General features: G+C 69.4%; 113 protein-coding genes and 3 tRNA genes (2 of these 116 running past the window's edge). 41 read left to right on the forward strand and 75 right to left on the reverse strand.

What is annotated here, in order from left to right; all coding sequences use genetic code 11:
* The 4 genes from HQQ88_RS07035 to HQQ88_RS07050 form a co-directional block, all read right to left on the reverse strand.
* Positions 1-447, reverse strand: partial view of a GAF and ANTAR domain-containing protein gene (locus HQQ88_RS07035; protein WP_123339354.1) — the 5' portion only. Its footprint begins 270 nt before the window's first position; the window shows 447 of its 717 coding nt (coding positions 1-447); it begins with the start codon at positions 445-447; its stop codon lies off the left edge, out of view.
* Positions 448-459: 12 nt separating this feature from the next.
* The gene (locus HQQ88_RS07040) at positions 460-1,158 is read right to left on the reverse strand and encodes a GAF and ANTAR domain-containing protein (protein ID WP_173169020.1); all 699 of its coding nucleotides are present in this window, start codon (positions 1,156-1,158) and stop codon (positions 460-462) included.
* A gap of 118 nt (positions 1,159-1,276) precedes the next feature.
* The gene (locus HQQ88_RS07045) at positions 1,277-1,735 is read right to left on the reverse strand and encodes a hypothetical protein (protein ID WP_123339352.1); all 459 of its coding nucleotides are present in this window, start codon (positions 1,733-1,735) and stop codon (positions 1,277-1,279) included.
* 150 nt (positions 1,736-1,885) lie between these two features.
* Positions 1,886-2,587 carry an SDR family oxidoreductase gene (locus HQQ88_RS07050; RefSeq protein ID WP_123292971.1) on the reverse strand — a complete coding sequence of 234 codons (702 nt, stop codon included), beginning with the start codon at positions 2,585-2,587 and terminating at the stop codon, positions 1,886-1,888.
* A gap of 96 nt (positions 2,588-2,683) precedes the next feature.
* On the opposite strand from HQQ88_RS07050, the gene HQQ88_RS07055 reads away from it, so the two are divergent.
* Entirely contained in the window at positions 2,684-3,079 is a 396-nt protein-coding gene (locus HQQ88_RS07055; RefSeq protein WP_173169021.1) for a MerR family transcriptional regulator, read from the forward strand.
* A 151-nt stretch (positions 3,080-3,230) separates the two neighbouring features.
* On the opposite strand, the gene HQQ88_RS07060 is transcribed toward HQQ88_RS07055, so the two are convergent.
* The 9 genes from HQQ88_RS07060 to HQQ88_RS07100 all read right to left on the reverse strand — a co-directional run bounded on the left by HQQ88_RS07060 (position 3,231) and on the right by HQQ88_RS07100 (position 13,612).
* On the reverse strand, positions 3,231-4,913 hold the full coding sequence (locus tag HQQ88_RS07060) for a CBM35 domain-containing protein (protein ID WP_173169022.1): 1,683 nt from the start codon (positions 4,911-4,913) through the stop codon (positions 3,231-3,233).
* An 86-nt stretch (positions 4,914-4,999) separates the two neighbouring features.
* Positions 5,000-6,277, reverse strand: coding sequence for a family 1 glycosylhydrolase (locus tag HQQ88_RS07065; protein WP_173169023.1), 1,278 nt, complete (start codon positions 6,275-6,277; stop codon positions 5,000-5,002).
* A 53-nt stretch (positions 6,278-6,330) separates the two neighbouring features.
* A complete protein-coding gene (locus HQQ88_RS07070) occupies positions 6,331-7,203 on the reverse strand; it encodes a carbohydrate ABC transporter permease (RefSeq protein WP_123937084.1) in 873 nt (290 codons plus the stop codon).
* Positions 7,200-8,153: a carbohydrate ABC transporter permease gene (locus HQQ88_RS07075; protein ID WP_173169024.1), complete on the reverse strand. Its 954-nt coding sequence runs from the start codon at positions 8,151-8,153 to the stop codon at positions 7,200-7,202. Before HQQ88_RS07075 ends, HQQ88_RS07070 begins: the two co-directional genes overlap by 4 nt.
* A gap of 9 nt (positions 8,154-8,162) precedes the next feature.
* Positions 8,163-9,425: an ABC transporter substrate-binding protein gene (locus HQQ88_RS07080; RefSeq protein WP_123937085.1), complete on the reverse strand. Its 1,263-nt coding sequence runs from the start codon at positions 9,423-9,425 to the stop codon at positions 8,163-8,165.
* Between the two features lie 110 nt (positions 9,426-9,535).
* Positions 9,536-10,555, reverse strand: a complete 1,020-nt coding sequence (locus tag HQQ88_RS07085; protein WP_173169025.1) for a LacI family DNA-binding transcriptional regulator — start codon at positions 10,553-10,555, stop codon at positions 9,536-9,538.
* Between the two features lie 141 nt (positions 10,556-10,696).
* On the reverse strand, positions 10,697-11,524 hold the full coding sequence (locus tag HQQ88_RS20105) for a type II CAAX endopeptidase family protein (protein WP_173169026.1): 828 nt from the start codon (positions 11,522-11,524) through the stop codon (positions 10,697-10,699).
* Positions 11,521-12,309 (reverse strand): type II CAAX endopeptidase family protein, encoded by a 789-nt coding sequence (locus tag HQQ88_RS07095; RefSeq protein ID WP_173169027.1) that lies wholly within the window; start codon positions 12,307-12,309, stop codon positions 11,521-11,523. Before HQQ88_RS07095 ends, HQQ88_RS20105 begins: the two co-directional genes overlap by 4 nt.
* 76 nt (positions 12,310-12,385) lie before the next feature.
* Positions 12,386-13,612 (reverse strand): FAD-dependent monooxygenase, encoded by a 1,227-nt coding sequence (locus HQQ88_RS07100; protein ID WP_173169028.1) that lies wholly within the window; start codon positions 13,610-13,612, stop codon positions 12,386-12,388.
* A 59-nt stretch (positions 13,613-13,671) separates the two neighbouring features.
* Between HQQ88_RS07100 and HQQ88_RS20110 the strand changes: the two genes are divergently transcribed.
* Positions 13,672-14,211 carry a MarR family winged helix-turn-helix transcriptional regulator gene (locus HQQ88_RS20110; RefSeq protein WP_367916991.1) on the forward strand — a complete coding sequence of 180 codons (540 nt, stop codon included), beginning with the start codon at positions 13,672-13,674 and terminating at the stop codon, positions 14,209-14,211.
* Here HQQ88_RS20110 and HQQ88_RS07110 read toward each other — a convergent pair whose 3' ends face one another.
* The 3 genes from HQQ88_RS07110 to HQQ88_RS07120 all read right to left on the reverse strand — a co-directional run bounded on the left by HQQ88_RS07110 (position 14,212) and on the right by HQQ88_RS07120 (position 16,281).
* Complete coding sequence (locus tag HQQ88_RS07110; RefSeq protein WP_123292961.1) at positions 14,212-14,487, reverse strand: hypothetical protein; 276 nt, start codon at positions 14,485-14,487, stop codon at positions 14,212-14,214.
* A 161-nt stretch (positions 14,488-14,648) separates the two neighbouring features.
* On the reverse strand, positions 14,649-15,368 hold the full coding sequence (locus HQQ88_RS07115; protein WP_173169029.1) for an SDR family oxidoreductase: 720 nt from the start codon (positions 15,366-15,368) through the stop codon (positions 14,649-14,651).
* Between the two features lie 46 nt (positions 15,369-15,414).
* Positions 15,415-16,281, reverse strand: coding sequence for an SDR family NAD(P)-dependent oxidoreductase (locus HQQ88_RS07120; RefSeq protein ID WP_123937092.1), 867 nt, complete (start codon positions 16,279-16,281; stop codon positions 15,415-15,417).
* A 50-nt stretch (positions 16,282-16,331) separates the two neighbouring features.
* On the opposite strand from HQQ88_RS07120, the gene HQQ88_RS07125 reads away from it, so the two are divergent.
* Complete coding sequence (locus tag HQQ88_RS07125) at positions 16,332-16,907, forward strand: TetR/AcrR family transcriptional regulator (RefSeq protein ID WP_173169030.1); 576 nt, start codon at positions 16,332-16,334, stop codon at positions 16,905-16,907.
* Between the two features lie 4 nt (positions 16,908-16,911).
* Here the strand turns inward: HQQ88_RS07125 and lpdA are convergent, their stop codons facing one another.
* Together lpdA and HQQ88_RS07135 are read right to left on the reverse strand one after the other, a co-directional pair.
* Entirely contained in the window at positions 16,912-18,324 is a 1,413-nt protein-coding gene (gene lpdA, locus HQQ88_RS07130; protein ID WP_173169031.1) for a dihydrolipoyl dehydrogenase, read from the reverse strand.
* Positions 18,321-18,983, reverse strand: a complete 663-nt coding sequence (locus tag HQQ88_RS07135; RefSeq protein WP_173169032.1) for a TetR/AcrR family transcriptional regulator — start codon at positions 18,981-18,983, stop codon at positions 18,321-18,323. The genes lpdA and HQQ88_RS07135 overlap by 4 nt, the downstream gene beginning before the upstream one ends.
* A gap of 108 nt (positions 18,984-19,091) precedes the next feature.
* Between HQQ88_RS07135 and HQQ88_RS07140 the strand changes: the two genes are divergently transcribed.
* Genes HQQ88_RS07140 through HQQ88_RS07150 form a run of 3 tightly spaced genes read left to right on the forward strand, consistent with a single transcriptional unit; the run spans position 19,092 to position 21,884 of the window.
* A complete protein-coding gene (locus HQQ88_RS07140; protein ID WP_173169033.1) occupies positions 19,092-19,952 on the forward strand; it encodes an alpha/beta fold hydrolase in 861 nt (286 codons plus the stop codon).
* A gap of 49 nt (positions 19,953-20,001) precedes the next feature.
* Positions 20,002-20,997, forward strand: coding sequence for an NADP-dependent oxidoreductase (locus tag HQQ88_RS07145; protein WP_173169034.1), 996 nt, complete (start codon positions 20,002-20,004; stop codon positions 20,995-20,997).
* A 32-nt stretch (positions 20,998-21,029) separates the two neighbouring features.
* Positions 21,030-21,884 carry an alpha/beta fold hydrolase gene (locus tag HQQ88_RS07150; RefSeq protein WP_173169035.1) on the forward strand — a complete coding sequence of 285 codons (855 nt, stop codon included), beginning with the start codon at positions 21,030-21,032 and terminating at the stop codon, positions 21,882-21,884.
* A 16-nt stretch (positions 21,885-21,900) separates the two neighbouring features.
* On the opposite strand, the gene HQQ88_RS07155 is transcribed toward HQQ88_RS07150, so the two are convergent.
* The 3 genes from HQQ88_RS07155 to HQQ88_RS07165 form a co-directional block, all read right to left on the reverse strand.
* Positions 21,901-22,500, reverse strand: a complete 600-nt coding sequence (locus HQQ88_RS07155; protein WP_367916994.1) for a TetR/AcrR family transcriptional regulator — start codon at positions 22,498-22,500, stop codon at positions 21,901-21,903.
* A 151-nt stretch (positions 22,501-22,651) separates the two neighbouring features.
* A complete protein-coding gene (locus tag HQQ88_RS07160) occupies positions 22,652-23,317 on the reverse strand; it encodes a dihydrofolate reductase family protein (RefSeq protein ID WP_173169037.1) in 666 nt (221 codons plus the stop codon).
* Between the two features lie 17 nt (positions 23,318-23,334).
* A complete protein-coding gene (locus HQQ88_RS07165; RefSeq protein ID WP_173169038.1) occupies positions 23,335-24,057 on the reverse strand; it encodes an SDR family NAD(P)-dependent oxidoreductase in 723 nt (240 codons plus the stop codon).
* Positions 24,058-24,195: 138 nt separating this feature from the next.
* Here HQQ88_RS07165 and HQQ88_RS07170 point away from each other — a divergent pair, with 138 nt between their 5' ends.
* A complete protein-coding gene (locus HQQ88_RS07170) occupies positions 24,196-25,611 on the forward strand; it encodes a hypothetical protein (protein ID WP_173169039.1) in 1,416 nt (471 codons plus the stop codon).
* Positions 25,612-25,634: 23 nt separating this feature from the next.
* Here HQQ88_RS07170 and HQQ88_RS07175 read toward each other — a convergent pair whose 3' ends face one another.
* From HQQ88_RS07175 to HQQ88_RS07185, 3 genes are all read right to left on the reverse strand, one after another.
* The gene (locus tag HQQ88_RS07175) at positions 25,635-26,204 is read right to left on the reverse strand and encodes a manganese efflux pump MntP family protein (protein ID WP_123937103.1); all 570 of its coding nucleotides are present in this window, start codon (positions 26,202-26,204) and stop codon (positions 25,635-25,637) included.
* 175 nt (positions 26,205-26,379) lie between these two features.
* Positions 26,380-27,027: an NAD(P)-binding domain-containing protein gene (locus HQQ88_RS07180; protein ID WP_173169040.1), complete on the reverse strand. Its 648-nt coding sequence runs from the start codon at positions 27,025-27,027 to the stop codon at positions 26,380-26,382.
* 65 nt (positions 27,028-27,092) lie between these two features.
* Positions 27,093-27,878, reverse strand: a complete 786-nt coding sequence (locus HQQ88_RS07185) for an inositol monophosphatase family protein (RefSeq protein ID WP_173169041.1) — start codon at positions 27,876-27,878, stop codon at positions 27,093-27,095.
* Positions 27,879-27,983: 105 nt separating this feature from the next.
* Here HQQ88_RS07185 and HQQ88_RS07190 point away from each other — a divergent pair, with 105 nt between their 5' ends.
* Positions 27,984-28,895, forward strand: coding sequence for a LysR family transcriptional regulator (locus tag HQQ88_RS07190; RefSeq protein ID WP_173169042.1), 912 nt, complete (start codon positions 27,984-27,986; stop codon positions 28,893-28,895).
* Positions 28,896-28,994: 99 nt separating this feature from the next.
* On the opposite strand, the gene HQQ88_RS07195 is transcribed toward HQQ88_RS07190, so the two are convergent.
* From HQQ88_RS07195 to HQQ88_RS07205, 3 genes are all read right to left on the reverse strand, one after another.
* Positions 28,995-29,849, reverse strand: a complete 855-nt coding sequence (locus tag HQQ88_RS07195) for a LamG domain-containing protein (protein ID WP_131920838.1) — start codon at positions 29,847-29,849, stop codon at positions 28,995-28,997.
* Positions 29,846-30,730 (reverse strand): S26 family signal peptidase, encoded by an 885-nt coding sequence (locus HQQ88_RS07200; protein ID WP_123292956.1) that lies wholly within the window; start codon positions 30,728-30,730, stop codon positions 29,846-29,848. Before HQQ88_RS07200 ends, HQQ88_RS07195 begins: the two co-directional genes overlap by 4 nt.
* A gap of 149 nt (positions 30,731-30,879) precedes the next feature.
* The gene (locus HQQ88_RS07205; protein ID WP_123293393.1) at positions 30,880-31,533 is read right to left on the reverse strand and encodes a hypothetical protein; all 654 of its coding nucleotides are present in this window, start codon (positions 31,531-31,533) and stop codon (positions 30,880-30,882) included.
* 174 nt (positions 31,534-31,707) lie between these two features.
* Between HQQ88_RS07205 and HQQ88_RS07210 the strand changes: the two genes are divergently transcribed.
* A complete protein-coding gene (locus HQQ88_RS07210) occupies positions 31,708-32,157 on the forward strand; it encodes a MarR family winged helix-turn-helix transcriptional regulator (protein ID WP_185040719.1) in 450 nt (149 codons plus the stop codon).
* A 7-nt stretch (positions 32,158-32,164) separates the two neighbouring features.
* Here the strand turns inward: HQQ88_RS07210 and HQQ88_RS07215 are convergent, their stop codons facing one another.
* The 21 genes from HQQ88_RS07215 to HQQ88_RS07315 all read right to left on the reverse strand — a co-directional run bounded on the left by HQQ88_RS07215 (position 32,165) and on the right by HQQ88_RS07315 (position 51,644).
* Positions 32,165-32,725: an MOSC domain-containing protein gene (locus HQQ88_RS07215; RefSeq protein WP_131920834.1), complete on the reverse strand. Its 561-nt coding sequence runs from the start codon at positions 32,723-32,725 to the stop codon at positions 32,165-32,167.
* Between the two features lie 70 nt (positions 32,726-32,795).
* The gene (locus HQQ88_RS07220) at positions 32,796-33,293 is read right to left on the reverse strand and encodes a flavin reductase family protein (RefSeq protein ID WP_132099222.1); all 498 of its coding nucleotides are present in this window, start codon (positions 33,291-33,293) and stop codon (positions 32,796-32,798) included.
* A gap of 32 nt (positions 33,294-33,325) precedes the next feature.
* On the reverse strand, positions 33,326-34,159 hold the full coding sequence (locus HQQ88_RS07225) for an alpha/beta fold hydrolase (protein WP_173169043.1): 834 nt from the start codon (positions 34,157-34,159) through the stop codon (positions 33,326-33,328).
* Between the two features lie 30 nt (positions 34,160-34,189).
* A complete protein-coding gene (locus HQQ88_RS07230) occupies positions 34,190-35,503 on the reverse strand; it encodes an NtaA/DmoA family FMN-dependent monooxygenase (RefSeq protein ID WP_132099224.1) in 1,314 nt (437 codons plus the stop codon).
* Between the two features lie 20 nt (positions 35,504-35,523).
* Complete coding sequence (locus HQQ88_RS07235) at positions 35,524-36,840, reverse strand: NtaA/DmoA family FMN-dependent monooxygenase (protein ID WP_131920826.1); 1,317 nt, start codon at positions 36,838-36,840, stop codon at positions 35,524-35,526.
* Between the two features lie 132 nt (positions 36,841-36,972).
* Positions 36,973-37,656, reverse strand: a complete 684-nt coding sequence (locus HQQ88_RS07240; RefSeq protein ID WP_173169044.1) for a flavin reductase family protein — start codon at positions 37,654-37,656, stop codon at positions 36,973-36,975.
* 106 nt (positions 37,657-37,762) lie between these two features.
* Entirely contained in the window at positions 37,763-39,439 is a 1,677-nt protein-coding gene (locus tag HQQ88_RS07245; RefSeq protein ID WP_173169045.1) for an ABC transporter ATP-binding protein, read from the reverse strand.
* Positions 39,440-39,524: 85 nt separating this feature from the next.
* Positions 39,525-40,199, reverse strand: a complete 675-nt coding sequence (locus HQQ88_RS07250; protein WP_131877899.1) for a cysteine hydrolase family protein — start codon at positions 40,197-40,199, stop codon at positions 39,525-39,527.
* A 10-nt stretch (positions 40,200-40,209) separates the two neighbouring features.
* Positions 40,210-41,727, reverse strand: coding sequence for an ABC transporter substrate-binding protein (locus HQQ88_RS07255; RefSeq protein ID WP_173169046.1), 1,518 nt, complete (start codon positions 41,725-41,727; stop codon positions 40,210-40,212).
* 48 nt (positions 41,728-41,775) lie between these two features.
* The gene (locus HQQ88_RS07260) at positions 41,776-42,645 is read right to left on the reverse strand and encodes an ABC transporter permease (RefSeq protein ID WP_131920820.1); all 870 of its coding nucleotides are present in this window, start codon (positions 42,643-42,645) and stop codon (positions 41,776-41,778) included.
* On the reverse strand, positions 42,642-43,559 hold the full coding sequence (locus HQQ88_RS07265) for an ABC transporter permease (protein WP_131920818.1): 918 nt from the start codon (positions 43,557-43,559) through the stop codon (positions 42,642-42,644). The genes HQQ88_RS07260 and HQQ88_RS07265 overlap by 4 nt, the downstream gene beginning before the upstream one ends.
* Positions 43,560-43,741: 182 nt before the next feature.
* Positions 43,742-44,560, reverse strand: coding sequence for a GntR family transcriptional regulator (locus HQQ88_RS07270; RefSeq protein WP_173169047.1), 819 nt, complete (start codon positions 44,558-44,560; stop codon positions 43,742-43,744).
* Positions 44,561-44,693: 133 nt separating this feature from the next.
* Positions 44,694-45,008: a multidrug efflux SMR transporter gene (locus tag HQQ88_RS07275; RefSeq protein ID WP_131845112.1), complete on the reverse strand. Its 315-nt coding sequence runs from the start codon at positions 45,006-45,008 to the stop codon at positions 44,694-44,696.
* The gene (locus tag HQQ88_RS07280; RefSeq protein WP_173169048.1) at positions 45,008-45,370 is read right to left on the reverse strand and encodes an SMR family transporter; all 363 of its coding nucleotides are present in this window, start codon (positions 45,368-45,370) and stop codon (positions 45,008-45,010) included. Before HQQ88_RS07280 ends, HQQ88_RS07275 begins: the two co-directional genes overlap by 1 nt.
* On the reverse strand, positions 45,367-45,981 hold the full coding sequence (locus HQQ88_RS07285) for a TetR/AcrR family transcriptional regulator (RefSeq protein WP_173169049.1): 615 nt from the start codon (positions 45,979-45,981) through the stop codon (positions 45,367-45,369). The genes HQQ88_RS07280 and HQQ88_RS07285 overlap by 4 nt, the downstream gene beginning before the upstream one ends.
* Before the next feature lie 289 nt (positions 45,982-46,270).
* Positions 46,271-47,635, reverse strand: a complete 1,365-nt coding sequence (gene dnaB, locus HQQ88_RS07290; RefSeq protein ID WP_111083664.1) for a replicative DNA helicase — start codon at positions 47,633-47,635, stop codon at positions 46,271-46,273.
* Positions 47,636-48,298: 663 nt separating this feature from the next.
* Positions 48,299-48,751: a 50S ribosomal protein L9 gene (rplI, locus tag HQQ88_RS07295; RefSeq protein ID WP_111083665.1), complete on the reverse strand. Its 453-nt coding sequence runs from the start codon at positions 48,749-48,751 to the stop codon at positions 48,299-48,301.
* 14 nt (positions 48,752-48,765) lie between these two features.
* Entirely contained in the window at positions 48,766-49,023 is a 258-nt protein-coding gene (gene rpsR, locus HQQ88_RS07300) for a 30S ribosomal protein S18 (RefSeq protein WP_017887834.1), read from the reverse strand.
* 50 nt (positions 49,024-49,073) lie between these two features.
* Entirely contained in the window at positions 49,074-49,661 is a 588-nt protein-coding gene (locus HQQ88_RS07305; RefSeq protein WP_123292950.1) for a single-stranded DNA-binding protein, read from the reverse strand.
* A 3-nt stretch (positions 49,662-49,664) separates the two neighbouring features.
* Positions 49,665-50,048 carry a 30S ribosomal protein S6 gene (gene rpsF / locus HQQ88_RS07310; RefSeq protein WP_111083667.1) on the reverse strand — a complete coding sequence of 128 codons (384 nt, stop codon included), beginning with the start codon at positions 50,046-50,048 and terminating at the stop codon, positions 49,665-49,667.
* Positions 50,049-50,207: 159 nt separating this feature from the next.
* Positions 50,208-51,644, reverse strand: a complete 1,437-nt coding sequence (locus tag HQQ88_RS07315; RefSeq protein WP_173169050.1) for a CCA tRNA nucleotidyltransferase — start codon at positions 51,642-51,644, stop codon at positions 50,208-50,210.
* A gap of 110 nt (positions 51,645-51,754) precedes the next feature.
* On the opposite strand from HQQ88_RS07315, the gene HQQ88_RS19455 reads away from it, so the two are divergent.
* The 7 genes from HQQ88_RS19455 to HQQ88_RS07350 all read left to right on the forward strand — a co-directional run bounded on the left by HQQ88_RS19455 (position 51,755) and on the right by HQQ88_RS07350 (position 61,215).
* Positions 51,755-55,879 carry a DUF6049 family protein gene (locus HQQ88_RS19455; protein WP_248704860.1) on the forward strand — a complete coding sequence of 1,375 codons (4,125 nt, stop codon included), beginning with the start codon at positions 51,755-51,757 and terminating at the stop codon, positions 55,877-55,879.
* An 83-nt stretch (positions 55,880-55,962) separates the two neighbouring features.
* Positions 55,963-56,949, forward strand: coding sequence for a thioredoxin-disulfide reductase (gene trxB / locus HQQ88_RS07325; RefSeq protein WP_111083668.1), 987 nt, complete (start codon positions 55,963-55,965; stop codon positions 56,947-56,949).
* Between the two features lie 76 nt (positions 56,950-57,025).
* Complete coding sequence (gene trxA, locus HQQ88_RS07330) at positions 57,026-57,352, forward strand: thioredoxin (protein WP_017887828.1); 327 nt, start codon at positions 57,026-57,028, stop codon at positions 57,350-57,352.
* A gap of 161 nt (positions 57,353-57,513) precedes the next feature.
* Positions 57,514-58,818, forward strand: coding sequence for a PLP-dependent aminotransferase family protein (locus HQQ88_RS07335; RefSeq protein WP_173169051.1), 1,305 nt, complete (start codon positions 57,514-57,516; stop codon positions 58,816-58,818).
* A gap of 60 nt (positions 58,819-58,878) precedes the next feature.
* Positions 58,879-59,841, forward strand: a complete 963-nt coding sequence (locus HQQ88_RS07340) for an ATP-grasp domain-containing protein (RefSeq protein ID WP_173169052.1) — start codon at positions 58,879-58,881, stop codon at positions 59,839-59,841.
* Positions 59,842-59,992: 151 nt separating this feature from the next.
* On the forward strand, positions 59,993-60,631 hold the full coding sequence (locus HQQ88_RS07345; RefSeq protein ID WP_173169053.1) for an ATP-dependent Clp protease proteolytic subunit: 639 nt from the start codon (positions 59,993-59,995) through the stop codon (positions 60,629-60,631).
* On the forward strand, positions 60,628-61,215 hold the full coding sequence (locus HQQ88_RS07350; protein WP_173169054.1) for an ATP-dependent Clp protease proteolytic subunit: 588 nt from the start codon (positions 60,628-60,630) through the stop codon (positions 61,213-61,215). The genes HQQ88_RS07345 and HQQ88_RS07350 overlap by 4 nt, the downstream gene beginning before the upstream one ends.
* 21 nt (positions 61,216-61,236) lie before the next feature.
* Here the strand turns inward: HQQ88_RS07350 and HQQ88_RS07355 are convergent, their stop codons facing one another.
* The 9 genes from HQQ88_RS07355 to rpmH form a co-directional block, all read right to left on the reverse strand.
* Positions 61,237-61,545 carry a helix-turn-helix domain-containing protein gene (locus HQQ88_RS07355; protein ID WP_131877923.1) on the reverse strand — a complete coding sequence of 103 codons (309 nt, stop codon included), beginning with the start codon at positions 61,543-61,545 and terminating at the stop codon, positions 61,237-61,239.
* A gap of 179 nt (positions 61,546-61,724) precedes the next feature.
* Positions 61,725-62,690, reverse strand: a complete 966-nt coding sequence (locus tag HQQ88_RS07360) for a ParB/RepB/Spo0J family partition protein (protein WP_123292944.1) — start codon at positions 62,688-62,690, stop codon at positions 61,725-61,727.
* Positions 62,690-63,583 (reverse strand): ParA family protein, encoded by an 894-nt coding sequence (locus HQQ88_RS07365; protein WP_301952676.1) that lies wholly within the window; start codon positions 63,581-63,583, stop codon positions 62,690-62,692. Before HQQ88_RS07365 ends, HQQ88_RS07360 begins: the two co-directional genes overlap by 1 nt.
* A gap of 81 nt (positions 63,584-63,664) precedes the next feature.
* Entirely contained in the window at positions 63,665-64,345 is a 681-nt protein-coding gene (gene rsmG, locus HQQ88_RS07370) for a 16S rRNA (guanine(527)-N(7))-methyltransferase RsmG (RefSeq protein WP_131920798.1), read from the reverse strand.
* On the reverse strand, positions 64,342-64,842 hold the full coding sequence (locus tag HQQ88_RS07375; RefSeq protein WP_111083678.1) for a R3H domain-containing nucleic acid-binding protein: 501 nt from the start codon (positions 64,840-64,842) through the stop codon (positions 64,342-64,344). Before HQQ88_RS07375 ends, rsmG begins: the two co-directional genes overlap by 4 nt.
* Positions 64,843-65,811: a membrane protein insertase YidC gene (yidC, locus tag HQQ88_RS07380; RefSeq protein ID WP_123292941.1), complete on the reverse strand. Its 969-nt coding sequence runs from the start codon at positions 65,809-65,811 to the stop codon at positions 64,843-64,845.
* Positions 65,812-65,819: 8 nt separating this feature from the next.
* Positions 65,820-66,200, reverse strand: a complete 381-nt coding sequence (yidD, locus tag HQQ88_RS07385; protein ID WP_173169055.1) for a membrane protein insertion efficiency factor YidD — start codon at positions 66,198-66,200, stop codon at positions 65,820-65,822.
* Positions 66,197-66,547, reverse strand: a complete 351-nt coding sequence (rnpA, locus tag HQQ88_RS07390; protein ID WP_173169056.1) for a ribonuclease P protein component — start codon at positions 66,545-66,547, stop codon at positions 66,197-66,199. Before rnpA ends, yidD begins: the two co-directional genes overlap by 4 nt.
* 47 nt (positions 66,548-66,594) lie before the next feature.
* Positions 66,595-66,732, reverse strand: coding sequence for a 50S ribosomal protein L34 (rpmH, locus tag HQQ88_RS07395; RefSeq protein ID WP_022889115.1), 138 nt, complete (start codon positions 66,730-66,732; stop codon positions 66,595-66,597).
* Positions 66,733-67,250: 518 nt separating this feature from the next.
* On the opposite strand from rpmH, the gene dnaA reads away from it, so the two are divergent.
* The 10 genes from dnaA to HQQ88_RS07445 all read left to right on the forward strand — a co-directional run bounded on the left by dnaA (position 67,251) and on the right by HQQ88_RS07445 (position 78,547).
* The gene (gene dnaA, locus HQQ88_RS07400; RefSeq protein ID WP_111083682.1) at positions 67,251-68,705 is read left to right on the forward strand and encodes a chromosomal replication initiator protein DnaA; all 1,455 of its coding nucleotides are present in this window, start codon (positions 67,251-67,253) and stop codon (positions 68,703-68,705) included.
* A gap of 407 nt (positions 68,706-69,112) precedes the next feature.
* Positions 69,113-70,258, forward strand: a complete 1,146-nt coding sequence (gene dnaN, locus HQQ88_RS07405) for a DNA polymerase III subunit beta (protein WP_111083683.1) — start codon at positions 69,113-69,115, stop codon at positions 70,256-70,258.
* 70 nt (positions 70,259-70,328) lie between these two features.
* On the forward strand, positions 70,329-71,216 hold the full coding sequence (gnd, locus tag HQQ88_RS07410) for a phosphogluconate dehydrogenase (NAD(+)-dependent, decarboxylating) (RefSeq protein ID WP_123292939.1): 888 nt from the start codon (positions 70,329-70,331) through the stop codon (positions 71,214-71,216).
* A gap of 31 nt (positions 71,217-71,247) precedes the next feature.
* Complete coding sequence (gene recF / locus HQQ88_RS07415) at positions 71,248-72,438, forward strand: DNA replication/repair protein RecF (RefSeq protein ID WP_131877933.1); 1,191 nt, start codon at positions 71,248-71,250, stop codon at positions 72,436-72,438.
* The gene (locus HQQ88_RS07420; RefSeq protein WP_111083686.1) at positions 72,438-72,938 is read left to right on the forward strand and encodes a DUF721 domain-containing protein; all 501 of its coding nucleotides are present in this window, start codon (positions 72,438-72,440) and stop codon (positions 72,936-72,938) included. The genes recF and HQQ88_RS07420 overlap by 1 nt, the downstream gene beginning before the upstream one ends.
* A 133-nt stretch (positions 72,939-73,071) precedes the next feature.
* Entirely contained in the window at positions 73,072-75,075 is a 2,004-nt protein-coding gene (gene gyrB, locus HQQ88_RS07425) for a DNA topoisomerase (ATP-hydrolyzing) subunit B (RefSeq protein WP_123292937.1), read from the forward strand.
* A 134-nt stretch (positions 75,076-75,209) separates the two neighbouring features.
* On the forward strand, positions 75,210-77,867 hold the full coding sequence (gene gyrA / locus HQQ88_RS07430) for a DNA gyrase subunit A (protein WP_216834274.1): 2,658 nt from the start codon (positions 75,210-75,212) through the stop codon (positions 77,865-77,867).
* Positions 77,860-78,267 (forward strand): DUF3566 domain-containing protein, encoded by a 408-nt coding sequence (locus HQQ88_RS07435; RefSeq protein ID WP_027466922.1) that lies wholly within the window; start codon positions 77,860-77,862, stop codon positions 78,265-78,267. The genes gyrA and HQQ88_RS07435 overlap by 8 nt, the downstream gene beginning before the upstream one ends.
* Positions 78,268-78,342: 75 nt before the next feature.
* Positions 78,343-78,419 (forward strand) — tRNA-Ile (locus HQQ88_RS07440).
* A gap of 55 nt (positions 78,420-78,474) precedes the next feature.
* A tRNA-Ala gene (locus HQQ88_RS07445) sits at positions 78,475-78,547 on the forward strand.
* Between the two features lie 386 nt (positions 78,548-78,933).
* Here HQQ88_RS07445 and HQQ88_RS07450 read toward each other — a convergent pair.
* The gene (locus HQQ88_RS07450; RefSeq protein ID WP_111083687.1) at positions 78,934-79,509 is read right to left on the reverse strand and encodes a hypothetical protein; all 576 of its coding nucleotides are present in this window, start codon (positions 79,507-79,509) and stop codon (positions 78,934-78,936) included.
* A gap of 116 nt (positions 79,510-79,625) precedes the next feature.
* Here HQQ88_RS07450 and HQQ88_RS07455 point away from each other — a divergent pair, with 116 nt between their 5' ends.
* Positions 79,626-80,165 (forward strand): peptidylprolyl isomerase, encoded by a 540-nt coding sequence (locus tag HQQ88_RS07455; protein WP_111083688.1) that lies wholly within the window; start codon positions 79,626-79,628, stop codon positions 80,163-80,165.
* A gap of 7 nt (positions 80,166-80,172) precedes the next feature.
* On the forward strand, positions 80,173-81,027 hold the full coding sequence (locus HQQ88_RS07460; protein WP_173169057.1) for a rhomboid family intramembrane serine protease: 855 nt from the start codon (positions 80,173-80,175) through the stop codon (positions 81,025-81,027).
* A gap of 509 nt (positions 81,028-81,536) precedes the next feature.
* Here HQQ88_RS07460 and HQQ88_RS07465 read toward each other — a convergent pair.
* Entirely contained in the window at positions 81,537-81,791 is a 255-nt protein-coding gene (locus HQQ88_RS07465) for a cell division protein CrgA (RefSeq protein ID WP_123292935.1), read from the reverse strand.
* Between the two features lie 81 nt (positions 81,792-81,872).
* Here HQQ88_RS07465 and HQQ88_RS07470 point away from each other — a divergent pair, with 81 nt between their 5' ends.
* Positions 81,873-82,517 (forward strand): gamma-glutamyl-gamma-aminobutyrate hydrolase family protein, encoded by a 645-nt coding sequence (locus HQQ88_RS07470; protein ID WP_173169058.1) that lies wholly within the window; start codon positions 81,873-81,875, stop codon positions 82,515-82,517.
* Between the two features lie 212 nt (positions 82,518-82,729).
* Here the strand turns inward: HQQ88_RS07470 and pknB are convergent, their stop codons facing one another.
* From pknB to HQQ88_RS07505, 7 genes are all read right to left on the reverse strand, one after another.
* The gene (gene pknB / locus HQQ88_RS07475) at positions 82,730-84,550 is read right to left on the reverse strand and encodes a Stk1 family PASTA domain-containing Ser/Thr kinase (RefSeq protein WP_173169132.1); all 1,821 of its coding nucleotides are present in this window, start codon (positions 84,548-84,550) and stop codon (positions 82,730-82,732) included.
* Between the two features lie 133 nt (positions 84,551-84,683).
* Complete coding sequence (locus tag HQQ88_RS07480) at positions 84,684-86,465, reverse strand: serine/threonine-protein kinase (RefSeq protein ID WP_173169059.1); 1,782 nt, start codon at positions 86,463-86,465, stop codon at positions 84,684-84,686.
* Positions 86,462-87,916, reverse strand: a complete 1,455-nt coding sequence (locus HQQ88_RS07485; protein WP_111083694.1) for a penicillin-binding protein 2 — start codon at positions 87,914-87,916, stop codon at positions 86,462-86,464. The genes HQQ88_RS07480 and HQQ88_RS07485 overlap by 4 nt, the downstream gene beginning before the upstream one ends.
* Positions 87,913-89,355, reverse strand: a complete 1,443-nt coding sequence (locus tag HQQ88_RS07490; protein ID WP_173169060.1) for an FtsW/RodA/SpoVE family cell cycle protein — start codon at positions 89,353-89,355, stop codon at positions 87,913-87,915. Before HQQ88_RS07490 ends, HQQ88_RS07485 begins: the two co-directional genes overlap by 4 nt.
* Entirely contained in the window at positions 89,352-90,710 is a 1,359-nt protein-coding gene (locus HQQ88_RS07495) for a Stp1/IreP family PP2C-type Ser/Thr phosphatase (protein ID WP_111083696.1), read from the reverse strand. The genes HQQ88_RS07490 and HQQ88_RS07495 overlap by 4 nt, the downstream gene beginning before the upstream one ends.
* 6 nt (positions 90,711-90,716) lie before the next feature.
* A complete protein-coding gene (locus tag HQQ88_RS07500; protein WP_111083697.1) occupies positions 90,717-91,268 on the reverse strand; it encodes an FHA domain-containing protein in 552 nt (183 codons plus the stop codon).
* Complete coding sequence (locus HQQ88_RS07505) at positions 91,265-91,945, reverse strand: DUF3662 and FHA domain-containing protein (protein ID WP_123292929.1); 681 nt, start codon at positions 91,943-91,945, stop codon at positions 91,265-91,267. The genes HQQ88_RS07500 and HQQ88_RS07505 overlap by 4 nt, the downstream gene beginning before the upstream one ends.
* An 86-nt stretch (positions 91,946-92,031) precedes the next feature.
* Between HQQ88_RS07505 and HQQ88_RS07510 the strand changes: the two genes are divergently transcribed.
* Positions 92,032-92,118: transfer RNA gene (locus HQQ88_RS07510), tRNA-Leu, on the forward strand.
* A gap of 86 nt (positions 92,119-92,204) precedes the next feature.
* Here HQQ88_RS07510 and HQQ88_RS07515 read toward each other — a convergent pair.
* A complete protein-coding gene (locus HQQ88_RS07515; protein ID WP_173169061.1) occupies positions 92,205-92,684 on the reverse strand; it encodes a hypothetical protein in 480 nt (159 codons plus the stop codon).
* A 58-nt stretch (positions 92,685-92,742) separates the two neighbouring features.
* Here HQQ88_RS07515 and HQQ88_RS07520 point away from each other — a divergent pair, with 58 nt between their 5' ends.
* Positions 92,743-93,444, forward strand: coding sequence for an NUDIX domain-containing protein (locus tag HQQ88_RS07520; protein WP_173169062.1), 702 nt, complete (start codon positions 92,743-92,745; stop codon positions 93,442-93,444).
* On the opposite strand, the gene HQQ88_RS07525 is transcribed toward HQQ88_RS07520, so the two are convergent.
* Together HQQ88_RS07525 and HQQ88_RS07530 are read right to left on the reverse strand one after the other, a co-directional pair.
* Positions 93,427-94,044 carry a TetR family transcriptional regulator gene (locus tag HQQ88_RS07525; RefSeq protein ID WP_132099244.1) on the reverse strand — a complete coding sequence of 206 codons (618 nt, stop codon included), beginning with the start codon at positions 94,042-94,044 and terminating at the stop codon, positions 93,427-93,429. The genes HQQ88_RS07520 and HQQ88_RS07525 overlap by 18 nt on opposite strands.
* Before the next feature lie 20 nt (positions 94,045-94,064).
* Entirely contained in the window at positions 94,065-95,600 is a 1,536-nt protein-coding gene (locus HQQ88_RS07530; RefSeq protein ID WP_173169063.1) for a PucR family transcriptional regulator, read from the reverse strand.
* Positions 95,601-95,692: 92 nt separating this feature from the next.
* Between HQQ88_RS07530 and gabT the strand changes: the two genes are divergently transcribed.
* The 5 genes from gabT to HQQ88_RS07555 all read left to right on the forward strand — a co-directional run bounded on the left by gabT (position 95,693) and on the right by HQQ88_RS07555 (position 101,568).
* Positions 95,693-97,054 (forward strand): 4-aminobutyrate--2-oxoglutarate transaminase, encoded by a 1,362-nt coding sequence (gene gabT, locus HQQ88_RS07535; protein WP_173169064.1) that lies wholly within the window; start codon positions 95,693-95,695, stop codon positions 97,052-97,054.
* Positions 97,051-98,583, forward strand: a complete 1,533-nt coding sequence (locus HQQ88_RS07540; protein WP_173169065.1) for an NAD-dependent succinate-semialdehyde dehydrogenase — start codon at positions 97,051-97,053, stop codon at positions 98,581-98,583. The genes gabT and HQQ88_RS07540 overlap by 4 nt, the downstream gene beginning before the upstream one ends.
* Entirely contained in the window at positions 98,580-99,947 is a 1,368-nt protein-coding gene (locus tag HQQ88_RS07545; RefSeq protein ID WP_173169066.1) for an NAD(P)/FAD-dependent oxidoreductase, read from the forward strand. The genes HQQ88_RS07540 and HQQ88_RS07545 overlap by 4 nt, the downstream gene beginning before the upstream one ends.
* A gap of 152 nt (positions 99,948-100,099) precedes the next feature.
* Positions 100,100-101,389 (forward strand): PQQ-binding-like beta-propeller repeat protein, encoded by a 1,290-nt coding sequence (locus tag HQQ88_RS07550; protein ID WP_173169067.1) that lies wholly within the window; start codon positions 100,100-100,102, stop codon positions 101,387-101,389.
* A 17-nt stretch (positions 101,390-101,406) separates the two neighbouring features.
* Positions 101,407-101,568 carry a hypothetical protein gene (locus tag HQQ88_RS07555; protein ID WP_159572952.1) on the forward strand — a complete coding sequence of 54 codons (162 nt, stop codon included), beginning with the start codon at positions 101,407-101,409 and terminating at the stop codon, positions 101,566-101,568.
* A gap of 66 nt (positions 101,569-101,634) precedes the next feature.
* Here HQQ88_RS07555 and HQQ88_RS07560 read toward each other — a convergent pair whose 3' ends face one another.
* The gene (locus HQQ88_RS07560; protein ID WP_123292920.1) at positions 101,635-102,216 is read right to left on the reverse strand and encodes a TetR/AcrR family transcriptional regulator; all 582 of its coding nucleotides are present in this window, start codon (positions 102,214-102,216) and stop codon (positions 101,635-101,637) included.
* Between the two features lie 77 nt (positions 102,217-102,293).
* Between HQQ88_RS07560 and HQQ88_RS07565 the strand changes: the two genes are divergently transcribed.
* Complete coding sequence (locus tag HQQ88_RS07565; RefSeq protein WP_173169068.1) at positions 102,294-103,028, forward strand: SDR family oxidoreductase; 735 nt, start codon at positions 102,294-102,296, stop codon at positions 103,026-103,028.
* Between the two features lie 85 nt (positions 103,029-103,113).
* Here the strand turns inward: HQQ88_RS07565 and HQQ88_RS07570 are convergent, their stop codons facing one another.
* From HQQ88_RS07570 to HQQ88_RS07585, 4 genes are all read right to left on the reverse strand, one after another.
* Positions 103,114-104,478, reverse strand: a complete 1,365-nt coding sequence (locus HQQ88_RS07570) for an NAD-dependent succinate-semialdehyde dehydrogenase (protein ID WP_173169069.1) — start codon at positions 104,476-104,478, stop codon at positions 103,114-103,116.
* A gap of 19 nt (positions 104,479-104,497) precedes the next feature.
* Positions 104,498-105,919, reverse strand: coding sequence for an APC family permease (locus HQQ88_RS07575; protein ID WP_123937135.1), 1,422 nt, complete (start codon positions 105,917-105,919; stop codon positions 104,498-104,500).
* Between the two features lie 161 nt (positions 105,920-106,080).
* The gene (locus HQQ88_RS07580; protein ID WP_173169070.1) at positions 106,081-107,166 is read right to left on the reverse strand and encodes an agmatine deiminase family protein; all 1,086 of its coding nucleotides are present in this window, start codon (positions 107,164-107,166) and stop codon (positions 106,081-106,083) included.
* A complete protein-coding gene (locus HQQ88_RS07585; protein WP_173169071.1) occupies positions 107,163-108,197 on the reverse strand; it encodes a nitrilase-related carbon-nitrogen hydrolase in 1,035 nt (344 codons plus the stop codon). The genes HQQ88_RS07580 and HQQ88_RS07585 overlap by 4 nt, the downstream gene beginning before the upstream one ends.
* Before the next feature lie 60 nt (positions 108,198-108,257).
* Here HQQ88_RS07585 and HQQ88_RS07590 point away from each other — a divergent pair, with 60 nt between their 5' ends.
* The gene (locus HQQ88_RS07590) at positions 108,258-108,698 is read left to right on the forward strand and encodes a VOC family protein (RefSeq protein WP_173169072.1); all 441 of its coding nucleotides are present in this window, start codon (positions 108,258-108,260) and stop codon (positions 108,696-108,698) included.
* Between the two features lie 106 nt (positions 108,699-108,804).
* On the forward strand, positions 108,805-109,623 hold the full coding sequence (locus tag HQQ88_RS07595) for an SDR family oxidoreductase (RefSeq protein WP_173169073.1): 819 nt from the start codon (positions 108,805-108,807) through the stop codon (positions 109,621-109,623).
* A gap of 6 nt (positions 109,624-109,629) precedes the next feature.
* Here HQQ88_RS07595 and HQQ88_RS07600 read toward each other — a convergent pair whose 3' ends face one another.
* Positions 109,630-110,283, reverse strand: coding sequence for a DUF1345 domain-containing protein (locus HQQ88_RS07600; RefSeq protein WP_173169074.1), 654 nt, complete (start codon positions 110,281-110,283; stop codon positions 109,630-109,632).
* Between the two features lie 159 nt (positions 110,284-110,442).
* Between HQQ88_RS07600 and HQQ88_RS07605 the strand changes: the two genes are divergently transcribed.
* Positions 110,443-110,895 carry a hypothetical protein gene (locus tag HQQ88_RS07605; protein ID WP_173169075.1) on the forward strand — a complete coding sequence of 151 codons (453 nt, stop codon included), beginning with the start codon at positions 110,443-110,445 and terminating at the stop codon, positions 110,893-110,895.
* Between the two features lie 135 nt (positions 110,896-111,030).
* Positions 111,031-111,945, forward strand: partial view of an Abi family protein gene (locus tag HQQ88_RS07610; RefSeq protein WP_173169076.1) — the 5' portion only. It continues 552 nt past the right edge of the window; only the first 915 of its 1,467 coding nucleotides appear in the window; its start codon is at positions 111,031-111,033; its stop codon lies beyond the right edge, outside the window.

The raw sequence follows: 111,945 nt of genomic DNA on the forward strand, positions 1-111,945 counted from the left end.
GGCGTCGTCGCGGTTCAGCGCACCCTCGGTCTCGCGGAAGAGGTTCAGCGACCCGAGCGTGGTGTCCCGCAACCGCATCGGGATCGCGTGCACCGACGCGTACCCCGACTCGGCGGACGCGGCGGCGAACGTCGGCCACCGGCGTTGCATCTCCGCCTGGTCACTGACGGACACCGGACGCCCGGTCGCGAAGCACTCCACGCACGGCCCCTCGCCGGCGTCGAGCTGCAGGAGTCCGACGAAGCTGGAACGCTCACTGGTCGACGCCACGACCTCGAGTTCCTGGTGCTGGTTGGCCAGCAGGATGCCGGCCGCCGAGGCGTCGAAGATGTCGACGACGCTGTCGACCAGGTTCTGCAGCAGGTCGACGACGTCGTACTCGTCGACGAGGGTGTCGGTCAGCGTAACGAAGGTGTCGATGAGCCGGCGCTCGCGGGTCGGTGCCATGGTGCGTGCTCCTCAGTTCTCGGAACCGTACGGCCGGGCGAGGTCGATGCGGCGAGCGATGACGTCGGTGGCGACGTCGCGGACGGTGCGTTCGGTGGCGAAGGCGTGCGCCTGCAGCACGAGGAGGGCGTCGGTGACGTCCACCCCGAGCTGTGCTGCGACCATGCCGGTCGCCTGGTGCACCTCTCGTCGGGAGTAGCGGCTGGTGCCCATGTCGGCACGGCCGTCGGCGGCCGCGGCGAGCAGGGCACCACGGAGCACCCGACGGGCTGCGACCTCGGTGAGCTCCACGGCGCCGCGGATCTGCCCCACGGTCAGGGTGCGCTCGCTGTCCACGGACAGGTCGACGGCGCCGACGGGGATCGTCCCGATGCGCATCGGGAACGAGAACACCGCCCCGACCCAGGCGCGCAGGAGTTCCTCGAGCGCGAGGGGCCAGTCGGTGTTCGTCGTGCCGGACAGGTCGGACTCCAGGACCGGGCGGCGGGTCGTCAACGCCTGCCAGCACGGGCCCTCGCCGAGGTCGAACTGGATCTCGTCGATCCGCGCGGCGCGCGCGTCGCTCGCGCACACCGTCGCCGACCCGAGTGGGTTGCCGAGGGTGGAGATGCCGACCCCGGTCACGGGCAGCGTCGTCAGGAACGGCGGGCACATGTCGGTGCCGTCGGGTGCGGCCTGCAGTGCGGAGACTGCCGTCGTGAAGTCGTTCATCGCGAGGAAACCATCCGGGTCCGTGAACACGGGGCTGATCCGGTCCCCGCGTGCTGCAACGCTAGCGCAGTGCCCCGCTGGCGTCGCCCGCCGGGCACGTCGACCCGCGCGGACACGGTCAGCCCGCGCTGACGCGCGACGGCTCCGGCACGAAGTGGATCCGCTCCGCCGCTCGCGTGACCTCGCGGGCCCGGGCCGTGCGGTCGTCGAACTCGATGCGCGCTGCGTCACGGACCTGCTCCTTGTCGAACAACGACGCCCGGCTCACGACGTCGACGATCGTCGCCACCACCGTGGCGAGACCGCGTTCGAGCTGTCCGAGGTTCGTGTTGCCGATGACGAGACGACGGTCCTGCACGTCGAGCGTGACGTCGGGGTAGCCGGCCGTCACGAGCTGCGCGTGTCCGTCGGCACCGCGGAGGCCGGCCATCTCGGCTGCGTCGGGTCGGCGGTTGAACACCGCCGGGACGTCGTAGTACTTCGCCGCCGTGGGCTTGCCGAGCTCGGTGGGCAGGCCGGAGGCCACCACACTCGTGAGCGCGAGCGGCGTCGAGGCCGCCTCGGACTGGTCCGTCATGATGACTCCCTTGGCGGATCCCCGCGGGAGCTCGAGAGGATCTCGGACTCGGTACGGCGACACCGTGGCGTCAGTGTGGGACCCGCGGATGTGAGCACTCCCAGCCGCGGCCCGACGCCGGGGCTCCACCACGCCCCGGCGTCACCCTGCTCAGGCGAACTGCGCGTAGAACGCCGACGGGTCCTGCGACAGCGACGCCTTCACCGCGCTGCTCCACTCGTCGACGACGACCTCGGCCGCACCCCGCTCGACACCGTCCAGCGCGGCCCGCGCCACGTCGGCCGGGTCGACCTTCGGCCCCTCGTAGCCGTCCATCATGTCCGTGTCCGCCGCCCCGAGGTGCAGCCCCTGCACGCTGATCCCCTTGCCGGCGAGCTCCAACCGGACGGCGTTCGTCAGGTTCCACTCGGCGGCCTTCGCCGCCGCGTACGCGCCGGATCCCGGGTAGACGAACCAGGACAGTGCGGACAGGACGTTCACGATGCCGCCGCCGCCGTTCCGCTCGATCACCGGTGCGAACGCCCGGATCATCGCGAGGTTCCCCCAGTAGTGCGTGTCCATCTCGCGGCGCGCATCGGTCAGGTCGTCAGTGAGCAGCGAGCCCGTCGTCGAGATGCCCGCGTTGTTCACGAGCAGGGTGACGTCGCCGGCGGCTGCGGCCGCCGCCTCGACCGACGCCGGGTCGGTGATGTCGAGCGGCAGCGCCACGACGCCCTCGATGTCCACGAGCTCGGGTCGGCGTGCGGTCGCGTAGACCTTGGTGGCGCCGCGCTCCAGCAGCTGCAGGGCGAAGCGGCGTCCGATGCCCCGGTTCGAGCCGGTGACGAGTGCGACCGATCCAGCGATGTCCATGGTGTCTCCTCCTGCCGCGCGGGTCTCTCCCGCAGCGGCTCGGTTACGCTAAGACCTCACATCGATGTCAGGGGCAAGCCCCGGATCGGAGTCCGCATGCGGATCGGCGACCTCGCCGCAGAGACGGGTGCCAGCGTGCGCTCGCTGCGGTACTACGAGGAGCAGGGACTGCTCGCCGCGTCGCGGACCACCAGCGGGCAGCGCGTCTACGACACCCCCGCGGTCGAGCGCGTCCAGCTCGTGCAGCAGCTGTTCGCCGCCGGCCTGCCGAGCCGCACCATCGTGCAGCTGTTGCCGTGCGTGGACAGCGGCCACGCGACACCGGAGTCGTTCGCGCTGCTCGTCGCCGAGCGCGACCGGATCACGGCGCAGATGGCGGAGCTCGAGGCCGCGCGTGGCCGGCTCGACGAGGTCATCGCCATCAGCGAGCACCCGACTGCCGAGCACTGCCCGGCCCTGCGTGAGCCGGCAGACGGAGCGGTCGCGGCCTGAGACGTGGTGCGGGACGGACGGGAGGCCCGTGGCGAGTCCGCCACATCCTCCCTCGCAGGCTCGGTCGGCGCACCCGCGCGACGCTTCGCGTCGCCGCCGAGCGGGTGCGCCCGTCCGCCACATGGTCACGACCAGGGCAGCAGGTGCGGCGTCAGGGCTGGAACACCTGGATCTGGTCCAGCTCCGCGAAGCCCGTGCCCTTCGTGAAGGTCAGCGTGTTCGCGCCGGCCTTCAGGGTGACGGTCTTCTGCGCCCACCCGAAGCGCCCCCAGTTGACGGTCGGCGCGTAGCTGACCGTCCCGACCGACGTTCCGTTGACGGCGAGCGCGTGCGTGCTCGTCGCCCCGGTGCCGTTGTCGTACCGGACGTTGACGGTGTACGTCCCCGCGGTCGCCGCCTGCACCGTGAACTGCACGGAGCTGGTCGCGTTGTTGATGTTGCCGACCTTCGCACCGCCGACGGCGTCGGCCTGGGTGACCGTGCTCGTGTCGCTCCGCACCGCCGACTCGGCCTCGTACCGCAGCGCGTTGATCGGGATCGACCCGACCCGCACGTCGTTGTAGGTCGTCGTCAGGTTCTCGACGTTCGTCGCCTGGTAGAGCGTCTTGCCGTCCGCGCTCGAGTCGAAGCCCTGGGCGAAGCCGCTGAACGTGCCACCTTCGGCGTCGCGGGCGTCGTACGTGACCGCGTAGGGCAGCTGCTCCCACGAGCCGGAACCCTGATTGCGGTTGACGACGAAGTTCTGCCCACCGTCGATGTTGCCAGCGCTGTCGAGCGACCACTTCGACGACACCACGATCATGCCGTTCGCGTTGCCCGTCGTCGGGACCCAGCGGACTTCGGGCGAGGAACCGACCCCGCGGCCGTCGGGCAGTGCGATCTTCGTCCCGATGCTCGTCTCCGGGCTCCAGGTCAACCCGTCGGGCGAGGTCTTGAAGTACACCGGCGCCGTGTTGTTCGTCTGGCTCGGTCGGTTGACGACCTCGAAGGTCGCCACGTAGTTGCCGTTCGGGATCCGGGTGACCGTGATCATGCCGGGCCGGTCACTCTTGTTCGTCGGCGCCGAGACGTTCACCAGGCCACCCCAGGTGAGACCGCCGTCCGTCGACCGTCGGTAGCTGACGGCCTGCAGGACGTTGTTCGCCTTCTGCCGCTCGTCGGAGAAGTACGTCACGAGGCCGCCGTTCGCGTCGACCGCGACGGACGGCTCCCAGACCGTCGAGGTGGTGGACGTCGGACTCGGGTCGTAGGTGGCGGGCCCGCCGGTGTCGACGGTGCTCGCGAACGACCAGGTGAGACCGTGGTCGAGGCTCTTGTACATGACCAGACGGCTGCTCGACCGGTCGGTCGGCATGATCATGCCGCTCAGCAGCAGGGTGCCGGCGGGCATGGTGCCGAGCTGGATCGGGGTCTCGTACAGCGAGGGCTGGGCAGTGCGGGTGAGCGTCGGGAACTGCGTGCTCGGCTTCACGGTGGCGACGCGGCTCCACGAGGTGCCGTTGTCGGTGCTGCGGTAGATCGGGTAGACCTGCACGCCGTTCTCGAGCACGAGCTGGTCGAAGGTGACGAACTGCTGGCCGTTCGCCGAGCCGCTGTTCTTCAGGACGATGTTCTTGGCGTAGGTCGTGCCGGCAGCACGTCCGCCCTCGGGGTTGAAGGCGGTGCCCGCTGCCGGCGAGTACACGAGGGCTCCGTTGCCGGTCGTGACCGCCTGGGCGGGAGCGGGGCCGGTGACACCGGCGACGAGGGCCGCCGCAGCAGCGGCAGCGGTGACGACGAGCGCGAGCGTTCGGCGTCGACGAGGCGCCGGAGCGGCGCCGAGGCGGAGGGACATGGTGCTCCGTTCGGTTGTTGGTGCAGTGGTGGTGCGCGGAGACGGACGGGAGGCGCGGGACCGACCCGACCCGCGCCTCCAGACCGTCACTGGGTCGCCGACAGGGCCGCTGCCACGGCTCGTTCCTGCCGCGCATGCGCGGCGAAGGCGTCGGCGACCGGGTTGCGACGGCGGTCGAGCCCGCCGTCGCCGTCTTCGACGAGGTCGAAGAGGCCCATCGTGAGCAGATGCTCCTGGCGGGGTGCGTCCGTGTGCCGCCAGGTCCACTCGTACATGTCGAACAGCGGCCACCAGGTGTACCCGACCACCGGGACGCCCTCGGCACGGAGCTCGTGCACGGCGGCCACGGAATCGTCGAGCCAGCCGATGCGTTCGTCGACGGACCCGGTGACGCACGTCTCGGTCAGCATGACCGGGGCGCCGTACCGCTCGGCGTACGTCGTCAGCACGTCGCGGAGCCCCTCGGCCCCCGTGTCCCGGTACGGACGCGGGTCGGCGAAGCCGCCGCCGTGGTGGACGCCGGCCTCGAAGACCTCGGTGGAGTGCAGGGGGTAGTAGTTGACGCCCATCACGTCCGGCCGGACCGCGTGCTGGCGGAACCAGTCCAGGTCCGCGTCGGTGACCCCGCCGGAGCGCAGCCGTCCGACGAGCGGATGGTGGTCGTCGACGCCGCCGGTCACGAGGTCCTCGACCAGGAACGTCTGGGCGCGGAGCCGCGCCACGGTGTCGCGGTGCTCGGGGGCATCGACGTCGCCGACGTACCGGATGCCGGCGTCGACGTGCACGAAGGTGGCGGCGTCTCCGAGTTCACGGGCGATCGCGTGCTGGGTGGAGACGAACCCCTTCGCCAGCGCCGAGGCGATCCGGGCAGAACCCTCGGCACCGGTCAGGTACGGGGGCCAGTACCCGTACTCGCCGGAGAACAGGGCGTGGATGACGGGCTCGTTGACGGGCGTGTAGTCGGTCGCGACGTCGCCGTACCGGGCGGCGAACCGGGCGGCGTACTCCCTGACGTGCGCCGGGTAGTCGGGGTTCGCGAACTGACCGTCGAGCCAGAGCGGTGTGCCGTAGTGCAGCAGGTCGATGACGGGCCGCAGGCCGGTCTCACGGAAGCGCTGCATGACACCGTCGACCCACGACCAGTCCCACACACCGGGCTCCGGGGCGACCCGGTACCAGGGCACGCCCCAGCGGAGCAGCTCGGCGCCGACGTCGACTGCCAGGCCGAGATCGGCGGCGTACTGCCGGTAGTGGTCGGTGAGTTCGTACTCGTCGATGGGGCGCTCGCCCGGACGGGCCTGCGGGACGAAGGTGTCCTCGATGCCCAGGGCGAAGTGCAGCCGTCCGTCGTCGGACCAGTGCATGGTGTCTCGTTTCGTGGTGGGCGCGTCCCCGAGGGGACCGCGCGGGGTCGTCGTCACTTGAGCCCGGTGCTGGCGACGCTCTCGATGAAGCGGCGTTGCACGAGCAGGAACATGACGGCGAGGGGCAGCACGGCGATCAGGGCGCCGGCCATCATCACGCCCTGCGGGATGATGCCGCCGGGTCCGGTCAGCAGGGTCAGCCCCGAGGTGATGGTCCCCATGTCCTGGTCGGTGGTGAACACCAGCGGCCAGAGCAGGTCGTTCCAGTTGTTGACGAAGGTGAAGATGCCGAGGGTGAGCAGTGCCGGTACGGCGTTCGGCAGGATGATGCTCCGGAAGATCCGCCACTCGGACGCACCGTCGATGCGCGCCGCGTTGTCGAGGTCGCGGGGGAGCGACACGAAGAACTGCCGAAGGAAGAAGATGCCGAAGGCGTCCGCCGCCCGCGGTGCGATGAGGCCGGCGAAGGTGTTCACCCACCCGAGGTCGGACACGAGCTGGTAGATCGGGATCAGGGTGGCCTGGAACGGGATCATCAGGCTGGCGATGATCACGATGAGCAGGACCTTGCTGCCCCGGAAGTCGAGCCGGGCCAGCGCGTAGGCGGCGAGCGCGTCGAACGCCAGCGCGAAGACCGTCACCCCGCCGGCGAAGGCGAAGCTGTTCAGGATGAGCCGGCCGAACGGCAGCTGCGTGAAGATCGCCCGGAAGTTGTCGAGCGTCCACGTGTGCGGGAACAGCGTCGGCGGGTAGGCGTTCACCTCGCTCGCCGGCTTGAACGCCGTGAACACGATGACGAGCACGGGGAGCAGCACCGCGAGGGTGACGATGAGCACCGCGGCGAAGCCGAGCCAGCGCATCGAGGGTGGGCGACGGGCCACGGTCCTGCGCCGGACCGCGGTGGCCGGACGGGGGAGTGCGGTCATGATGCGGTGTCCTCTCCGCGCTTGCCGAAGAACAGGAACTGCACGAGGCTCAGCAGCAGGGTCGCGATGAGCAGCACGTACGCCAGCGCGGACGCGAAGCCGAGGTCGAGGTCCTTGAACCCGGACTGGTAGATCTGCATGACGATCGTCTCGGTGGACCGGTACGGCCCGCCGCCGGTCAGGACGTAGATCTGGTCGAACGCCTGCAGTGCGGCGATGAGCGCGACGATGACGACGAACGCCATGGTGTTGCTGAGCATCGGGAACGTCACGTTCGCGAACCGCTGGCGGCCGTTCGCGCCGTCCAGCTGCGCCGCCTCGTACAGGCTGGTCGGGATCTCCTGCAGCCCCGCCAGGAAGATGACCATGTAGAAACCGAAGTTCTTCCAGACCGCGACGAGCACCACGGTCGGCATCGCCAGGGCCGGGTCCTGCAGGACGTTGCCGAGCCGGATGCCGCCCACCTGGAGCCAGTGGTTCAGCAGGCCGATCTGCGGGTCGAGCAGGTACGACCACGCGAACGCGGCGACCGCCAGGGACACGATGAACGGCAGGAACAGCGCCGAGCGGAAGAAGCCGCGGAACGGCACCGCCGGGTGGTTGAGCGCCAGGGCCAGCACCAGCGCCACGGCGATCGCGACCGGGGTGAACAGCACCGAGTACAGCGCCGTGTTGCCGATCGAGCGGACCACGTCCGGGTCGGTGAAGACCCGGACGTAGTTCGCGAAGCCGACCCAGCTCGGGTCACCGAAGCCGCTGGCGTCCGTGAAGGACAGCCGCAGTGCCGAGAGCATCGGCCACAGGACGAACGCCCCGAGGATGACGATCGCGGGTGCGAGGAATCCGACGACGGTCGCACGGCGGCGGAAGGTCCCGTTCAGGGGCGTCCGGCCGCCGAGCTGTCCCGGGGGTCGGTACCGACGGCGTCGGCCGAGTTGCTGCGTGGTCATCGTGGTCCTCTACTTCAGGGCTGACTGCACGTCGGTGTCGGCGGTACCGAGGAGCGACTCCGGGTCGCCGCCCGCGATCGACTTCTGCGTCGCGGTGTCGAGCGCGGTGAGCACGTCACCGCTGTTCACGACGCCCGGGAGGAGCGGGATCGTCGTGCCGGGCAGACCGGTCAGTGCCGCGACGGTGGGGTTCGCGTCGACGTCGGCGGCGGTCACGTCGGTGCGCAGGGACGGCCAACCCGACCCGAGCGCCCACTTGGTCGCGACGTTCTTCTCGTTGAAGTACCGCAGGAAGTCCTCGGCAGCGGCCTGCTTCGGGTCGTCGGTCTGTGCGGTCACGCCGAGCGAGATGCCGATGGCGGAGGCCACCTGCGCCTTCGGCCCGGCCGGGATCGCGGCGATGCCGTAGTCGATGTCGGACGCCTTCGCGACGCCCGCCATCCACGGGCCGCCGATCTCCATGGCGGTCTTGCCGGCGGTGAAGAGCTTGTCGGCCGCGATGCCGTCGACACCGGTCGGCGAGATCTTGTCCTGCCGGATCGCCTTCGCCCAGTACTCGAGCGTCTCGACGTTCGCAGCGGAGTCGATGGTCGACTTCGTGCCGGCGTCGTTCGTGATCGAGCCGCCGTTGCCGGCGAACAGGCTCGGCCAGATGCCGTTGCCGACCGTCTGGTGGTCCGGCAGCACGAGCCCGTACTGCTCCGGGGTGCCGTCGCCGTTCTCGTCCTTCGTCAGCTTCTTCGCGTCGGCGACCCACTCGTCCCACGTCGTCGGGAACGCGTCGATGCCGGCCTCGGCGAAGAGCTTCTTGTTGTAGATCACGGACAGGGGCACGAAGCCACTCGGGACGCCGTACTCCTTGCCGTCGACCTGCTCCATCGCGACGGCCTGCTCCTTGAGCTCGCCGGTGTTGCTGGTGTCGTCGTCGTAGAAGTCGCTCAGGTCGACGAGGGCTTTCTTCTCGGCGTAGACGGGCAGTCGGTCCGAGGTCATCGCGACGATGTCCGGGCCCTTCTTCGCCGTCAGCGCGGGGAGCATCGTGTCGTCGATGACCGCCCACGTCTTCGTCTGGGTCGTGATCGTGACCTTGTCCTGCGACTCGTTGAAGTCCTTGACGATGCCGTCCAGGACCTTGCCGTCGGCCTCGGTGTACCCGTGCCAGAACGTCAGGTCGACGTGGGCGTTCGCGGACGATCCGGGGGAGCCGGCGCACCCGGCCAGGGAGATCGCCGCCGCTGTTGCGAGCGCGACGACCGCGATGTGCTTCTTCATCGAAAACCTGCCATCCGTCCCGCACTTCGGTGTGCGGGACCTCGTCCATGCCGGATTTACACCGGTGTAAATCTGGACAGTAGTCCGTGCTCGACGGGCAGGTCAAGACCTCAGGCGGAGACCGTGCGTTCCACGGCGACGGGCGCCGACGACGCCCGCACGACCAGGGCATGCGGCGAGCGCAGCACGCCCGGACCGACGGCCGCGTCCTCCTCGAGCTGCTCGACGAGGACCCCGACCGCCGTCGCCGCGACCCGGTCCAGGTCGGCCGACACCGTGGTCAGCGCGGGCGTCGCGTACGCCGACTCCTCGATGTCGTCGAAGCCGACGACCGCGACGTCGTCCGGCACGGTCCGACCAGCGAGCTGCAACGCGCTCATCGCGCCGAGCGCCAGGGCGTCGTTGCAGCACACGATCCCGTCGACCTCGACGCCGGACTCGAGCAGTGCCCGCGCCGCCGCTGCCCCCTCGGCCCGGTGCCAGAGCGCCGTGGGGACGACGAGTTCGGGTCGGAACGCCACGCAGCGCTCGGCGAGCGCCTCGCGGTACCCGCGGAGCCGCTCCTGCGCCGTCCGTACCGGCCCCGACGGTTCGGAACCGATGAAGGCAATCGAACGACGGCCCGCGTCGAGCAGGTGCGCCGTCGCGTCGTGCAGCGCGTCCGCGTTCGACATCGTGATGAACGTGACCGGGCTGTCCGGGATCGGCTCGCCGAGCACCACGAGGGGGAACTTCACCTCGAGCGCGGGAGCATCGCTCGACCGCACCGTCAGCGGGCTGTAGATGATGCCGTCGATCGAGTGTTCGCGCATCCGGGTGATCGCGTCCGCCTCACGCACGCCGCTCGCAGTCTGCTCGATGAGCACCGTGTAGCCCACGGCACCGGCAGCGCGGATGACGGCGTCGGCGAGCTCGGCGAAGTACGCCTGCCGCAGCTCCGGCACCGCCAGGCCGATGACCTTCGACCGGCCGGCGCGGAAGTTCCGGGCCGAGACGTTGAGCTCGTAGCCGAGTTCGTCCACCGCCGCCATCACCCGGTCGTGGGTGCGGGCCGAGACGTGCTCGTAGCCTGACAGGACGTTCGAGACGGTCTTCTTCGAGACGCCCGCGACGGCTGCGACGTCGCTCATCGTGGGGGGCGAGCGGTGTCCCTGGGCCATCCGCGCTCCCCTCTCGCGTCCGGAATGCGTTGGGCAGGAACCTACCGCACCAGCGTCGTGCGGCCCGGACGGGAGGCCCGTGGCGGCCTGGTCACGTCCTCCTCCGCAGGCTCACGCCGACCGGGCAGTGCGGGCGCGGTGGTCTTCGCGCGCGGCACTCACGACCCCCGCCACGGCGAGCACGATGAGGATCGTCTGCACCGTGGCGAGCACCGGTGCAGCCGTTGCATCGTCGGGCTGGACGAGGGCGTCCGTCGGGCCCGACGGACCGGACGCCAGGTACAGGACGAAGTCGGTCAGCACGTGGACGAGCATCGCCACCCACAGCCGGCCGCTGACCCGACGGACCCAGTAGTACAGGCTGCCGTTCATCGCCAGGAACGACACCTGGAACAGGATCGCCGCCGGTGGCACCCCCGCCCACACGCTCCCGACGACGTGCGCGAGACCGAACACCACCGAGGTGACGAGCAGTGTGACGAGTTCGCCGTGCTTGCCGCGGACGGCCTCGACGAGGATGCCGCGCAGGAAGAGCTCCTCACCGAAACCGACCATGAGCGTGCCGAGCAGGACGATCAGCACCGTGCCGAACGTCCGACCAGCCCCGATCGAGTCGCCGAGCTGAGCGAACGCCAGCACGAGCATGAGCACCGGGATGGCGATCAGCCACAGCCGGCGCGGACGGAGGGTCGGGGTCGGCGGTTCCGACCACACCCGTCGACCCCACCCGGACCGACGCAGGAACACGAGGCCGAACACGATGGCGATCGGCAACGGGATGAAGTGCGACAGGACGAACTCGGCGGTGTCGTCGTCGCCCGCCAGGTCACCGAGCACGTTGCCGAGGACGGCAGCGAAGAGCACGTAGACGACCACGGCGGCCAGGCCGACCCAGGTCGTCCGGGCGATCGGCGCGCGCGTCGGGGCGGTGGTCGTCACCGCGATCGCGTCGCCGTCGACGTGAGCTGCGCCCGCGGTCCGAGCCGTTCGTCAGCACCGCGGATCACGAACCCGACCGACACCAGGGCCAGGGCGCCGACGACGAACACGAACGCCTGCGCGAACGGCGCTGCCGCACCCGGCGTGCCGTTGCCCGAGATGAACTGCGCGAAGTCCCACAAGCCGTGCAGGAACATCGCCGGGATCAACGACCCGGTGCACCGGCGGACGATGTAGAACGACGTCCCGACCAGGAAGGCGAAGCCCACCTGCGGGAGGGTCGCCGACAGCGGCTGCCCGAGCAGCGAGTTGCTGAGGTGCATCGCACCGAAGAGCACGGACGTGATCAGCCACACCCAGACCTCGGACAGCCGACTGCGCAGTGCGACGAGGAGCAGGCCCCTGGCGACGATCTCCTCGGTGAAGCCCACGAGCACCAGGACGAGGGCGGCGGCGAGGAACGCCCCACTGACCGCCTGCCAGTCCGACGCCAGGAGGACGACGACGGCGATCACCGCGAGCAGGATCGGGGCGATCAGCGGCCACCGGCGCTGAGCACGGTGCCGCTCGCGCAGCGCCGGTCCCCACCAGCCGAGCAGCGTCGTGACGATCGCGAGCACGACGGTCGCCACGATGAGGGAGAGCCCGGCGCCGAGGAACAGGTTCCGCGCGGAGTCTCCCCAGCGCGTGTAGTCGATACCCGTCGCCGCTTGGATCCCGACCACGAGAACGGCGTAGCCGACGAAGACCACCACGCCGATCCAGATCTTCGGTGCAACACGCATGCCGTCCCCGTCCGCTCAACGGGACGCCCGATCGTCCCCGGACCCATTGTGCAGGCGGCACGACGGACGTGTTCGTTCAGCCCAGGTGCGCGTAGTCCGGCAGGTCGATTGCGTCGACCGGTGGCGTGAAGAACCGGTCGCCGAGCCGACCGATGAACGGGGTGGAGGCGACCCGGACCGCAGCACCGAACGCGGCGATCCCGAGCCGGCTCTTCGGGTTCGCGACCCGCGGCACCCCCGGCGGCAGCTGCTGCGCCTGGGCGACGTACGGCCGCATGATGCGCTCGTAGCCCCGGAATGCATCGCGTTGGTCGACGTGGGCGGCGAGTTCACCGGCCAACACGTACGCCCCGGTGAGCGACAGGCTCGTGCCCATGCCGCTGACCGGCGAGGCGCAGTACGCGGCGTCGCCGACGAGCGCGACCCGACCCTCGGACCACCGCGGCGCACGGACCTGCCCGATCGACTCGGAGTACAGGTCGTCGGCGCTGTCGATGCCCGCGAGCACACGACGCGCTTCCCAGCCGGCGTCGGCGAAGACCTCGTGCAGTCGGCGACGCTGTTCCTCGATCGACCGTCGCTCGGAGCCGGCGCGCTCCCGGGTCCGATCGGTCACGAACGACAGCGTCGCCCGAATCGTGCCGTGTGGGTCCGGACGGAGGGTGATCGACCGACCACCCGGTGCGTTGTACCAGCGCCACCAGTCGTCGTCGGCATCGGTGCGGGGGATCGTCGCGTAGGAGGTCTCGAGGCCGAGGGACCGGATCTCGGGCTCGTCGCCGAAGACCAGTCGCCGGGTGCTCGACCCGATGCCGTCCGCCGCCACCACCAGGTCGAACCGCTCGTCGGCGGCGTGCTCGAACTGCACGGTCACGCCGTCGCCGGCGCCGCCGTCGTCGTCCGCCATGCCGGTGATGCGGTCGCCGAACCGGTACTCGGTGGTGTCGGTGGTCCGGCCGACCAGCAGCTGCGCGAGGTCACCGCGCAGGATCTCGAGCTCCGCGGTGGCGCCGCCCGAGTCCGTGGTTCCGGCCGGGAACTCCGCGATGACCGAACCGGAGCGGCCGATGAACCGCGTGCCGACCTCACCGGTGGTGGCGGCACGGATGTCGTCCTCGATCCCCATCCGCCGCGAGACCTCGCGCCCGGCGCCCCGCACGTCGACGTTCTGGCCACCGGTCCGGAGTTCCGGCGCGCGCTCGACGATCGTCGTGTCGTAGCCGTACCGGTGCAGCCAGTAGGCCAGGGCGGGTCCGGCGATGCTCGCACCGGAGATGAGGACGCGCTTGCGGTCGGTCGACATGTTGCCTCGAATCTTGATTACCAATGAGATTGGCAATCTACACGACTACCATCGACCTCGTGCCGCACGACGAACCGACAGCGCCCACCGACGGAAAACGAGACCGCGACGCCCGGAGCGACCGCGAGGACCGACGCGACCGCGAAGCCGCCCGTCGCGACGGACGGCCGCTGCCCGACGACGACATCCGCGCCCGGGTCCAACAGGTCGGGGTCCGCCAGCAGCGCTTCGAGCGACACCTCGCCCGGGCACTCGACGTCGACGCGGCCGGGCTCGAGGCGATGGACCACCTCATCACCCACGGACGGTCCACCCCGACCGAGCTCGCGCGGCGACTGGAGATCTCCACCGCCGCCATGACCCTCGTGCTCAACCGACTCGAGTCCGCCGGCCACGTCACGCGGGAGCGGCACCCGAGCGACGGCCGGAAGCTCGTGGTCACCGCAGCCGAGCGGTCGTCCGATCGTGCGTACGACCTGGTGCTGCCGCTGATCGAGGGGATCGAGGACGTCGTCGCCGACATGGACGACAGCGAGCGCGCCACGGTGCAGGCGTTCCTGGACCGCCTGATCGGGATCTACGACGACGCGATGGACTGATCAGTCGACTCCGTCGGGTGACCACGGTCGCTCACCGAGGCTCCACCGCGCCATCGCCTCGACCTGTGCCTTCGCGCTCTCCAGGCTCGTGTGGTCGCCGAAGACCTCGCCCGACCACCCACGGACCTCGTACCGGTTCGTGAAGACGACGGTTCCGATGTGGGACCGGCCGGAGCGGGCTTCCCACCGGCCGACCTCGAGCGCGGTCCAGCTCGTCGGGTCGTGCTGGTGTGGGAGATCGGTCTGCGAGGAGGACATGGCGTTTCCGGTCGGCATCGGACGAGGAGATCGTGCCGGCAGCCGGGGGCCTGGGTCACCTGCGGTCGACGGTAGTCCCCGAGGGGATCCGCGGCCCAGGTTCGACCGACCGGAGCAGCCGGACGCGGACAACTCGAAGGCGGAGAGGTGCATCACGGTGCTCGACACGGAGTCCGGGTTCAGCGGACCGCCGCAGGATTGGCGAGCTGGGGGTAGAGCGCCTCGATCGGTGCGGCGAGTCCTTCCTTGACCCGAGCACTGAGTTCGTCGGCGATGACCTCGAACGCGTCAGCCTCGATTCCGTCGTAGATCGCCGACGCGAGGTCGGTCGGGGCCATCTTGGCGTCGTCGGTGTGGGCGGCCATCTGCGTGTCGACGTAGCCGACGTGGACGCCGGTGACGAGCACGCCGTGGGGTGCGAGTTCGAGGCGAAGGGAGTTCGTCGCGGACCAGATCGCGGCCTTCGACGCGCTGTACGCCCCGCCGAACGCGACCCAGCTCGCGACGGAGTGGATGTCGACGAGGGCTGCTCCGGTGGCCGCTGTGAGCAGGGGAGCGAACGCCTGGGCGACGCGCACCGGTGCGAAGAAGTTGATCTCCATCGTCTGGCGGAGGTCGTCGTCCGTCACGTCGAGCATGCTCGCGGTCGACGGGAGTCCGCCGGCGTTGTTGATGACGATGGTGACGTCGCTGGCGGAGGCGACCGCTGCCGACACGGAGTCGGTGTCGGTGACGTCGAGCGCCAACGGGACGATGCGCTCGTCGTCCCATGCACGGGGTGTGCGGGCGGTGGCGTACACCTTGGCGGCGCCGCGCGCGAGCGCCGCGTGCACGAGTGCGGTGCCGATGCCGCCGTTCGATCCGGTGATGAGGACGACGGCGTTGTTGATGGTGGGCATGGTGACTTCTTTCTGCAGGGTGGGGCGGTCGCCGAGAGGGCGGTGGTTACTTGCTGGTCGGGTACAGGGGGCGCAGCGCACGGGTGAGGACCCGGTCGATGGCTCGGTCAGGGAGGAACCGGGCGAGACGCGTCAGGAGCGCAGCGTCCCGGCCGATCGTGTAGCGAGTCCGCGGGCGGGGGTGCGTTGCGGCAGCCGCGATGGTCTTCGCTGCGGTGTCGGCGGTCACTCCGTCGCGGAGGAAGCCTTCGGACTGCGCGAGGATCGCGTGGATCAGCCCGCCGTACCGGTGCTGCTGGTCCGGGGTCATCTCGCTCGAGAGTCGGCGTGCGGTGACGCCGCCGCGTCCGACCATCTCGGTCCGGACTGCGCCGGGCTCGACGATGACCACTCCGACGCCGTGTGGTGCCAGTTCGCGGCGGAGTGAATCGCTGACCGCCTCGAGCGCGAACTTCGACCCCGAGTACGCACCGTAGGTCGGCTGCGCCAGGCGGCCACCGACGGAGCTCATCATGACGACACGTCCGCGGCTTCGGAGCAGCGCCGGCAGAAGCGCCTGGGTGACGGCGATGTGACCGAAGAAGTTGACGTCGAACTGGCGCCGCCACTCGGTCATCGGCATGACCTCGACCGGAGCGTTGACGGCGATCCCCGCGTTGTTGATCAGCGCAGCGAGCGGCAGGTCTTCCGCCTCCACAGCGGCAGCGAGGTCGGCGATCTGCTCGGGCTCGGTGATGTCGAGGATCACCGGGCGCACGGTCGAGGACTGCAGTGCGCGTCCGTCTTCTGCCCGACGAACGCCCGCGAGCACGTGGTGGCCACGGGCAGCGAGCTCGCGGACCGTTGCCGCACCCATCCCGGTGGACGCGCCGGTCACGACGAAGAGCGATGCACTTTCAGTTGACGTTGTCATCTTGCAAGAGTCACATTCTCAGATGACGGTGTCAACTGTAGGATCGGGTCATGGTGAGTCGACTCGAATCCGCCGCTGCCACGCGCCGTGCGCTGCTGGATGCCGCCCGGAACCTGCTGACGGAGGGTGGGCCGGCACGCGTGACGCTCCGCGAGGTGGGCGCGCGCGCGGAGGTGTCCCGAGGGGCGCCGTACCGGCACTTCGCCGACAAGGAGAGCCTCCTCGCTGCGGTCGGAGCGGAGAGTTGGGACCGGATCACGACTGAACTCGCGCAGATCCAGGCGTCGGACTCCCGCTCTGCGGTGGACCGCCTCAGAGCCGCGTTGGAGACGCTGATGGCGGTGGCTCGGGACGAGCCGGAGGTCTACCGGATGATGTTCACGATGCCGGCGAACGATCCGGAGGTCGCGATCGCGGCTGCGGCACGCGCGCAGTTCGAGTTCTTGCGCATCGTCGGGAGCGTGGTCGGTGCCGAGCATGCGCACTTGTACGGAGCGATGCTGCTGACGAGCGCGCACGGCATCGCGAGCATGGATGCCAGCGGCCACCTCTCGCCCCAGATGTGGCAGACGACTCCCGCTGCGGTGGTGACTGCACTGGTCGGTCTCGTCGCGCACGCCAGCTGACACCTCAGAGGTTGATCATGTGCCCGGTGAGCCCGTGGAACGCTTCCTGCAGCGCCTCACCGAGCGTCGGATGGGCGTGCACGTTGCGCGCGAGCTCCAGCGCGGTCAGGTCCCACTTCTGGGCGAGGGTGAGTTCTGGGAGGAGCTCGGCGACGTCGGCTCCGACCATGTGCGCCCCGAGGAGTTCTCCGTGGCGGGCGTCCGCGACGAGCTTGACGAACCCGCCGGGCTCGCCGAGGCCCTGGGCCTTCCCGTTCGCGGTGAACGGGAACTTGGCGACTCGGACGTCGTGACCCTCGGCGCGGGCTTGGGCTTCGGTGAGGCCGAACGACGCGACCTGCGGCTGGCTGAAGGTGGCGCGCGGCATCATCCGGTAGTCGACGATCGGCATGGTCTCGGCGGCGGCGATGGTCTCCGCCGCGACGACGCCCTGTGCCTCGGCGACGTGGGCGAGTTGGAGCTTCGCCGTGACGTCGCCGATCGCGAAGACGTGTGGCACGTCGGTGCGCATGACGTCGTCGACCGCGACTGCTCCGTGTTCGGTGAGCGACACCCCGGTGCGTTCGAGACCGAACCCCTCGGTCCTGGGGGCGAACCCGACCGAGACCAACGCCCGGTCGGCGCGCAGGCTCGATCGCTGACCCGCGGCGTCGGTGTACTCGACGGTGACGGCCGCACCGTCGTCGGTGACGGACTCGACCTTCGTCGAGGTGAGGAGGGTGATCCCGAGCTTCCGGTACTGCCGTGCGACCTCCTTCGACACCTCGGCGTCCTCGTTGGGCAGGACGCGGTCGAGGTACTCGACGATGGTGACGTGCACGCCGTAGTTGGCGAGGACGTAGGCGAACTCGATCCCGATGGCGCCAGCGCCGATGATCACGATGGACTCCGGCAGGTCTCGGTCGAGGATCTGGGTCTCGTACGTGACGACGCGTTCGCTCAGTGCGATCCCGGGGAGGAGCCGGACGGTCGACCCCGTTGCGATGATGACGTGCTCGAACGTGATCTGTCGACTGCCGCCCTGGGTGAGGTCGACCTGCATGGTGTGTGCGTCGGTGAAGGTGCCCCGGCCGTCGATCTCGGTGATCGCGTTCTTCTGCATGAGGTAGTGGACGCCCTTGACGCGCCCCGCCGCGACGGATCGGCTGCGGTCGTGGGCGATTCCGTAGTCGAAGGTGACGTCGCCGGAGATCCCGAACCGCTCCGCGTCGTGCTGGAAGACGTGGGCCAGTTCGGCGTTCCGGAGCAGGGCCTTGGACGGGATGCAGCCGACGTTGAGGCAGACCCCTCCCCAGTACTGCTGTTCGACGACGGCGACGCGCTTGCCGAGTTGGGCGGCACGGATCGCGGCGACGTAGCCTCCGGGGCCGGCGCCGAGGATCACGACGTCGAAGTGCTGGTGGTCGGTGGCGTTCATGACAGGCCTTCTCTCTGTGGCGCGGAGACCAGATCCGACGACGACCCACGAGGCGCGATGACCGTGTCGATCTGTGTGCGGATGTCGGCGAGGAGTTCATCGGCGCCCCGGTCGAGGTGGATCGTCGCGGTGACACCGATGTGGACGATCGCGGTGACGACGCCGGCCAGGACGGTCGCTTCGCCGTGCTCGATGTGTGCTGACCGCTCGAGTGCGCGTGCGATGCCACCCTCGAGCTGCTCGGCGAGGACGAGACCGCGGCGCCGGTTCGCTTCGGTCGGGTCGCCGAACACCAGCTCGTGCAGGTAGGTGCGGCCGTTCTCCGGATGCTCCCGGATGCACAGCACAACCGGCGTGAGCACCGCGAGCACGACCTCCGTCGGGGATGCAGCGGAGGAGACGACATTGGCGACGGTGAGTCCTTCTTCGATCGCCGCCGCGAACTCCTCGTTCTGGACCATGATCAGCAGCTCCGCTTTCGAGGCGGCGTACCGGAACAGGGTGCCCACCGCGACATCGGCTCGGTCAGCGATCTGCTGGGTCGTGACTCGGGACACGCCGTGCTCGGCGAACAGTGCTCGCGCAGCAGCGACGATCCGTCGTGACTTGTCCTCCTTCGCGCGCTCGCGGCGCGTCGGTTCAGTCCGTTGCTGTGACATCCGAACTCCCTTGACAAGGCGACTGAGTGAACTCATTATTGAGCGTACTCGGGAAAACCGGGGACCACCAGTCGCTGCTGCAGGGACCGACGAGAAGGCGAGACGACCGTGACCGACACCGGAGACGTCCAGCGGGTCGAGACGACCCCCACGCAGGTGGTGCCCGTCCCGACTGGCGGCGTCGTCGTCCGGGTCCTCGGTCGGCCGGCCGACGAAGCAACTCCGCTGGTGGCGCTGACGCACCTCGGCGGGAACCTCGACAGTTTCGACCCCGAGGTCGTCGACCCGCTGGCAGAAGACCGCCGGGTGGTCCTCGTCGGGTACTCCGGCGTCGGCGCTTCGGACGGCCCACTCCGAGACTCGATCGAGGACATGGCCGTCGACGTCATCGCAGTGATCCGGGCACTCGGGTTCGAACGGGTCGACCTGCTCGGACTCTCGATGGGCGGGATGGTCGCTCAGGAGATCGCAGACCGGGTGCCGGAGTCGGTGGAGCACCTCGTCCTCGCCGGGTCAGGCCCTGCGGGCGGTCCGGGACTCACTCGGCTGCCGGGCATCATGGTCCGGGGGATCCTGCGGGGCATCCTCACCCGCACGGACCCGACGGTCCTGTTGTTCTTCACGCGAACCCGGAACGGTCGCCGGGCCGCAGCCGCGTACCGGTCCCGCCTCGCACGACGTGTCGTCGACCGAGACGCACCGGTCGCGCTCCGCGTGTTCCGCGCGCAACTCCGAGCGGTGCACCGATGGGGAGACCGCCCCTGGTCGCCGGCTCCTTCAGCGTTCAGCGGCCCCGTCCTCGTCGTCCACGGCGACTCCGACCGGATGGTTCCGGCAGCCAACGCCGAGACCCTGCGTGACCGCTACCCGCAGGCGACCGTCCGCCGCTTCCCCGACTCCGGCCACGGCGTCGTCTCGCAGAACCGAACGGACATCGTGACCGCCGTTCGGCAACTCCTGCAGACGTAGTACGACATCCCCCACCCCCACGACCACACGACCCCAGGAGCAACCGACCATGCGCGCCTTCGCCTTCGACCAGTACAAGCAGCCCCTCCGCGAGACCGACGTCCCCGAACCGGTCGTCGGCGACCACGACGTCCTCGTGGCCGTCGCCGCCGCCGGCCTGAACCAGCTCGACGAGAAGATCCGCCAGGGCGAGTTCAAGCTGATCCTGCCGTACAAGACCCCGCTCGTCCTCGGCCACGACGTCGCCGGCACCGTGATCGCGGTCGGCGCAGGCGTCCGACGGATCAAGCCCGGTGACGAGGTCTTCGCCCGCCCCCGTGACCACCGCATCGGCACGTTCGCCGAGCGCATCGCCGTCGACGAAGCCGACGTCGCCCGCGCGCCGTCGAACGTGAGCGCAGCCGAGGCTGCCTCGATGCCGCTCGTCGCCCTGACCGCGTGGCAGGCGCTCGTCGAGAAGGGCAGGGTCGGACCGGGCACGAAGGTGCTCGTCCACGCGGGCTCCGGTGGCGTGGGGACGATCGCGATCCAGCTCGCCAAGCACCTCGGTGCCCACGTCGCCACCACGGCGTCGGCCGCCAACGCCGACTTCGTCCGCGAGCTCGGTGCCGACGTGGTGATCGACTACCGAGCCCAGGACTTCGAGCAGGAACTGTCCGACTACGACTTCGTCCTCGACAGCCTGGGCGGCGAGAACCTCGAGAAGTCCCTGCGCGTGCTGCGCCCCGGCGGCAAGGTCGTGAGCATCAACGGCACCCCTGACCCTGCCTTCGCGAAGGAAGCCGGGCTGGGCCCGGTGATCCGCCTGGTCATCGCCGGCATCAGCCGCGGGGTCCGCGCGCAGGCGAAGCGACTCGGGGTCACCTACGAGTTCCTGTTCATGCGAGCGGACGGCGCGCAGCTCCAGCAGATCGCCGACCTCGTGCAGGCCGGCGCGATCCGCCCGGTGGTCGGCGCCACGTTCGCCTTCGACCAGACCCCCGAAGCGCTCGCGTCGATCGGGACGAGCCGCGTGCGCGGCAAGACCGTCGTCACCAGCAACTGACACCCCACCCACGACCGAACGGATCCGCCACCATGAGCGCCACCGACCCCTCGATCACCTCGTACGCCCACGCACCGACCAAGACCGTGCACGCCGGCGGTGCCACCTTCGCGTACCGCGAGCTCGGGCCGACCGGAGGCATCCCCGTCGTGTTCTTCGTGCACCTCGCAGCGACACTCGACAACTGGGACCCACGGATCGTCGACGCGATCGCCGCGACCCGGCACGTGATCACCTTCGACCAGCTCGGCGTCGGCGCCTCCAGCGGCACCTTCCCCGACACCCTCGACGCCGCAGCGGGTGACGCGTACGCGTTCATCAGCGCCCTCGGCCACGAACAGATCGACGTGTTCTCGTTCTCGATGGGCGGGATGATCGCGCAGGACCTCGTCGTCGCGCACCCCCGGCTCGTCCGGCGGCTCGTCCTGACCGGCACCGGACCACGCGGCGGCAAGGACATGGACAAGGTCGCTCGCACGACGTACTACGACATCCTGCGCGCCACGCTCACCCGGTCGGACCCGAAGGAGTTCCTGTTCTTCAACCGCGATGCCGTCGGTAAGCAAGCAGGCAAGGCGTTCATCGGGCGTCTGGAGGAACGCACGAACGACCGCGACGAGGCGATCAGCGCCAAGGCGTTCCGAACCCAGCTCAAGGCCATCCAGCGCTTCGGCCGGTCCGAGCCGTCCGACCTGTCCGTGATCACGCAGCCGACCCTGATCGCCAACGGCGACCACGACCGGATGGTGCCCTCGGTCCTCTCCGAGGACCTGCACCGCCGCATCGCCGGGTCCGAGCTGGTCATCTACCCGAACTCCGGCCACGGCGGCGTCTTCCAGTACTGGGAGCAGTTCGCCCCGGTCGCTGCGGAGTTCCTGGCCGCCTGACCGCAGCACCACCGCCTCAGCGCGGCAGGACCGCCCCGAGCTGCGCCCGGATCGACTCGACGACGCTCGCCACGCTGGTCTCGGGGTCGACGTGCGACACCATGGTGACGAACACCACCGCCGAGACCACGTGCGCGAGCGTCGCGGCCCGTGCGTCGTCGAGACCACCGCGGTCGATCAGGATCTCCGCGACCGCCTGCTCGGTCATCCCCGAGATCGCGAGCGCTCGCGCATGGTGCGGCTCGCCAGGGTCCCCGAAGGCCATCTCCCGCAGGTAGGTCCGCCCGTTGGACACCTGCACCCAGTTGCAGGCGACGATCGGCGTCACGAGCGCGAGCACCGCATCGAGCGCGTCGTCGGTCGCCTCAGCAGCTCGACGGCCCTGTTCGAGCGCTTCGTCGTACTTCGCGTTCTGCACCAGCAGCAGCAACTCGCCCTTGGTCTTCGCGTACAGGAAGAGCGTGCCGGCTCCGATGTCCGCGCGCTCCGCGATCTGCTGCGTCGTCACGTCGTCGACGCCGTGCTCGGCGAACAGTTCGCTGGCAGCAGCCGTGATCCGGTCGAGCTTGTCCTGTCGGTTCCGCTCGCGACGACCTGGGGCCTGTGTCACGCGCACACTCCGGATCTGGTCGGCGATGGGGTCGACCCATCCTGCCATCCGCAGGAGAACCCCGGGACCCGGCCGGCGGCCGTCGACGTGGCGCGCAGTGCGGACGGGAGGCCCGTGGCGGGCCCGCACCGTTCCTCCCGTCCGCCGCCCCCTGCGTTCAGTGCCCCCGGCGGTCAGCCGCCGCCCGCGTGAACGTGCGGTGCACGACCCCCGACGGCGACGCGACCGTCTCGACGGCGAAGCGCTCCTCGATCCCCTCGAGTCCGGCCCAGAGCCGCTCGCCCCGGCCGAGCACGATCGGCACCTCGACCACGTGCAGGTGGTCGACCAGGTCGGCCTGCAGGAACTCGCGGACGGTCTCGACCCCGCCGCCGATCCGGACGTCGCGGCCCGGTGCGGCCTGGCGGGCGAGCTCGAGCGCTTCCGCCGGGGTGGCGTCGACGAAGTGGAAGGTCGTCCCGCCCGCCATCTCGAGGGGCTCGCGCGGGTGGTGGGTGAGCACGAACACGGGCGTGTGGAACGGCGGTTCGTCGCCCCACCACCCGGTCCAGCCGTCGTCGGGCCACGGTCCGCGCTGGGGTCCGAACTTGTTCCGCCCCATGATCTCGACACCGATCTCCGGTCCCCAGGCGCGAGCGAACTCGTCGTCGACATCGGTGGTCCCGCCGGACGCTCCTTGCATCGCGCGGAAGGTGGCCGTGGCGGCGAACCACCCCATGAGTCGGCCGTCGGCGTGCCCGAACGGCCGGTCGATCGACTGGTCGGCTCCGGCGCCGTACCCGTCGAGCGAGATCGCGAAGTTGTGGACCCTGACCGTCGACATGGTGCTCCTGTCCTGCTTCAGAGGGTGATGCTCGTCGCCGTCGCCAGGGCGTCGACGAGTTGGCGGCGGAACTGCGGGTCAGCAACCGCCTGGTGCGGCTCCTGCCGCTGTCCGTGGAACCAGTAACCGCCGCTGAGGGCTGCGTCGGGGTCGGTCACGAGGGCCTCTTGGGTGCGGTGCCCGAGCTCGAGGTCGTCCGACGCCCCCGCGCCGCCCATCTTGGTCGGGACCCAACCCGGGTCGACGGCGTTGCTCAGGACGCCGGGCCGGCGCTCGGCGACCTCGGCGGCGAGCGCGGTCACGAAGAGCTTGGTGTCCGAGTAGGTGTTCGTCTCCGCGGTGCCGTCCCAGTCGACGCCATCCAGGCGGGGCCGGCCGCCGCGGTGCATCCCACTGCTCAGGTACACGTGCCGGGTCGGCGCGTGGAGCAGCGCGGTGAACAGGTACGGCGCGACGACGTTGACCGGGATCAGCGCACGGCCGGAGATCACGCCGGCGTTGTGCACGACCGCGTCGATCGGGTCGCCAGCGTCGAGGTCGCGCGCGGCGGCGATCACGGCCTCGCGGTCGGACAGGTCGGCGACGACGAGCGTGGCACCACGGTCGAGCAGGTCGGCGACTGCCTCCGCCCGTGCCGTGCTCCGGGCGTGCACGACGACGTCGTGCCCGTCACGCAACAGGGTGTCGGCGGTCGCCCGCCCGAGGCCGTCGGTCGATCCGGTGACGAGGATGCGGGACATGCGTTCATCATGCGCCGGGTGGCGGGGGCGTGTGCGGCAGGTGGACCAGCAGCGGGGCGGACGGGAGGCGCGGGGCGGGCCCGCACCGCGCCTCCCGTCCGTCTCGGCCCGGCCACACGGCTGCAGTACGGTCGCAGCATGAGCAGCTTCCTCGACCCCGCGGACGCCGTCGCCGTCGGCGACGCGACGATCGTGCCGGACGCGACGCGTCCGGTCGCAGCGGTCGTCACGGGTGACGACGTGCGGTGGGTGACGTGGCCAGACGCCCCGTTGCCCGACGGTGCGGTCGACGACGTCCGCGTCCTGGCGACCACGGATGGCGCGTGGATCGTCTACGGGTCGAACGGTGACGGTGACGACGCGGTGTCCCGGTCCGCCGTCCACGTCACGCCGACCGGTGTGACGTGCGCGGTCGAGCTCGGGGATCGTCGGCCGCACGGTGCCGATGTTGACGGGTTGTGGATCGGTGACCCGCGACCAGCGTCGATGTGGGACGGCGAGGACGACGACGTGGACGTCGATGCGGATGCCGGTGGCTCCGACGACTCCGACGACGCCGACGCCGCCGCCGACGCCGACGATCCGCTCGACGGCGTCGACCCCGAGACCCTGCCGTGGGCGCCGGCCGAGCCGTTCTGGCCGACACCGGAGGAGTGGGCGGCGACGCTCGAGACCGAGGCTGCCGCCGAGCACGACCACGACGACCCGGAACTGCTCGACGACGAGGACGACGGTGGCCCGTACACCTGGAGCATCGGCTTCGGCGACGAGTCCGACGGCTTCGTCCCGTCGATGGAGCCACTCGCCGACCCGGGTCCGCCATTGCCCACCCCGGCAACCGACCTGGTGCTCGTGCGGCCGGACGGCAGTCGCGCGACGATCGCCGTCGACCACCTGGTCGAGGGCGTCGGTCGCGAGGGCTCGGTGCTGACCGTCCGGTACGCGCCAACCGGGCCCCGGCGGACTCCGGACTCCGCGGGCGGGCTGGACTACACGTACCAGTACCGCGAGGTCGACGTCGACCTCTCCGATGGCCTGCCGACCACCATCACCACCGATGCCCTGCCGGCGCGGACGGTGGACGAGGACGAGGACGAATCGTCGTGGGAGGCCGAGGAAGCACGGCTCGAAGCGGCTCGCGCCCCGTGGATCGAGCGGCTCGACCTCACCGGGGTCGAGGGCGCCCGGTGGCCGCTCCACGACACGGATGACTCGACGAAGGCGCAGGCGGTCGCCGCACTCGTCGGGGTGTTCGAGTCGCTGGCCGAGCCGGGCATCCTGTGGACCCGCGAGCACCCGGAGCCCCGCCGTGCGGCGAGCGCCTACCGGGCCGTCGAGGTCGTCGTCGAGGGGGAGTGGCCGGCGACCGAGGTGGTCGTGTCGTTCGAGCACAGCGACGTGCCGTACCTGCGGCTCCGTCGGCGCTACCGGGTGTTCGACGACGCCGGCCACGTCGAGGACTGGACGTACGTGACGGTGTACCTCGAGGAGGACATCGCGACCCGGGACATCCCTGCGCGTGACGCCGCCGTGGACGGCGTCCTCGACATCTGACGGATCGCGCCCGTTCCGCAGCCTCAGCCGATGATGCCCGTGTGCTCGAGCACGATGTTCACGCCGATCAGGATGAGCACGACACCGCCGGCGATCTCGGCCGGCTTGCCGAACCGGGCTCCGACGCGGCGCCCGACGACCACGCCGGCGAAGGACAGCACTGCCGTCGTCACACCGATGAGCAGCACCGCGCCGCCGATCGACACCGGCAGGAACGCCAACGTGACACCGACGGCCAGGGCGTCGATGCTCGTCGCGATCGCCAGGACCAGGAGTTCGCGGATCGGCAGACGGTCGGTGTCCTGCTCGGTGTCCTCGTGCTTCGAGAACGCCTCCCACAGCATCTTGCCGCCGATCAGCGCGAGCAGCCCGAACGCGATCCAGTGGTCGAAGGCGGCGATGTACTGCGCGAACGCCGAACCGAGCAGCCATCCGAGCAGGGGCATGAGCGCCTGGAACGCACCGAACGTCAGCGCGATGACGAGCGCGTGCCGCACGTCGAAGCGCTTCATGTGCAGGCCCTTGCCGAGGGCGACGGCGAAGGCGTCTGCGGAGACGCCGAGCGCGATGAGGAAGAGGGCCCAGAACGACATGGGGGCGGCGCCTTTCGAGACGGTCGGACGGAGACGCCGACGTCTCAGGACCTGACGATCCTGGCATGGTTCCGAGGACGAAAAGGCCTGATCAGCGGTATTCGTCGTGCCGAATCCGGGGGTTGGTGCGCCCGCCCCGGACCCCCGTGGTCGCCGCCGGTCGCGCCTCCGGTCCTCAGCGAGCGACGGACAGAGCGAAGGGCGCGAAACCGATTGCGCCGAGCAGGCTCGGCACCATCAGCGCCATCGACTCCGGGCCGGACGCGGTGGCGATCGGGCCGAGGTCCACGACCCACCCGTCCTGCCAACCCAGGCTGCGAAGCAGGTCGCCCACCGTGGCCTTCGCCGCGGCGTCGTCCCCGGAAACGAAGGCGGTCGGCGGGGTGGCGAGTGCCGCCGGCGCGGTCATGACCGAGAACAGCATCGTGTTGAGGCTCTTCACCACCCGGGTCTCCGGCAGGGCGGCCTGCAGCCGCTCGCCGAGGCTGCCGTCGAGGTAGGCGAGTCCACCCGGCAACCCGTCGGCGGTCCGCGTGGTCGCGTTCGAGACGTCGAGCAGGATCCGTCCGGCGAGTCCGGCCCGCAGTGCGGTCATCCGCTCCAGGGTCGTGTCGCCCGGTGTGGCGTTGACCACGACCGCGGCGGTCCGGATGGCAGTCGCGACGTCGGCGACCTCGACCCCGGTGTCGGCCCAGTCCGGCCGGACGGAATCGGGATCGCGGACGCCGATGGTGACGGGGTGGCCGGCGGCGGCGAGGCCGCGCGCGAGCGTGCTCCCGACACGTCCGGATCCGAGGACGGAGATGGTCGTGGTCGTGGTCATGGGGGTGTCCTTCGTGGTCAGGTGCGACGGGTGGGTCAAGGGGTTGGGGTCAGCGGCTCAGCGGCTCAACGGGTGAGCACTGCTGCGATCTGGCGGGCGAGGTCCGGGGCCGCCGCGATGCAGTCCTCGCTCGCCAGCGTCCAGGGGGCACCGCTCGTGGCGGTGACGGCACCGCCCGCTTCGTGCACCAGGAGCGCCCCGGCAGCCAGGCCGGACCGCACCTGCCCGAACTGCCAGAAGCCGTCGACGTGCCCGGTGGCGACCTGCACGAGCTGCACCGTCGCGGGGACCGAGGCCGACACGAGCAGTGCTGCGTCGAGCATCCGGTCGATCGAGTCGCTCATCCGGCGACGGATCTCGGATGCCTCGCCCGGCTTCGCCTGACCGGTACCGACCAGGGCGGCTCCGAGCTCGGTCTTCCGCGAGGCGCTGATCGGGGTGCCGTTCAGCCGCGCACCGGCCCCGCGGACGGCCGTGAACACCTGGTCGAGTGCCGGCAGGACGACGGCGGTCAGGACGGGGACGTCGTCGCGCACGAGCGTCGCGGTCACGCCCCAGTTCGCGGATCCGTGGACCAGGTTGACGTTGCCCTCGGCGGCGTCGGTCACCCACCACTCGCCCGGGCCGAGCGTGCCGGTGCCCTCTTCGTCGTCGTCCCACTTCGCATCGGGCCGGAGGCGCTCGAGCGCCGGTCGGAGCACCGCCGTCGAGGCCGCGTCGTTCGCGTCGATCGCGGCGAGCAGCGACCGCCCGTCGTCGACCCGGTTCGCGGTCGAGAAGCGCTCGAGGAGCACCTGCGCGGCCGCGGTCACCGCCTCCGTCACGCCGGTGAGCAGCTGGTGGTCGTCCATGGTCGTCTCCTGTCCCGGCCGACGCGGTCCGTCGATCCGGGAGCAACGCTACGAACGCCGACCATTGCACACCAGTACATTCCGCGCACCGGTAGATTGCGTCTCGTGCAACTGGACCTGAACCTGCTCACCGCGCTCGACGCCCTGCTCGAAGAGGAGAGCGTGACCGGAGCCGCCGATCGGCTGCACCTGTCCGCACCCGCCATGAGCCGCGCGCTCGGACGCATCCGGATCGCCGTCGGAGACGAGGTCCTGGTGCGCAGCGGCCGGGTCATGCGGCCCACGCCACGCGCCCTCGCGATGCGCGAGGAGGTCCGGTCGCTCGTGCTGCGCAGCCGGCAGGTCCTGACACCCGAGACGACCTTCGACGCCGGCGCCCTGCACCGGACCTTCACGATCCGTGCGCACGACGCCCTGGTCTCCGTGCTCGCCCCGTGGCTCGTCGAGCACACGCACCGGGCCGCCCCCGGCGTCGGCCTGCGGTTCCTCGGCGAACCGGACGACGACACCACGGACCTGCGGCGGGGCGTCGTGGACCTGGAGATCGGTTCCGCCGAGCCCGCGACCGCCGAGATCGACCACCGGCACATCGCGACCGACCCCCTGGTCGGGCTGGCACGCCGCGGGCACCCGCTCCTGGCCTCGGGCACCGCCGACGTCGACCTGGCTGCGTGGGCAGGTGTGCCGCACGTCGTCGTCTCCCGCCGCGGCCGGTTCGGCGACCGGATCGACGAGCTGCTCGCCGCGACCGGGCGGTCACGGTCGGTGGTCGCGTCGGTCGCGTCCACGAGCGCCGCCGTCGAGATCGTGCGCGAGACTGACGCGGTCGTCGTCATCCCGGCGTCGGTGGCGTCACGTGCCGTCCGCGCGGACGACACCGTGGTCTTCACGCCGCCCGTCGAGCTGCCGGCGGTGTCGGTCGTCCTGACCTGGCACCAGCGCTCCACGTCCGACCAGGGGCACCGGTGGCTGCGCAGCCTCGTCGAGCAGGCGCTCGTCGGCACGCTGGAACCCTGACCGGCTTCGGCGACCCGGCTCACGTCTTCGACGTCAGCCGGATCGGACGGGAGGCCCGTGGCGGGCCCGCCACGGGCCTCCCGTCCGGTCTGCGGCGCGTCAGCGACCGGCTGCTGCGTGGGCGGCGACCTGGGCGGCGGACAGTTCCGTCCCGTAGACGGCCGCGTACCGCATGGACCCGGTGAAGTAGGCGTTGGCGGGCGAACCCGGCCATCCGCCGATGGTGTCGTAGCCGATCCGGAACCAGCCGGTGTAGTTCTCCGGCGTCTTGTACGCCGCGTTCGACGCGACCAGCGTGCCGTCGACGTACAGGCGCATGCCGTTGGCCGGTGACATCGTCGTCACGGCGTGGTGCCATGCGCCGTCGGTGTAGGCCTTCGGCGACGAGACGACCTGGGTCGTGCCGCTGTACGTCCCGAACGCGAGCTGCCCGCTCGTGTTGAGGTAGAGCTTGCGGTCGTGCTGCCCGGATCCGCCGGTCTGGCTGCTGCCGAAGCCGATGAGCTGTCCACCGGCGACCGTCGTCTTGAACCACACCTCTTCGCTGAAGGTGGTCGGGTTGGCGTACGAGCGCGAGGTGGAGACGTAGCTCGTGGAGCCGTTCAGCACGTAGGCACTGCCGGTGTCGCGCGGGCAGGCGTTCGGGTCGGGCGTGACCGCCGTCATCGATCCCTGGTAGGTGCCGTTCACGCCGCGGCCCGACCAGTCCGTGGCGGTCTTCGCGTTCGTCGACTCGGTGAGCCGGTACGCGAACAGGGCGTTCGCGGTGTCGGCTCCGACGGCACCCGTGCAGGTGAAGTACGGGGCGGTCGCGGCGGTGTTCGTGTCGTTCCGGACGGTGGCGCTGTAGGCGGAGCGCGTCGGCGCGAACTGGTTCAGCAGGACGACGACAGCCAGGGCGACCACGAGCAGGAGGGCGACGACGCGGCCGTCACGCAGGCGACGGAGGATCACGAGGGACGCACCGCCTCGACGCGGCCGACGGCCAGGCAGGCCACGAGCGGCACCAGGCACATAGCGATCAGCGCCACCCACCCGAGCGGGTCGAGGTCGATGTTCGAGGTCAGCTGGTAGTGCCCGTTCTTCGTGAGTTCGTGGATGACCACGCGGCCGACCTCACCGTCGACCAGGTGCACGGTGTTGCCGCCGTGGGCGTCGACGCGCACCGGGAAGATGCCGGACGAGATGACGGTGGCCTCGACGCCCGTGGGGCTCGAGGTGTTCGTGATGGTCGTCACGTTGACGAACGGCTTGAGCACGAACGCGGCGTACGAGACCGTCAGGGCGGAGCCGGCGATCCGGAGGCAGGTGCGGGTCACCCGGTCCGTGAAGGCACTGGTCAGGGTCAGGATCAGGAGCGTGCCGATGAGCAGGATCGGGGCGGCGCGGAACAGCCAGCCGAGGTGCGGGACCAGGAGCGCCGGGGTGCCGATCACGTCGGCCTGCGACAGCGTCCACGGGTCGACCGCGCCGTTCACGTCGCCGCGGGTGTGCAGGCCGCCGTCGGCGTCGATCGCGATGATGCGGTGCGTGTAGACGACGTCGGGGTTGGCGGAGGTCTCGAACGAGACGACGTCGCCGACGCGCAGGGTCGTGACGTCGACCGGCAGGTCGAGCACGAGGGTCCCCACCGGGGCTGCTTCACCCATCGAGGGCGTCTCGACGACGAACCAGCGGCCACCGGCGGACAGGAACAGCACCGCGGCGGTGAGCAGCAGTGCGGCGACCAGGGCGAGCAACCAGGCGAGGACGGTCTCGGACCGGGTGACCGCGCGACCGCGGAGGACCGGACGGTCGAGCGTGCCGCTGAGCGGGATCGCTGCGGTCTGGCTCATGTCGTGCTCCTGCGGCTCGGTGGGGTGCGGCTACTGCGCGTGGTGGAACGGGGGTGGCGACGCTCGGCCGGAGGGGGGTCGGTCGAGCGTCGCCGGTCTGGGGTCACGGGACGTCCCGGGACGGCTGGGGGAGCCGGCCCGGAGCGGGATCAGGCCGTGAACGTCCAGGTCATGGGGACCGAGGCTGCGAGGCCCTGGTACGTGTTGCCCGCCGAGGAGTCGAGGGTCACCGCGAAGTTGAACGGCGTCGACGCACCGGCGGCCGGAGCTGCGGGCATCGTGAAGGCCGACGCTGCGGCGCCCTTGAAGCTGGCGAGCGTGCCACTGAAGACCGTGGTCGAGCCCGAGGTGATGACGAGGTTCATCTTGGCGCAGAGGTCGGTCGCGGTTCCGTTCGAGGAGCCGTTGTTCGACTGGGTGCACGTGCTGCCCGGCGTCAGGGTGAAGGTGCTCGCGGCAGCGGTGCCGGTGTTCTTGATCGAGATCGCCGTGTTGACCGTGTTGCCCGGCGTCATCGTCGTGCTGCCGCCGAACTTGTTGATCGTCGAGCAGGTCGCGGAGTTTGTCGAGACCGAGCCGCCGTCGGTGCTGAGGCAGGTGACGGTCGCGCCGGCGTTCTGCTCCTGCATGATCAGCGTGCCGCTGGCGGCGGTGTTGCTGCTGTTCGTGATGCTCGCCGCGAACCCGGACAGGGTGCCGGTGAGCGAGAGGGAGAGGAGCACGGCGGCGAAGATGCCGGCGAGGAGCGCCACGGGGGCGAAACGGATCCGCTTCAGCGCGGAGGTGCGGAGCTTGGTGGACACGGTGTACCTCATCGGTTCGGTGGTTCGCAGTGGTTGGGGGAAGCAAGTCACTCGGGCGGATTTGCTTCAATCATTAAGATAGTCACCGCTTGACCAAGTTAGCCACTCGCACACCTACCCCAGTGCGGGGGACGCTCCCGTCCCCCGGGTTCCCGACATGGAAGGATTCCCCCCGTGACCCCCGCCGCACCCGATGACGACGCCGCCGACCTGATGGCCGCGTTCACCGCTGTCGTGCGCGCGAACGCGAGCCTGGTGAACCAGCTCAGTGCCCGAGCCGGGGTGCACGAGAACGCCCTGCGAGCACTCGTGCTCATCAGCGACACCGGGTACTCCACGCCGACAGAGGTCGCCGGCTACCTCGGCCTGACCTCGGGCGCGGTGACGAACATGATCGACCGGATGAGCACCGCCGGACTCCTCGAGCGCGCGCCGAACCCGAACGACCGTCGTGGGTCGTTGCTGCGGCTGCTGCCGAGTGGCGACGACGTCGTCGCGGACTACCGGCAGCGCTACGCCGCCATGCTCCGGGCGGTCGACGGCGCGCACGGCGGCGAGCTGCACGAGGTGCTCAACGACCTGGCGACGAGTCTGTACCAGCAGGCCGCGGCAGCGGGGGAGTAGGGGCTCGTCAGACCGGCTGGAGCGCCTGCTGCTCGCCGGCGGGGAGCTCGACCCGGATGCGGTCACCCGTCCGGACGACACCGCCGGTCACGACGACGCTCATCACGCCGCCCTTCCGCACCACCGCACCGTCCTCGTCCCGCCCGAGCACCTCACGCAACAGACCCGGTTCGAACCCGTTGATCTGCTGGCACGGGTTCCGCAGGCCCGTCACCCGGACGCACGCCTCGTCGCCGAGGTGCAGCACCGTGCCGGTGGGCAGGCCGAGCAGGTCGACACCGCGGGTCGTGACGTTCTCGCCCATCTGGCCCGGCTCGAGGTGGTACCCGGCGTCGGCGACCTCGTCGAACACCTCGGCGTGGAGCAGGTGCACCTGCCGCAGGTTCGGCTGGGACGGGTCACGCGCGACTCGAGACCGGTGCTGGACGGTCGTCCCGGCGTGGGCGTCGCCCTCGATGCCCCAGCCCTCGACCAAGGTGACCTCGTCGACCACGGGCTTGCTGAACCGATGGACGTCGTCCCGGCTCACGGCGATCACACGCGGCTGGTCGTCACGGTTGTCGGTCATGGTGCGATTCTGGCGCAGGTCGGGGTCCGGCGCAGCACAGATCTGGTCACGCGCTCACGCGCTCACGCGCTCACGCGCTCAGCTTCGCGAACGCGGATCGGTGCCAGACCAGCGGGCTGTGCGAGAAGTCCGACATCAGACCGTTCACCCGGAGGACCACGATGTCGTGGTCACCCGCCGGGTAGGTGTGCTCGACCGCGCACTCCAGCCAGATCGGGGCTCCTTCGAGGAACACCGCGCCGGTGTCGGAGACCATCGTCTCGATGCCGACGAACCGGACGGACTTGTCGCGCGACGCGAGCTGCCTCGTGACGGGTTCGTGGCGCTCCCCGAGGACCGAGACCCCGATCGTCCGTGCGCCCGCGAGCGCGGGCCAGGTGGTCGAGGTGTGCTGCACGGCGAACATCACCAGCGGCGGGTCCTGGGAGACACCCACCGTGAACGAGGACGCGACGAGGACGGTCGGCTCGTCGTCGACGACGGCGGACAGCGCGGCGACGCCGCACGGGAAGCCGGAGAACGCCTGGCGGAGCAGGGCCGGATCGGCGGTGGACGGTGCGGTGAACATCGGGACTCCTTCGAGGGTTGGCGGGCAGAGGGTCAGGCGGCGTCCGCGTGTGCGGTGAGTCCGGACCGGTCGAGGGCGGTGGTCACGGCGCGGACGAACTCGTCCGTCGCGAGGGCCGGGAACTGACCGGTCGAGGGCATCGCCACGACGTCGGTGCCCGGGACCACACCGAACGTGATCGGGTCGTCCGGGGTGAACTGCGCGGTCGGCGGCTCGAGGACGGTGAGGTGCACGCCGCCCGCCACGAGCGCGTGCATGTCCTCCCACGTCTGCCGGTGCCCGCGGAACACCGCGGGGTAGACCGAGGCGTACCGATCGGCGTTCGCGATCGTGTCCGCGACGGCTTCGTAGAGCACCCGTGGGTCGTCGCTGCCGTACAGGCCGACGTTCTTCGCGTAGAGCTTCATCAGCGTCGACCCGTCCGCCGGGAACGCGATCGGTGGCGCCCAGTCGTTGGCCCAGTGCTCGAACGCTGCGTCGTCCGGCTCCTCCTGCGCGTAGAGCACGGCGCCGGGGACCCGGTCCGCTCCGGCCGCCACCGCCATCGCGGTGACGAGTGCCGACCCGGTCTTCATCCCGACCGGCAGGAACCGGCCGACCCCGAGCCCGTCGAGGGCCTGCAGCAGCACGGTCGCGTAGTCACCCAGGGGTCGGTCCGCTGGTGCGTCGTCGGACTGTCCGAACCCCGGGGTGTCGAAGGCGAGCACGGCGACGCCGTCCGGGAACGCCTCGAGGACGGGGTCGTAGACCGCCGAGGTGCGAGGTGACTCGTGGTACATCGCGATGACGCGCTCGGCGTCCCCCGGGGTCGGTCCGCCGGCGCGGAAGTGCACCTGGCCCCAGTCGGTGTCGACGTAACCGCGCATGATGGTTCCTCTCGTCGGGCCGATGCCCGGTCAGAACGCCCGCAGGTTGTCCCGCAGGTGCTCGTGGTCGTACTCGGTGCGGGTCAGCCCGCGAGCCTGGAGCTCCGGGACGAGCCCGTCGCACACCTCGGCGATGAACCGCCGGGTGACACCGTTCGTCCCGATCAGGAAGCCGTCCCCACCGGACACGTCCGCGAACGCCTCGAGCTGGTCCGCGACCTGCTCGACGGACCCGACGAGCGCCGGACCGGCGCCACCGGCCTCCTTCGCGACCGCCTGCCGCAGCGTCAGCGTGGCGTTGCGGTCCCGGTAGAGCGCGAAGTTCTGGGTACCGTTCGTCGCCAGGTCGAGTTCGCCGAGCGGGGTGTCGAGCGGCACGGTCGAGAAGTCGATGTCGGTGGACTTCGACATCGTTGCGAGCGGGATGTCGATGTTGTCCATCGCGAGCTGGACGCGGTCGTCGGCACGTTGCCGCGCCTCCTCCTCGCTGGACCCGACGATCGGCCAGACCCCGAACAGCACCTTGACGTCGTCCGGGTCGCGCCCGACCGCCGCGGCGGCGTCACGGACGCGGTTCCGGTAGTCGCGCGCCTTCTCGGGTGACGAGTGGATGGCGACGATGGTGTCCGCGTACTGCGCTGCGAACGCGATGCCGCGCGGCGAACCACCGGCCTGCGAGATCACCGGGCGGCCCTGTGGCGAGGGCCCGGAGTTCAGCGGCCCCCGGGTCGAGAAGTGGCTTCCCCGGTGGTCGGCGTACCGGACCTTCGTGTGGTCGGCGAAGGTCGCCGTGCGACGATCCGCCACCACCGCCCCGGGCTCCCACGTGTCGAACAGCGCGGTCATCGAGCGGACGAAGTCCTCGGCCACGTCGTACCGGGAGTCGTGCTCGTCCATCCCGTCGTGGCCGTAGTTCTGCAGCGCACGGTCACTCGTGCCGGTCACCACGTTGACGCCGAACCGGCCCTTCGACAACTGGTCGAGCGTGCCCGCCATCCGCGCCAGCAGGTAGGGGTGGTACGCGAAGGTCCCGGCCGTCGCGATGATCCCGAGCCGTTCGGTCGCCTGCGCGAGCAGTGTCGCGACGATCATCGGGTCCTGCCGCGGCGCCTGCATGGCGTACTTCAGGTAGACCTCCATCGAGTCGCCGTAGCGGTCGCCGACGAAGGTGTTGTCCTCGATGAGCACGTAGTCGAACTTCGCGCGCTCCATGGCCCGGGCCAGGTCGACGAAGATCTGCGCGTCCTGCCAGTCGTCGCCGATCGAACCGGAGAACGGCTGTGCCCAGGCGGGTACCGAGGTCCCGTTGCAGAACCACCCGAGGTGGAATGGTGAGGCGGTCATGAGTGCTCCAGTCCCGACGCTCAGAACGCGGCGAGGTTCGCTTTGAACGTGGACTCGGGGTAGTCGCTGCGGATGAGCCCGCGCTTGCGGAGCTCCGGCGCCAGACCCGATGCGATCTCGTCGATGTAGCGGCGCGAATGCGTCCGCACCGGTTCGCCGCGGATCAGGAACCCGTCACCGCCGACGGCCTCCATGACCTCGTCCATCTGCTCCGCGACCGACGCCGGTGTACCGACGAGCTCGACGGCCTCGGTCTGCTGCCCCATCAGCGCCTCGCGGATGGTCTTGCCCTGCGTGCGCTTCCGGAACTGCTCGAGCCCGGACTGGTGCCCGTTCGTCGAGACGTCGTCGGGCAGCGGGGCGTCCAGGTCGAACTGCTTGAAGTCGACCTCGGTGGTGATCGACATGATGCCGAGGATGGTCTCGATCTGGTCCTGGGTCAGCTCGTTCCGGCGGCGCGCGATCTCCTCGGCGTCGGCCTGCGTCTCGCCGAGGACGGGCTGGATGATGTACATGACCTTGACGTCGTCGGCGTCCCGCCCGTGACCGACGGCACGCGAACGGATGTCGTCGCGGTACTCGCGCATCTGGTCGACGCCCTTGGGCGCCGAGAGCAGCACGTTGGCGTGCCGCGAGGCGAAGTCACGCCCCTTCGGCGAACCACCGGCCTGGCAGATGACGGGGTGGCCCTGCGGCCCGGCCGGCAGGTTGAGCGGTCCGCGGACCTTGAAGTACTTGCCGTCGTGGTGGATGGGGTGCACCTTCGTGTGGTCGGCGAGGTACCCGGACTCGCGGTCGGCGACGATCGCGCCCGGTTCCCATGAGTCCCAGAGGTCCTTCACCACGGTGATGAACTCGTCCGCCATCACGTAGCGCTCGTCGTGTGGCAGCAGGTGGTCGAGGCCGTAGTTCTTGCCGGCGAGGTCCTCGGAACTCGTCACGACGTTCCAGCCGACGCGCCCCTTGGTCAGGTGGTCCATCGTCGCCATCACCCGTGCGACGAGGAACGGCGGGTAGAACGAGGTCGACATCGTGGCGATGAAGCCCATGTGCTGGGTGACCTGCGCCAGCATCGGCAGCAGCGGCACCGGGTCGCCCTTGGGGGAGTGCAGCCCGTGCTTCAGGTCGTTCTCGGTGCTGCCGCCGTAGGTGTCACTGACGAGCGTGGAGTCCTCGAACATCATGAAGTCGAAGCCGGCGCGCTCGAGCGAGCGGGCCATGTCCATGTAGTACTCGCCGTTGAGCCAGGTGAGCGGGGTGTCGGCTGCCCAGGGGGACTTCCACGCGGGCGTCTTGAACGGGGTGAACCACGCGAGGTGGAAGGGGTCGGCTGCCATTCGTGCTCCAGAGGGGGACTGAGGTGGTGGTGCGACCAGTCGAGCAGTGCGCGATTTCGCCGCGGCTGCGCCACCGTGAGGATTCGATTACGCGTGCAGCCGATCGCTCGGACCACCCGCTGATCGGGGGTTTCAGGCGGACGTGGGGATTTCCGCCTGCGGTTCGGGCGTGCCGGTGGTCCGGTCCGCCACGGCGCCCGCCAATACGCCGGAGCGGTGGCCGGCGAGCACGGCGTCGGCGGACGGCACCGGGATCCGGTAGGCCGACGTGATGGTCGTGTAGAGCGCGCCGCCGAGGCGGCCGACGGGGCGGTAGCGCTCGATGTCGATGCGCCCACGGTCGTCGAGGACCCCGTCGTCGGTGTGCACACCGACCACCTCGGCGAAGACGAGCGTCGCGCCGGGCATCTCCTTCTCCTCGGTCGCACGACACTCCAGGGCGACCTTGGCACCCGCCAGGCGTGGCGGCGTGACGACGGTGCTCGGGGTGGTGTCGAGTCCGAGCAGGGCCGCTTCGTCGACGTCGGCGTCGAACAGCGCGGCCGTGTCCGTCTGGTCGGCCTCGAAGCCCTCCGTGACCAGGTTGACCACGAAGTCGCCGGTGTGCCGGATGTTGTCGAGCGTGTCCTTGCTGCCGGTGAAGGACACCATGAGCATCGGTGGGTCCATCGTGACGAGCTGGAAGTAGCTGTACGGGGCCAGGTTGTTCCCGCCAGCGGGCGAGACCGAACCGATCCAGGCGATCGGCCGCGGCACGACCGCGTTCTTGATCATCCAGATGAAGTCGACGTGTTCGGACGAGGTGTCGAGGTACATGCGGTGGCCTCCTGGCGCGCGTTCGTGGGTCGAGATCTGACGGGAGGCTCGGTGCAGGTCCGGTGGGTCGGCGCGCCTCCCGGGGCAGCCGGTCGCAGGGCCCGGCTCAGGCCGCGCGGTCGTCGTCGAGCACGCGGGCTCCGGGGATCGCCCGGAGCAGCGTTCGGGTGTACTCGTGCTGCGGGGCACCGAAGATCTGGTCGGGGGTGCCGGACTCGACGATGTGCCCGTGGTCCATGACGTGCACGCGGTGCGACACCATCCGGACGACGGCGAGGTCGTGGCTGATGAACAGGTACGCCAGACCGAGTTCCTGCTGCAGTTCGACGAGGAGCTCGAGGATCTGCTCCTGCACCACGACGTCGAGCGCGGAGACGGCCTCGTCGAGGACGACCAGGTCGGTCTGGAGTGCGAGGGCGCGGGCGATGGCGACGCGCTGGAGCTGCCCGCCGGACATCTCGTTCGGCAGCTTGTCCGCGGTCGCCGCCGGCAGAGCGACCCGGTCGAGCAGGTCGAGGGCGCGGGCCTTCCGCGTTGCGACGTCGCCGATGCCGTGCAGCACCATCGGTTCCTCGATGCTCCGACGGACGGTCCAGCGGGCGTCGAGCGAGCCGTACGGGTTCTGGAACACCGGCTGCACGCGACTGCGGAACCGCATCAGGTCGCCGCCGCGCAGCCCGGAGAGCTCGGCGCCGTCGAAGGTGATCGAGCCGCTCGTCTGGTGCTCGAGCGCGAGGACCATCTTCGCCGTCGTGGACTTGCCGGACCCCGAGCCGCCCACGACCGCGACCGTCTCACCGCGTGCGATGTCGAAGGTCGAGCCGGTCACTGCGACGAAGGGGTCCTGCCGCCGCCAGCCGCTCGACCGGATCGGGTACTCCTTGCGGACGTCGGTGAGCCGCACGAGCGGTTCGGCCGCCGCCACCGCGAGGTCGGGGCCGGTCGGACGGTGAACCGTCGTCGCAGGGCCGTCCCCGACGAGGCGGACGGATCCGAAGTCCGGGGCGGCCGCGAGGAGCCGCTGCGTGTACTCGTGCTGCGGACGCGCCAGGATCCCGGCGGCGCGGCCCTGCTCGACGACGTCCCCGCGGTACATGACGAGGATCGTGTCGGCACGTTCGGCGGCGAGCGGCAGGTCGTGGGTGATCAGGAGCACGGCGGTGCCGAGTTCACTGGTCAGCCGGTCGAGCTCGTCGAGGATGGTCCGCTGCACGGTGACGTCGAGGGCACTCGTCGGCTCGTCGGCGATGAGGAGCTTGGGACGACAGGCGAGCCCCATCGCGATGAGCACCCGCTGCCGCATGCCGCCGGAGAGCTCGTGGGGGTACTGGCGTGCACGGCGCTCCGGCTCGGGGATCCCGACCATCTCGAGCAGCTCGACGACACGGGTCCGTGCCGCCGCGCCCTTGGCGATGCCGTGCACCTCGAGTGCCTCGCGGATCTGCGTGCCGACACGGTGGATCGGGTCGAGGTTCGACATCGGGTCCTGTGGCACCAGGCCGACGCCCTTGCCCCGGATGCCGACCATCGTGCGCTCGGGGGCATCGTGGATCGACACCCCGTCGAAGGTGATGCTGCCGTCCGAGATCCGGCCGTTCTCGGCGAGCAGGCGGTTCACGCTGGCCGCCGTCGTCGACTTGCCGGAGCCGGACTCGCCGACGATCGCCAGGGTCTCCCCGGCGGCGAGGTCGAACGACACCCGGCGGATCGCCTCGAACTCACCGGACGGGGTCGTGAACGTCACGGCCAGGTCGCGGACGGACAGGAGCGGCTGCTGCGTCATGGGGGCTGCCTTCGGGACAGGAGCGGAGCGTGCGAGGAGAGGGGCACGGGCCGGCCGTTGCGGCCGGCCCGCGCTGGGGTGGTGACTAGACCGCGACGGTGGGGAGCGGGGTCTCCACACGCGGCTGGGGCGTGCCTGCGAAGGACGGTGTGCCGCCCCACGAGGTCTCGACGTCGGCGAGCTCGACGACCTCGCCGAACGACCAGCCCATGCCGAACAGGGCGAAGTGGTTGCGCTCCGGCGTGAACTCGGCGACCGCGTCCCGCACGACGTACGTGGCGTAGTCACGCTGTCCCGCGTCGCGGACGGTGGTCTCGACGCAGATGTTCGTCGTCACACCGCAGACCACGAGGTTGCGGACACCCATGCCGGTCAGGACGGGTTCGAGCCGGGTGCCGTAGAACGCACTCGGGCGGGACTTGTCGATCACGACCTCGTCGGGTCGGGCCCCGAGCTCGGGGATGAGCTCGATCTCGTCGGTGCCGTACCCGAGCGAGTTCGCGGCGATCCGGTCGGTTGCCTTCGCACCCTTCGTGACACCGAAGTCGACCATGCCAGGGCTGTAGACGTAGCGGGTGAAGATCACCGGCACGCCGGCAGCACGTGCGGCGTCGACGAGGGCGACGGTGCCGGGGATCGCGTGCCGCAGCGGGGTGACGTCGATGCCGGCGCGGCCGAGCGAGTCGTCGTTGTCGAAGAACGCGCGCTGCATGTCGACGACGATGACGGCGGTGTTCTCGGTGGGGATGGTGGTGGTCATCGTGCGACTCCTAGTTGAAGAGGATCATGCCGTTGGGACGGGGCGTCCAGTCGAGCCCCTTGGTGACGCCGTACGTGTAGGTGTCGGCGATGAGCGGTGCGTAGTACGTGTTCTCGTCGACGATCGCCGAGACCTGCCCGAGGTCGGCGTTCCGGGCGTCCTCGTCGGGTTCTGCGAGCTCCTTCTCGAGCAGCGCGTCGATCTCTGCGTTCTTCGCGTAGCCCTGGCCGCCGGACTTGGTGAGCATGGTCAGGGGAAGGTCGGCGTCGAGCACCGACGGGGCGAACGCGTAGATGTACAGACCGGAGAACTTGTTCGAGAACCAGTTCGACGAGAACGTCGAGAACTCCTGGCCGTCGAGCTCCACCGTGATGCCGACCGCTTCGAGGTACTGCTGGATCGACTGTGCGAGCTGCTGGATCTGCGGCAGGGTCGTCGTCGGGTAGCTCAGCGTGATGGCGGACCCGTCGTACCCGGAGGCCTCGACGAGCTGCTTCGCCTTCGCGACGTCCTGCTCCGTCGGCTCGATGGAGTCGTCGTAGCCCTGGGTCACCGAGGCGACGAGCTGGCTGGCCGGCTCGGTGGTCCCGGCCATCAGCTTCTCGGAGATCGCGTCGCGATCGACAGCCAGGCTGACGGCCTTGCGGAAGTCGGCGTCGTCGAGCCACTTCGCGGTCGCGTTGAACCCGGTGTAGATGACCCGGTTCGACTTCGTGTCGACGACGTCGATCGCGTCGGACGACTCCGCGGTGTCGACGCTGGCCGGTCCGAGCAGCGCGATGTCCAGGTCGCCGGACTGCACCGAGTTCGCGCGGGTGGTCTCGTCCGGCACGAACTGGAAGACGACGTTCTCGTAGGTGCCCTGCTTGCCCCAGTAGTCCGGGTTCCGCTTCAGGGTGATGGAGTCGCCGCGGGTCCACTTCACCACCTCGTAGGGACCGGAGCCGACCGGCTTCTGCCCGAACGCCTTCGCACCCTCGGCGTAGATCGTCTCCGGCAGGATCGACACGAGTGTGACCTGGCGGTCGAACGGCGCGTACGCGGTGTTGAGGTGGAACACGACGGTGGTGTCGTCGGTCGCTTCGAGGGAGTCGATCGCGGTCATGTAGCCGCCGAGGTTCGACTCGGGGTCCTTCATCGCCGTCTCGTACGTGTACACGACGTCGTCGGCGGTGACAGGGGAGCCGTCGGAGAACTCGGCGTCGTCACGGAGCGTGAACGTCCACGTCGTCAGGGCGTCGTCGTGGGTCCACTCGGTCGCCAGGCCCGGCTCGACGCTGCCGTCCGCCCCGATGGTCGTCAGCTGGTCGAAGACGTTCTCGAAGACGTTGAGCGACTGCAGGTTCGTGTCGAACACCGGGTCGAGGGTCGACGGTTCGGCGGTCAGGGCGGCGGTGACGGTGTCCTTGGTGGTCGAGCCGCTGCCGGTGTCGGCGGACGAGAAGCCCGAGCAGCCGGTGAGCACGAGTGCTGCGGTGCCGGTGAGGCCGACCGCAGCGAGGAGTCGGTGGATCCGGGGTGATGCCATGAGGGGGTGGTCCCTTCCGGGTCAGGGGTGCGGGGGTGGGACGAGCGGTCAGCGACGCGAACGGCGCGCGGACAGGCCCTGCGAGACGAACTGGACCCCACCGATGACCATCAGGATCATCAGGGCGGGCAGGACGACGAGCGCTGGGTTGGTCTGCAGGTAGTTCTGGCCGTCGGCGATGAGTCCGCCGAGGCTGGGGGTCGGCGGCTGGATGCCGAGGCCGAGGAAGGACAGGGACGACTCGATCGTGATCACGGTGCCGACCTCGAACGCCGCGAGGATCGCGATCTGCGGGAGCACGTTCGGCAGCAGGTGGCGGCTGATGACCCACCATCCGGACCCGCCGGCCGCGGTCACGGCGGTGACGAACTCGCGTTCCCGCAGCGACACCGCGATGGAGCGCGAGACGCGGCCGTAGCCGACCCAGTTCGTCAGGCCGAGCATCACCACCAGCAGGGTGGTGCTCGAACCGAGCGCGGCGACCAGCACGATGAGGAGCAGGACGACCGGGATCGACAGCTGCACGTCGGCAACGCCCATCAGGAACGCGTCGAGACGACCGCGGCGCCACCCGGCGACGAGCCCGATCGCCAGCCCGAGGACCATCGAGATGAGCACGGCGCCGAAGGCCACGACGAGCGACGTCCGGGTCGCCACGGACAGCCGGCTGAGCAGGTCACGGCCCAGTGCGTCCGTCCCCATCAGGTGGGCACCACTCGTGAAGGGCGTCTGCTGCGCACTCGAGAGGTCCTGCGTGTACGGGTTGAAGCCGGGCAGGAACGGCACCACCACCACGACGAGTGCGACGATCACGAGCATGACGGTCGCGACGACGAGCGAGGGCGCCGCGCCGACGAGTCCCGCGGTGAGGGACCGTGCCTGGGTGCGGGAACGGAGCCGGTTCGTTGCCTGGGTCATGAGAGCCTCACTCGCGGGTCGAGCACCGCGTAGAGCATGTCGACGATGAAGTTGATGCCGACGAAGAGCACGGCGATCAGCACGACGCCGGCCTGCACGATCGGGTAGTCGCGCTCCGTCACGCCCTGCACGATCAGCCGGCCGAGGCCCGGCCAGTTGAAGACCATCTCGAGCACGACCGTGCCGCCCATCAGCACCCCGAGGTTGATGCCGGCGATCGTGATGACGGGCAGCAGGGCGTTCGGGAGCATGTGCCGCACGACGATCCGGCCTCGGGGGACGCCCTTCGCGCGGGCGGTCCGGACGTAGTCCAGGGTCCGTGACTCGTCGAACGAGGACGAGATCAGCCGCAGGTACAGTGCCACCTCGAACGTCGCCATCGTCGCGACGGGGAGCACGAAGCTCGCGTAGCTCGTGCGGCCGATCGCGGGGAGCAGCCCCAGGGAGACCGAGAACACGAGCACCAGCAGGATGCCGAACAGGTACGGCGGGATCGCCTGCCGGACCGTCGCGAGCCACATCAGCGTCGACCGGAGCCGCTTGCTGCCGGTCGTCTCGGCGATGACCGCCAGGGCAACTGCGAGCGCGAACCCGATGACGAACGAGGTCAGGGCGAGCTCGACGGTGTTCGGCAGCCGCTCGAGCACGAGGCCGAGTGCGGACTGACCCTGCCGGATCGAGTCGCCCAGGTCGCCCCGGAACGCACCCGCCATGAAGTCGACGTACTGCACGAGCAGCGGCCGGTCGAGCCCGAGGCTGTGCCGGGCGGCGTCCACGTCGGCCTGCGTCGCCTGGTCCGGCAGCATGAGCCGGACCGGGTCCCCGGTCAGCCGGGCGAGCACGAACGCGAACGTGAGCACCGCGAGGACCGTGACGACGATCCGCGCGACGCGGGAGCCGATGAACCGCACCATGTGACGGTCCTTCCTTGAGCGGGTACGAGGTGGTCACCTCGGTGTGCAGGTGACGCTACGGACCGATTGATTCCGCACCGTGACCTGTCGGTAACGGTTGATTGCGCGCCGTCGATCCGCATGGGCAAGCCGATCGAGGGCGTTTCCGCCGCTGTCGGCGGTCTTGGTTCGTACCGCGTTGCTCAGCGCGGAGGCGTCGGTGTCTTGAGCATCGCGGGAACGTCGTCGTGCTTCGCCCACAGCGCCACACGGTCGCCGCGGTAGTGGCCGTAGGCGAGCATGCCGACGCGACCGTCCGCACCGCGCACGAGCGTCTCGCGCACCAGGATCGCGGCACCGACCGCGACCTTCAGGACCTTGGCGGTGCGCTCGTCGCAGTTCACCGCCTCCACGGTCGCCTCGACGTGCGACAACGCGACCTGCCGCATCGCATTGAGCCGGGCGTCCCGGTCGTCGTCGTCGACGAGCAGGTCCGGCGCGTCCATCGGGTAGTACCCGACGAGCACGCCGAGCGGTTCGCCACCGCGGGTGACGAGGTCCTCGCGCATGAGCACGTACTCATCGTCGATCTCCAGCCGGCTCCGGATGTGCTCGTCGGCCAGCACGGGCGCGCGCTCCAGCTCGGCCAGTTCGAGGGACACGGAGGGCCGGTCCGGGTCCTCCTCGGCGCGGGTCCATCCGCCGATCGGCAGGAGTTCCAGCAGCGGCAGCTCGGAGATCGAGGCCACGACGCTCGTCCCGATGCGCTGTCGTCGTTCGATGAGCCCCTCGGCACCGAGCATCGACAGCGCCGACCGGATGCTGCTCCGGCTCATCATCATCGACAGGGTGAGGCTCTGCTCCTCGACCGGACGCCCGGCCGCGAGCACGCCGCGCCGGATGCTCGCCCGCAGGAGCACGTGGGCCCGTCGTGGGGAGGACTGCAGGAGTTCGCGGATCCGCTGGCCACTGCCGCTCCGGGCTCGGGCGATGGCCTCGGTGAGTTCGGTCTGCGTGTACACGTCGATCCTCCGGTCCGGAGCCGACAGTGCCAGCGGCCCCTCGGTGGAGGTGAGCTTATGGACGACGCGTGTCGTGCAACTACCCCGGAGCGTTACGTGTTGATTACGCCGTGCAGCCGGCCGAGCGCAGGGGTCAGTGTCCGAGCTCGACCAGGAACACCCCGGCGATGATCAGCGCGATGCCGCCCAGCATGAGCAACGTCAAGGGTTCGCGGAAGAGCACCCGGCCCAGGATCGCCGTCAGTGCGACACCGGTCGCGGCCCAGATCCCGTAGGCGACACCAATCGGCAGGCCGAGCGTCAGGGCCACGGCGAGCAGGCTGAAGGCGACGAGGTACCCCAGGACGACGGGCACGAAGAACAGCTTCTTGCCGTCGGTGGCGAGCTTGAGGCTGATCGTGGCACCGACCTCGGAGACGATCGCGACGGCGAGCAGGACCCAGGCCATCAGAACGCCTCGCGCTCTGGCGTCTGGCGCTTCCGTGCGGCGAGGGCTCGCTGCGAGCCGATCTCGACCAGCAGCACGCCGGCAGCGATCAGCACGATGCCGACGACCATGGTGAGCGTGAGTGCCTGCCCGAACAGCACGGCCGCGAGCACCGCGGTCAGGGCGACACCGGAGGCTCCCCAGATGCCGTAGGCGACCCCGACCGCCATCCCCGCGCGGAGCACCAGGATCAGCATCGCGAACGCGGCGACGTACCCCGCGACGACGAGCGCGTACCACCCGGGCTGGTCGACGGCAGCCTGCATCGAGAGCGCTCCGGTGACCTCGGCGACGATCGCGGTCCCGAGGAACAGCCACCTCATGCGCCGGTCCCGTCGGCCAGGGCCGCGATCGCGCGTGCCGCGACCCGGACGGTAGCCTGTGCGGCTCTGTCGTCCCGGTCGGCGAGCCACGTCGAGCTGATGCCGTCGGCCGTCGCGATGAGCAGCCGGACGACGTGCTCGACCGGCACTGCCCAGCGGATGCCGTCCTCGGCGGTCCACTCGTCGACCTGCTCGCGGACGGCGTCGAGGTACGCGTGCTGCTCCCACGCGGCGAGGTCCTGCAGGTCGGGGTCGCGTCGTGAGTAGGTGACCAGCTCGACGACGGCGAGTGCGGTCGCTGGATCGTCGCGCGTCTGCGCGAGGTGGGCCGACAGGCCGGAGGTGATCCGGGCCTCCAGGTCGAGCCGCGTGACCGGTGGTGCGAACGCGACCGCCATGGCCGTGCGCAGCTGGCGTTCGAGCACGGCACGGAAGAGCGGCGCCTTCGACGCGAAGCAGTAGTGGAAGGCGCCGTGCGGCAGGCCGGCGCGGGCGGTGACCGCGCGGGTGGTCACCGCACCGATGCCGCCGTCGCGCAGGACGGCGATCGCGGCGTCGACGAGCTGCTCGCGCCGTTCTTCGACGCTGCGGTGCTCTTGCTGGAGGGTCATGGTCCGACCGTAACGCCGTACTTGGCCATGTGGCCAAGTCGGCGGTGAACTCTCAGCGTGGGATGGGTTCGCCCCAGCACCCCGGTCCACAGCAGAACGACCCTCGGCCAACCGGCTGAGGGTCGTTCTGTGGTGCGACGTGCCTACTTGCGGAGCAAGAGGCTGGCCACGCCGAGGACGGCGAGGGTGATCTTGTAGCTGCGAGGAGACATCAGACCGTCCTTACTTGCACTGGCTGGCACTCGTTGCACTGGCTGGCACTCTTGTCAGCTGGCGGGCGGCACCCGCCTTACTGCGGCATGTCCACGAACCGCGAGAACATCCCGTGGAACGCCACGGTGATCGTGTCCGTCGGCCCGTTACGGTGCTTCGCCACGATCAGGTCGGCCTCACCCTGCCGCGGGTTGTCCTTCTCGTACGCCGACTCGCGGTGCAGCAGGATGACCATGTCGGCGTCCTGCTCGATCGAGCCGGACTCACGCAGGTCGGAGATCGCCGGCTTCTTGTCGGCACGCTGCTCGGGACCACGGTTCAGCTGGGACAGTGCGATGACCGGGACCTGGAGCTCCTTCGCCATCAGCTTCAGCGCACGTGAGAACTCGGAGACCTCTTGCTGGCGGCTCTCGACCTTCTTGCCCGAGGTCATCAGCTGCAGGTAGTCGATGACGACGAGCTTGAGGTTGTGCTGCTGCTTGAGTCGACGGCACTTGGCGCGGATCTCGACCAGCGTCATGTTGGGGGAGTCGTCGATGAAGAACGGGGCGTCGTTGATGCGCCCGCGGGTCTGCGCGATGGTCGTCCAGTCGCGGGAGTCCACGGTGCCCTTGCGCATGTTCTGCAGCGGCACGCTGGTCTCGGCGGACAGCAGACGCATGGCGATCTCGGCGCGACCCATCTCGAGCGAGAAGAAGGCGGCGGTCTGGTCGTGCTTGATCGCGGCGGCGCGGCACAGGTCGAGCGCAAGGGTGGACTTACCGAGGGCGGGTCGAGCGGCGACGATGATCAGCTGCCCGGGGTGGAAGCCGTTCGTCAGGCCGTCGAGCTGCGCGAAACCGGTCGGCACCCCGGTCATCTGGCCGTCACGCCCCTTGGCGGCCTCGATCTCGTCGAGGGCGGCGGAGATGGCGTCGGTCAGGGGGACGTAGTCCTCGGTCTGCACGCCACCAGCGACGTTGTAGACCTCGGCCTGCGCGCTGTTGACGAGGTCGGTGACCTCGCCTTCGGAGGCGTAGCCCATCTGCACGATGCGGGTACCGGCGTCGACGAGGCGACGGAGCACGGCCTTCTCGGCGACGATCCCGGCGTAGTACCCCGCGTTGGCCGCGGTCGGCACCATGCTCGTCACGCTGTGCAGGTACTCGGCGCCGCCACCGCGGGAGAGCAGACCGGTCTTGGTCAGCTCGTCGGTGACCGCGATGACGTCGGTGGGCTCGCCGTGCGAGTAGAGCGACAGGATCGCGTCGAAGATGACCTCGTGCTTGGGGACGTAGAAGTCCACGCCACGAGCGGTCTCGATGACGTCGGCGACGGCGTCCTTCGACAGGAGCATGCCGCCGATGGTCGACTGTTCGGCCAACAGGTCGTGCGGCGGGGTGCGTTCCATGCCGCGCTCCGCGTACTCCTGCGGTGCGGGCTCAAGATGCGCGATCGACACACTCTCTCCTCTGTTGAACGACGCAGGGCTGGACACGGCGGTCCGACACCTGCAACGACTTTCTACCCCCAGCGACCGACATCCCCGAGTCGCTGGGCCAAGCTACGGCCGCAGAGTTATCCCCAACAAACGGCCCTGTGGATAACTCTGTGGAGGGATTGCGGAACACGCCGGAATGCTGTGTGGAGAACTGTGGACGAGCCTGTGGAATCATGGCCATGGGAACACACTTTCGACCACCTGACCAGGGGTTTTCATTCTCACACGGTGTGTGGAAAAGTGGGGTTCAAGTACGCCTTGAAGGTTCCGATTTGACACGTTTCTGCTGTGTAAAACGACTTGACAAGCACCCCTCCTGTGGGAAGTGTTCTCGGGCCGTTCCCAGCAAGCCGGGCCGTGCCTGAGAGGTAACCAGCCAGCCAGGCCGAACCCGCCCGTGCAAGCCGAGCCGGGCCTCCCGGCCGTTCTGGACGACCGTGCGTTGATGGTGAGCAGAAGATGTCGAGTGGGGGATCGGGACCCGACCTTTTCTGCTCACCAAGTGAAAGCACGCACGCCCCGCGCCCCGCGCCCCGCGCCACGCACCACGCGGAGCACCCACCAACGCAACGACGGGCGGGCCTCCCGAAGGAGACCCGCCCGTCGTGGAGCGGAACGTCAGTGCTACTTGGCAGCGACGACCTTGAGCGAGATCACGGCAGTGATGTCCTCGCGCAGACGCACGGTGGCCTCGTGGTCACCGACGGTCTTGATGGTCGCGGGGACCTCGACCTTGCGCTTGTCGAGCGAGCCGACGCCCTGCGCCTGGACGGCGTCAGCGACGTCGCCCGGACGGACGGAGCCGAACAGACGACCGTCCTTGCCGGCCTTGACCGCCAGGGAGATGGTCGCGTTCTCGAGCTTCATCTTGAGGTCCTGTGCCTCTTCGATGGTGGCGAGCTCACGCGCGGTGCGCGCGGCACGGATCGACTCGACCTGCTTCTCGCCGCCCTTGGACCACGCGACAGCGAAGCCCTGGGGGATGAGGTAGTTGCGGGCGTAGCCGTTCTTGACGTCGACGACGTCACCAGCGGAACCGAGGCCGGAGACCTCGTGGGTGAGGATGAGCTTCGACATGTGTCGACCTCCGATCAGCGGCCGGAGCCGGCGTAGGGGAGGAGCGCCATCTCACGGGCGTTCTTCACGGCACGGGCGATGAGGCGCTGCTCCTGGACGGAGACGCCGGTGATGCGACGGGCGCGGATCTTTCCACGCTCCGAGATGAACTTGCGAAGGGTCGCAACGTCCTTGTAGTCGATGACGCCGACCTTGATCGACTTCGCGGGAGCGGCGTTCTTGCCGCCCTTGCCGCGAGGCTTCCGGCGGTCGCCGGTGCTCTTTCCAGCCATAGTGATTTGTCCTTAGAAGAAAAGTTGTGTGTCCGTCGGAACCAGGAGGATCAGAACGGGGTCTCGTCGTCGAAGTTGCCGCCGGGGGTGCTCCACACGTCGTTCGACTGTGCGTTGCCGCCGCCCTGCTGGCCACCCTGCGGGGACCACGGCTCGTCCGACTGGCCACCAGCGGGGGCGTTGCCGCCACCGTTGTTGTTCCAGCCGCCGTTGCCGCCGCCCTGCTGACCGCCGCCGTTGCCGCCGCCGACCTGGCCACGACCGCCGCCGCCACCCGCTGCGCGGGTGATCTGTGCGGTCGCGTACCGGAGCGACGGGCCGATCTCGTCGACCTCGAGCTCGATGCTCGTGCGCTGCTGACCCTCACGGTCCTGGTAGGAACGCTGACGCAGACGACCCTGCGCGATGACGCGCGAGCCCTTCGTCAGCGACCCCGCCACGTGCTCGGCGAACTCCCGCCACACACTCGCGCGGAGGAACAGCGCGTCGCCGTCCTTCCACTCGTTCGCCTGACGGTCGAACGTGCGAGGCGTGGAGGCGATGGTGAAGTTCGCCACTGCGAGCCCGTTCTGCGTGTAGCGCAGCTCGGGGTCCGCGGTGAGGTTGCCCACCACCGTGATGACGGTTTCGCCGGCCACGGGTTACTCGGCGCTCGCGGTCGCGGTTGCGGAGGCGTTGGCAGCCTTGCGGGCTGCGCGTGCCTCGTCGCGCTGCTTCTGGGCGGCGACCTGCGCGATGCCCTCTTCGGCGCGGAGGACCTTCGTGCGGAGCACGGCCTCGGAGAGACCGAGCTGACGGTCGAGCTCCTTGGCGGCCTCGGGCGAGGACGTGAAGTCGACGACGGCGTAGATGCCCTCGGACTTCTTGGCGATCTCGTAAGCGAGCCGGCGACGGCCCCAGACGTCCACGTTGTCGACGGTGCCACCGTCGTTGCGGATGACAGCGAGGAACTTGTCCAGGCTGGGAGCGACGGTGCGCTCATCGATCTCGGGGTCGAGGATCGCCATCAGTTCGTACTGGTGCATGCGGAACCCACCTCCTCTGGTCTCAGCGGCCCCGGGCAGTTCCCGGGGCAGGAGGGTTGATGCATGTGCCACGGCACGCAGACACGCGCCGGGCAACCTGCACAGACTACCCGACGGCCTGGAGGCGCGCCACCGGTCTGTGGAGAACCGTCGCGTCCGTCAGGCGGTCGCGTCCCGAGCGGCCCACCAGTCGCGCAGGCGCGCCTCGGCAGCGTCGGCGCCAAGCGGCCCGTCGTCCATCCGCGCCTCGAGCAGGAAGCGGTAGGCCTCGCCCACGGCACGCCCCGGCGGGATGTCGAGGATCCGCATGATGTCGTCGCCGGTCAGGTCGGGCCGGATCGAGTCCAGTTCCTCTTGGTCGGCCAGGACGCGGATGCGCTCCTCGAGGTCGTCGTACGCGAACGCCAGGCGATCGGCCTTGCGACGGTTCCGCGTGGTGACGTCCGAGCGGGTGAGCTCGTGCAGCCGTTCGAGCTGCGGGCCGGCGTCGCGGACGTAGCGGCGCACGGCCGAGTCGGTCCAGGCGCCGTCGGTGTACCCGAAGAACCGCAGGTGCAGTTCGATCAACCGCGCAACGGCGGCGATCGTGTCGTTGTCGAAGCGCAGGGCCCGGAGCCGCTTCTTCGCGAGCTTCGAGCCGACCAGGTCGTGGTGGTGGAAGCTGACGGCGCCGCCCGGCTCGAGCTTGCGGGTGGCGGGCTTGCCGATGTCGTGCAGCAGCGCCGCGAGCCGCAGCACGGTGTCCGGGGGGTCGCCCGCGTGCCGCTCGGCCTCGTAGCCGATCGCCTGTTCGAGCACGGTCAGGGAGTGCTCGTAGACGTCCTTGTGGTGGTGGTGCTCGTCGATCTCGAGCTGCATCTCGGGCAGCTCGGGCAGGAACCGCTGCGCCAGCCCGGTGTCCACGAGCAGGCGGATGCCCGGCACGGGGTCGCCCGTGCCGAGCAGCTTGACGAGTTCGTCGCGTACCCGCTCGGCGGACACGATGTCGATGGAGTCGACGAGGTCCTGCATGGCGGCACGGACGTCGTCGTCGACGGTGAACCCGAGCTGCGAGGTGAACCGCGCTGCCCGCATCATCCGGAGCGGGTCGTCGCGGAACGACACCACGGCGGCCTGCGGGGTGCGGAGTCGTGCGGCCAGCAGGTCCTCGACGCCGCCGTGCACGTCGACGAGCTCGCGCGCCGGCAGCCGGAGCGCCATCGCGTTGACGGTGAAGTCGCGGCGGAGCAGGTCGTCCTCGATGGTGTCGCCGAACGCGACCTCGGGCTTGCGGGTCTCGCCGTCGTACACGTCGCTGCGGTAGGTGGTGATCTCGACCTGCTCGCCGCTGACCCGCGCGGCGATGGTGCCGAACTGGCGGCCGACGTCCCACGTGGCGCTCGCGATCGGTTCGACGATGCGCAGGATGTCGTCCGGACGGGCGCTCGTCGTGAAGTCGAGGTCGGTGACGGGGCGACCGAGGAAGGCATCCCGCACGGGTCCGCCGACCAGGGCCAGCTCGTGTCCGGCGTCGGCGAAGGCCCGAGCGAGGAGGGCGACGGGCTCGGTGGTGGCGAGTGCGTCGAGTCGTTCGACGGCCTGGGCAACGGACTGCATGACGGTGCTCATCCTCCCAGATCGAGGCCTCGAGTTCTCCACAACCCCGCGCGCACGGGACCTGTTCATGGTCACGCCTCATACACTCGTGCTCGGCCCGAACCGACCCCGTGGCCCGCTTCCGTATGCACATCCTCCGCACCACGCTCGCCGCAGCCGCGTCGACCCTCGTCGCGCTCGGCCTGGTCGTCGCGCCCGTCAGCGCCCCGCACGCCGATGCTGCGACGGTGTCGTCGGCCAAGACCCACCTCGCCGATCCGGCTGCTGCCGATGCGGGCAAGGCCACGATCTCGGTCGCTCCCGCGCACCGTGGGATCGTCCAGCGCGACCAGGACCTCACCCTCTCGGTGACCGTCACGAACGACACCGACGCCGCGCTGCCCGCCGGCACCGCGGAGTTCGACATCTTCCGCTCCGTGAGCACGCGGGACGTCCTCGCCGACTGGCTCGCCGACACCACCACGACCGGTTACCTCGGCGCCCCGATGGACTCCGTCGACATCCCGGAGGTCCCGGCGCACCGATCGGTCACCATCGACTCGGTCGAGATCGTCTCGGGCAACGTGGCACTCGGCGGGTACTCCTCGTTCGGTGCGCGGCGCATCGCGGCGGAGTACACGGCCGGTGAGACCTTCGCCGTCGCCCGCTCCGCGATCACCTGGTACCCGGACTTCGAGCAGGTGCCGGTCAGCGTCTCCGTGGCGATGCCGGTGACGGTCCCGAAGTCCACGGACGGCATCCTCAGCGCGGCCGTCCTCGCCGCCGCGACCTCGGTGGACGGCACCCTCACCCAGCAGCTCGACGCCGCCGAGGACCACAACGTCGCCGTCGCGGTCGACCCCCGCATCATCGCCTCGATCCGGATCCTCGGCGAGAACGCGCCGTCCGCGGCGACCGCGTGGCTCCAGCGCCTCGAATCCCTGCGCAACGAGACCTTCGCGTTGTCCTACGCCGACGCCGACGTCACCGGGCTGCGCCAGGCCGGGTCGGACGGCATCCTCGCCCCGATCTCGCTCGACCAGTCCGTGAAGACCGAGAACTTCCCCGGCGCCGAGACCCCCGCACCGACCCCGACCGCGACGCCCGGGCAGACGACGACCCCGAGCAGCACCGCGTCCCCGAGCGACGACGCCACCACCGACGCCGGCTCGGGCGAGACCACGGAGACGCTGCCGACCACCGAGCAGCTGCTGGACTTCCCGTACTCGATGGACTCCATCGCGTGGCCGGCGGACGGCACCGTGACCGCGGCCGACCTCACGGCACTGCAGCGGGCCGACAAGGACACCACCATCGTCTCGAGCGGGAACACCTCCGCCGGCGCGAACGCCACGGTCTCGGCGTCGGAGAAGATCGGCGACGACCACGTCCTCGTGTCTGACCAGTCGATGTCGTCCCTGCTGCGCGACGCCGCGACCGCACCGGACCGCCAGAGCTGGTCCTCGGCGATGTCCGAGCTCACGGCGACGCTCGCCACCTCGGCGCGCGACGGCACCGCCACGGGGCCGATCCTGCTCACCCTCGGTCGCGACTGGCCCTCGGACTCCACACGCCTCAGCCAGACCCTCGACGCCCTCGAGAGCACCGCCTGGGTGGCACCGGCCGACCTCTCCACGGCGTCGGACGCCACGGCGGGGTCGCTCACGCTCAACAGTGCGTCCACCGGGGCCGACCGCATCGCACAACTCAAGCGCCTCGTGCAGGGCGAACAGGGGCTCTCCGCGTTCGCCACCATCCTCGACACCCCCGCTGAACTGACGGCTCCCGCACGACTCCGGCTGCTCGCCATCGCCTCGAACGCGTGGCGCGGGGACGACGACGGGCTCCAGGCCGCGGTCGACGTCCGCACCGCGGCCTGGGCGAAGCAGACCACCGAGGTCGGGATCGTCGACTCGAGCAGCCTGACCCTGCTCGGCGACCGGTCCTCGCTGCCCGTGTCCATCCGCAACAGCTCGGACTACCCGGTGACGGTGCACCTGGCCGTCCAGCCGTCGAACTCCGCCCTCCGGATCGTCCGCAACGACATCGTCGTCGAGATCCAACCGGACTCCTCGACCCGAGCGACCGTCCCCGTGCAGTCCGTCGCGAACGGCAAGGTCGAGCTGACCATGTCCCTGTCGAGCCCGACCGGTGTCGCCATCGCGCAGCCCGCCACCGTCGAACTCAACGTCCAGGCGCAGTGGGAGACGGTCATCACCGCCGCCGCAGCGGTCGCCCTGATCGCGATCTTCGGCTTCGGGATCTTCCGCAGCATCCGGAAGCGCATCCGTCGTCGCAACGGTGAACTCGACGACGAGGACGACGACGACCCCAACCGCCCGCTCGCCGTGCAGCCGGGTGCGCCCGGCGCGGCTGCTCCGTCCGCGGGATCGGTCGCCGGACCGGGAGGCCCGGATCACCGCGCCGAGGCACCCACCGCGTTCGCCGTGGCCGGCTCCGGCACGGCCGCTGTCGCGGCTCCTGGTGGCGACCGCCTGCAGGACGCGATCGCCCGTGCCGGGGCCGAGCCGGGCCTCCCGTCCGACGCCCGTACCAGCCGCGTCGCGGACGCCCGCGACCCCGAGGAGCCGACCATCAGCGCCACCCAGCCCCAGCCCGACGTCGACGCGGAACCGGTCGCGGAGCGCAGCCTGGGGCGGGCGAGTGCGATGCTCGCAGCGGGGACGATGGTGAGCCGGATCCTCGGCTTCGCGAAGACCTTCGTGCTCGCGTACGCCATCGGGCAGAACAAGAGCCCCTCGGCGAACGCGTTCGCCGTCGCGAACCAGCTGCCGAACAACATCTACGCGCTCATCGCGGGTGGCCTGCTGTCGGCCGTGCTCATCCCGCAGATCGTCCGCGCCATGAAGAACGGCACGGACGGCGGACAGGCGTACGTCAACAAGATCGTGACGCTCGGCGGGTCGGTCTTCATCGTCATCACGATCGTCGCGACGGCACTGGCGCCGCTCCTGGTCCGCCTGTACACGACGTCCTCGGACACCCGGAGTCCCGCTGCGACCGACCTCGCCATCGCTTTCGCGTTCTGGTGCCTGCCGCAGATCCTGTTCTACGCGATGTACTCGCTACTCGGTGAGGTCCTCAACGCCAAGCAGGTGTTCGGTCCGTTCACCTGGGCACCGCTGCTCAACAACGTCATCGCGATCGCCGGGCTCGTGGTGTTCATCGCCCTGTACGGCACGAGCGGCAGCGCCCTCGACGATTGGACGCCGGCGAAGATCGCGCTCCTCGCCGGCAGCGCCTCGTTCGGTGTGTTCGCCCAGGCGGCGTTCCTCCCGCTGTTCTGGCGGCGAGCAGGGCTGTCCTTCCGGCCGGACTTCCGGTGGCGCGGCGTCGGCCTGAAGTCGACGGGAACCGCTGCCGGCTGGCTCTTCGCGATGATCCTGGTGACCCAGGTCGCCGGCATCGTGCAGTCCGCGGTCGCGTGGAAGGGTCAGGGCGACGGACCCGGCAACGCGGTGCTCGGCAACGCGTGGCTCATCTTCATGCTGCCGCACTCGATCATCACGGTCTCCATCGCGACGGCGTACTTCACCCGGATGAGCCACGATGCTGCACGCGGCGACCTGGCATCAGTCCGACGGAACCTGTCGCTGTCCCTGCGCATCGTCGGACTCTTCACGGTCTTCGCGTCCGTGGCGCTGGTCGTCGTCGCGGTGCCGTTCGGCCGGCTCTACGAGGGCACGTTCGAGAGCGCCCTGCAGGTCGGTGCCGTCCTGGTCGCCTACATGCCGGGCCTGGTGCTGTTCAGCATGTTGTTCATCATCCAGCGCGTGTTCTGGGCCATGCACGACCACCGGACCCCGTTCCTGATGCAGTGCATCCAGTCCGTCCTGTTCGTCATCGGTGCCCTCGCGGTGTCGACGTTCCCGACCTCCGTGATCGGCATCGGTGTGGCCGCCTGCACGACGCTCGCCGGCACCGCGCAGACGATCGTCGCGCTCGTCCTGGTGCGTCGCAAGCTCGGCAGCATCGAAGGACCGGTCGTGACCCGCTCGCACGTGCAGTTCGTCATCGCTGCGCTGATCGCCGGCGTGGTCGGCCTGCTGGTCGTGAACTTCTTCGGGGCGTTCTCCGCAGCCGGGTTCGCGATGTCCGACCGCACCGGGGCACTCATCACCATCGTCCTGACCGGCGCCGTCATGGTCCTCGTGTACTTCGGGGCGCTCGTCGTCGCGAAGAACGGCGAGATCAAGAACGCCGTCGGCATGGTGAAGAGCAAGCTCGGTCGCTGACCGCACGCTTCCCGGACGTCGCGGAATGCCGCGCCGGTACCATGTGTTGACCCGGTCAGCACGCAACGGAAGGGCAGTCAGGCATGCGCCAGCTCATCATCATCGGTTCCGGTCCGGCCGGGTTCACCGCCGGCATCTACGCCGCGCGCGCAGAGCTCAAGCCGCTCATCGTCGCGTCCAGCGTCGAGACGGGCGGGGAACTCACCAAGACGACCGAGGTCGAGAACTTCCCGGGCTTCCCCGAGGGGATCCAGGGCCCCGACCTCATGATCAAGATGCAGGAACAGGCCGAGAAGTTCGGCGCTGAGGTCCTGTACGACGACGCCGTCTCCGTCGACCTCACCGGCGACGTGAAGAAGGTCACCGTCGGCTCCGGCGAGACGTACGAAGCCCTCGCGGTCATCTACGCGACCGGTTCGGCGTACCGCCACCTCGGCATCGCCGACGAAGAGCGCCTCTCGGGCCACGGTGTCTCGTGGTGCGCGACCTGCGACGGCTTCTTCTTCCGCCAGAAGAACATCGCCGTGGTCGGCGGTGGCGACTCCGCGATGGAAGAGGCGACGTTCCTCACGCGCTTCGCCGACAAGGTCACCGTGATCCACCGCAAGGACACCCTCCGCGCGTCGAAGATCATGCAGGACCGCGCCCACAACGACCCGAAGATCGAGTTCGCGTGGAACAAGGAGGTCATCGGCATCCAGGGTGACTCCGCCGTGACCGGCGTGACGCTCAAGGACACCGTGGACGGCACCGAGAGCGAACTCGCCCTCGACGGTCTGTTCATCGCGATCGGCAACGACCCCCGCGTGCACCTCGTGCACGGTCAGCTCGAGCTCGCTCCCGAGGGCACCATCGCCGTCGAGGGCCGCACGTCCAAGGCCGTCGGCGTCCCCGGGGTCTTCGTCGCGGGCGACGTGCTCGACCACACCTACCGCCAGGCCATCACGGCTGCTGGGTCCGGTGCCGTCGCTGCGCTCGACGCCGAGAAGTACCTCGCCGACCTCGAGGACACGCTGACCGACGCTGCTGCGGGCGAGACCCCGGTCGAGCCGGTCACCATCTCCGCCTGACCCGTACGGCCCCCGGAATGCCGGGGGAGCGTCCGCGGTTCCACATCCAGTACCGACTTCTCACGAAAGGACACCCATGTCCAACGCAAAGGCTGTCACCGACGCCACCTTCTCGGACGAGGTCCTCAAGTCCGACAAGACGATCCTCGTCGACTTCTGGGCCGAGTGGTGCGGCCCGTGTCGCGCCGTCTCGCCGATCCTCGACCAGATCGCCGAAGAGCACGCCGGCAAGATCGAGATCGTGAAGCTCAACGTGGACGACAACCCCCAGTCGGCCATGAACTACCAGATCACGTCGATCCCGGCGATGAAGGTCTTCAAGGGTGGCGAGGTGGTCAAGACCGTCATCGGCGCCAAGCCGAAGCCCGCGCTCGAGGCCGACCTCGCCGAGTTCCTCGCGTAGGTCGCACCAGCTCCACCGAACGCCCCGTCCTCGTCCTGCTCAGCAGGCGCCGGCGGGGCGTTCGCATGCCACCCGTTGCGGATCGGCCCCCGCCGCGGAGCCCGGGTTTCCGGGGTCGATGTCGTAGTGTGGCGGGAATGTCTCACTGATCGGAGCACGGTATGACGAACGGCAACAGCCTCGACCCCTGGTACGACTCCTACGCCCAGCGCACCGCCGGGCTGAGCGCCTCCGAGGTCCGAGCCCTGTTCGCCGTCGCCTCGCGCCCCGAGGTGGTCTCGTTGGCGGGCGGCATGCCGTTCGTCTCCGCGCTGCCGAGGGAGCTCGTCACGGGCTCCCTGGACCGCGTGATGAACGAGCACGCGGCCATGGCGTTGCAGTACGGCGGCGGACAGGGTCTGCGGTCCCTCCGCGAGCACATCGTGGACGTCATGCGCCTCGAGGGCATCCGTGCCAGTGCCGAGGACGTCGTCGTGACGACGGGCTCGCAGCACGCGCTCGACCTCGTCACGCGGCTCTTCATCGATCCGGGCGACGTCGTCCTCGCCGAGTCCCCGTCCTACGTCGGCGCGATCGGTGTGTTCCGGTCGTACCAGGCCGAGACCGTCCACGTGACGACCGACGAGCTCGGGCTGGTGCCCGAGGCACTACGTGAGGCGATCGCGAACCTCCGCACGCAGGGCAAGCGGATCAAGTTCCTCTACACGATCCCCAACTTCCACAACCCGGCCGGCGTCACCATGAGCCGGGAGCGCCGCATCGAGGTGCTCGACATCTGCCGGTCGAACAACATCCTGGTGCTCGAGGACAACCCCTACGGACTCCTCTGGTTCGACGAGCCGGCACCGCAGGCGATCCGTTCCATCGACGAAGAGGGCGTCGTGTACCTGGGGTCCTTCTCGAAGACCCTCGCACCCGGTTTCCGCGTCGGCTGGGCGCTCGCACCGCACGCCATCCGCGAGAAGCTCGTGCTCGCCAACGAGTCCGCCGTCCTCGCCCCGAACTCCTTCGGGCAGTACGTCGTGAACGCCTACCTGGACGCCGCGGACTGGAAGGGTCAGGTTGACACCTTCCGGGGCATCTACGCAGAGCGCCGTGATGCCATGCTGTCCGCTCTGGGGGAGTTCCTGCCGGACCTGTCCTGGACGAAGCCGAACGGTGGCTTCTTCGTCTGGCTGACGCTCCCCGAGTCCCTCGATTCGAAGGGCATGCTGCCGCGCGCCGTGAAGGAGCTCGTCGCCTACACGCCGGGGACGGCCTTCTACGCGGACGGTCGTGGCGGCGGGCACATCCGTCTGTCGTTCTGCTACCCGACCCCCGAGCAGATCCGCGTCGGCGTGAAGCGGCTCGCCAACGTCGTTAACGACGAGCTCGAGCTGATCGAGACGTTCGGCCCGACGACTCGGCCGAACAGCGTCGTCCGCGAGACGTCCTCGGTCAGCGCGCCGCCGCCGAACATCTCCTGATCAGCGCTTTTCCTCGGTGCGTGGCCCATCAGCACCGTCGTTCCACACCGGAGGACCCCCATGGCTGAGCTCACTCGTCGTCACGTCGTCGTCGTCGCCGGAGGGATCTCGCACGAGCGTGACGTCTCCCTGCGCTCCGGTCGGCGGGTCGCCGACTCGCTGACCGGGTACGGCTGGCAGGTTGACCTCCGCGACGCCGACGCGCTGCTGCTGCCGGCTCTCGCCGAGTCCCGCCCGGACGTCGTGTGGCCGGCTCTGCACGGCGCCTCCGGTGAAGACGGGGCCCTGCGGGGCATCCTGGAGGCGGTGGACATCCCGTTCGTCGGCTCACGTTCCACGTCGGCCCGGTTGGCATGGGACAAGCCGACGGCGTCAGCGCTGGTCGCGCGGGCAGGCGTCCGCACCCCACGATCCGTCACGCTGTCCCACGACGTGTTCCGCGAGCTCGGCGCCGTCGGGGTGCTCAAGGCCATCGCGGGGGAGCACCCGGTCCCGCTCGCCGTGAAGCCGGCACGTGGCGGCAGCGCGCAGGGAGTGACCCTCGTCGACGACGTGAACGACCTGCCGCGGGCGATGGTGACGGCGTACACGTACTGCGACGACGTCGTGGTCGAGCAGCTCATCCGCGGCACCGAGGTCGCAGTCGGCATCATCGACACGGGCGACGGGCCGGTGGCGCTCTCCGCGGTGGAGATCGTCCCGCGGAACGGCATCTACGGCTTCGAGGCGCGGTACAACGCGGGGGAGACGACGTTCTACACCCCCGCCCGACTGTCTGACGAGTTCGCGACCGCTGCAGCCGATGCCGGCGTCGCGGCGCACACAGCCCTCGGCCTCCGCCACCTGTCCCGTGTGGACCTCATCATCGACGGCGCCGGAACGCCGTGGTTCCTCGAAGCCAACGTACTCCCGGGTCTGACCGAGACATCCCTGCTGCCGCAGGCACTCTCCGCATCGGGATTCGATCTCGGGTGGACGTACGCGGAGCTCGCCGAACAGGCGATCCGCGACCACCACGCCTGATCCGTCAGGTCCGACGTTCCACGTGGAACATCGGAATGCGTGAGAGTCGATGTTCCACGTGGAACGTCGCACTCGTGGTTCGCTGCTGAGAGCTGATCCGCTCTGAGCAGCAACGGGTGCCTCGGGTAATCTGCGGGCGCACGGTGGACGCATGACCGATTCACCACCCCCCGCAGCCTTCACGACCGAGTACCGGCGTGCCCTCTTCGACCAACGCGTGCTCGTACTCGACGGCGCCCTCGACGACGACAACGGCACCGTCTTGATGACGCAGTTGGTACAGCTCGCGACGGCGGACCCCTGGAACGACATCGCGCTCTGGATCCACTCGCCCGGAGGCTCGGTTCCGGCGATGCTCGCACTCCGGGACCTCATGCGGGTGATCCCCAACGATGTCAGCACGCTCGCATTCGGGATCGCCTGCAGCGCGGGGCAGTTCCTGCTGTCCTCGGGTACTCCTGGCAAGCGACGAGCGCTGCCGCACAGCCGGATCCTGATGCACCAGGGATCCGCAGGGATCGGGGGGAGTGCGGTGGACGTTGCGCTGCAGGCAGACCACCTCCGTGACACCCGCGACACCGTGCTCGGACTCATCGCAGCGGACACCGGACAGACGGTCGACCGCATCTTCGAGGACTCGCTGCACGACCACTGGTACTCCGCCGAGGAGGCCCTCGACTACGGGTTCGTCGACCTGATCGTCGACGACTTCTCGGTGATCCGGCCCCAGCAGCCCCGTTCCACGATGACAGGCTTCGGCGGACCTGTGGCAGGGGAGGGAGACCGTTGAGCGCGTACACGATCCCGAACGTCATCGCGCGGGACGCTCGCGGCGAGCGGGTCTTGGACGTCTACTCGCACCTCCTCACCGAGCGGATCATCTACATCGGGACCGCGATCGATGCTGGCGTCGCCAATGCCCTCATCGCGCAGCTCCTCTTCCTCGAGTCAGACAACCCGGACTCGGACGTGCAGCTCTACGTCAACTGCGACGGCGGCGATCCGAGTGCCATGCTCGCCGTCTACGACACCATGCGGTTCATCCGCCCCGCCGTCGCGACCACCTGCGTTGGGCAGGCAATCGGTGTCGGAGCCGTGCTGCTCGCCGCGGGCGCCGAAGGAAAGCGGTCGGCCCTGCCGCATGCTCGGGTCGTGCTCCACCAACCCGCGGCGCAAGGACAGGGGGCCATTCCCGAGCTCATCTTGCAGGCCGACGAGGTCGTCCGGATCCGGGCCGAGATCGAGCACCTGCTCACCGAGCACAGCGGCCAGAGTGTCGACCAACTCCGAGCCGACACGGATCACGATCGGGTCTTCACGGCCCGTCAGGCCCAGCAGTACGGGCTCGTGGACCACGTGATCACTCGACGCTGACCGACGGCGCTCCCGGACGCCTCAGGCTGCGAGGAGGAAACTACTCCGCAGCTGTTCGCCACCAGTACCTGCGGAACGTGCTCGCTCGCGGAGCTGTTCTGCTGCCGCCGCCGTCAAGTCCAGCAAGGAGCTCTCGAGCGCGCCGGCCACTGCTGCCAACATCTCGCTCGAAGGCTCCTTCCGCCCCCGTTCCATCTCCGACAAGTACTGCGGCGACACCCCTGCGCGACGGGCGACATCCTGCAGGGTGTCCCCGCGGACGCGGCGACGAGCGCGGAGTTCTTGACCGACGACATCACGCCAGAGCGGCTCGGGATTGCGGGATCTCATGATGCGAGCCTGGCAGTGTTCCACGTGAAACGTACGGGCTTCCCGTTCGCTGCTCGTGAACTCGAGCCAGCGGAGCGGCTCCGCGCCCCGTGTCGGGCCGAACGACCCCTCGCTGCTCCGGGCACCCACACCAGGCATGCGAGGCCCGCTACGGGGCGCATAGCGCCATTGACAAGCCGTCAGGACGACACGTCGCTGATCCCCAGCTCCGACAGGATGCGATTGAGGTCGTCGCCGTTCGCGAAGTCGATCGTCACGGAGCTCTTCCGGGCACCGACGGCGATCTTGACCCGTGTGTTCAGCCGGTCACCGATGCGCTCAGCAAGATCGTTGAAGTGCGCCTGGTTCTTGGAGGGCTGCGGCGTCGTCTTCGGAGGGGTCTTCGTCGCCAACTGCTGCGCGATCGCTTCGGCAGCGCGCACCGACAGGTCCTCGTTGACGATCTTCTCAGCGAGGTACTCCATCGCCTCCGCGTCCGGGGCAGCAAGGATCGCGCGTGCGTGACCGGCCGACAGCACGCCGGCAGCGACCCGACGCTGCACGGGGGAGGGGAGCCGCAGCAGACGGATGGTGTTGGTGATCTGCGGACGGGAGCGGCCGATGCGCTGGCCGAGCTGTTCCTGCGTGATCCCGAAGTCCGCCAGGAGCTGCTGGTACGCCGAAGCCTCTTCGAGCGGGTTGAGCTGCGCCCGGTGCAGGTTCTCGAGCAGGGCGTCCCGGAGCATCGCGTCGTCCGGCGTCTCCTTGACGATCGCCGGGATGGTCGTGAGCCCCAGTTCCTTGGTGGCGCGGAGGCGCCGCTCACCCATGATCAGCTCATACTGCGGCTCCGTCCCCGCAGCCCCGGGGATTGGACGGACCACGATGGGCTGCAGCACGCCGATCTCACGGATGGAGTGGACGAGCTCCTGCAACTCCTCTTCGCGGAACTCCTTGCGCGGCTGCTGCCCGTTCGGGATCACGTCCAGCGGGTTGAGGTTCGCGAGTCGGGCTCCCGGAACGGCGACGAGCTCGTCCGCGGTGGGTGCCGACGCCGGCGACCCACCAGTCGGGAAGAACACGTCCACTGGGCGGTCCTGCTGGTCCGTCGCCGTCGGGATGAGCGCGCCGATGCCGCGGCCGAGTCCAGTTCGCTTGGGTGCCATCAGTCTTGCGCTCCTCGTGCTGCGATCTCGGCGGCCGCTTCCAAGTAGGAGAGCGACCCGGTGGAGTTCACGTCGTACGCGACGACGCTCTGTCCGTAACTCGGCGCTTCACTCACCCGGACGGACCGGGGGATCATCGCCTTCAACACCTGATCACCGAAGTGCTCGCGGACGTCGTTCGCCACCTGGTTCGCCAGGTTGGTCCGACCGTCGTACATGGTGAGCAGGATCGTCGAGACCCTGAGGTTCGGGTTGAGGTGCCTCTCGATGAGCTCGATGTTGCGCAACAGCTGGCTGAGTCCCTCGAGCGCGTAGTACTCGCACTGGATCGGGATCAGGACTTCCTGGGCCGCCACAAACGCGTTGATCGTGAGGAGACCGAGCGACGGCGGGCAGTCGATGAAGACGTAGTGGTACGGCTCGTCCAGCGACTGGAGGTACAGATCGAGCGCCGTACGGAGGCGCTGTTCTCGAGCGACCAAGGAGACGAGCTCGATCTCAGCGCCCGCGAGGTGGATCGTCGCCGGGACGCACCACAGGGTGTCGGACTCGGGGGAGCGCTGCACGGTGCCGGCCATCGCGGCCTCGTCGACGATGACGTCGTAAATGCTCGCGACCTCAGCCTGGTGGTCGACGCCCAAGGCCGTCGACGCGTTGCCCTGCGGATCGAGGTCGATGACGAGCACCCGTGCGCCACCGTGCGCGAGGCCAGCAGCCAAGTTGACGGTCGTCGTGGTCTTCCCGACGCCGCCCTTCTGGTTCGACACGGTGATGATCCGCGTCTTCGGGGGCAACGGGAACTGCTGCGTCGCGATCGCACGGCGCCGCCGGTTCAGGTCGGCGATCTCGCGAGCAAGCGGAGTCGACGCGTCGTAATCGGTCGATGAGCTCAACGAGTGCCTCTTCCCCGGTTCGATGTTTCACGTGAAACGTGGAGCAGCAAGAGATCAGTCGTCCCGATCCGAGCCGCAGGGTCAGTCAACTGTAGCCCGGAAGACCCGCGTGGTCTCTGCGACCACACCGTCCCCGAGCTCGAGGACCTCGACGTCCGAGAGGTGCTGGCGCAGAATGACCTTGCGCGCCTTCTCGATCTCGTCGTCGACTCGCGCACCCTTCATGAGGATGAGCTGCCCGCCCGAGCGGACGAGCGGAACCGTCATCGGAATGAGCTTCGACAACGCACTGACTGCACGCGCAGTGACCTGGTCGACCACGATGTCGTCGGAGACGTCCTCGGCGCGGCCCCGGACCACCGTCACGTTCGGCAGGCCGAGCCGGCTCGCCTCACTGGTGAGCCAGTCCACGCGGCGCTCCATCGGCTCGATGAGCGTGAAGTGCACGTCCGGACGGGCGATCGCGAGCACGAGACCGGGCAATCCCGCACCCGAGCCGACGTCGGCAACCCGGCCACGGGCCTCCAGGAGGGGCGCCAACAAAGCAGAGTTGAGGATGTGTCGCGTCCAGAGTCGAGGCAGCTCGAGCGGGCCGATCAGGCCCAGCTCCTCGCCCCGGCGAGCCAGCTCGTTCGTGAACGACCGAGCCGTCTCGATCTGATCGCCGAAGAGCACGGACGCAGCCGCAGGCTCGGCCTCCAGCACCGGAGCATCGTCCGAAGGCGCGGGAGCGGTGTCCGCGGACACCGACTCGTCCGTCATCGGGTGACGACCGTGTGGCGGTCCCGACCCTCACCCTCGGACTCCGAGTGGAAGCCCTTCTCAGCGACGAGGTCGTGGACCAGCTTGCGCTCGTACGACGACATCGGGGGGAGTGCTGCGGAGGACGATCCGGCTTCGATGCGCTCGACGGCGGTGTCGACCAGTCGCTGCAGCTCGTCGGCACGAGCGTCACGGGAGCCGCCCACGTCGAGGATGAGCCGGCTGAACTCGCCCGTCTCGGCCTGGACGGCGATGCGGGTGAGTTCCTGCAGGGCCGTGACCGTGTCCGGCTTCGAGAGGACGCGGAGCGCCTCGCCGTCGTCGGTGACCGACAGGTAGACGCGACCGGCGCGCTCCTCGATCTCGATGTCTCCGTCGAGGTCGCAGATGTCGAGGAGTTCCTCGATGTAGTCCGCAGCGATGTCGGCCTCGTCACGGGCGTCCTCGTCCGGGACCTCGGTGGTGTCGACGGCTGCGGCGGTGTCCTGCTCGGTCACTTACTTCTTCCCGTTCTTCTTCGAGCGCTGCTTGCCGACCGGCTGCGAACGCTGCGTGGTGACTCGCACGGCCTCGATCTCGGCGGCGCCAGCACCGGCACCGGCCTCGGCGAGGACCGGGTTGGCGATGCCGCGACGCTGGGCCTTCTTGGCCAGACGCGCCTCACGTGCCAGGGCCGCCTCGGAACCAGGCGTCGGCATGCTGCGGATGACGAAGTACTGCTGCGCCATCGTCCAGACGTTCGAGGCGAGCCAGTAGAACATGACGCCGAGGGGGAAGCTCAGACCCGAGATCACGAAGACCAGCGGGAGGATGTACAGCATCATCTTCTGCTGGCGGTACATCGGCGACGCCTTGGTCTCCGGCGACATGTTCTTGGCGACGAGCTGCAGCTGCGTGATGAACTGCGAGGCCGTCATGACCACGATCATGAAACCGGCGATCGCACGGACCTCCCACCCGGAGGCGTTGGTGAACGTCTCGTGCAGGGGGGCACCGAACAGGGCCGCGTTGCCGAACGACGCCGCGAGGTCGTTCGTGAGCAGGCCGATGCCCGTCTTGTTGATCTGGGCTTCGTGCAGCACCGAGTACAGTGAGAAGAAGATCGGCATCTGCAGCAGCAGCGGCAGGCAGGAGCTCAGCGGGTTGGTGCCCGTCTCCTTGTACAGGGCCATGGTCTCGCGGCTCATGGCCTCACGCGAGAACTGGTCCTTCTTGCCCTTGTACTTGTCCTGGATCTTCTTCAGCTGCGGCGCGACCTCGAGCATGCGGCGCTGCGACTTGATCTGCCGCACGAAGATCGGGATCAGCGCGGCGCGGACCACGAAGGTCAGGAAGATGATGGAGAGGACCCAGGTGATACCCGCGCCCGGGTCCATGCCGATGCTCTCGAAGATCCAGTGGAAGCCGACGAGGATGGCCGAGACCACCCATTTGAGCGGCCAGAGGATCGTACCGATGATGTCCATGGGGACGGCTACGCCTTTCGAGTGCGCTGGGGGAGCAGGACCGGCCGGGCCGTTCCGACCGCGGGGTGCGGCTGCTGCGGGATCGGCGCGAGGACGAACCCGAACCGGTTGACGACGAACCGGCGACGACGTTCCGTGACGTCGTCGATCCCGCCTGCAGCCCAGGGGTTGCAGCGAGCGATGCGCCAGGCGCCCATCGCGGATCCGCGGACGACGCCGTACTGCTGGATCGCTTCGAGGGCGTACCGGGAGCACGACGGGTGGTACCGGCAGACGTTGCCGTACAACGGGGAGATCACTGCACGGTAGGCGCGGAGCACGACGACGCACGCGTTGCGTGGGAGCAACGCGGCGACCCAGGCCAGCCGGGTCCACAGGGTGCGGTTCATGCTGCCTTCTCCACCCCGCGCGCGAAGGAGCGCACGACGTCTTCGAGCAGGGTAGGCCATCCGGCCTGCGATGCGGCTGGCAGTGCGCGCACCACCACGTCGTACCCCACGGGGGAGTCGGCGAGGATGCCGTGCGCGATCGCCTTGAGCCGCCGCCTGATCAGGTTCCGGGTCACGGCGTTGCCCACCGTCTTGGCGACGATGAACCCGAACCGCGACGGTCCGGTGGGGTCCGTCGAGCGACAGACCACGGACACGACGACGTGCGCCGTGGCGCTCTTGCGACCACGACGCACGACGTTCCGGTAGTCGTCCCCGCGGACGATGCGGTTGGCGCTGGCCAACACTGCGATGCCGGGGTCAGACCGAGGACCGGATCAGGCGGTGAGCCTGATCAGGCCGAGAGCTCGGTGCGGCCCTTGGCGCGACGCGCCGACAGGATGGCGCGGCCGGCACGCGTCCGCATGCGGAGGCGGAAGCCGTGCTTCTTGGCGCGGCGACGGTTGTTCGGCTGGAAGGTGCGCTTGCTCATGATCTCTCCACACGGCTGCTCGCGGCGAGCCGTCACGTATGTATGTGTCATCGCTCGGTGTCGAACGACGCAGATGGGCGCGACCAATCGGCCGCAGTCAACTGGTTAACGGTACGTGACAGCAGCGAGCAGGTCAAACGCCGATCGGGCCGGCCTCGGTGCCGGAGGCGTCGAGGACACCGCTGCGGTCCATTCTCCACATTGGGGACAACTTCCGTTCGGTGCCACCCGGCCCGGTCCTTTACAGTGGGGTCATCGATCGGCCCCGCGCCCCGGTACGACAGGGAAGTACTCCTGTCCGACGGATCCGGGCGGTCGTGGACAACACTGTGGACAACCCTGTGGGAACACGCGCGGTACGAGGCGTCGACGAAGCCCCCGAGACCCCGACGAACCGCCGGCGCACGACACGGTCCGCTGAGCGCCACACCCCGCGGCACTCCGGCACGTCCGACCCCAGCAGGACGCACCCCGGTCCGGCACCGAACGCACGACACACACCTGGAGACGAGCGCGACATGACGATGCCGGCCGACCCCGTCGAGGACCTCTGGTCATCCGTACTCGGAATCCTCAGCGAAGACCCCCGCATCACGCCGCAGCTCCACGGGTTCCTCAACCTGGTCGAACCGAAGGGCGTCCTCGCCGGCACCCTGTACCTCGAGGTCCCCAACGACCTGACCCGCGGCATGCTCGAGCAGCGGATCCGCATCCCGATCACCGAGGCCGTCGCCCGCATCGGTGACGACTCGGTCGCGAACTTCGCCATCACGGTGAACCCGGACATGGCGTCCGAGCCGCGCGTCGACCCGAACGTGCCGGAGTACGCCGAGCCCGTCCAGGAAGCAGTGGAGCAGAGCGCTGCACCTCGCCAGTACATCGAGGCGCCCTTCGTCCCGAGCCAGATCGACTCCCCGGGCACCAGCGGCCGACCCGAGTCGCGCCTCAACCCGAAGTACAACTTCGACAACTTCGTCATCGGCTCGTCGAACCGGTTCGCGCACGCGGCGGCGGTCGCCGTCGCCGAGGCGCCGGCGAAGGCCTACAACCCGCTCTTCATCTACGGCGACTCCGGGCTGGGCAAGACCCACCTGCTCCACGCCATCGGGCACTACGCCGAGAGCCTCTACCCGGGGATCCGCGTCCGGTACGTGTCGAGCGAGGAGTTCACCAACGACTTCATCAACTCGATCGCGAACAACCGCTCGAACCAGTTCCAGCAGCGCTACCGCGACATCGACATCCTGCTGATCGACGACATCCAGTTCCTGCAGGGGAAGGACTCCACGCAGGAGGCCTTCTTCCACACGTTCAACACGCTGCACGACCACAACAAGCAGGTCGTCATCACGTCCGACGTCGCACCGAAGCACCTGACCGGCTTCGAGGACCGCATGCGGTCGCGCTTCGAGTGGGGTCTGATCACGGACGTGCAGGCGCCCGAGCTCGAGACGCGCATCGCGATCCTCCGCAAGAAGGCGCAGTCCGACCACCTGCAGGTGCCGGACGACATCCTCGAGTTCATGGCCTCGAAGGTGTCGAGCAACATCCGGGAGCTCGAGGGGACGCTCATCCGCGTCACGGCGTTCGCGAGCCTGAACCGGACGGCCGTCGACATGGCCCTGGTGCAGACCGTCCTCAAGGACCTGATCACCCTCGACGAGGACAACGTCGTCGCGCCGACGGACATCATCAACCACACCGCGGAGTACTTCAAGCTCTCCGTCGACGACCTGTACGGCTCATCCCGTTCGCAGGCGATCGCCACCGCGCGACAGATCGCGATGTACCTGTGCCGCGAGCTCACGAGCCTGTCGCTCCCGAAGATCGGGCAGCTGTTCGGCAACCGCGACCACACCACGGTCATGTACGCGAACAAGAAGATCACCGAGCTCATGAAGGAGCGGCGGTCGATCTACAACCAGGTCACCGAGCTCACGAGCCGCATCAAACAGGACCGCCGCTACCGCTGAGATCGGTACGTCTCCGGGCGCATCCACCATCTGAGACGGTTCCATGGGCCGGAGTTCTCACAGTGTGGATAGCCTGTGGATAACTGTGGAGGACACGCCGCCCGGTTGTTCACAGCGAGGGGGCCACCTGTGGAAACTGGGGATGGAAGTGGATAGATGAGATTCATTCATCCCGACGTCGCCCACAGCCCGCCCACAAGTCACAACGGTGTAGTTCCCTACGGCCGAGCGGCATGCACAGGGTTATCCACAGTGTGCACAGGCGTTAACACCATTACTCCTGGTTAACGATCCATCTCCGCGGGACAACCTTGTGGACGGCGGGATGACAAGAAATCCGGCCCACGTCCGCCTGTGCCAGAATGGGGCGGCCGGACAGTCCAAGCCGATCGACAGGGGTTCCAGCTGTGAAGTTCGAGGTCAACCGGGACGTCTTCTCCGAAGCCGTCTCCTTCGCGGTGAAACTCCTCCCACAGCGCACGACCCTCCCGATCCTGTCGGGCGTCCTGATCCACGCCGACGGCGATCGTCTGACGCTCTCGTCGTTCGACTACGAGGTCTCGGCGCAGACGTCCATCTCAGCGCAGATCGACGACCCGGGCACGGTCCTGGTCAGCGGTCGCCTGCTGAACGACATCGCGAGCCGACTGCCGAACGCCCCGGTGACCTTCACGACCGAGGACTCCAAGATCTCGGTCTCCTGCGGATCGGCGCACTTCACGCTGCTGTCCATGCCGGTCGAGGAGTACCCGACGCTGCCCGAGATCGGTCCGCAGACCGGCGTCATCCCCGGCGATGCCTTCTCCGAGGCCGTGTCGCAGGTCGCCGTCGCCGCGAGCCGCGACGACGTCACCCCCGTCATCACCGGTGTCCAGCTCGAGGTCGGTGACAACGACCTGTCGCTCATCGCCACGGATCGGTACCGCGTGGCCGTCCGGACCATCGCGTGGGACTCCGGCCGCGTCGGCTCGGACCCGCTGCACGCCCTCGTCCCCGCCCGCACGCTGCAGGAGGTCGGTCGCACCTTCGGGTCGGCGTCCACCGTCTCGGTCTCGATCAGCGGCAACTCGGACCGTGAGCTCATCGCGTTCCACGCCGACGACAAGACCGTCACCTCGCTGCTGATCAAGGGAAACTACCCGCCGGTCCGCCGGCTCTTCCCCGAGAACGTCAACGACCACGCGGTGATCAACACCGCTGAGCTGGTCGAAGCCGTCCGACGGGTCTCACTCGTCCTGGAGCGCGAAGCAGCGCTCCGGTTCTCCTTCACGGTCGACGGGCTCACGCTCGAGGCGATCGGATCCGAACAAGCGCAGGCGTCAGAGTCGATCAGTGCGTTGCTGACCGGAGAGGAAACGGTGGTCTCGCTGAAGCCCGCCTTCCTCCTCGACGGACTGAACGCGGTGCACTCCGAGTTCGTCCGCATCTCCTTCACCAAGACGGAGAACCCCAACAAGCCGGGCCCGGTGCTGATCACCGGCCAGACTTCGCAAGAGGCTGCCGCGACCGATGGATACCGGTACCTGCTGCAGCCCAACCTGCTGCTGCGATAGGCGCAACAGGAACACTGCGCTGACGCACCAGCTGCGGCCTCAGCGCGACGACGAAACAGAAGAGGAAATCATGCACATCGGTCTTGTCGGCCTTGGTCGCATGGGCAACAACATGCGTGCCCGTCTCCGCAACGCAGGGATCGAGGTCACCGGTTACGACGCGAACCCCGCCGTCTCCGACGTCGCGAGCCTCGCAGACCTGGCGGGCGCCCTGCCCGAGGGTCAGCGACTCGTCTGGGTGATGGTGCCGCACGGCAAGATCACCGACGACGTCATCACCGAGCTCGCCGGCGTCCTGAACGAGGGCGACCTCGTCATCGACGGTGGCAACTCGAAGTGGCTCGACGACACCACGCACGCCGAGCAGCTCGGTGCGCGCGGCATCCGCTACATGGACGCCGGCGTCTCCGGCGGCGTGTGGGGCAAGGACAACGGCTACGGCCTCATGGTCGGCGGTGACGTCAAGGACGTCGAGTTCGCCATGCCGGTCTTCGACGCACTGCGCCCCGAGGGCCCCCGCGAAGAGGGCTTCTCGCACGCCGGTCCGATCGGCGCGGGTCACTACGCCAAGATGGTCCACAACGGCATCGAGTACGCGATCATGCAGGCCTACGGCGAGGGCTACGAGCTCCTCGAGGCCAAGGACCTGATCACCGACGTCCCCGCCGTGTTCGCCGGATGGCAGCGCGGAACGGTCGTCCGTTCCTGGCTGCTCGACCTCATGGTCCTGGCCCTCAACGAAGACCCGAAGCTCGACGAGCTCGAGGGCTACGTCGAGGACTCGGGCGAGGGCCGCTGGACGCTGGAAGAGGGCATCGAGCTCGCCGTTCCGATGCCGGCGCTGTCGGCGTCGATCTTCGCGCGCTTCGTCTCGCGTCAGGGCAGCGCGTCCCCGACGATGAAGGCCGTCGCAGCGCTCCGCAACCAGTTCGGCGGTCACGCCGTCAAGAAGTCCTAGGACCACCCGGGGAAACCCGGACTCGGCCCGCGTGCACGTCGACCATCTCCAACTCACCGACTTCCGGAACTACCGGGAGGCGGACGTCGACCTCGCACGCGGGCCGAACCTGTTCGTCGGGCGGAACGGGCAGGGCAAGACCAACCTGGTCGAGGCGATCGGGTACCTGTCGACGCTCGGTTCGCACCGGGTCCCGACGGATGCCGCGCTCGTCCGCCAGGGTTGCGACGCGGCGATCGTCCGGGCCCGACTGGCACACGAAGATCGCAGCATCCTCGCCGAGGTGCAGATCAACCGCACCGGAGCGAACCGTGCGCAGGTGAACCGGTCGGCGATCAAGCCGCGTGAACTCCCGCGCTACTGCACCTCCGTCCTCTTCGCTCCCGAGGACCTCGCCCTGGTCCGTGGCGAACCGGCCGGTCGCCGACGCATGCTCGACGAACTGCTCGGCCAGATCGCGCCGCGGATGCAGGGGGTCCTGGCCGACTACGACCGCACGCTCCGCCAGCGGAACACCCTGCTCAAGTCGGCCCGTGCCACCGGCGCCAAAGCCAACGCACTGTCGACGCTCGACGTCTGGGACGACCGCCTCGTCGGACTCGGTGCCGAGATCGTCGCCGCGCGCGACCACCTGACGCGCCGGCTCGCACCGTTCGTCGCCGAGGCGTACGCCACCGTCGCGGGCGAGGACCACGATGCCTCGATCGCCGGTGTGCTCTCGATCCGTGGCGGTGACCCGGAGGCCGCCGCCGCGACGGACCCGGTCCTCGGCACCCCCGACGAGCCGGTGAGCGTGACCGCTGCAGCCGAGGCGTTCGCGGCTGCCCTCGAGCGGCGTCGTCGCGACGAGCTCGACCGCGGGTTGACCCTCGTCGGGCCGCACCGGGACGACGTCCTGTTCCAGCTCAACGGGTTACCTGCCCGCGGGTACGCCAGTCACGGGGAGTCCTGGTCCTTCGCGCTCGCGATCCAGCTGGCGAGCGCGTCGATCCTGCGGGCGGAGTCGAACCTCGGTGACCCGATCATCATCCTCGACGACGTGTTCGCCGAACTCGACGAATCTCGGCGCGAACGCCTCGGGAACGCCGTGGCCGACTACGAGCAGGTCCTCATCACAGCCGCGGTGTTCGGCGACGTCCCCTCGCAGCTGGCCGCGCACACGGTGCGGATCGAGGCGGGCACGATCGTGACCGACGCGACCCCGCCGGAAGCCGACGCCTGATGCCCCGCCCGTGGAAGCCGACCGAGCCGTCGCGGCTGTACCGGCACCTCCGAGCTGTCTTCGGCGACCCGTCGAAGCGCGGGGTCGACGCCCGCCGCCGTCGCTCCCGCGAGTTCGACGCCGACACCGTCCCGTACGGCCGTGGCCGTGAGCCCCGAGGGCTCGGTGACGTGGTCGGATCCCTGGCCAACGAGCTCGGGTGGACCGAACCCCTGGCCCGCTCTGAGCTGTTCGTGGACTGGCCGAGCGTCGTCGGTGAAGAACTCGCGAAGCACTCCACCCCGGTCACCATCGACGACGGTGCGCTGGTCATCCGGTGTGACTCGACGGCTTGGGCGACCCAGCTCCGTCTCATGCGTGCCAGCGTCACGACGACCATCGCCGAGCGGCACCCGGAAGCCGGGGTGGAGTCGATCCGGGTTTCGGGGCCGGACGTCCCCACCTGGAAACGCGGCCCCAGGACGGTCCAGGGGCGCGGTCCTCGCGACACCTACGGTTGAGCCGACGAAATCATCCTGTGGTGCCAAAAAAGCCCGCCTGTGGGCCGGATGAGCCCTCGAAAGAGGGGCCTCTGCGGTAGACTGGGAGGTGCAGTGCGCGGGCGTTCCGCGCGCAGGCAGGAGCACGCTCGACATGGCATCAGAATCTGAAGACGACCCGCAGAACCCGCTCGACGCGGAGACCCCGCAGAGCGAACCGTCCTACGGAGCAGACCAGATTCAGGTGCTCGAGGGGCTCGAGGCGGTCCGCAAGCGTCCCGGTATGTACATCGGTTCGACGGGGCCCCGCGGTCTGCACCACCTGGTCCAGGAGATCGTCGACAACTCCGTCGACGAAGCCCTCGCCGGGTACTGCGACACCATCGACGTCACAATCCGTGAAGACGGCGGTGTCCGCGTGGTCGACAACGGCCGTGGCATCCCGGTCGGCATCCACGCGGCCGAGGGCGTCTCGACCGTCCAGGTCGTCCTGACCGTCCTGCACGCCGGCGGCAAGTTCGGCGGCGGCGCGTACGCGGTGTCCGGTGGTCTGCACGGTGTCGGTTCCTCCGTCGTGAACGCGCTGAGCTCCGAGCTCGACGTCGAGGTCCGACAGCAGGGCCACGTCTGGCGCCAGAGCTACACCGACGGCGTCCCGGTCGCACCGCTGACCAAGGACGAACCGTCCGACGAGCACGGCACCACGATCACCTTCTGGCCGAACGCCGAGATCTTCGAGACCGTCGTCTTCGACTACGAGACCCTGCGCACCCGGTTCCAGCAGATGGCCTTCCTCAACAAGGGCCTGCGGATCAACCTGCGCGACGAGCGCACCCCGGAAGAAGGGGAAGAGGCGCGGAACGACTCCTTCATGTACGAGCGCGGTCTCGCCGACTACGTCGAGTACATCAACGCGCAGAAGAAGGCCGACCTCGTCCACCCGGACGTCATCGGCTTCGAGTCCGAGGACACCGAGCGCAAGATCGCGCTCGAGGTCGCGATGCAGTGGAACACCTCGTACCAGGAGAGCGTCCACACCTTCGCGAACACGATCAACACGCACGAGGGCGGCACCCACGAAGAGGGCTTCCGCGCGGCGCTGACGTACCTGGTGAACAAGTACGCGCGCGAGACGAAGATCATCAAGGAGAAGGACGACAACCTGACGGGTGACGACATCCGTGAAGGGTTGACGGCCGTCATCTCCGTGAAGCTCGGCGAGCCGCAGTTCGAGGGCCAGACGAAGACGAAGCTCGGCAACACCGAGGCGAAGGGCTTCGTGCAGCGCGTCGTCGGCGCCGAGCTCACGCACTGGTTCGAGAGCAACCCGACCCAGGCCCGCGACGTCGTCCGCAAGGCGATCCAGGCGTCGCAGGCGCGGCTCGCGGCCCGCAAGGCCCGCGAGACCACGCGTCGCAAGGGGCTGCTCGAGTCGGGTGGCATGCCCGGAAAGCTGAAGGACTGCCAGTCCAAGGACCCGACCCTGTCGGAGATCTTCATGGTCGAGGGCGACTCCGCCGGCGGTTCCGCCGTGCAGGGCCGCAACCCGATGACCCAGGCGATCCTGCCCCTGCGCGGCAAGATCCTGAACGTCGAGAAGGCGCGGCTCGACCGCGCGCTCGCCAACCAGGAGATCCAGTCGATGATCACGGCGTTCGGCGCCGGCATCGGTGAGGACTTCGACCCGGACAAGGCCCGGTACCACAAGATCGTGCTGATGGCCGATGCCGACGTCGACGGCCAGCACATCACCACGTTGCTGCTGACCCTGCTGTTCCGCTACATGCGGCCGCTCATCGAGCGCGGCTACGTGTACCTCGCGCAGCCGCCGCTGTACCGCCTCAAGTGGTCGAACGCGGCGCACGAGTACGTGTTCAGCGACCGGGAGCGCGACGCCCTGATGCAGTCGGGCATCGCCGCCGGCAAGCGGATCCCGAAGGACAACGGCATCCAGCGCTACAAGGGCCTCGGCGAGATGGACTACAAGGAGCTCTGGGACACCACGATGAACCCGGACACCCGCACGCTCCTGCAGGTCACGCTCGAGGACGCCGCCGCGGTGGACAGCACCTTCTCGACGCTGATGGGTGAAGACGTCGACGCACGTCGCCAGTTCATCCAGCAGAACGCCAAGGACGTCCGCTTCTTGGACATCTGAACAGACTCGACATCTCGACCCTGGCCTGGAGGCGCGGTGCCAGCCGCGTGCTCTGGTCCGGACCACTTGTGGTCGCGTCCACCGCGACGAACGTCACCACGGCCTCCCGGCCGTCAGAAAGGTAACGCAAGCCAATGGCTGACGACAACGAGAACGCCCCCGACGAGCAGCCCGAGATCGTCCACGGCGACAGCGGGGACATCGTCGTCTCCGGTGACCGCATCTCGCAGGTCGACCTGCAGCTCGAGATGCAGCGTTCCTACCTCGACTACGCGATGTCGGTCATCGTCGGCCGCGCGCTGCCCGAGGTCCGCGACGGCCTGAAGCCGGTGCACCGCCGCGTGATCTACGCGATGTTCGACGGCGGCTACCGTCCGGACCGCGCGTTCTCGAAGTGCTCCCGCGTCGTCGGCGACGTCATGGGGCAGTTCCACCCGCACGGCGACTCCGCGATCTACGACGCGCTGGTCCGTCTGGTGCAGCCGTGGTCGCTGCGTTACCCGCTCGCACTCGGCCAGGGCAACTTCGGCTCGCCGGGCAACGACGGCGCAGCAGCCCCGCGGTACACCGAGACCAAGATGGCGCCGCTCGCCATGGAGATGGTCCGGGACATCGACGAGGACACCGTCGACTTCCAGGACAACTACGACGGTCGGACCCAGGAGCCCGCGATCCTGCCGGCACGGTTCCCGAACCTGCTCGTCAACGGCTCGGTCGGCATCGCGGTCGGCATGGCGACGAACATCCCGCCGCACAACCTGCGCGAGGTGGCCGAGGGCGCGAAGTGGGCCCTCGACAACCCCGAGGCGACGCGCGAAGAGCTCCTCGCCGCGCTCATGCAGCGCATCAAGGGGCCGGACTTCCCGACCGGTGCGCAGATCCTGGGCACCAAGGGCATCCAGGACGCCTACCTCACCGGTCGTGGTTCGATCACGATGCGCGCCGTCGTCAACGTCGAGGAGATCCAGGGTCGCACCTGCCTCGTCGTCACCGAGCTGCCGTACCAGGTCAACCCGGACAACCTCGCGATCAAGATCGCCGACCTGGTCAAGGACGGCAAGCTCGCCGGCGTCGCGGACATCCGCGACGAGACCTCTGGTCGCACCGGCCAGCGCCTGGTGATCGTGCTCAAGCGCGACGCCGTCGCCAAGGTCGTGCTGAACAACCTGTACAAGCACACGCAGCTGCAGGAGAACTTCGGCGCGAACATGCTCGCGATCGTCGACGGCGTCCCGCGGACCCTGCCGCTCGACGGGTTCATCTCGGCGTGGGTCGCGCACCAGGTCGACGTCATCGTCCGCCGCACCCAGTTCCGCCTGCGCGAGGCCGAGAAGCGCGCGCACATCCTGCGCGGCTACCTCGCAGCGCTCGACGCCCTCGACGAGGTCATCGCGCTCATCCGTCGGTCGCCCGACGTCGAAGAGGCCCGCTCCGGCCTGATGGACCTGCTGTCCGTCGACGAGATCCAGGCGCGCGCGATCCTCGAGCTCCAGCTCCGTCGACTGGCCGCCCTCGAGCGCCAGAAGATCCACGACGAGGCCGAAGAACTCGAGCGCAAGATCGCCGACTTCCAGGACATCCTGGCGTCGGAGACCCGGCAGCGCACGATCATCCGCGACGAGCTCGAGGAGATCGTCGACCGCTTCGGCGACGACCGGCGCACCGAGATCATGCTCGGCTACGACGGCGACATGTCGATGGAAGACCTCATCCCCGAAGAGGAGATGGTCGTCACCATCACCCGCGGTGGGTACGTCAAGCGCACGCGCAGCGACCAGTACCGCTCGCAGCACCGCGGTGGCCGGGGTGTCCGTGGCGCCCAGCTCCGTGCGGACGACATCGTCGAGCACTTCTTCGTCACGACGACGCACCACTGGCTGCTGTTCCTCACCGACCAGGGCCGGGTCTACCGCGCCAAGGCGTACGAGCTGCAGGAAGCCGGCCGCGATGCCAAGGGCCAGCACGTGGCGAACCTGCTCGCGATGCAGCCGGACGAGCAGATCCAGCAGGTGCTCGACATCCGTGACTACGAGGTCGCGCAGTACCTCGTCCTCGCGACCGAGCACGGGCTGGTGAAGAAGACCGCGCTCACCGAGTACGACACCAACCGCACCGGTGGCATCATCGCGATCAACCTGCGCGACGGCGACAAGCTCCGGCAGGCGTTGCTCGTCGACGAGCACGACGACCTGCTGCTCGTCTCACGACAGGGCATGTCGCTCCGCTTCACCGCGACGAACGACACCCTGCGGCCGATGGGTCGGTCGACCTCCGGCGTGAAGGGCATGTCCTTCCGCGACGGCGACTCGCTCCTGGCCGCACGCGTGGTGGCGGACGACGGCTTCGTCTGGGTGATGACCGAGGGCGGGTACGCCAAGCGCACCGCCGTCGACCAGTACCGCATCCAGGGACGCGGTGGTCTCGGCATCAAGGTGGCCAAGTTGGCGACCGACCGAGGCGACCTTGTGGGTGCTCTCATCGTCGGTGAGGACGACGAAGTGCTCGTCGTGCTGCAATCGGGCAAGGTGGTAAGGTCTGCCGTGGCCGAGGTCCCTGCCAAGGGTCGCGACACCATGGGTGTCGTCTTCGCCAGGTTCGCGGCGAACGACAAGATCATCGCAGTGGCCCAGAACACCGAGCGGAACCTGGTCGACCAGGACGACGCCGAGATCGAGCCAGCGGGCCCGGTGGAGACGGTCAGCCCTTCCGAAGCGGCCCCGGACTCCACTGATCCCATCGACACCGAGCCCGTCGCGGACGAGGCCGGAGAGGACCAGTCAAGCAATGAGTAGTGTCGCCGAGAAGCTCCAGAAGAAGGCGAAGCGACCCGTCGGCACCCGCCAAGTGCGGCTGCGGCTGGTCTACGTCGACTTCTGGTCGATGGTGAAGCTCAGCTTCCTCATCGCCCTGGCCGGCAGCATCGTGATCGTGGTCGCCACGGCGCTGGTGTGGGTCATCCTCAACCAGACGGGCGTGTTCACGCAGGTGGACGCCTTGTTGAAGGACGTCACCGGTCAGAACAGTTACTCGATCATGGACCAGTTCTCACTGGGTCAGGTACTCGGGTTCTCCATCGTCGTGGGCATCCTCAACGTGGTCGTCGGCACCGTGCTCGGCGCCATCGTGAGCGTCCTCTACAACCTCAGTGTTCGCATCACCGGCGGCTTGCTCGTCGGCTTCACGAACAACTGACACACCCGGGCCGGGTGAGCCGACCGCTCGATTTCGTTCTGCGAGATCCGTGGGGTAGGCTTTCATCCGGTCTGAGGGGCTATAGCTCAGGCGGTTAGAGCGCTTCGCTGATAACGAAGAGGTCCAAGGTTCAAGTCCTTGTAGCCCCACCAGTTCTTCGGAACACACGACAATTCCATCCAGCCGCCGATCACCTCGGTGGCACCCGGGGCCTTAGCTCAGTTGGTAGAGCGCCTGCTTTGCAAGCAGGATGTCGGGAGTTCGATTCTCCCAGGCTCCACTCCACTCTGGGATGACCCTGCTGCGGTCGTTCCTTCCTCCGCCGGTTCGTTCCGCCGCGCTGGTCTCGTGCCTTCGGCACGGGCCGCTCCGCGATGGCCGTCTCCGTACGACATCGTGCGTTCGTCGTCGGGCGGCGTCGTCGTGCGTGCTCGGTCCGGGCGGGTGTCGGTGCCCCGAGGTCTCGCGGCGCCGAGGTTCCGAAATCTCGGCATCTCGGGCGCTCCAGGGGACGGCCGTGGAACCTCGGCGGCTGGCGTGCGGCATGTCGCGGAACCTCGGCGTCGGCCGGCCGGCCAGCCAGTCGGTGCCTCGTAGCAGACCCGAGGCCGGGAACGACGAAGGGCCCCGGCGGAGTGCCGGGGCCCTTCGTACGAACCGTGGAGGTCAGGCGGCAGGCTTCTCCGCCGTGTCAGCGTCGTCGGCAACCCACAGGTCGTCGTCGGCGCGGAGCGTCTGGTACGCGGCGTACGCGGCACCAGCAACGGCGACGACGCCGACGATGATGAGTGCGACACCACCGAAGCCGATGCCCTTCTTCTGCTGTGACGGCACGTACTTCACAGCAGCCTTCTTGGCCTTCTTGCCCTTCTTCTGGGCGTTCTTCACGATCTTCTTGACCCGGGGGTCCTTCGCGAGGTCGGTGACGCTCAGCACGGAGCCAGCGGTCGACACCAGTCCGGGGATGACCTCGGACTGGAACTTGTGCGAAGCGTTCTGTGCTGCGGACGTCGCAGCGTGGACCCCGGTCGCGACCGCGGGACGGATCCCGTTGTCGATCGCGTTCTGCACACGAGGGGCGATGTCCTTGCGGGCTGCGTCGGCTGCGTTCGACCGGGCTTCCGCCAGGATCGCGTTCGCGTGCTCGAGGACCTTGCGCTGCTCTCCGAGGAGCGAGGCGGTCTGGCCCTTGAGCTTCTTGATCTGCTTCCGACGCTTGCGCGGGATCTCGATCGTCGTCATCTGGTACCTCCATCGGATCGGCGTGACCCCATCCTGCCACCAGAGTCCCTGACAGGTCACGGAGCCTCACCTGTGGGTCCGGTCCGTACGCAGCCGGTACATGCGAGAATCGGAACATGTCTCTGCACACCGCTGTCGCAACGATCCACACCAACAAGGGCGACATCCGCGTCAACCTGTTCGGCAACCACGCACCGAAGACCGTCAAGAACTTCGTCGACCTCGCCACGGGCAAGCAGGAGTGGACCCACCCGGGTACGGGCAAGGTCTCCACCGACAAGCTCTACGACGGCGTCGTCTTCCACCGCATCATCAAGGACTTCATGATCCAGGGCGGCGACCCGCTCGGCCAGGGCATCGGCGGCCCGGGCTACCGCTTCGACGACGAGATCTCCCCCGAGCTCACGTTCCAGAACCCCTACATCTTCGCCATGGCCAACGCCGGCATCCAGGGCGGCCGTGGCACCAACGGCTCGCAGTTCTTCATCACCACGGTGGCGACGCCGTGGCTGCAGGGCAAGCACACCATCTTCGGTGAGGTCGCCGACGACGAGTCGCGTGCCGTGGTCGACGCCATCGAGGGTGTCCCCACCGACGGCCGTGACAAGCCCGTCGAGGACGTGGTCATCCAGAGCATCGACGTCGAAGGCGTCTGATCCTCACGTGACCGACCAGGCGTACAACCCGAACAACACCTGCTACCGGCATCCGGACCGGCAGAGCTTCGTGCTCTGCCAGCGCTGTGGGCGGACGATCTGCCCGGAGTGCCAGACGCCGGCGGCAGTCGGGGTGCACTGCCCGGAGTGCGTGCGTGAACAGCGCGCACAGTTCGCAGCGAACCGTCGCGCGTCCGGAGCCCCCAGTGGGCTGACGGTCGCGCGACGGCGTTTCGCGATGCTCGACCAGAAGGCGACGGTCGTCATCGTGGCGATCACGGTCGCCATCTGGCTGCTGGACCAGGTCAGTGGTGGCTTCTTCACCAGCCTGCTCGCCTACAACTCGCTGCTGCTGCCCACGCAACCGTGGCGAGTCGTGACCGTGCTCTTCGTCCACTCGGGCATCCTCCACATCGTGTTCAACATGTGGGCACTGTGGATCTTCGGTCGGATGCTCGAGAACATGCTCGGCACCTGGCGATTCGTCGCGCTGTACTTCATCACGGGGATCTTCGGCTCGATGCTCGTGACGTTCCTCGCTCCCGGAACGACCGTCGTCGGCGCTTCCGGAGCGATCTTCGGGCTCTTCGCGGCGTTCTTCGTGCTGCAGCGGAGCCTCGGGCAGAACGCGGTGCAGCTCCTCGTGATCATGGGGCTCAACCTGGTCGTCGGGTTCCTCCCGGGGATCAACATCTCGTGGCAGGCGCACGTCGGTGGGATCATCGGCGGCTTCCTGGTGGGCTTCGTGTTCGCCAAGACCCGGAACGTCCGGCAGCGGCCGCTGCAGATCGGCCTGCTCGTCGCCACCGCCTTGGTGGGTATCGTGCTCACCGCAGTCGGGTACGCGGTCACCATCGGCTGACCCGACCCGGACACACGTCCACCGAACGCCCCGTCGCTTCCGCGGCGGGGCGTTCGTCGTTCCGAGACATCCCTGCGCCCAGCCCGTCGTGCGGCCGCTCTCCCGCGGAAGCGACAGTCTGCCGCCGACCTTTCGGCGAGGTCTGACGCTTTCGCAGACAGGACGGCGCAGCCAGCCGCACATTCGTGGCGCGACCGAACGGCGGACGGGAGGCACGGTGCCAGGCCGCCACGGGCCTCCAGTCCGCCGTCCACAAGGCGTCCGCAGAGTTATCCACAGGTGTGGAGAAACCGGTGAGTTACACGCGTGTGATTATCCCCATTGTGGACTCAGCTGTGGATAACTCCGGGGTCGGGGTGTGGATGACGATGTGGAGAGTGTGGAGAAGTGTGGAGAACCGCCCGGATCCTCGATGATCTGGGGATCAGCGGCAGCAAGTCCTGTGGAGAACGACAACGCCCGCCGCACCAAGTGGTGCGACGGGCATCGGAGTGTCTCGAGGCTGCGGATCAGCGCCAGCGGGTGGTCATGAGGAAGCCGATGAACATGATGCCGAAGCCGACCAGGATGTTCCACGAGCCGAGGCTCGGCACCGGCAAGGTCGCGTTCGAGATGTAGAAGACGATCACCCAGACGAGCCCGATGAGCATGAAGCCGAACATGACCGGCTTGAACCACACCGGGTTCGGGGCATCCCCCGCGGTGTCGACCGAGTCGGCTCGGGTCCTCCGGGCGGGCTTGGTGCGGTCCTTGTCACTGGCCATGGCCGGTATCCTACCGTGACCACGTGTGTGGGTCGGCCCGCAGACCGCTGCACACATCCCCCACGAGTACGGTGAACCGCCATGACCAGGATCCTCGTCGTCGACAACTACGACAGCTTCGTCTACACGCTGAACGGGTACGTCCAGCAGCTCGGAGCCGAGACGGACGTGGTGCGCAACGACGCCTTCCCCGAGTCGGAGATCGCGGACCGCATCGCCGACTACGACGGCATCCTGCTCTCGCCCGGCCCGGGGACCCCGGCCGACGCCGGCGTCTCGATCCCCACGGTGCACGCGGCGATCGCGTCCGGCACCCCGCTGCTCGGGGTCTGCCTCGGTCACCAAGCGATCGCAGAAGCCCTCGGGGCCAGGGTCACGCACGCCGACGAACTCATGCACGGCAAGACCTCGCAGGTCGACCACGACGACAGCACGCTCTTCGCGGGCGTTCCGCACCCGTTCACGGCGACGCGGTACCACTCCCTCGCGATCGTCGACGGCACGGTGCCCGACGAACTCACCGTCACGGCCCGGACCGGCGGCGGCGTCATCATGGGCGTCCAGCACCGCGACCACCCGCTGTACGGGGTGCAGTTCCACCCCGAGTCGGTCCTGACCGAGGGCGGCTACCGCATGGTCGGCAACTGGCTCGATACCACCGGCCTCTCCGGGGCCGCCGAGCGCGCCGACGGGCTCGGCCCGCTCATCGCGACGCACCGCGCCTGACTCGTCGGAGCGCTCTGGACGGCGTCGCGCGTCGACGCGCTTGGAGCAGTGGACGCGACGACCTGACGGGCCCGCGGACGCGTGGCGGGGGTGCGCCGGGCCTCCTGGCCGTCAGTGTGCCGACGGGAGGCCCGTCACCAGTCCGTCAGACCACACGCGTGTGCGTGTGGTCGGCGCGACGGCCGCGGTGGCGTCGTTCCTGATCGGGACGGTCAGCGACCGTCGCCGTTGTCGCCGCCGGTGTCCCCGTTGTCTCCACCGGTGTCCCCGTTGTCGCCCTTGTCGTTCCCGTTGTCGGACGACGGGGCGTGGGTCGGCTGGCTCGACGCGGCGCAGTAGGTCAGGGCGACGGCACTGCCCTGGGCGACATCGCCCTGCGGGGTGTCCTGCTGCGTCACGAGGCCACCCGTGCACGAGTACGAGGGCGACGGCGTCACGGTGAGGCCGAGCTGCTCGAGCGACGCCTTCGCCTCGGAGAACTGCTGGTTCGTGACGTTCGGCAGCTGCACCTTGCCGTTGGACACCGTGAGGTTGATCACGATTCCCTTGGTGTGGAGCGAACCGGACTCGGGGTCGGAACTCATCACGGTGCCCTCTGGCACGTCGGACGAGTAGTCGGAACTGATCGCGCCGACGCGGAAGCCGGCATCGTCCAGTGCCTGCTGTGCCGCGGCCTGGGACTGCCCGTTCAGCTCGGGGACCGGGACCCGCTCGGGGCCGAGGGAGACGACCACGTTGACGCTGGACTTCCGGCCCACGTTGATGCCGGAGCCCGGGTCGGTGCGGATGACCGTGCCCTTGTCGACCGAGTCGGAGTTCTCCTCGACCTTGACGGCCGTCAGGTCCCTCTTCTCGAGGGCGGTGGACGCGGCACTGAAGGTCGACCCGGTGACGTTCGGCACGCTCACGGACGACGACACCGGTGGCTTGCCCGGCTGCAGGTTCGCGACGAAGAACACGACCCCGACGATGACCGCGACCGTCAGCAGGATGCCGACCCAGATCCACGCCACCGGCGGACGGTTCTGCGTGCGCTGCGGGCGGTGCTCAGCGGTGTCGTCGTCGAGCTCGCGGAACGCCGCGGCCGGGTTCGACGTGGTGCGCGGGTCGACCCCGAACAGCACCGTCGAAGCGTCGTTCGCCGCGTTCTGCTGGATCTTCTTGGTGGATGCCGGAACTCGGCCCGCAGCGGCCTGCTGCAGGTCCGAGCGGAACTCGGCGGCGTTCTGGAAGCGGCGCGTGCGGTCCTTGACCAGGGCGTGCAGGGTCACGGCATCGAGTGCCGGGGACACCTCTGGCGTGATCGACGACGGGGCGACGGGCTGTTCGCTGACGTGCTGGTAGGCCACCGCGACCGGGGTGTCGCCGAGGAAGGGCGCGCGGCCGGTGAGGAGCTCGAACAGCACCACACCCGTGGAGTAGATGTCCGTGCGGGCGTCGACGGTCTCGCCGCGGGCCTGCTCCGGCGAGAAGTACGACGCAGTGCCGAGGATCGACGTGGTCTGCGCGACCGTGGCGGAGGTGTCGGTGATGGCTCGGGCGATGCCGAAGTCCATGACCTTGACCTGGCCGTTGTGCGTGACCATGACGTTGGCGGGCTTGATGTCTCGGTGCACGACGCCCGCGCGGTGGGAGTACTCGAGCGCGGTGAGGATGCCCTCGGTGATGCGGACGGCCTCGGCCGGAGCGACGGCACCCTCGGCGATGATGTCGGAGAGCGGACGGCCCTCGACGTACTCCATCACGATGAAGGGGACCTGCACCTCGGCGCCCGAGGTCTCGGTCACGGTCTCTTCGCCGGCGTCGTACACCCGGACGACCGTCGGGTGCGCCATGCGTGCGGCGGCCTGGGCTTCCTGCCGGAACCGGGTGCGGAACGCCGGGTCGTTGGCCAGGCTCGGCTTCAGGAGCTTCACCGCGACCTTGCGACCGAGACGGGTGTCGTTGCCGAGGTGCACGGTTGCCATGCCGCCTCGGCCGATGACATCACCGATCTCGTAACGGTTGGCGAGGAGGGTGATCCCCGCGGTCACACCTTCTGGCACGTACTCCTCCGTCTGTCCGTCCGGGCTAGTGTACGGCAGCACAACCTGGTGAGACGCTGGTCCGGGAGGGGTCGACCGAACCGTTACCGAACGGTGTCGACAGTCCCCGTCCGGGGGTCGTTCAGTTGCCGTCCATCGGGGCGTCGGTCGGGTCGATGCCGTCGTTCGGGTCGGTCGTGGGCTCCTCGGTGGGCTCGGTCCAGGTGACCTGCGCCCCGGGCGACGAGTCGGAGACGACCGCGGTGCCGGACTGCGGCGACTTGCACGTCACCTTGTACGACAGGGTCACCGTGCCGGACTGCGCGGCCGCGACGGTGACCGCCGTGCCGGAGGTCGAGCCCGAGCTGCTGCCGTTCGACGGGACCGTGCCGTTGTCGATCGTGTACGTGTAGCTCACGTCGGAGTACCCGGCGGGGCACTTGTCGTAGGACGGCCAGCTGAACGTGACGCGGCCGGAGTCGCTCACGGACCCACCGGTGGCACGCTCGGGCGCCTCGGCGGTCAGCACGTCGCCGAACGCCTTGATCGTCACCGTCGTGCCCTGCTCGAGGCTGCCCTCGGGGCTGAGTGACTCGACGGTACCGACCTGGTCGGAGGACGTCGCGTTCGAGCCGGCGACGACCTCGGCGACCAGGCCCCGACCGCGGAGCTGGTTCGCGACCTGCTCCGCGTTCTGGCCCGTGTAGTCGGCTGCCGACACCGTCACGCGGGTGTCGACCGGCGTCTGGGACGGGGTCTCCGACGGGGTCTGCGACGGACGCGGGGTCTTCGAGGCGGAGTTCGACGGGCTCGGGTCGGGGTCAGCCGGGTTGTTCAGGGCGTACACACCGAAGCCACCGGCGATGGCGAGCACCACGACGATGCCGACGACCCACCAGATCCAGGCGCGCTTCTTCTTCGGTTCCTCGGGGTCGTCGGTCGCCGGGGAGCGCGGTCCGACGGGTCCACCGGCACCGCCGGCGGCTGCACCGGACTGGGTGCCGAGCAGTGCCGTGGCAGCGTCGTTGCCCTGACCCTGCGGCGGGTTGAACGCGACGGTGCCGCCCTGGGCGATGGCGGGGACGGCGACGGTGGCCGCCGCGACGTCACCACGGCGGAGCGCCTGTGCGGCGCGCGCCAGGTTGGCGGCGGTGGCGGGACGATCGGCGGGCTTCTTCGCGATGCACGAGATCACGAGGGCGGCGACGGGCTCGGGGATGTCCCCGGGCAACGCCGGCGGCTGCTCGTTGATGTGCGCCATCGCGATCGCGACCTGCGACTCGCCCGTGAAGGGACGACGACCCGCCAGGGCTTCGTACGCGACGATCCCGAGCGAGTAGATGTCGGTCGACGGCGACGCCGGGTGCCCGCTCGCCTGCTCAGGCGAGAGGTACTGCACGGTGCCCATGACCTGGCCGGTCGCGGTGAGCGGGACCTGGTCGGCGATGCGTGCGATGCCGAAGTCGGTGATCTTGACGCGGCCGTCCGGCGTGATGAGCAGGTTGCCGGGCTTGATGTCGCGGTGCACGAGACCGACCGCGTGCGCGGCCTGCAGGGCGTTCGCGGTCTGCGCGACGATGTCCAGGACCTTGTCGACCGGCAGCGTGTGCTCGCGCTCGATCATGGTCGAGAGCGCTTCGCCGGGGACGAGCTCCATCACGAGGTAGGCGCTGCCGTCCTCTTCGCCGTAGTCGAAGACGTTGGCGATGCCCTCGTGGTTGACGAGCGCAGCGTGGCGGGCCTCGGCGCGGAAGCGCTCGAGGAACCCGGGGTCGCCGAGGTACTCGTCCTTGAGGATCTTGAGTGCGACGGTTCGGCCGATGACGAGGTCGGTGGCCTGCCACACCTCTCCCATGCCGCCGATGGCGACCCGGGACGAGAGCTGGTACCGCCCACCGAAGGTGAGTCCGCTGGTGGGTCTCATTTGTTCAGCACCGCCTCCATGACTTTCTTCGCGACCGGGGCCGCGACTGTGTTGCCGACTCCCGACTGGCCGAGCCCGCCGCCGTCTCCGACGACGACCGCCACGGCGACCTCCGGGTCCTTCGCGGGCGCGAACCCGGTGAACCAGAGGGTGTAGGGATCGCCTGTTCCGCCCTCGGCCGTGCCCGTCTTCCCTGCGACGTCGACACCGTCGATCTTGGCATTCGTTCCGGTCCCGGCGTTCACGACGCTCTGCATGGCCTCGGTGAGGTCAGCGGACTCGGAGGAGGACAGCGGATCACTGTACTGCCTCGGGGAGAAGGACTCGACCGTCTTCAGGTCGCTCGTGGTGATCGAGTCGACGAGCGAGGGCTGCATGACCTTGCCGCCGTTCGCGATGCCGGCCGACACCATGGCCATCTGCAGCGGGGACACCCGGACGCTCGCCTGGCCGAACGCGCTGAGCATGAGCTGCGCGGTGGAGTCGACCTCGGGGTACTGGCTGGCGGTCGCGGACATCGGGACCTCGATGGCGTCACCGAAGCCGTACTTGTCGGCCATGCTCTTGATCGCGTCGTACCCGAGCTTCTGTCCGAGCTCGGCGAACGGGATGTTGCACGAGTACTGGATGGCCGTGCGGAGCTTGACCTTGTCGCCGCCGCCGCACGTGCCACCCTCGGCGTTGTTGATGTACGAGCTCGTGCCGGGGAGCTGTAGGCGCGACGGGTTCGGGAACGTCGAGTCGAGGTTGTACTTTCCGCCCTCGAGCGCCGCCGATGCCACGACGAGCTTGAAGACGGACCCGGGCGTGTACAGGTCGCCGCCGATCGCGCGGTTCTGCAGCGGGGACGACGAGGCGCCGAGCAGGGCGTCGTACTGCTCCTTGACCTTCGCGGTGTCGTGCGAGGTGAGGGTGTTCGGGTCGTAGCTCGGCTTCGAGACCATCGCGAGGATCTTGCCGGTCTTCGGCTGGATGGCCACGACGGCGCCGCTGTTCGTGCCGAGGGCGTCGTACGCGGCCTGCTGCACGGCGGGGTCGATCGTCAGGTTGACGTTGTCGCCCTGGACGTCCTGGCCGGTGAGGATCGAGTTGAGGTTCTGGAAGAACGAGGCGTCGGAGTTGCCGGAGAGCACGGTGTTCTCCGCGCTCTCGATGCCGGTGTTGCCCTGGCCGATGGTGAAGTACCCGGTGACCGCCGAGTACAGGTCGCCGTTCGTGTACTTGCGCTGGTACTCGTACTGGTCGTCCACCGGGGTCGACTCGGCGATCGGGCTGCCGTCGACGAGGATCGCACCGCGCTTGGTCGAGTAACTGTCCAAGATGGTGCGTGAGTTGCGGGAGTCGGCGCGGAGCGTGTCCGCCGAGAAGAACTGGATCGAGGTCGTCGACACGAAGAGTGCGACGAACATGAGCACGATGACGGTCGAGACACCGCGGAGCTGTCGGTTCATCGACGACGCTCCTTCCTGGTCGCGCGCGCGGACCGCCCGCTCGCGGCGGGGATCGCGCCCTGCTGGACGCGTTGTTCGGCTGGGATGGAATCGGTGAGTCGCAGCAGCATCGCGGCGATGATCCAGTTGGCGATGAGCGAGGAACCACCCGCGGCCATGAACGGCGTGGTCAGGCCGGTCACCGGGATCACGCGGGTGATGCCACCGACGACGACGAACACCTGCAGGGCGATCACGAAGCCGAAGCCGACGCCGAGCAGCTTGCCGAAGTCGTCCTGCGCCATGAACCCGACGCGGATGCCGCGCGAGGCCAGCACGATGAAGAGCGCCAGGATCGCGAAGACGCCGATCAGGCCGAGCTCCTCGCCGAGTGAGGCGATGATGTAGTCCGCGTTGGCGACGGGCGTGATGTACGGGCGCCCCTGGCCGAGGCCGGTGCCCGTGATGCCGCCGTTCGCGAAGCCGAACAGTCCCTGCACGAGCTGGTAGCTCGCCTGGGTGTCGCGGCTGAAGACCTCTTGGTTGAACGGGTCGAGCCACTGCTCGAACCGGCCGTGCACGTACTCGAGGACGCTCTGCGCGACCAGGGCGCCGCCGACGAACAGCACGAGGCCGATGGCCACCCAGCTGATGCGCGCGGTCGCGACGTAGATCATCACGAGGAACAGGCCGAAGTACAGCAGCGCCGTGCCGAGGTCGCGCTGGAAGACGAGGACCGCCATCGCGGCGCCCCACATCACCAGGATCGGGCCGAGGTCGCGGGCACGCGGGAACGTCATGCCGAGGAATCTCTTGCCGACGATCGACAGCGAGTCGCGCGCGGTGACGAGGTACCCGGCGAAGAAGAGCGCCATGGTGATCTTCGCGAGTTCGCCCGGCTGGAACGAGAACGGTCCGACGCGGATCCAGACCCGTGCTCCGCCGGGTGCGTAGCCGATGCCGGGGAGCATCGGCAGCAGGAGCAGCGCGATCGTCAGGAACATGAAGATGTAGCGGTAGCGCTGCAGGAACCGGTGGTTCCGGACGACCAGCAGCGTGATGATCGCCAGGACCATCGCGAGCATCGTCCAGACGATCTGCTTCACACCGATGGCGTCCCAGCCGGTCAGGCCGTTGTGGACGTCGATGCGGTAGATCTCCGCGATGCCGATGCCGTTCAGGACGAGTGCGACCGGCAGGACGAACGGGTCGGCGTTCTTGGCGACGACCCGCAGCACGACGTGCATCACGAGCCCCAGCCCGAGGATGCCCCCGCCGACCCACAGCACCGAGGTGTCGAACAGTCGCCCCTTGGTGCCGAGCTGCACGAGCACCATCGCGCCGGCGCAGATGCCGCAGGCGATGACGAGCAGCACGAGCTCGAGGTTCCGAGCACGTGCGGGTTCACGGAGCTTGATCGTGATCGCCTGCGTGAACGACTGGGCGGTGGCGTTGCTCATCGCGAGCCCCGGGTCGGGGACGGGGAGGGCGTCGACGACCGGGTCGGTGACGGCGAGGGTGACGAGGTGGATCCGCCGTCACCGCCGGTACCGGCTTGGTCCTGCCCGGTCTCGGCGGCCTTCCGCAGTCGGTCGACGATGTCCCGCGCGTCGTCGAGCGACTGCGCGTTGATCGTCGAGCGGACGTTCTCGCGGGTGTAGTCCGGGAGCATCGACACGGTGATGTCGGTGTCCTCGTAGACGTCCGACAGCGCCAGTGGTCCGATCGACTGCTGGACGCCCTTGTAGATCGCGACCGTGCCGCGGTCGGTGCCGACGTAGTAGTGGTCCTGGGTGATCCGCCAGCCGAGGAACACGGCCCCGACCAGGGCAGCGACCGCCACCACGAGCGCGACCGTCCACGAGACCCGACGTCGGATGCGGCGTCGGCGGTCCTCGGCGATCAGCTCCGCGAAGAACTGGTCGGACTCGGGCTCGAAGTGCGAGTCCTCCGGGGCGGTGGTGACCTTGAGCGGGTGCAGCAGGATCGTGGGGAGGCGGATCGGCTTGCGACCGGTCGACGCCTCGAAGGTCAGGGGAGCGGCCGCGGACCCGACGGTGGTGGCCGCGTCGTCGTCGTCGTCGACCTCGTCCGCGGTGACGTCCATGACGACGACGGTGACGTTGTCGGGGGCACCGTGGTCGAGGGTCTCCTTGACCAGGCGCTGCGTGACCTGGTTGGCGTCCATGTTCGACGCCAGGGCGTGCCGGATGCGCTCTTCGGCCAGGTACGACGACAGGCCGTCGGAGCACAGCAGCCAGCGGTCGCCCGGTTGGATGTCCATGATCGCGGTGTCGACCTCGGGTGCGGCATCCACGTCGCCGAGCACCCGCATGAGCACCGAGCGACGGGGGTGGACCGCGGCTTCCTCCGGGGTGATCCGGCCGCTGTCGACCAGGCGCTGCACGAAGGTGTGGTCCGACGTGATCTGCTGCAGCTCACCGTCACGGTGGCGGTAGATGCGCGAGTCACCGATGTGCGCGATCGCGATCTGCTCGCCGACCCGGATCATCGCGGACACCGTGGTGCCCATGCCGGTCAGTTCCTGGTGCTCGAAGACCGTCTCGGTGATGAGCTGGTTCGCGGCGATCAGGGCCGACTGCAGCGCGAACTCGGCGTCGTGGGCCGAGGGGAACTCGCGGTCTACCTCCCTGATGCGCCGGATCGCGATCGCCGAGGCGACGTCGCCGCCGGCGTGCCCACCCATGCCGTCCGCGACCGCGAACAGGTGCGCCCCGGCGTAGCCGGAGTCCTGGTTGTTCGCGCGGATGCGGCCCACGTGGGACACAGCGGCGCTCAACGTGCGAGCGGTCATGCCGGGTTACCGCCGCAGCTCGAACGTCGTCGTCCCGATCGTGATCGGCGTGCGCTCCGCGACGATCAGGGGAGCGCTCACCTTCTGACCGTTGACGAAGGTGCCGTTCGTGGACTCGAGGTCGGTGAGGAGCCAGCCGTCGGCGCGCAGGTCGAGCCGGGCGTGGTTGGTCGAGGTGTAGTCGTCGCGGATCACGACGTTGGACTCGCTGGAGCGGCCGATCGTGATCGGCCCGCCGCCGAGTGGCATCTCCATGCCCTCACGCGCGCCCTCGGTGATCACGAGGCGCACCGCTGCCGGCGAGGGCGACTGCGTCGCCGCCGTGGGTTGCCCGATGAGGTCGGTGAACGCGCCACCCGAGGCCGCTGCCGGCGCCGCCGCTGCGGGGATCGTCGGGGTCGTCGGGCCGGAGGGAGCCGACTTGGAATCCGTGGGGATCGTGCGCACGCGCTGGCCGAAGAGATCACTGCGCAGGGCGAAGACGATCACGAAGACGAACAGCCAGAGCACCGCGAGGAACGCGAAGCGCAGGACGAGCAGGGTCAGGCCTGTGGTCATCGAGCACCTCCGTCGTTCTCCGGGATCACCCGGAACACCATACGGGTACGACCGATCTCGATGGTGGAGTCCGGCTCCACGATCGCCTGTTGGAAGTGCTGTCCGTTCAGCTTCGAGCCGTTCGTAGAGCCCAGATCCGTGGCCTGGGCGTGCTTGCCGTCCCACAGGACCTCGACGTGCTTCCGGCTCGTCCCGGTGTCCGCGATGGTGATGTCGGCGTCGCTGCCGCGGCCGATCACGGTGCGTCCGCGCTGCAGGCGGTGGCGCTGCGAGCCGATGTCGAGCACGGCGATCCAGGCGACGTCGCGCTGCACCGTGGTGGAGTCGATCTGCAGGATGCCGGTCGACAGGGTGCCGTCCTGCTGCAGCCGGATGGTGACCGGTCCGGAGAACGAGTAGTTCTGCGCGACGGCGTGCTGGTGGGCCATCTGCGTGAGTTCGTCGATGAGCGGACGACCGACGTCGTTCATGCGCGTGAAGTCCGGCGGCGCGAGGCGCACGGTGAACTCGTTCGGCACCAGGATGCGCTCTCGCGACACCACGGCGGCCTTCGTGTCGAGCTCACGGCGCAGGGCGCTGGAGATCTCGACCGGCTGCACACCGGAGCGGAAGGTCTTCGCGAACGCGCCGTTCACGGCGCGCTCCAGCCCTCGCTCGAAGTTGTCCAGCAGGCCCATGTGTCTCCAGAGTCGTCGGTCGTCAACCACTGCATGGTAGTGGTTGGCGCAGGGGGCAGTCTGTGCGTGGTAGTGTTTTGGGGCTGGCGCGAGTGGCGGAATTGGTAGACGCGCACGGTTCAGGTCCGTGTGCTGGAAACGGCGTGGGGGTTCAAGTCCCCCCTCGCGCACCAGGCGAAACAGCGAAAGGCCCCGGAGGAATCCGGGGCCTTTCGTGTTCCCCCAGGTCCGCCGGGGGCGGCCGTCGCCGGTGGGCGGATCAGGTCCGATCAGCGTCCGTCGCGTGGTCGGGATCCGGCCAGGAGGCGCGGCTCGACCCCGACACGCCGGGTCCGGAGAACCCGTGGTCGGTTCTTCCCGCATCACTGCGGGCGAAGAACGGGCGCGCGCTGGGCAGGAAGAGGAGGACCGCGGCGACGACCGACAGCGCGATCGTCAGGAGTCCGAGTTCGCCGCTCGTGAGGCTGAGCACCGCACGGGCCACGGCGACGACGACCAGCACGATGCGTGCCACCCGCGACCCGGCGGCCATGCGGAGGACCGCCCACCCGACGAGTCCCCAGACCACGACCGCGACGAGCACCGTCAGGACCGTGCCGATGGCGTTGCTGCCCGTTCCCGCCACGAACTGCAGGACGGTCGCCACCAGGCAGACCGCGACCCAGACGAGCCAGAGCACGAACGACACGGTGACGACCTGCGGTCGGTCCGGGCGACGGGCGAACAGTGTCCTGGTCATGGCTGCACGGTACCGGGCGGGCAGGTCGTACGAGCAGCCGCCCCGCTAGCGTGACCAGGTGACCGATGATCGTGCAGCAGCCCCTCGTCCCGGTGTCGACGTCCCCGATGCCCGTGGGCGGACCGGACTCGACGCCGTCGGCCGTGACCTCGACCGCAACCCCGACGTCGTCGTGCGGGACGTCGAGGTCGTGTCGGACGGCTGGCACGTGCTCCGTCGCACCACGCTCGACGTCCGGCGCCGGGACGGCCGGTGGGACCGGCAGCAGCGGGAGACCTACGACCGCGGGAACGGTGCCACGGTGCTGCCGTACGACGCCGAGCGCGGTACCGTCCTGCTCACGCGGCAGTTCCGGTGGCCGGCGTACGTGAACGGGCACCCGGACGGCATGCTCATCGAGGCGGCGGCGGGGCTGCTCGACGAGGACGACCCCGAGACCGCCGTCCGACGCGAGGCCACCGAGGAGCTCGGCATCCGGCTGGGCGACCTGGTGCGCGTCGGCGACGTCTTCATGAGCCCCGGTTCGGTCACCGAGCGTGTCCACTTCTACGTCGGTGGCTACACACCGGCGGACCGGGTCGAGGCGGGCGGCGGGGTCGAGGACGAGGGCGAGGACATCGAGGTGCTCGAGCTGGCACTCGACGAGGCCCTCGCGATGGTCGAGGACGGCCGGATCGCCGACGGCAAGACGATCATGCTGCTGCAGTGGGTGGCACTGCGGTCAGCGGCACCGCGGCGGGTGTCACCCCGACAGGGCTGAGCCGTCCAGGCCCACCGCTCGGGCGATCGTCGCGCGGACCAGGCCCTCGCGGGTCGGGCGGTCGAGGTAGTCGACCAGTGCGTACCCGTTGGTGGCGTCGACGAGCGCGAAGAGCAGGCGTCCCACGCCGTCCGGGTCGTCGGTCCGCAGCACGCCCGCGCGCACCCCGTCGACGACGACCGTGGTCGCGAGGAGCTGCCAGTCGTCCATGACGTCCCGTGCCGCGGTCGCCAGTGCCGCGTTCGTGCGGCCGATGCTCCACGCGTCGGCCCACAGGGTGGCGACGTCGTCGCGCGCGGGATCGGCGATGCAGCCGAGCAGGGTGCGGAGGCCGGAGACGGGGTCGGGCGCAGCGGCGACGATCGCGCGGACCTCGGCGACCTCGGCTGTCGCGACGGTGCGGAACGTCTCGCCGACCAGGTCCTCCATGCTCGGGCGGTAGTGGGCTACGAGCGACGGCGCGACCCCGATCACGGCGGCGACTCCGCGGAGCGTCACCGCCGCGAGGCCCTCGGCGCGCGCTAGGTCGACGGCGGCCGCCGCGATCTGGGATCCGCGTTCGGCCGGGCTCAGGCGCCGGCGGGCCGGTGTCGTCGGCATCGTCCCACCGTATCCGCGCGTCACGCGCCCTCGACGACGAAGGCCGCCCACAGGTCGGCACGGGTCGCGAAGACGGTGAGGTCGCGGTCGAGGAGCCGGCCGGCGTGCTCGACCCGGGAGCGTGCGGTGTGGCGGTGGATGCCGAGCACCTGGGCGGCGCGGTCGTACTCGCAGTTCTGCTCGAGCCAGGCGCGGACGGTGCGGGTGAGCTCGGTGCCCGCCGACCGGTCGTGTTCGAGCAGGGGAGCGAGGAACGCGCGGGCGACGGCGCCGGCGTCCACGTCGACGTGGGCCAGGTGTGCGAGGACGCCTTCCCGGGCGAGGTCGCCGAACTCGGTGGTGCCCGGTCGTCCTTCGCGCCGACGGTCCAGGGCCTGCACGGCCTCGGTGCGAGCGCGGCCGAACGACCGGTACGCGGCACCGTCCGACAGGCCGGCCCGGAGGTCGAAGCGCCCGACCAGTTCCTCGACGATCGCGGTGTCGTCGGCGCTCACGCACAGGAAGAGGGCGTCGTCGACGGCGAAGAAGAGCTGTCCGGGCCGGTCCTGCACCCACAGTTCGAGCAGGTCGACGACGGTGTCGAGGTCGTGGTCGTCGACGTCGAGGGCCGCGATCCGGACTGGTTCGGCGGGCAGGGGACCCCACACCTCGCGCGACGTCGACTGGACCACCTCCGGATCGCCGACCGAGAGCATGGTGAGCAGGCCGGTGCGCAGGAGCCCGCGAGCCCGGGCCAGCTCACGGTTCTGCTGCAGCGCGAGTCCGGCGAGGGCGATGACGGACGTCACCACCTCACGACCGGCGCGGTCGAGCGCACCGCCGTTCGCGATCGCGAGCACGCCGCTCAGGTGGCCCCCGCTGCCGAGGGTCTGCAGCGTGAACCCGGTGTGGTGCTCGGTCGTCACCGGCAGGCTCGCCCGCTGTCCCGCGCGCAGCAGGCGCAGTGCCTCGGTCCGGAGCAGCTCGAGGTCCTGCGCGGGCACGCCGTCCGCCGGGTGCCCACGGTCCAGGCGCCCCGACACGTCGAAGAGCCCGACCCAGCCGTCGAGCTGCCCCGAGAGCTCGGCGATCGTGGCGCCGAGTCCGTCCGGGCGCATCGCCGCGAGCGAGATCGCCCGCTGTGCGGCGAGGGCCCAGGCGTTCCGGGCGTTCGCGTCGCGGGCGACCGCTTCGGCGTTCGCCTGCGCGACCGCGATGAACGAGGTCTCGTAGGGCACCTCGAACAAGGGGAGTCCGTACTGCGAACAGGCGGCGACGAGGGCGTCCGGGGTGCCGGCGCGGACGACCTCGGTGCCGAACCCGAGTGCGACGACGCCCCGCTCGACGAGTCGGCGGACGTAGGGGCCGGCGACGTCCTCCGGGACCTCGGCCTCGGCGCCGAACTGGGTGCCCGTGGTCAGCAGTCCCTGCCCGTCGGCCAGGAACGGTGTCGGGTCCTCGAGGTCGGAGCTGTGCAGCCACGACAGCGGTGCGTCGAGGGCGTCCGTGTCCGCGTCGGTCAGCGGGCGGAGGCGGAGGTCGGCACGGTGCAACAGGGAACGCAGCGTCGCGGGCATGGGAGCACCTTATCCACCGGGGCGATCGGGCCGGTGCTCGATGTACACGGTGGACAGCCGCCGTGGTCACCGCAGGCTCCTACCATCGCCGCATGTCCTCCACCGCAGCACCCTCGATCAGTGCGCCCACCGGCGGCCCCTCGCTGCCCCAGGAACGACGGCTCGTCACGGCCGTCCCCGGCCCGCGATCACGCGAGCTCATGGCGCGGAAGGCCGGAGCCGTCGCGGCCGGGGTCGGGGTCGCCGTGCCGATCGCCGTCGTCGCAGCCGGTGGCGGGGTCGTCGTGGACGCGGACGACAACTCGTTCGTCGACCTGGGGTCCGGGATCGCCGTGACCAGCGTCGGCAACGCGCACCCCGCCGTCGTCGCCGCGGTCACCGAGCAGGTCGCTGCCTTCACCCACACGTGCTTCACGATCGCCGCCTACGACGGGTACGTCGCGGTCGCCGAGGCGCTCAACCGGCTGACCCCCGGTGACCACGACAAGCGCACGGCGCTGTTCAACTCCGGCGCCGAGGCCGTCGAGAACGCCGTGAAGATCGCGCGCAAGCACACCGGTCGGCAGGCCGTCGTGGTGTTCGACCACGCGTACCACGGCCGCACGAACCTCACGATGGCGCTCACCGCGAAGAACCAGCCCTACAAGGACGGCTTCGGCCCGTTCGCGCCCGAGGTCTACCGGGTGCCGATGTCCTACCCGTTCCACGACGGCCTCTCCGGGTCCGAGGCGGCGAAGCGCGCGATCAGCCAGATCGAGAAGCAGGTCGGCGCGGCGAACACCGCGGCGCTGCTCATCGAGCCGATCCAGGGGGAGGGCGGCTTCGTCGTCCCCGCGCCCGGGTTCCTCGCCGCCCTGTCCGAGTGGACCACGGCGAACGGCGTCGTGCTCATCGCCGACGAGGTGCAGACCGGCTTCGCGCGCACCGGGTCGATGTTCGCGAGCGAGCACGAGGGGATCGTGCCGGACGTCGTCACGACCGCGAAGGGCATGGCCGGCGGTCTGCCCCTGTCCGCCGTGACCGGGCGCGCCGAGATCATGGACTCCGCGCACGTCGGCGGGCTCGGCGGCACCTACGGCGGCAACCCGATCGCCTGCGCCGCCGCCCTCGCCGCGATCGACGCGTTCGAGCACGACGGGCTGATCGACCGAGCCCGCGAGATCGGGGACGTGCTGCTCGGACGACTCCGTGCCGCGCAGACGACCGACCCGCGGATCGGTGACGTCCGCGGACGCGGCGCGATGGTCGCGATGGAACTCGTGGATCCCGCCACCGGAGAACCGGACGCCGCACTGACCGGGAAGGTGGTGCGGTCCGCGTTCGAGCACGGCGTCATCGCGCTGACCGCCGGCACGTACGGCAACGTCGTCCGGTTCCTGCCCCCACTGTCGATCGACGACGCCCTGCTCCACGAGGGACTCGACGTCGTCCTGGAAGGACTCGCAACAGCATGACCACCGGCACCACCACCGCCCCTGCGGCCGACCGCACCGACGCCGAACGCGAGCTGCTCGCTCGCGTCCCCACGGGCCTCCTGGTCGACGGCGCATGGCAGCCGTCGGCCGACGGCCGGACCTTCGCCGTCGTCGACCCCGCCACCGGCGAGAGGCTGCTCGACATCGCCGACGCAACCCCCGAGGACGGTGTCCGAGCCCTCGACGCCGCGGAAGCAGCCAAGTCGGGCTGGGCGAGCACACCGCCGCGGCACCGCGCCGAGCTGCTCCGTCGCGCGTTCGACCTGCTGCAGGAACGGCGCGAGGAGTTCGCGCTGCTCATGACGCTCGAGATGGGCAAGCCGCTCGCCGAGGCCCGCGGCGAGGTCGCGTACGGCGGGGAGTTCCTGCGCTGGTTCTCGGAGGAAGCGGTCCGGATCGGCGGCTCGTACGGCACCAACCCGGAGGGCACCGGCCGTGCCACCGTCTCGCACAAGCCCGTCGGCCCCGCGTTCCTCATCACGCCGTGGAACTTCCCGCTGGCGATGGCGACCCGGAAGATCGCACCGGCGCTCGCCGCCGGGTGCACCGTCGTCGTGAAGCCGGCCGAGCTCACGCCGCTCACGACCCTGCTCTTCGTCGACCTGCTGCGCGAGGTCGGTCTGCCCGCCGGGGTGGTCAACGTGGTCCAGACCACGCGGGCCGCCGACGTCTCCGCGCCGGTGATCGCCGACCCCCGGCTCCGGAAGCTGTCGTTCACGGGCTCGACGCCGGTCGGACGCACGCTGCTCGCCCAGGCGGCGCAGAACATGCTCCGGACGAGCATGGAGCTCGGCGGCAACGCCCCGTTCCTGGTGTTCGCCGACGCCGACCTCGACCTGGCCGTGGAGGGCGCGCTCGCCGCCAAGTTCCGCAACACCGGGCAGGCCTGCACCGCCGCGAACCGGTTCCTGGTGCACGAGGACGTCGTCGACGAGTTCACGCGCCGGGTCACCGAACGTGTCGAGGCCATGCGCGTCGGACGCGGCACCGAGGACGGCGTCGCCATCGGACCGCTCATCGACGACCGTGCCGTCGACAAGGCGCACCGCCTGGTCACCGACGCGCTCGACCGCGGGGCGACGCTCCGCACCGGCGGACACCCGGTCGACGGCCCCGGCACCTTCTACGCGCCCACGGTCCTGGCCGACGTGCAGCCCGGCAGCGACTTGCTCCGCGACGAGATCTTCGGACCCGTCCTGGCGATCCGGACCTTCCGGACCGAGGACGAGGCCGTGGCCGCCGCCAACGACACCGAGTACGGTCTGGTCGGCTACGCGTTCACCGAGGACCCGGCCCGCGGCCAGCGCCTGATGGAGCGGCTCGAGACCGGCATGCTCGGACTCAACACCGGGGTCGTCTCGAACGCGTCGGCCCCGTTCGGCGGGGTGAAGCAGTCCGGCCTCGGCCGCGAGGGCGGCGGCGAGGGCATCGCCGAGTACCTCGAGACCATGTACACGCTGACCCCGGACCCGTTCCGGAGCACCACCACCGAAGGAGCAGCACGATGATCGAGAGCGACGTCGTCGTCATCGGAGCCGGTGTCACCGGCCTGACCGCCGCGAACCGCCTGCGCGCCGCGGGGCTCACCGTCACGGTGCTCGAGGCGCGCGACCGCGTGGGCGGCCGCACCTGGACGAACGACATCGACGGGGTCACGCTCGAGATCGGTGGCCAGTGGGTCTCGCCCGACCAGACCGCGCTGCTCGAGACCCTCGACGAACTCGGGCTCGACACCTACGACCGGTACCGCGAGGGCTCCAGCGTCTACGTCGACGCCGAGGGCACCCGCACCGAGTACACCGGCGACATCTTCCCGCTGCCCGAGGCGACGGCGAACGAGATCGAGCGACTCGTGACGGTCGTCGACGAGTACGTTGCGGCGGTCGACCCCGCGCGCCCCTGGGAGTCCCCGCACGCGGCGGCACTCGACGAGATCTCCTTCCGTGCCTGGCTGCACGCGCTGAGCGACGACCGCGTCGCCACCGACAACGTCGAACTGTTCATCGCGGGCGCCATGCTCACGAAGCCGGCCCACACGTTCTCGGCACTGCAGGCCCTGCTGATGGCTGCCTCTGCCGGGAGCTTCACGAACCTGGTCGACGCCGACTTCATCCTCGACAAGCGCGTCGTCGGCGGGATGCAGCAGGTGTCGGAGCGGCTCGCGGAGCGCCTCGGTGACGCCGTGCACCTGAACGCGCCGGTGCGCACCCTGCGCTGGACCGACGACGGGGTCGTCGCGTTCGCCGACGGCGGCCTCGAGGTCCACGCTCGGCAGGCGCTCGTCGCCGTGCCGCCGCCCCTGTACTCGCGGATCTCGTACGAACCCCCGCTGCCCCGTCGCCAGCACCAGCTGCACCAGCACCTGTCGATGGGCTTCGTCATCAAGGTGCACGCCGTCTACGACCGGCCGTTCTGGCGCGGCGCCGGGCTCTCCGGCACCGCGTTCAGCCCGTACGAGGTCGTGCACGAGGCGTACGACAACACCGAGCACGGCTCGGAGCAGGGCACGCTCGTCGGGTTCGTCTCCGACCAGCACGCCGACGACCTGTTCGCACTGTCGGTCGAGGAGCGGAAGGCCCGAGTGCTCGGTTCGCTCGCGCACTACTACGGCGACGAGGCCCTGCGCCCGGTCGTCTACTACGAGAGCGACTGGGGCACCGAGGAGTGGACCCGCGGCGCCTACGCGGCGAGCTTCGACCTCGGCGGGCTCGTCCGCTACGGCGCCGACCAGCGTGCAGCCGTCGGTCCGATCCGGTTCGCGTCGAGCGACCTGGCCGGGCAGGGGTACCAGCACGTCGACGGTGCGGTGCGGATCGGGCGCGAGGTCGCGGCAGAGATCCTGGCCGTGGTCCCGCAACCGGCGGTGCGGTAGTCCCACACCGACGAGGGACGGGAGGCGCGGTGCGAGCCAGCACGGTGCCTCCCGTCCGCCGTCGCGTCCAGACCGCACCATCGCTTGCGTGACCCCGCACGTCGCGGTCCACGGGCGGACCGGCCGTGCCAGCCGGGCCTACGTTGCGGATCATGCACCGTCGCATCCACCTGATCGCGCTGTCCACCGTCGGGCTGCTCGTGAGTCTCCTCGTCGCGCCCGCCACGGCGTCCGCCGTCGGCACGTCCATCGTGCCGACACACCTCCCGTACCCGTCCACCGGAACCACAGCCATCGGCACCGGCATCGACGGCACGAACCAGAACGCTCAACTCACCGAGACGCTCCCGGCCGCCGTCGCCCGCAGCTGGCGCAACGCTCCTCCGACCTGCCCGCAGAGCAACGGGATGACCGCATCGACCATCAGCGTCACCAAGACCTTCACGATCGTGGACGAGACCGGGTACCAGTGTTCCTACGTCTCGGCGTACCTGACCACGACCGGAGCGTTGCAGTGGCGCAAGCGCTACCACCTCGCCTTCTCGGCGACCGTCACCGACGGCAAGGTGTTCGTGCTGCACGACCTCCCCGACACCGGGGGATCGCGGGTGGACGCCCTGTCGGCGCGGACCGGCGGGGTGCTCTGGTCGGCGCAGCAGGGCATCTCGGCGGACCAACGCGAGAGCGTCGGTTCCGGGCTGGTCGCCCGCTCATCGAGCGTGCTGTCGGCCGCTACCGGGAAGCCGGCGTTCGACCTCGGGATGCGGTTCGGTGAACACGGCCAGACGCTGATCTCCGGCGGGCGGCTGTACCTGGCTGGCGATGGAGGCGTGCAGGCGTTCGACACGAGGGGGAAGCAGGTGTGGGCGACGAGGTACCCGGCCGGTGGCTACGGGTACTCCGCGAACGTCAACGGGTCGATGCCGTCGCTCCACGAGGGGCTCTTGTACACACCGGGCACGGTCACCACGGTGTTCGGAGCGAAGACAGGCCGGATCGTCCGGACCCTGCCGCCGTCGGCGACCTCGTGGGCCTTCGACGGGAGGGTCGGGTTCGCGACCACGACCGGTACGGCGGCCGTCCCCGCCACGGGCGGCGCGTCCGGCACCCCGGCAGTGCCCGCGACCCTGCGGGCATTCGACCTGACGTCCGGGAAGGTGCTCTGGACGCGCGCACTGCCCCTCGTCGGCGGATCAGGTCAGGCGCCCTCGGAAGCCAGCGCCGCGCCGGTCGTCGCGAACGGGATCGTGTGGCTCGCCCACACGGCGGACTCGGGCAGCCCCACAGGGATCCTCGCCGTCGACGAGCGGACCGGAGCCGTGCGCAACTCGATCGTCGACGCCTGCTCCGCAGGCGGTGGCACCGGCAACCTCGTCGTGGCGCAGCACCGTCTGTTCGTGTCGACAGGGTGCGGTGTCCAGTCGTACGTCCCCAGCCGGTGACGCGTACCGTCCCGGCCATGAGCGACACGACGGCGAACGGATCCAGCGACCCCAGCGAGGCCGAAGCGCAGTACACCGAGGACCTGCCGGACGGGTCACCCACGGGCGACGCGACGAAGGACCCCGCGCAGGACAGTGACACGGACTCCGGCGGCGAGCCCGCCGACCCGCAGCAGTAGCGGCGACCCGAGATCGGACAGGAGGCCCGTGGCGAGACCGCCCCGGGCCTCCTGTCCGTGGTCCCGTCAGTCCAGGGCGACGAGCCGCTCGGCGGCGGAGCGCGCCGCCACGGCCCACGGCCGCGACGGATCGGCCTGGGCGCTCGCCATGGCACCGTCGTAGAGGACGCACAGCTGGAGCGCTGACCAGTCCACGTCCGCAACACCTGCTTCGGTGAGCAGCGTTCGGAAGAGGCCGCGCACCCAGTCACGGTGTTCGAGGGTGATCGCGTGCGTCGGGCGGTCGTCCCCGTACTCCGCCTCGGCGTTGATGAACGGGCAGCCGCGGTACCCGGGCTCGTCGAACCACTCGCCGAGCATGTCGAACACCGCTGCGATCCGCCCTCTGGCGGATGACGCGCGCCCTGGGAGTTCGGCGGAGACGTGCTCCTGCCAGGCACGACTCCGCCCCTGCAGGTACCCGACGACCAGGTCGTCCTTGGTCCGGAAGTGCGTGTAGAGGCTGGCCTTCGAGATGTCGGCCTCGGCTGCGACCTGGTCGACGCCCACCGCACGGATGCCCCGTTCGTAGAACAGTCGGTCCGCCGTCGCGACGGCACGTTCGTACGCGGGACGGCGACGGGTCCTCGGTGCGGGCTGCTCGGACATGACGTTGACTTTACCGCACCGATCTGTACAGTTACCAGCACCGAACCGAACTGATCTGTTCAGATAGGATCTCCACAATGCCCAAGACCGCCCTCATCACCGGCGCCACCAGCGGCATCGGCCGCGCCACTGCCGAACTCCTCGCCGCCCGCGGGATGCACGTCATCGTCTCCGGCCGCAGCGCCGATCGCGGCGAGACCGTCGTCCGCGCGATCCGTGCCGCCGGAGGGAGCGCCGACTTCGTCGCGGCGGAGCTCCGCGGCGAGACGAGCGCGAAGGACCTGGCCGCCCGAGCGCTCGAACTCGGAGGCGGCCACGTCGACGTGCTGGTCAACAGCGCCGGTGTCTTCCCCTTCGGGCCGACCGCCGAGACCAGCACGGACGGGTTCGACGAGGTGTTCGACATCAACGTCAAGGCACCGTACTTCCTGGTCGCGGCGCTGGCGCCCGCCATGGCCGAACGGGGTGCGGGAGCGATCGTGAACGTCACCACGATGGTCGCGGAGTTCGGTGCCGCGGGGATGGGCCTCTGCGGGGCGAGCAAGGCCGCGCTCGTCCTGCTGACCAAGTCGTGGGCCGCCGAGTTCGGGCCGGCCGGGGTCCGGGTGAACGCGGTCAGCCCCGGACCGACCCGCACCGAGGGGACCGCTGCGATGGGCGAGAGCCTCGACGCGCTCGCGGCCGGTGGCCCCGCCGGACGACCGGGGACCGCGAACGAGATCGCCGAGGCGGTCGTCTTCCTGGCGTCGGACGCCGCGTCGTTCGTGCACGGCGCGGTCCTGCCGGTGGACGGCGGGCGGATCGCGGTCTGAGACCGCACCACCAGACGGTCGGGAGGCCCGTGGCGGATCCGCCACGGGCCTCCCATCCGACGTGGAGCCGGGTCCAGAGCGTCCGTCAGCCGATGCGGATCAGCTTCTTGTTGACGAACTCGTCGGCCCCCAGGGGGCCGAGCTCGCGGCCGAAGCCGCTCGCCTTGACGCCACCGAACGGCAGTTCGGGGCTGTCCGCGCCGACGATGTTGACGTAGACCATGCCGGCCTCGAGCCGGTCCGCGACGCGGAGGGCCTGGTCGGCGTCGGTAGTGAACAGGTACGAGCCGAGGCCGTACGGGGTGTCGTTGGCGAGTGCGACGGCGGCGTCCTCGTCGGTGACCCGGTACACGGCGGCGACGGGGCCGAAGAACTCCTCGCGGTACGCGTCGTTGTCCGGCGTGACGTCGGTCAGGATCGTCGGCACGAAGGCGTTGCCCTGGCGGTCGCCACCGGTGACGACGGTCGCACCCTGCGCGACGGCGGACGCGAGCTGCTCCTGCAGCCGGTCCGCGGCGGTCGGGGACGACAGGGGGCCGAGCTCGGCACCGGGCACGGACGGGTCGGTCGGCGAGACCGCCGACATGGCCGTCGTGAACTTCGCCAGGAAGTCGTCGTACAGGTCGTCCACCACCAGGAACCGCTTCGGGGCGTTGCAGACCTGCCCGTTGCCCTCGAGGCGGGTGGTGACGGCGGACTCGACGACGGAGTCGAGGTCGTCGGTGGACAGCACGATGAAGGGGTCCGACCCACCGAGCTCGAGCACGACCTTCGTGAGGTTCCGGCCGGCGATCTCGGCGACGGCGGCGCCGGCGCGGGCGGACCCGGTCAGCGAGACGCCCTGCACGCGCGGGTCGGCGATGACGTCGGCGGCCTGGTCGTTCGTCGCGAAGACGTTCGTGTACGCGCCCTCGGGGAACCCGGCGTCGTGGAAGATCCGCTCGATCGCCAGGGCCGACTCGGGGCACTGCGGTGCGTGCTTGAGCAGGACCGTGTTGCCGACGAGCAGGTTCGGACCGGCGAACCGGGCGATCTGGTAGGCGGGGAAGTTCCACGGCATGATGCCGAGCAGCACGCCGATCGACGACTTCCGGATGAAGGCGCTGCCCTCGGAGCCGTCGGCCAGGGTGATCGGCTGGTCGGCGAGGAACTCCTCGGCGTGGTCGGCGTAGTAGTCGTAGATGTCGGCGCAGAAGTCCACCTCGCCCTCGGCCTGGTCGATCGGCTTCGCCATCTCGCGCACGATCGTGGCGGCGAGGTCGGCGTGACGCTCCCGGTACAGGTCCGCGACGCGGTGGAGCAGGGCCGCGCGCTCGGCGACGGTGCTGCTGCTGGACCACGTGCTGTGCGTGTGGTCCGCGGTGGTGACGGCGGCACGGAGCTCGTCGTCGGTGATGGTCGGGAACGTCTCGAGGGTCGTGCCCGTGGTGGGGTCGGTGACGGCGTACATGGCGTCCTCTCGTGGTGGGTCAGGCCTGGTCGGTCAGCTGCTTGTTCACGCCGGTGACCGGCTGGTTCTCGTCGAAGCTCTTCGGCAGCACCCGGAAGCCCTTCGTGATGACGAGCAGGTAGGCGAAGCCGATCGCGGCCCACACTCCTCCTGCGATCAGTGCGTCGGCGTGGAGCTGCGACCAGAGCACCCCCGTCAGGACCATCGCGAGGCCGGGCAGGACGATGTACTTCCACCGGTCACCCGCGGTGTGGCGACGACCCTGCCGGACGGCGAAGTGCACGATGACGCTCGCGTTGACGAAGGTGAAGGCGACGAGCGCGCCGAAGTTGATGTACGACGAGATGGTGTCGAGCGAGAAGCTCATCGCGAGCAGCGTGACCGCGCCGACGAAGACCACGTTGAACACCGGGGTGTGCGTGCGCGGGTTGACGTAGCCGAACACCCGCTTCGGCAGGACGTTGTTCCGGCCCATCACCATGAGCATGCGGGCGACGCTCGCGTGCGACGCGAGCCCCGACGCCAGCGCGGCGACGAACCCGGCCGACACCAGGACCGCCTGGAACACCGGGCCACCGACGAGCAGGCCGATCTGGGGCAGCGGGTCGTCGGTGAACTCGCCGAACGGGGTGTTCGTCGGGAACCGCAGCTGCGCGAAGTACGCGGACACCAGGAAGATCGCGCCACCGAGCAGCACCGTCAGCATGATCGCCTTCGGCATGATCCGGATCGACTTCGCCTCTTCCGTGTACATCGTCACGGCGTCGAAGCCGATGAACGAGAAGCAGACCACCGTCGCACCGGTGAGCAGGGCGGACATCGTCACGCCGTCGTGCACGAACGGCTCGGTGCTCGCGATCGTGCCGGCTCCGGCACCGTGGACGAGCTCGATGACGGTGAAGACCACGAACGCGATCATCGCCAGGATCGCGCCGATGAGCAGCACCATGTTGAGGTTCGACGTGCCACGCATCGACAGGCAGATCACCGTCGTCACGAACACCGTGTAGACGACGACCGTCACCCACGACGGCAGCGCCGGGAACACCTGCTCCAGGTAGAGCCGGATGATCAGGGCGTTCACCATCGGCAGCAGCAGGTAGTCGAGCAGGGACGCCCAGCCGACCATGAACCCGAGGTTCGGGTGCATCGACTCCCGCACGTACGTGTAGGCCGAACCGGCTGCCGGGTAGACCCGGACCATCTTCCCGTAGCTGATCGCCGTCAGGGCCATGATGACCAGCGCGATCAGGTACGCGCTCGGCACGGCGCCGTCGGTCTGCCCGGAGACGATGCCGAAGGTGTCGAACACCACCGTCGGGGTCATGTAGCCGAGGCCCAGGCCGACGATCGCCCAGAGTCCGAGGCTCCGCTTCAGGGAACCGCCGCGCGCAGGTGTTGCCGGTGCTGTCGGTGTGGGGACCGCGGTCGGTGATGCCATGTGCGTGGACTTCCCTGCTGGGTCGGGGGACGGGCAGCGCCGGAGCTGGGCTGGGCAGCGTCGCCCGGACTGGTTCGGAGCAACATACCGATGTGCGAGTGCTCGGTGGACCGGCCGCGGTGTACAGACGTCGGGCAGTTGCTGTACACCGCGGCGATGGCTCAGACCGCCGGCTGTTGCTGCGTGATGCAGTGCAGGCCGCCGCCGCGCGCGAAGACCGGACGAGCGTCGATCGAACGCACCTGACGACCCGGGTACACGTCGGCGAGGATGCCGCGGGCGCGGTCGTCGGCAACGGCGTCACCGAACGCACAGGCGATCACGGCGCCGTTCACCACCACGTGGTTGACGTAGTTCCAGTCGACCGGGCCGTCGTCGTCGGTCAGGGTCGACGGGGCCGGCAGTTCGACGATGGTCGCGTCCGTGGCCTGCTCGAGCGCCCGACGGATCTGCGGCATCACCAGGTGGTCCGGGTGGCCGGCGTCGGGCTGCGCGTGCAGCAGGACGGTGCGGGACGTCGTGGTGGCGCTGGACGCGCTGGTGGCGCTTGAGGCGGTGGTGGCGCTGATGTCGCTGGTGCCGCTCGGCGCGCCCGCGAACGTCGCGACCATGTCGACGTGGCCTCGGGTCCCGAACCCGTCGTAGTCACGGGTCAGGCCGCGGGGCAGCCAGACCACGTTCGTCGCGCCGATCGTCCGGGCGAGCTCGAGTTCGACGCGCTCGCGGTCGGCGTACGGGTTCCGTCGCGGATCGAGCTGCACGGTCTCCGTCACCAGGACCGTTCCCGTGCCGTCGACGTGGATCGCCCCGCCCTCGTTCACGAGCAGTGACGGGATCCGCCGTGCAGCGGTGGCGGCCGCGACCGTGGCGGCGACCTCGGCGTCACGGGTCCACGTCGACCAGGAGTTCGCGCCCCAGCCGTTGAAGACCCAGTCCACGGCGCCGAGCTCGCCGGTCACGTCGTCGACGACGAACGTCGGCCCGATGTCGCGCATCCAGAAGTCGTCGAGGGGCGCTTCGAGCACCTCGACCGCGGTCGACAGCAGGCGACGAGCGTCGGCTCGCGCGACCGGGTCCACGACGATCGTGACGGGCTGGTGCTCGCTGATCGTGTTGGCGGTGGTCGCCCACGTCCGTCGCGCCGCCTCGGCGCTCGCCGCGTCGTCACCGAGCGTCAGGCCGGGGCGCGGGAACGCCATCCAGGTGCGTTCCTGCGGAGCCGTCTCGGGAGGCATCACCCACGTCATGCGCGCACCTCCGGTCCGGCGTCGGTCGCCGCCACCCCGATGGCCGCGTCGATCGCATCGCGTGCGCCGTACGCGTGGCGGTCCTCGTCGACCGGGGCGACGAGCCCCGCGTAGAGGTCGGGGCGACGGGTCACGTAGAAGGGGAACAGTCGGAGCCACTCCGTCCGGGCTTCGAGGTCGAGGTCCGCCACGAGCACCGCGTCGGCGTCACGCGGTGCGTCGGCGAGGACGCGGCCGAACGGGTCCGAGATGAAGGACGACCCGTAGAAGGTGATGTCGCCCTCGTCGCCCCAGCGGTTCGGGACGACCATGAACTGGCCGGCGGTGATGCCGTTCGCGACGATGACCTGCCGCCAGATCGGAGCGGTGTCGAAGTCCGGGAACGTCGGCTCGGAGCCGATCGCCGTCGGGTACACCAGGACCTCGGACCCGGCGAGGCCGTAGGACCGGGCCACCTCGGGGAACCACTCGTCCCAGCACGTCGGCAGTCCGACGCGTGCGCCGAGACCCGCCGGCTCGTACACCGGGAAGGCGTCGTCGTCCGTCCCCGGGCGGAAGTACGTGTCCTCGTAGTAGCCGGCGCTGATCGGGATGTGGGTCTTGCGGGTCCGACCGACCAGGGTGCCGTCGGGGGCGACGAGGACGGCGGTGTTGTAGCCGCGGGGGTCGTCGGGCTGGTCGTCGTCGGCAGGGCGCTCGTACAGCGAGGCGTGGACGAACACCCCGTGCTCGATCGCCTGTGCGCGGGCGAAGGTGACCGTCGGGCCGTCCTCGAGCGACTCGGCGAGGTCTTTCGGGACACCACTGGCCGGAGTGTCGCCGGGGTAGCGGCGCAGGGTGAGCTCGGGCAGGAACACCGCCGCGGCGCCGTTGGCCGCCGCGGTGGCGATGCCGTCGGCGAGTTGTGCTCGGTGGGCAGCGGGGTCTTCGAGCCAACGCACCTGCACGAGGGCGACGCGGGTCGAGCGGCGGGGGGTGCCGGTGTCCTGGTGCAGGGGAGACGGGTGCGGGGGAGCGATGACGACGTCCATCCCGCCATTGTTGATCGCATGGTCAATGAGCGCAAGACCCAGGTGGAGTTGGGTGGGGTGATGAGCGAACCCATCGTCACGCCGCTCGGCTTCTCGCACATGCGCCTCACGGTCACGGACATCCGCCGCAGCAAGGCCTTCTACGAGCAGCTGTTCGGCATGTCGCCCGGCAGTGACTTCAGCGACCAGATCGACGACCCGACGATCCACGACGACCCGTGGCGGACCTACGGCGGGTGCTCGTTCACGTTCGGCGGGCAGACGCTCGGCCTGCGACCGGTCGCCCCCGCCGAGGACCGGTTCGATCCCGATCGAGTCGGCCTCGACCACGTGTCGTTCCGCGTCGGGTCCGTCGACGACCTGCACGCCGCCGTCGAGCGGCTGGACGCCGCCGGCATCGAGCACGGCGACGTCACCGACCTGCCGCCGTTCGGCCTGGTGATCCTGTCCGTGCAGGACCCCGACGACGTCAACCTGGAGTTCGCGGCACCTCGACCCTGAGTCGCGGTCCGCTGGTGTCCGCTTGCCGCGTCCGTCACCCGGACCTCCAGGTGCCACGGAAGCGGGGAGCGTTGCCTGATCGCGTCAGATCTCAGGAGGAGACAGCATGAGCAAGACCTGGTTCATCACCGGAGCGTCGAAGGGCTTCGGCCGCGAGTGGGCGGAAGCCGCCCTCGAACGTGGAGACTCCGTAGCCGGCACGGCCCGCGACACCGACGACGTGCAAGCACTCGTCGACCAGTACCCGGACACGTTCCTCGGACTGCAGCTCGACGTGACCGACCGTGCCGCGGACTTCGCGGCCGTGCAGCGTGCGGCGGAGCGCTTCGGCTCGCTCGACGTCGTCGTGAACAACGCCGGCTACGGCCACTTCGGCATGGTCGAGGAACTCACCGAGGACGAGGTCCGCGCCCAGCTCGAGACGAACCTGTTCGGAGCGCTTTGGGTGACCCAGGCCGCGCTGCCGATCATGCGGGAGCAGGGCTCCGGGCACGTCATCCAGGTGTCGAGCATCGGCGGGATCAGCGCGTTCCCGACGGTCGGCGCCTACCACGCATCGAAGTGGGCGCTCGAGGGGCTGTCGCAGTCCCTGTCGCAGGAGGTCGCCGGCTTCGGCATCCACGTGACGCTCATCGAGCCGGGCGGCTTCTCGACCGACTGGTCCGGACCGTCGTCGAAGAAGAGCGACGAGATCGCCGCCTACGCCGACGTCCGCGAGGCCGCGTCGAAGCGCCCGTCGGCCGCCGACCCCGGCAAGCCCGAGGCGACCCGCTCGGCGATCCTGAAGGTCGTCGACGCCGAGCAGCCGCCCCTGCGCGTCTTCTTCGGCAAGGCACCGCTCGGCATCGCCGAGAAGGACTACGAGTCCCGCCTGGCGACCTGGCGCGAGTGGCAGCCGGTGTCGGAGGAGGCACACGGCTCCTGAGCGACCTCAGCTGATGATGTTGACCGCACGCGAGATGACCAGGGCCAGCAGGATGAACCCGCCGAGTGCCTGGTAGGCCATGATCATCTTCGCGCGCACGGTCATCGGCATGGTGTCGGTCGGGCTGAACGCCACCATGTTCGTCATCGCGACGTAGAGGTAGTCGAGGTAGACCGGACGCCACGCGGCGGTCTTCGGGTCGGTCTCCTGGGGGAACTGGAAGTCGGCCTCGTCACTCGCCCACAGCTCGGGACGACGACGAGCCACCGGCCCGCCCCGGTCGAGCTCCCAGTACACGAGCCCGAAGGCGATGATCGTGCTCACCCACACCTGCAGGGCGGTGAGCAGCACGGCACCGCCGTCAGCCTGGCCACCGAGGAGCACCTCGATCGTCCGGACCACGGTCAGCTGGTTCGCGACGGTGAGCAGGATCGCCAACGAGAAGGACACCCACCGCGACCAGGTCGTCTCGCGGGTCAGGCGTCGCGGGTTGAAGACGACGAGCGGGATCAGCAGCAGGACGCCGAGCACCGGGACCACCCACGACGGGAAGAACAGCACCTCGCTCGGCAGGAACAGGCTGAGCCCGAGGTTCACCAGGACGGCGATCGCCACCGGCGCGCGGTGTTCGTGGCGGTGGCGGGTCCTGGTCGGGGTCACGGTGTGAGTGTCGCGCACCGGCCGGGCGCGGAGGTGACCCGTGGCGGCGCGTCGGTCCGTCGTGTCCACCGCTCGACGGACGCGGGGTCGCCCCAGAGGTGCACGACGGCGAACCGAGCGGCGGACGACACCGGATCGCCACCGGTCGAGGCTGGAGCCATGACCGAACGCATCCACCGCCCCGTCCGTCTCGTGGCAGCAGCCGTCCTCGCCGGGGGCCTGGCCCTCACCGCGACCGGCTGCTCCTTCATCCAGCAGCAGACCGGCGACGCCTGGGCGGTCACGTACCAGGTGCAGGTCGACGGGCCGGCCGGGTCGGATCTGACCGACGTCCGCGTCGAGGGTGCCGAGCAGCGCGGCGACGCCCCGGAGGTGCACCGACTCGGCATGCAGGAAACGGGCACCCAGAAGACGGGCACGCAGGAGGCGGGCACCTGGGAGCACGAGTCGATCGTCCTCGCCGAGCAGCGCGCCTCGGTCCGGGCGACCCCGGCGCGGGGCGCGACGGCGACCTGCCGGATCCTGCTCGACGGCAAGCGCGAGATCGCCACGGAGACCGCTGCCGCGGGTGAGCCCGTGACGTGCTCGGTCGACACCCCCGCGTTCGACTGAAGGGTTCCCACCGCGGTGCAGCACGACGTCGCCTGAGGGGGTGACATTGGCGGGCCGTCGGGGTATCGTTGCGGCATCACGACTGGCCGTCATTCCCGACAAGGGGAGGCGGCCAGTTTTCTTTACGATGACGGTGTGACGAGCACCTACGCGAAGCCGTTCCTGTCCGTCGAGGACCAGCTGGAGCTCATCGAGCGACGCGGTCTTCAGATCGGAGACAAGACGACCGCGCTCAACGCCCTGGCGTCGATCGGGTACTACCGACTCTCCGGCTACTGGTATCCCTTTCGCGTTCCTGCAAGCGCGGAGGGTGAGGCGCGCCCGTCCGACTTCGTTGCAGGCTCGAGTCTGGCCGACGTCATCGCGAGCTATCGGTTCGATGAAGCGCTGCGAGCCGCGGTTCTCCTCGCGCTGTCACGGGTCGAGGTCGCTCTCCGATTTCGGATCGGGCACCTCCTGGGACGAACGGGACCGTTCACCCATACCGATCCGTCAGCGTTGAGTTCAGATTGGACTCGATCGAGGAATCGCAGTTGCAGCGGGCCGAACTGTACGAGCGCCTGCGATCACATTGAAAGCGACCACCAGTCGTGGCTTCGGAAGCAGGCTCGCGCCGAGGAGCTTTCGAACGAGACTTTCATGCCGCACTTCGAGGCTACCTACGGGAGACCGTTGCCGGTTTGGGCGGCAACGGAGGTCATGTCCTTCGGCACGCTCAACAGGCTGTTCGGCGGTATGAGCCAGCGGCACCGACAACAGATCGCAATCGACTTCGACCTGTACCTCCCCGACGGCAACGGGGACGCAGCTGCCCTGAGCAACTGGCTCGAGCACCTGCGACAGGTCCGCAACACCGCGGCGCACCATGCCCGGTTGTGGAACCGGAACCTGACCGCTCCCCTCGCCGTGCCTGAGGGCGCTCCTGAGCTGGCTCACCTCCGAGAGCAGGCAGACGAGATCAGCGGGACGACGCCGGTCTCGCGTCCGTCGAGCCGTGTCTACGGCACACTCGTCGTCCTCGCGTACTTCCTCGTGCGCATCGACGGCTCG

It is taken from the genome of Curtobacterium sp. VKM Ac-2861 (assembly GCF_013204965.1).
Taxonomy (GTDB): domain Bacteria; phylum Actinomycetota; class Actinomycetes; order Actinomycetales; family Microbacteriaceae; genus Curtobacterium.

Bases quoted from the DNA above. Each gene is read 5' to 3' on its own strand.
- HQQ88_RS07255 (WP_173169046.1), bottom strand. From the start codon at position 41,727: ATGGCATCACCCCGGATCCACCGACTCCTCGCTGCGGTCGGCCTCACC.
- HQQ88_RS07040 (WP_173169020.1), bottom strand. From the start codon at position 1,158: ATGAACGACTTCACGACGGCAGTCTCCGCACTGCAGGCCGCACCCGAC.
- HQQ88_RS07340 (WP_173169052.1), top strand. From the start codon at position 58,879: ATGGCTGAGCTCACTCGTCGTCACGTCGTCGTCGTCGCCGGAGGGATC.
- HQQ88_RS07495 (WP_111083696.1), bottom strand. From the start codon at position 90,710: ATGACCGCTCGCACGTTGAGCGCCGCTGTGTCCCACGTGGGCCGCATC.
- HQQ88_RS07225 (WP_173169043.1), bottom strand. From the start codon at position 34,159: ATGCGCGGTTACGTCGACACCGACTGGGGCCAGGTGCACTTCCGCGCC.
- HQQ88_RS07185 (WP_173169041.1), bottom strand. From the start codon at position 27,878: ATGGACGACCACCAGCTGCTCACCGGCGTGACGGAGGCGGTGACCGCG.
- HQQ88_RS07420 (WP_111083686.1), top strand. From the start codon at position 72,438: ATGCCCCGCCCGTGGAAGCCGACCGAGCCGTCGCGGCTGTACCGGCAC.
- HQQ88_RS07110 (WP_123292961.1), bottom strand. From the start codon at position 14,487: ATGCCGACCGGAAACGCCATGTCCTCCTCGCAGACCGATCTCCCACAC.
- HQQ88_RS07335 (WP_173169051.1), top strand. From the start codon at position 57,514: ATGACGAACGGCAACAGCCTCGACCCCTGGTACGACTCCTACGCCCAG.
- HQQ88_RS07605 (WP_173169075.1), top strand. From the start codon at position 110,443: ATGACCGAACGCATCCACCGCCCCGTCCGTCTCGTGGCAGCAGCCGTC.
- HQQ88_RS07540 (WP_173169065.1), top strand. From the start codon at position 97,051: ATGACCACCGGCACCACCACCGCCCCTGCGGCCGACCGCACCGACGCC.
- HQQ88_RS07275 (WP_131845112.1), bottom strand. From the start codon at position 45,008: ATGGCCTGGGTCCTGCTCGCCGTCGCGATCGTCTCCGAGGTCGGTGCC.
- HQQ88_RS07565 (WP_173169068.1), top strand. From the start codon at position 102,294: ATGCCCAAGACCGCCCTCATCACCGGCGCCACCAGCGGCATCGGCCGC.
- HQQ88_RS07480 (WP_173169059.1), bottom strand. From the start codon at position 86,465: ATGAGACCCACCAGCGGACTCACCTTCGGTGGGCGGTACCAGCTCTCG.
- HQQ88_RS07465 (WP_123292935.1), bottom strand. From the start codon at position 81,791: ATGGCCAGTGACAAGGACCGCACCAAGCCCGCCCGGAGGACCCGAGCC.
- HQQ88_RS07345 (WP_173169053.1), top strand. From the start codon at position 59,993: ATGACCGATTCACCACCCCCCGCAGCCTTCACGACCGAGTACCGGCGT.
- trxA (WP_017887828.1), top strand. From the start codon at position 57,026: ATGTCCAACGCAAAGGCTGTCACCGACGCCACCTTCTCGGACGAGGTC.
- HQQ88_RS07200 (WP_123292956.1), bottom strand. From the start codon at position 30,730: ATGAGCCAGACCGCAGCGATCCCGCTCAGCGGCACGCTCGACCGTCCG.
- dnaA (WP_111083682.1), top strand. From the start codon at position 67,251: ATGACGATGCCGGCCGACCCCGTCGAGGACCTCTGGTCATCCGTACTC.
- HQQ88_RS07250 (WP_131877899.1), bottom strand. From the start codon at position 40,199: ATGACCACCACCATCCCCACCGAGAACACCGCCGTCATCGTCGTCGAC.
- HQQ88_RS07570 (WP_173169069.1), bottom strand. From the start codon at position 104,478: ATGTACGCCGTCACCGACCCCACCACGGGCACGACCCTCGAGACGTTC.
- HQQ88_RS07220 (WP_132099222.1), bottom strand. From the start codon at position 33,293: ATGTTCACCGCACCGTCCACCGCCGATCCGGCCCTGCTCCGCCAGGCG.
- HQQ88_RS07120 (WP_123937092.1), bottom strand. From the start codon at position 16,281: ATGACAACGTCAACTGAAAGTGCATCGCTCTTCGTCGTGACCGGCGCG.
- rpsR (WP_017887834.1), bottom strand. From the start codon at position 49,023: ATGGCTGGAAAGAGCACCGGCGACCGCCGGAAGCCTCGCGGCAAGGGC.
- HQQ88_RS07580 (WP_173169070.1), bottom strand. From the start codon at position 107,166: ATGACGTGGGTGATGCCTCCCGAGACGGCTCCGCAGGAACGCACCTGG.
- HQQ88_RS07215 (WP_131920834.1), bottom strand. From the start codon at position 32,725: ATGACCGACAACCGTGACGACCAGCCGCGTGTGATCGCCGTGAGCCGG.
- HQQ88_RS07060 (WP_173169022.1), bottom strand. From the start codon at position 4,913: ATGTCCCTCCGCCTCGGCGCCGCTCCGGCGCCTCGTCGACGCCGAACG.
- HQQ88_RS07315 (WP_173169050.1), bottom strand. From the start codon at position 51,644: ATGCAGTCCGTTGCCCAGGCCGTCGAACGACTCGACGCACTCGCCACC.
- HQQ88_RS07585 (WP_173169071.1), bottom strand. From the start codon at position 108,197: ATGGACGTCGTCATCGCTCCCCCGCACCCGTCTCCCCTGCACCAGGAC.
- HQQ88_RS07095 (WP_173169027.1), bottom strand. From the start codon at position 12,309: ATGCGTGTTGCACCGAAGATCTGGATCGGCGTGGTGGTCTTCGTCGGC.
- HQQ88_RS07160 (WP_173169037.1), bottom strand. From the start codon at position 23,317: ATGTCGACGGTCAGGGTCCACAACTTCGCGATCTCGCTCGACGGGTAC.
- HQQ88_RS07075 (WP_173169024.1), bottom strand. From the start codon at position 8,153: ATGACCACGCAGCAACTCGGCCGACGCCGTCGGTACCGACCCCCGGGA.
- HQQ88_RS07515 (WP_173169061.1), bottom strand. From the start codon at position 92,684: ATGACCAGGACACTGTTCGCCCGTCGCCCGGACCGACCGCAGGTCGTC.
- HQQ88_RS07525 (WP_132099244.1), bottom strand. From the start codon at position 94,044: ATGCCGACGACACCGGCCCGCCGGCGCCTGAGCCCGGCCGAACGCGGA.
- gyrA (WP_216834274.1), top strand. From the start codon at position 75,210: ATGGCTGACGACAACGAGAACGCCCCCGACGAGCAGCCCGAGATCGTC.
- gabT (WP_173169064.1), top strand. From the start codon at position 95,693: ATGTCCTCCACCGCAGCACCCTCGATCAGTGCGCCCACCGGCGGCCCC.
- HQQ88_RS07595 (WP_173169073.1), top strand. From the start codon at position 108,805: ATGAGCAAGACCTGGTTCATCACCGGAGCGTCGAAGGGCTTCGGCCGC.
- rpmH (WP_022889115.1), bottom strand. From the start codon at position 66,732: ATGAGCAAGCGCACCTTCCAGCCGAACAACCGTCGCCGCGCCAAGAAG.
- HQQ88_RS07050 (WP_123292971.1), bottom strand. From the start codon at position 2,587: ATGGACATCGCTGGATCGGTCGCACTCGTCACCGGCTCGAACCGGGGC.
- HQQ88_RS07230 (WP_132099224.1), bottom strand. From the start codon at position 35,503: ATGACCGCCTCACCATTCCACCTCGGGTGGTTCTGCAACGGGACCTCG.
- gnd (WP_123292939.1), top strand. From the start codon at position 70,329: ATGCACATCGGTCTTGTCGGCCTTGGTCGCATGGGCAACAACATGCGT.
- HQQ88_RS07575 (WP_123937135.1), bottom strand. From the start codon at position 105,919: ATGGCATCACCGACCGCGGTCCCCACACCGACAGCACCGGCAACACCT.
- HQQ88_RS07065 (WP_173169023.1), bottom strand. From the start codon at position 6,277: ATGCACTGGTCCGACGACGGACGGCTGCACTTCGCCCTGGGCATCGAG.
- HQQ88_RS07145 (WP_173169034.1), top strand. From the start codon at position 20,002: ATGCGCGCCTTCGCCTTCGACCAGTACAAGCAGCCCCTCCGCGAGACC.
- HQQ88_RS07180 (WP_173169040.1), bottom strand. From the start codon at position 27,027: ATGACCACGACCACGACCATCTCCGTCCTCGGATCCGGACGTGTCGGG.
- HQQ88_RS07170 (WP_173169039.1), top strand. From the start codon at position 24,196: ATGAGCAGCTTCCTCGACCCCGCGGACGCCGTCGCCGTCGGCGACGCG.
- HQQ88_RS07590 (WP_173169072.1), top strand. From the start codon at position 108,258: ATGAGCGAACCCATCGTCACGCCGCTCGGCTTCTCGCACATGCGCCTC.
- HQQ88_RS07080 (WP_123937085.1), bottom strand. From the start codon at position 9,425: ATGAAGAAGCACATCGCGGTCGTCGCGCTCGCAACAGCGGCGGCGATC.
- HQQ88_RS07455 (WP_111083688.1), top strand. From the start codon at position 79,626: ATGTCTCTGCACACCGCTGTCGCAACGATCCACACCAACAAGGGCGAC.
- HQQ88_RS07360 (WP_123292944.1), bottom strand. From the start codon at position 62,690: ATGGCACCCAAGCGAACTGGACTCGGCCGCGGCATCGGCGCGCTCATC.
- HQQ88_RS07165 (WP_173169038.1), bottom strand. From the start codon at position 24,057: ATGTCCCGCATCCTCGTCACCGGATCGACCGACGGCCTCGGGCGGGCG.
- rplI (WP_111083665.1), bottom strand. From the start codon at position 48,751: ATGTCGAAGCTCATCCTCACCCACGAGGTCTCCGGCCTCGGTTCCGCT.
- HQQ88_RS07125 (WP_173169030.1), top strand. From the start codon at position 16,332: ATGGTGAGTCGACTCGAATCCGCCGCTGCCACGCGCCGTGCGCTGCTG.
- HQQ88_RS07070 (WP_123937084.1), bottom strand. From the start codon at position 7,203: ATGACCGCACTCCCCCGTCCGGCCACCGCGGTCCGGCGCAGGACCGTG.
- HQQ88_RS07555 (WP_159572952.1), top strand. From the start codon at position 101,407: ATGAGCGACACGACGGCGAACGGATCCAGCGACCCCAGCGAGGCCGAA.
- HQQ88_RS07470 (WP_173169058.1), top strand. From the start codon at position 81,873: ATGACCAGGATCCTCGTCGTCGACAACTACGACAGCTTCGTCTACACG.
- HQQ88_RS07560 (WP_123292920.1), bottom strand. From the start codon at position 102,216: ATGTCCGAGCAGCCCGCACCGAGGACCCGTCGCCGTCCCGCGTACGAA.
- HQQ88_RS07245 (WP_173169045.1), bottom strand. From the start codon at position 39,439: ATGACGCAGCAGCCGCTCCTGTCCGTCCGCGACCTGGCCGTGACGTTC.
- HQQ88_RS07280 (WP_173169048.1), bottom strand. From the start codon at position 45,370: ATGAGGTGGCTGTTCCTCGGGACCGCGATCGTCGCCGAGGTCACCGGA.
- HQQ88_RS07175 (WP_123937103.1), bottom strand. From the start codon at position 26,204: ATGTCGTTCTGGGCCCTCTTCCTCATCGCGCTCGGCGTCTCCGCAGAC.
- HQQ88_RS07260 (WP_131920820.1), bottom strand. From the start codon at position 42,645: ATGACCCAGGCAACGAACCGGCTCCGTTCCCGCACCCAGGCACGGTCC.
- HQQ88_RS07240 (WP_173169044.1), bottom strand. From the start codon at position 37,656: ATGTACCTCGACACCTCGTCCGAACACGTCGACTTCATCTGGATGATC.
- HQQ88_RS07115 (WP_173169029.1), bottom strand. From the start codon at position 15,368: ATGCCCACCATCAACAACGCCGTCGTCCTCATCACCGGATCGAACGGC.
- HQQ88_RS07355 (WP_131877923.1), bottom strand. From the start codon at position 61,545: ATGAGATCCCGCAATCCCGAGCCGCTCTGGCGTGATGTCGTCGGTCAA.
- HQQ88_RS07100 (WP_173169028.1), bottom strand. From the start codon at position 13,612: ATGTCGACCGACCGCAAGCGCGTCCTCATCTCCGGTGCGAGCATCGCC.
- HQQ88_RS07485 (WP_111083694.1), bottom strand. From the start codon at position 87,916: ATGAACCGACAGCTCCGCGGTGTCTCGACCGTCATCGTGCTCATGTTC.
- HQQ88_RS07150 (WP_173169035.1), top strand. From the start codon at position 21,030: ATGAGCGCCACCGACCCCTCGATCACCTCGTACGCCCACGCACCGACC.
- rpsF (WP_111083667.1), bottom strand. From the start codon at position 50,048: ATGCACCAGTACGAACTGATGGCGATCCTCGACCCCGAGATCGATGAG.
- HQQ88_RS07530 (WP_173169063.1), bottom strand. From the start codon at position 95,600: ATGCCCGCGACGCTGCGTTCCCTGTTGCACCGTGCCGACCTCCGCCTC.
- lpdA (WP_173169031.1), bottom strand. From the start codon at position 18,324: ATGAACGCCACCGACCACCAGCACTTCGACGTCGTGATCCTCGGCGCC.
- rsmG (WP_131920798.1), bottom strand. From the start codon at position 64,345: ATGACGGACGAGTCGGTGTCCGCGGACACCGCTCCCGCGCCTTCGGAC.
- HQQ88_RS07085 (WP_173169025.1), bottom strand. From the start codon at position 10,555: ATGAGCGACGTCGCAGCCGTCGCGGGCGTCTCGAAGAAGACCGTCTCG.
- HQQ88_RS07545 (WP_173169066.1), top strand. From the start codon at position 98,580: ATGATCGAGAGCGACGTCGTCGTCATCGGAGCCGGTGTCACCGGCCTG.
- trxB (WP_111083668.1), top strand. From the start codon at position 55,963: ATGCGCCAGCTCATCATCATCGGTTCCGGTCCGGCCGGGTTCACCGCC.
- HQQ88_RS07490 (WP_173169060.1), bottom strand. From the start codon at position 89,355: ATGAGCAACGCCACCGCCCAGTCGTTCACGCAGGCGATCACGATCAAG.
- HQQ88_RS07435 (WP_027466922.1), top strand. From the start codon at position 77,860: ATGAGTAGTGTCGCCGAGAAGCTCCAGAAGAAGGCGAAGCGACCCGTC.
- HQQ88_RS07285 (WP_173169049.1), bottom strand. From the start codon at position 45,981: ATGACCCTCCAGCAAGAGCACCGCAGCGTCGAAGAACGGCGCGAGCAG.
- yidC (WP_123292941.1), bottom strand. From the start codon at position 65,811: ATGGACATCATCGGTACGATCCTCTGGCCGCTCAAATGGGTGGTCTCG.
- HQQ88_RS07265 (WP_131920818.1), bottom strand. From the start codon at position 43,559: ATGGTGCGGTTCATCGGCTCCCGCGTCGCGCGGATCGTCGTCACGGTC.
- HQQ88_RS07045 (WP_123339352.1), bottom strand. From the start codon at position 1,735: ATGACGGACCAGTCCGAGGCGGCCTCGACGCCGCTCGCGCTCACGAGT.
- HQQ88_RS07550 (WP_173169067.1), top strand. From the start codon at position 100,100: ATGCACCGTCGCATCCACCTGATCGCGCTGTCCACCGTCGGGCTGCTC.
- HQQ88_RS07450 (WP_111083687.1), bottom strand. From the start codon at position 79,509: ATGACGACGATCGAGATCCCGCGCAAGCGTCGGAAGCAGATCAAGAAG.
- HQQ88_RS07235 (WP_131920826.1), bottom strand. From the start codon at position 36,840: ATGGCAGCCGACCCCTTCCACCTCGCGTGGTTCACCCCGTTCAAGACG.
- HQQ88_RS07135 (WP_173169032.1), bottom strand. From the start codon at position 18,983: ATGTCACAGCAACGGACTGAACCGACGCGCCGCGAGCGCGCGAAGGAG.
- HQQ88_RS07505 (WP_123292929.1), bottom strand. From the start codon at position 91,945: ATGGGCCTGCTGGACAACTTCGAGCGAGGGCTGGAGCGCGCCGTGAAC.
- gyrB (WP_123292937.1), top strand. From the start codon at position 73,072: ATGGCATCAGAATCTGAAGACGACCCGCAGAACCCGCTCGACGCGGAG.
- HQQ88_RS07500 (WP_111083697.1), bottom strand. From the start codon at position 91,268: ATGACCACAGGCCTGACCCTGCTCGTCCTGCGCTTCGCGTTCCTCGCG.
- HQQ88_RS07055 (WP_173169021.1), top strand. From the start codon at position 2,684: ATGCGGATCGGCGACCTCGCCGCAGAGACGGGTGCCAGCGTGCGCTCG.
- yidD (WP_173169055.1), bottom strand. From the start codon at position 66,200: ATGAACCGCACCCTGTGGACCCGGCTGGCCTGGGTCGCCGCGTTGCTC.